The organism is Nocardiopsis sp. NRRL B-16309 (genome assembly GCF_001279585.1).
Lineage (GTDB): Bacteria > Actinomycetota > Actinomycetes > Streptosporangiales > Streptosporangiaceae > Nocardiopsis.
Genome location: NZ_LGEC01000114.1, coordinates 57,267 through 172,609 on the forward strand (window position 1 = coordinate 57,267; position 115,343 = coordinate 172,609).

Below are 115,343 nucleotides of genomic sequence, written 5' to 3' on the forward strand. Positions count from 1 at the left end.
TATCCGATGCCCAGAAGCGTCACTCGACTGCCGATCCGACCGATTCCAGCCCGGATATATCCGGGCAAGGCCGAAATTTCGATCGACCTTCTCTGCGGACTTCTCCGCCTCGGAGCATTCGCGTTTTCCACCACCCGGTAAGGGCACGGACCCCTGTGGAACAGCACCTCCGAATAAAGGAATCACCGTGTCGAAATTGACGCGCGCCGCCGCCCTCGCCCTGGGAAGCGTGGCGCTCGCCACCGTCCTGACGGCTCCGCCGGCACACGCGCAGGAGGCGACCGCGGCCGAGGCCGCCGCGTGCACCTTCTACGCCAACAACCCGTACAAGAGCGGCTCCAAGACCGTGGCCGCCCGCGCGGGCAGTTCCGGGTGCCCCACGAACTGGACCTTCAACGTCTACCTGGAGAGCTCGCGCTGGTGGGGATGGGCTCGTGACTCGCACGTCCGCTGGGTCGGCAGCAGCGCGCGCACCCTCTCGGCCGGGTGCGCCGGAACCCATGAGCACCGGCTGCGCATCGTGGGCGACAACGGCCTGTGGACCTCTAGCAAGTCCAGCAGCGAAGTGACCCTCCACTGCTGACCGCGTAGGGGCGCGCCGCACGGAGGGCGGACCGTCGACGACGGTCGGGGCCGTGCGGCGCGCCCGCGTGCCGGTACGCCCGCCGGTAGGCCCGGTGATCAGGCCGTGCCGGTGCGCGGTTCGGTGTGGTGCTGCCCACGCGTGCACACCGCCGTGCGCACCACCGTGCACACCGCCGTGCCGACCCAGGTCCGGTTCCGCCCGCGGTTCCGTCGCCGGCACCCGCGGCGGTGTACTCCTCCCCCAGGACGCCGAACCGGAGGAACGCCTCCCCCTGCCCCCTCCGTCCAGATCGCTCGGGGCGATCTTCCTCACGTTCTCGGACGCCGCCCGCGCGACCGCGTCGTCGACCGCGGCGGTCGGGATGGCGGGCCCGTCTCCGGGGCATACTCCACTGCGCGGGTGCGGTGGGCGGACCCGGTGCGTACTCGGGCGGGGCCGGATGGTTATGGTGCCCCCTGACCTTGTGCGCGGGGGAATCGGACACCGGCAACGGCGCCGCGGGGTCCTACCCCGGCAGGGGAGCAGACTCAGGAGGCAGCCAGCATGTTCCAGAAGATACTCGTGGCCAACCGCGGAGAGATCGCGATCCGCGCGTTGCGCGCGGGCAACGAGTTGCGGGCCAGGACCGTCGCGGTCTTCCCGCACGAGGACCGCAACTCCCTCCACCGTCTCAAGGCCGACGAGGCCTACCAGATCGGCGAGCAGGGCCACCCGGTGCGCGCCTACCTGTCCGTGGACGAGATCGTGCGCACCGCGCTGGAGGCGGGGGCGGACGCGGTCTACCCCGGTTACGGCTTCCTGTCGGAGAACCCCGAGCTGGCGCGGGCGTGCCGCGAGGCCGGGATCACGTTCGTCGGCCCGCCCGCCGAGGTGCTGGAGCTGACCGGGAACAAGGCCACCGCCGTGGCCGCGGCCCGTGAGGCCGGGGTGCCGGTGCTGGGCTCCTCCGCGCCGACCACCGACGTCGACGCCCTGGTGGCCGCGTCCGAGGAGATCGGCTTCCCCCTGTTCGTCAAGGCCGTCGCGGGCGGTGGCGGCCGGGGCATGCGCCGGGTCGACACCCCCGGGGCGCTGCGCGAGTCCATCGAGGCCGCCATGCGCGAGGCCGGCGCGGCCTTCGACGACCCCACGGTGTTCCTGGAGAAGGCCGTCGTCGAGCCCCGCCACATCGAGGTGCAGATCCTCGCCGACGGCGAGGGCAACGTGATCCACCTCTTCGAGCGGGACTGCTCGGTGCAGCGCCGCCACCAGAAGGTGGTCGAGCTGGCGCCCGCGCCCAACCTGGACCCGGAGCTGCGCGACCGCATGTGCGCCGACGCGGTGCGCTTCGCGCGCCGGATCGGCTACCGCAACGCGGGCACGGTCGAGTTCCTTGTCGACCGGGACGGCAACCACGTCTTCATCGAGATGAACCCGCGCATCCAGGTGGAGCACACGGTGACCGAGGAGGTCACCGATGTCGACCTGGTCCAGTCGCAGCTGCGCATCGCCGCCGGGGAGACCCTGGACGATCTGGGGCTGAGCCAGGACTCCATCACCCTGCGGGGTGCCGCGCTGCAGTGCCGGATCACCACCGAGGACCCGGCCAACGGCTTCCGGCCCGACACCGGCACGATCAGCGCCTACCGCTCCCCCGGCGGTTCGGGCATCCGCCTGGACGGCGGCACGGCCTCGGCCGGAACCGAGGTCAGCGCCTACTTCGACTCGCTGCTGGTCAAGCTCAGCTGCCGGGGGCGGGACTTCGAGACCGCGGTGAGCCGGGCGCGGCGCGCCGTGGCCGAGTTCCGCATCCGCGGTATCGCGACGAACATCCCGTTCCTGCAGGCCGTCCTGGAGGACCCGGACTTCCAGCAGGGGCGGGTGACCACCTCCTTCATCGAGGAGCGCCCGCAGCTGCTGACCGCCCGGCCCTCGGCGGACCGCGGCACGCGCCTGCTGACCTACCTGGCCGACGTGACGGTGAACAAGCCGCACGGGGACCGCCCGCACCTGATCGACCCCGTCGCGAAGCTGCCGGAGACCGGGGACGACGCGCCGCGGGCGGGGTCCAAGCAGAAGCTGGAGGAGCTGGGCCCGGCGGGGTTCGCGCGGTGGCTGCGCTCCTCCGACCGGCTGGGGGTCACCGACACGACCTTCCGTGACGCGCACCAGTCGCTGCTGGCCACGCGGGTGCGGACCAAGGACCTGCTCGCCGTGGCGCCCACGGTGGCGCGCACGCTGCCGGACCTGCTGTCGCTGGAGTGCTGGGGCGGGGCGACCTACGACGTCGCGCTGCGGTTCCTGGCCGAGGACCCCTGGGAGCGGCTGGCCGCGCTGCGCGAGGCGGTGCCCAACATCTGCCTGCAGATGCTGCTGCGCGGGCGCAACACGGTCGGCTACACCCCCTACCCCGAGGAGGTGACCTCGGCGTTCGTGCAGGAGGCGTCCGCCACCGGGGTGGACATCTTCCGGATCTTCGACGCGCTCAACGACGTCGAGCAGATGCGGCCCGCGATCGAGGCCGTCCGGGAGACCGGCACCGGGGTCGCCGAGGTGGCGCTGTGCTACACGTCGGACCTGTCCGACCCGGCCGAGAAGCTCTACACGCTGGACTACTACCTGGGGCTGGCCGAGCGCATCGTGCAGGCGGGCGCCCACGTGCTGGCGGTCAAGGACATGGCCGGTCTGCTGCGCGCTCCGGCGGCCGAGCGGCTGGTCACGGCGCTGCGCCGGGAGTTCGACCTGCCGGTGCACATCCACACCCACGACACCCCGGGCGGGCAGCTGGCCACCTACCTGGCGGCGGTGAACGCGGGCGCCGACGCCGTGGACGGGGCGGTGGCGTCGATGGCGGGCACGACCTCGCAGCCGTCGCTGTCGGCGATCGTGGCGGCCTTCGACCACTCCGAGCGGTCGACCGGGTTGGACCTGGGCGCGGTGAACGCGCTGGAGCCGTACTGGGAGGCGGTGCGCCGGGTGTACGCGCCCTTCGAGGCCGGTCTGGCCTCGCCCACCGGGCGCGTGTACACGCACGAGATCCCGGGCGGACAGCTGTCCAACCTGCGCACCCAGGCGATCGCGCTGGGGCTGGGCGACCGGTTCGAGGACATCGAGGCGATGTACGCGGCGGCCGACCGGATGCTGGGCCGCCTGGTCAAGGTCACGCCCTCGTCCAAGGTGGTGGGCGACCTGGCCCTGCACCTGGTCGGAGCCGGGGTCTCGCCCGAGGACTTCGAGGCGGACCCGGCCCGGTTCGACATCCCCGACTCGGTGATCGGCTTCCTGCGGGGCGAGCTGGGCGTGCCGCCCGGCGCCTGGCCGGAGCCGTTCCGCACCAAGGCCCTGCGCGGTCGCGCGGAGGCCCGTCCGACCGAGGAGCTGACGGAGGAGGACCGGGTCGGTCTGGCCAAGGACCGGCGCGTGACCCTCAACCGGCTGCTCTTCCCCGGTCCGACCAGGGAGTTCGAGTCGCACCGCGCGGCCTACAGCGACACGAGCGTGCTCGCCAGCCCGGACTTCTTCTACGGGCTGCGTGAGGGCGAGGAGCACGTGGTCGACCTGGAGCCGGGGGTGCGGCTGCTGATCGGTCTGGAGGCGGTCAGCGAGGCCGACGACCGGGGCGTGCGCACGGTGATGACCACGCTCAACGACCAGCTGCGCCCGCTGCAGATCCGGGACCGCGCGCTGTCCTCGGCGGTGCGCGAGGCCGAGAAGGCCGACCGGGCCAACCCGGGGCACGTGGCGGTGCCCTTCGCCGGGGTGGTGACGCTGACGGTCGCCGAGGGCGACGAGGTGGCGGCCGGGGACACGGTGGCCACGATCGAGGCGATGAAGATGGAGGCCTCGATCACCGCGCCCAAGGCCGGAACGGTCAAGAGGATCGCGGTCGAGGACGTCCAGCGCGTGGAGGGCGGGGACCTGCTGCTCAGCCTGTCCTGACGGTTCCGGAGGCCTCCTGGTCCCGGTCCGGCCGCGCACCGACCCGCCCGGTCGGTGCGCGGCCGGTTCGTGTCCGCGGCGCCGCGGTCCCGCCCGGCACGTTCCTCACCGCCCTGGACCACCGGGCCCGGGCTCTCCCCTTCGGGGCGCGGCCGGCCCGGGGCCCGGCGTCGCCAGGCCGCTGGACCACCGGCCCCCGGCCGGCGCGTTCCTCACCGCCCCGGGCCGCTCAGCGGCCGGGGCGCCGAGCGGTCCGGACGTGCCGGACGCTCGGCCGGAGCCCGGACCCGGCCGGGGCCGACCCGGCGGAGCACGGTCCCGATCCCGCGCGTGCGGGTCCGTCCGGAGGTACCGGCGTCCATCCAGGACCGCACCTGTTCGGCCGTGTCCGGGGCCACCGCGCCGATCAGCGCGTAGGCGTCGCGGCGCAGGGCCGGGCGCAGCCCGCGCAGGGCCGGGGCCAGGACCTGGTCCAGGAGGGTGCCCCGCTCCGCCTCCCAGGCGGGGCTTCCGCCGCGCGACCACCACAGCCACGCGTGCGCGGCGCACATGCGGTGGTCGCCGCGCAGGACGGGCGGGAGTTCGGCGCGTGCCCGACGGGTGTAGGCCGCCGCCAGTTCCGGGGTGGCCCGCGCCGCGAACTCCGCGAACTCCAGGGCGAAGACGCGGTCGTCGGCCGCGAAACCGTCGGGATCCACGACCCGCTCCACCACCGCGCGGGCGGCGTCCTCGCCCAGCGGGCCGCGCCCGGCCCGGCTCAGGAGCAGCTCCATGTGGCGGCGGACCACCCGGTCCGTGCCCGCTCCCCTGCCCACGTCGCGCAGCCGTCCGGTGAGCGCCACGAGTTCCACGACCGGCCGGTGCCGGGACGGGAAGAGGTCCAGATAGTGGTCCATGAGCAGGTCGGCGAGGGCCGTGACGCGATGATGCGGCCGCCGCGCCGCGACCACGAGGGCCGAGGCGGCCCCGGCCACGTCGGGGTGGGGGCGCGCCAGCAGCATGCGGGCCGCGCGGCCGGTGTCGGGTCCGCTCCCGGCCCACACCATGCGCAGGGCCAGCCGAACGGAGGCACCGTCCGGATCGCCTCCGGAGGCCAGCGTGTCTGTGACCAGGGCGAACTCGGCGAGGTCGGTGTCCGTGGAGCGCGCGTCCCGGCGGGCGGCGACGAGCCGCTGGACGGCCCGCAGGGCGCGCAGCGGCAGTGGTGGCGGATCCAGGAGCCAGGCGGGCGCGTCCCGGGCGACCAGGTCCAGGACGGGCCCGGGTTCGTCGCGCGCGAGGGTGTCCAGCGCACGCAGGACGACGGCGCGCGAACGGGCCTGCCCGGGTTCGCCGAGGAGTGCCCCGACCTCCGCGCGGCCCGGGCCGCCGTCGAGCAGCGGCGGCACCAGGAGCCGGGCCGCGTGCTCCTCCTGGAGGTGGGGCTGGACCAGCGCCTCGCTCAACCGGAACAGGTCGAGCAGGACGTGGACGGGCGTGCCGTCACGGGCGAGCGCCTCCTGGAGCGCGCGCCGGGCGGGCCGGAGCACACGGTCGTCACCCGCCGACCCGAGCCGGGTACGGGCCCAGCGCAGCACCTCACGCAGGTCGGCGTGGTCCGGCTCGTCGACGAGCAGAGCGGGCAGGGCGCCCAGTGCCGCGGTGACCAGCGGGGCGGTGAGGGCGGAGTCGAACCGGCGCTCCAGCGCATCGGCGAGATCGCGGGCCGGCTCCGGGCGCAGCGGGCCCTCGGCGGTCAGCGCGGCGAGCAGTACCGCCCACCACGAACGGGGGCGCGCGTCGACGCGGTCGCGGCACCAGGACACCGCGTCGGGGGCCACCACGGCCGGGAGCGCGATCCCCTCGGCCAGGGCGGCGCAGGCCAGGGCACCGCCCAGCTCCCGTACCCGTCGCGCCAGGGGTGCGCCGGGGTCCCGCGGTTCGGCGGAGGCGGTGGCGCGCACCAGGGCGCCGTGCCCGGCCTCCCACAGCGCCGCGGCCGCGACGGCCCAGGTGAGCGGTGTGGTGACGGAATCCGCGCCCGTGGGCGGATGCACCCGGTACCGGTCGCCGGTCGCGGTGTCGGCGAGTGGAGCGCAGTCCCCGGTGACGCCGATGACGTGGTGCGGGGACAGGTCGGGCCGCCGGGTGTAGGTGGTGAAGGTGAGCCGTTCGGCCAGGTCGGCGGGCAGGCTGTGGCAGGCCAGGGCGATCCAGTGGGCGACCTCGGCACTGGAGCCGACCAGGACGACCTGGTGGTCGGCGTCGCCGTCCTCGTCCAGCGCCTGGAGGACGTCGGTGAGGACAGCCGCGGCCCGGCCCCGGTGGCGGCGGGCGAAGGCCGTGAGGCGGTCCGGCGACAGCGGGTCCGGCCCGTGCGGGAGGTCGCCTGGAGGGGTGGCGCGAGGCCGACCGACCGCCCGCGCGGTGGGTTCGGCGTCGGTCAGCGGTGTCAGGTCGGCGCCGACACCGGTGCCGGGGTCCGTGCCGGTGTCGATGTCGGAATCAGTGCCGGTGTCGGGGCCGGAATCGGTGCCGGTGTCGTCCGGGCCCGTCCGCCAGAGAGGGGAGCCCCAGGTGTCGATGGGCAGGGCCGTGGACGTCGGCGTCCCGTGCAGCACGAGGGCGTGCGCGTAGTAGTTGCCGTACCGGCCGGTGTGGTCGCGGCCGACGTAGACGGTGTGGCTGAGGACCGTGGTGTCGTGGGTGAGCCTGGTGTGGCTGAAGGCGACGGGGAAGTCCGCGAGGTCGGACGGGTCGGGCCGTACGGGCAGGGCGGGCGGGGGTTCGTAGGCCAGGATCCGCTCGATCCGGCGCAGGAGCGCGGGCCGCAGTCCCGGGGACACGTGGACGAACTGGAATCCGGGGTCGCCCGTCGGCCCGGACTCCACCGAGGTGTAGTGCGCTTCCGCTGTGCTCATCGGCCGTCCTTCGGGGGAAACGTGCGGTCGACATCAGGAGTGGGCGGGCGTTTCACGGCACGCGGACGTCGCGGAGGAATCGTTCGCCACCGTTCTTCGTGGGGCGGGAGGTGGAGGAGGGAAACGGGGGAACGCGCGAAAGGCGCGGGCGTGCCGGGGCCGGACCACCGGGAAGGACCTGGTCATGCCCGGGATCGCCCCGTCCGACCAGGGGGACGACATTGTCCGCGAAGGTGCATTCAGCGGAGAATTCTACCAACGGAATCCGAAGTTCTCCAGAGATGTGGATATTCCATGAGGCGATACCCACACGCCACAATTCAGACGAAAAGGAAAGAGCTTCGCCTTGACCACTGAGGCCCCGCCGGTGACCGGCGCGGCGACGAAGCGTGATCCGTCCGCGAGGGTGGACTCGCCCAGGCGGGCGGCACGGGACGGGACGGGACGGGTGGGTCGTTCGGTCCACCTGCCCGCGAGGGTGGAGTCGTCCGGGCGGGCGGCACGGGACGGCTTTCAGGAACCCCTCCCCAGGGGCGGCGGGCGGGCCCCGAGCGGCCCCGCCCTGCTCCGGGCGCTCCCCCGGATTCCCCGGCCGCGGGCACGGGCCCGGCGTTGTCCACAGGGCGGCCACGGCGCCTGGAATTCCTGACATCCTTAGTCCTCAAGGGAACCGAGCGTCTCGATGGGAACCGGATACGCATGGGCGAGGTCAACCGTGAACGGCGGCGCGCCAGGCTGAGGACGACAGGCGACCGGCAGCGCCGCCGGGACGGCCAGCGCGGGCCCGCCGCGCCCACCTCCCAGGGCTCCGTGCCTCCGCCCCTGCCCGAGGAACACGCGCGCCAGCTGGTCGCGCTCGCCGTGGACGCGCTGCGCCGGGGCGGTGAGGCCCAGCTGGACGCCACCCTGGCCGAACTCGCCGAACCGGGGGTACCTGGCTGGGGGCGGGCTGTCGACCGCGCCCTGCTCTCCGGACTGGAACGCCAGGTGACGCGGTGCTGGCAGAACGGGTGGCAGCCCAACGAACTGGTGCGCGTGCTCACCCGCGAACTCGACCGCACCGCCGGAGCCCTGGCCACGGACATGGTCGCCGCCGAGAACCGCCGCTACCCCGCCGCCCGGATCGCGCCCGAGTGGTCACGCCAACTGCGCGACCTGGGAGCACGGCCGTGGTGGGGCGCCGACACCGACCACACGCGACGGTTCGCCGAGCGCCACGGCCTGGACCGGCTCCACACCGTCCGCCTGGCCGTACGGGTGACCGCCGTGCTGCGCTCCCTGCCCGGCCTGCAGGTGCTGTGCCCGCTGCCCGGGCAGGCCAGCTCGACGGCGCCCGAGGACGGGATCGATCCGGCCAAACTCGCCCGCATCCGCCACCTCCTGGCCAAGGCCGAGGCCACCGAGTTCCCCGAGGAGGCCGAAGCGCTCACCAGCCGGGCCCAGGAACTGATGGCCCGGCACAGCATCGACCACGCGGCCGTGGTCGCCGAGTCCGGGGACACCGGCGAGGTCCAGGGGCGCCGGCTGCCCGTGGACGCGCCCTACGAGTCGTACAAGGCCGCCCTGCTCAACGTCATCGCCCAGGCCAACCGCTGCCGGGCGGTGTGGCACCGACAGCTCGCCCTGTGCACGGTTCTGGGCTACCCCGGCGACGTCGACGCCGTGGAACTGCTGTTCACGTCGCTGCTCGTGCAGGCCACCACCGCGATGCGCCTGGCCGGTTCCACCCGCGACCGCCACGGGCGCTCCACCACCAGATCCTTCCGGGCGTCGTTCCTGTCGGCCTTCGCCGACCGGATCGGTGAACGGCTGATGCTGGCCTCGCACACCGGTGAGCGGGAGGCGGTGCGCGAGCACGCCCAGGCCGGAACCGACCTCGTACCGGTCCTGGCGCGCCGCTCCGAGCGCGTGGAGGAGGCCTTCCACGCCACCTTCCCCGAGGTGGAGCAGACCGAGCTGAGCGTTCCCACCAACGCCCAGGGCTGGGAGGCCGGGTGGGCCGCCGCGGACGCGGCGACCCTGCACGCCCGGGAGCGCGTCACCAGCTGACCCCGCGGTGCCGACAGCGCGGGGGCGTACTCCACACCGCGCGACGGGCACCGCCGCGCCCGTCGCGCCGACCACCGCCAGTGGTACGCGCACGCGCACAGCGGGATCGGGAGCGCGCCCTGGCACGCCCGCCTCGCCGGCCGCCCGCGCACCGCAGGGCGCCGGGGACGGCGTCGAGCGCCTCGACGCACGCGGTTCTCGCCCGCAGGCAGCCGGGAGCGGGCGGGGCGTGCGGGTCGTCCGCCACCACGGTGAGGGTGAGTGCGAGAGCCAGCGAGATGGCCAGCGCGTAGTGGACGGCGAGGATCGCGAGTCGGTCCGGCATGCCTCCACCCTGGCAACCGTCACGTTCGGTCGTGAGGTGATCACCCCAGGCGCCATGTCCGGTTCAGGCCACGGCCGGAGCGCATGATCACCACCGAACGGGGGAACCCGGTCGCGCCCCGCGTCCGAGCCGTCCGGTGACCGCACGAGAGCGCCTGCCTGCCAGGGCTTCCGGGTTGCGCACGACGTCCGATCACCGGAACACTACGGTCGACACTCCCTCAGCTCTGGAAGGCGGCTCCGTGACGGACGCTCCGCTCATCGACAGCACCGTTCCCCACTCCGCACGCGTACTCAACTACTGGCTGGGCGGCAAGGACCACTACCCCGTGGACCGCGGCCTGGGCGAGCAGATCAAGGAGAGCTCTCCGGAGATCGTCCGCCTCGCCCGCGCCGACCGCGACTTCCTGGTCCGTACCGTCACCTACCTGGCCAAGGAGGCGGGCATCCGCCAGTTCCTGGACATCGGGACGGGCCTGCCCACGGCCAACAACACCCACGAGGTCGCCCAGCGCATCGCACCCGAGTCCAAGGTCGTCTACGCCGACAACGACCCCCTCGTGCTGACGCACGCCCGCGCGCTGCTGACCAGCTCCCCGGAGGGCAGCACGCACTACCTCGACGCCGACCTGGTCGAGGCCGAGGCGCTCCTGGCCCAGGCGCGCGAGCACCTGGACTTCTCCCAGCCGATCGGGATGACCATCATGGGCACGCTGGGCCACTTCCCCGCCGACGACGCGACCTACGCGATCGCGCGCACGTACGTGGACGCACTGCCCTCCGGCAGCTACCTGGCCCTGTGCGACAGCACCGACACCAGCCCCCAGATCGTCGAGGCGGCCCGGCAGTGGAACGCCGAGGCCTCCGCGCCCATCCACCTGCGCACGGTCGCCGAGCTGGAGCGCTTCTTCGACGGGATGGAACTGCTGGAGCCGGGTGTGGTCTCCGTACCGTTCTGGCGCCCGGAGACCACCGACCTGGGCCGCCCCGTCGAGGTCGCCCAGTACGGCGGCGTGGCGCGCAAGCCCTGAGCACTCACGGGCCCCGCGACGCGGGGCCCGGGTGCACGGCCGCGCGATGGGCGTAGCGCGGGCTCGTGGAGGCGCGGCTCTCGGTGCGGGGGACGCCTCGGGGGTAGGGCCCCTCGCCCTGACGCTCTCGGCCCCCTACGGCCCGGCGGCTCCCGGGGTGCTCTCGGGGCCGGTCAGGGAGGCCAGTTCCAGTGCCAGTTCCTGGGCCTCCACCAGCTCACTCGTGACGTCCGCGGAGGTCCGCGGCCGGTCGGCGGGGCCCGTGGGCGGCTCGGTGGTGACGCCGCGGACGACCAGCACGACGGTGGCCCCGGCGAAGAGCACGATGATCGCGCGCACCGGTCCCGCCCCCATCATGGTGACGTACGCGACCGCCGCGAGGCTGAGATAGGTCAGGCGCACGGGCCTGCCGACGTGCACGCCCGCGTCCTCGGGCGCGGGCCGGTCCCGGGCGTCCGCCACGTCGCCGCGCCGATCTCCCAGGGCCACACGCAGGCGGTCCGCGTCCTCCCGGCCGCCCACGAACCCTGTGACCCCACGGACCCCGATGGCCTCGTCGGCTTCACGGCCTCCTCTGATCCGCTCCCCGAGTCCGGTCCGACTGACACCGCACCCACCGATCGTCTGGCCCGTCGATCCTCGGGCGCCGGGCGCCGGACACGCGACGGCTCGGGTCGCCCGCGTCGGGCGGCCCGAGCCGTCTCTCGTCGGTGTCCGGGTGTCAGGTCCGCACGGGGTCGGACGGATAGGCGACCTCGACCCTGTCCCGGGTCCCCCACCGGGCGATACGGCCACAGGTGCACATGGCGTACAGGTAGAGCGGCCGCAGGAGCAGGAGGCGCCAGATCGTGGCGACCGGCGCGCAGAGGAACAGCAGCAGCCTCTGGACCACCGTCTCGTCCGAGCGGACGACCATGAAGATCCGCAGCGAGATGAGGTAGCTGACGGCCGTGCCGATGACGAGCGCGGCGAGGGCGATGTCCCCCAGGTGGGTCCGCAGGTCCGGATGCAGGACGATCAGCAGCGGAACGGCGTAGCCCAGGAACAGGTGCAGGTACTCGGCCACCGTCCCCCAGAACACCACGCCGCGGACCGGCATGTACCGCAGCCACCACAGGTGGCGCACCGTCGTGCCGCGCATCCAGCGCAGCTGCTGTCCGAAGTAGTGCCGCGCGGTCTCGGGGACGAGGGTGAAGACCAGGGCCGAGGGCTGGTGCACCGTGTCCGCCTCCAGCAGTCCGTAGAACGTCAGCATGGAGTCGTCGTTCATCTGCATCGGACGGCCGAGGAAGGTCTCGTTCTCGTACACACCCGCGCGGTCGCGCACCAGGCGGGCCCGGTAGAAGGCCAGCGTGCCCGAGTTGATCGTCACCCTGCGCAGTACCGACTGGGCACTGCGCAGACCGCGGGTGAACGGCAGGTACAGCAGGCCGGTCATGCGGGTCAGCAGGTTGGCGTTCCGGTTGAGCACCAGCACGTGGCCCGCGACGGAGGCGACCTTGGGGTCGGCGAAGGGCGCGAGCCCCTCCCGGACGGCGTCGCGGTCCATGACCGAGTCGCTGTCCAGGGTGACGAAGACGTCGGCGTCGTCGTCGGCAAGGACGTGCATCTGCGCGTACCGCTTGCCCCGGTTGGGCGTGCGGTCCCAGGTCGCCGCCACACCCGCCTTCGCCGCGTCGGCCAGGAACCGGTCGCGGATGTCGGCGTAGTCCTGCGCGGCGCCCGTGTCCGGGTCGACGGAGCCGTCGTCCACCACCCTGACCCGGTCCACCTTCCGGCTCTGTTCGAGCACGGAGCGCAGGCACATCGCCAGGACCCGCGGATCCTCGTTGTAGACCGGGATCTGCACGGTGACGAACAACCGGTCGAGCGCGTCGCGCTGTGCGGCGGTGGCCCGGAAGGGGCGCTCGAACCAGGCCAGTGGGACCCACCACAGCAGGACGAAACAGGCGAGCCACACCAGCCCCAGGTTCACGTTGGCGCTGACACCGTGGCGGGCCATCACCACCACGTGCAGGACGCCCCACGCGACGAAGCCGACCAGGGACACGGCCGCCAGCGCGGCGACCACCCCGGGGCGTACGCAGCGCGCCCGGGGGAGGGCACCGTCGTCGGAACCGATCACTGGGTCGGGCCCAGGTCGGCACGGAACGTGCACCTGATCAGGACCGCACCGACGACGGTCAGCAGCAGTCCGACGGCGATCAGCCAGAGGTGGCCGGTGGCGATCCCGGTCGCCGCCAGCGTGGTCCCTGAGCCGGTCGCGGATCCGTAAGGCACATGCACTCCCTTGTCCAATGACTACTCGCACATGAACCATGACACCCGGTCATCGCTGGGGTACCGACCGCCACGAGAAAGGTCAGGCCAAAACTCCTCCAGTGAACGGTCAATACCCCCGCGAGCCGCCGGGGCGGTGGCTCCGGGCCGGAACACGGCGGGCCGCGACGCGAAAGGACCGGAGGCGACGCGACGGCCGGGAGCGGCGCATCCGCTCCCGGCCGGGCCCAGCGCGCCGGAGCCCCGGCGCGGCACCGTCAGGGCGTGACGATCGCGAAGTCGGGGCGCGGCTCGTCCAGGACCGACATCAGCCGACCGAGTGCCCCGGTGTCCCCGATGTGCTCGACACCGTCCAGCTCCCCCGTCGTGAGGACCCGGATCAGCTCCTCCTTGGTCACGCTCAACTCCAGGTCCGCCGCCTCGCCCTCGGGGTCGGGGTAGTGGATGAGCACGCCGTTGGAGAGCATGGCCCGGTAGCGTTCGCCGCTGTCGGTCATGCGCAGGTCCAGGGACAGCCGTTCCTTCCAGGCACGGGGCCCGTCGACGCGGATGCCCACCGAGTCCAGGACCTGGGTGACGTCGAGGGCCGAGACCAGGCTGTCGGCCAGCGCGATGGCGGTCGGCGGCACACCGTCGCGCAGCTCCTTGGCCCCCACCAGGAAGAAGTTCCGCCAGATGGCGTTCTCGGCCCCGTACCCGAGCCGGGTGAGGACGTCCGCCAGCAGCTCCTTGGTGTCGTCCCGGTCCGGTGCGGCGAAGACCGCGTGCGAGGCGAGCTCCGCGGCGAAGCGCAGGTCGTCCTCGTCGGCGAAGGCCCGGGCCCGGTCCAGCAGGGCGTCCACGCCGCCCATGGCGCGGGCGTAGCGCTCTCCCTGGGCCCGCGGGGGGTGCTGCCACAGGTGGGCGGGGTTTCCGTCGAACCACCCCATGTACCGCTGGTAGACGGCCTTGATGTTGTGCGAGATCGAGCCGTAGTAGCCGCGGGCGCTCCAGGCCTCCTCCAGCCCCGGCGGAATCGCCAGCTCCTCCGCGATCTCGATGCCCGTCGACCCCTTGTTCATCATCCGCAGGGTCTGGTCGTGCAGGTAGGCGTAGATGTCGCGCTGCTCGGCGAGGAAGCCGCGGATGCCCTCGGTGCCCCAGATCGGCCAGTGGTGCGACGCGAAGACGACGTCGGAGTCGTCCGCGAACAGCTGGAGGGTCTCGTTCAGGTACCGCGACCACATCCGGGCGTCCCGGACCTGGGCGCCGCGCAGGGTGAGCAGGTTGTGCAGGGTGTGGCAGGCGTTCTCCGCGGTGCACAGGGCCCGCTGCTCCGGCAGGTGGAAGTTCATCTCCGCCGGCGCCTCGGTTCCCGGGGTCATCTGGAAGACGAACCGCACGCCGTCGAGCACCTCCTCCTGGCCCGTGCGCGTGATCTCCAGGGTCGGGGGGATCAGGCCGACCTGCCCCTGGGAGGTCCCGACGCCGAGTCCCATCCCGACCCGCCCCTCCGGTCCCGGTTCGAGTCCGAAGGCCGCGAAGTACATGCCGCGCCGGATCATCGCCGTCCCCGCGTACACGTTCTCCGACACCGCGTGTTCCATGAAGTGCTCGGGGGCGACCACCGGTACCCGGCCCGACTCGACGTGGGCCGGGTCGACCACGCCGAGCACACCGCCGAAGTGGTCGAGGTGGGGGTGGGTGTAGACCACGGCGGTGACCGGCCGGTCCGAACGGTGTTCGCGGTACAGGGCCAGGGCCCGCGCCGCGACCTCCTCGGAGACCAGGGGGTCCACGACGACGACGCCCTCGCGGCCCTCGATCATGGTCATGTTGGACAGGTCCATGCCGCGCACCTGGTAGACGCCCTCGGTGACCTCGTACAGGCCGCTCATGGCGGTGAGCCGGCCCTGGCGCCACAGGTGGGGGTGCACGGTGTCGGGGACGCGTTCGCCCTCCTCCTCGAAGAAGGAGAAGGGGCGCAGGTCCCAGACCGACCGGCCGCGTGCGTCGGTGACGTGCAGGGGGGCGGGGGCGATGAGTCCGCGCCGGGAGTCGTCGAAGTCGGCCGTGTCGGCCAGCGACGGGCCCCGCGTCTCCGTGCCGGCGTCCCCCGACGCCGTCGGGCGGGGGACCCCTCCGGTCGCGCGGCCGGTCCCGGTGCCGGTGCCATGTGCCATGAGCGCCTCCTGCGGTGTGTCGTCGTCCAGGGGCGCCTCGCAACGGCCCCGGGCGTCCCGCAGCGGCACCTACCCGGCACGCGCGTGGGCTAGGGCCAAGGGACGGTCAACGTCCTCTTGGTCCGGCACGGCTCAGCGCCTTTCCCGGCTGCCGCCGTCCCCGCTCGGGCCGACACGGCCGCGGGCGGTCACTTCCGCTTCGCGGCCTTGCGCTTCCTGCGTTCCGAGGGGCGCAGGAGGAGTCCGATGAGCAGGCCGACGACCGCGGTGCTGCTCAGCGCGGCCCACTGCGGGGCCTCCAGGGAGAAGAACAGGACCTGGATCTCGGTCACGTCCCTGTTCTGCGCCACGAAGAAGACCGCGATGATCACCAGGATCAGCGCGACCCAGATCCGCGGTGGGACGGACGTCGCGGAAAAGCGCTTCTCGGAGACGGGGGACCCGCTGATCGGGCCCTCCGCGGGTGTCGAAGCCGCCATGGAATCATCCCCTGTTCGACGTGACGTGGGCGTGGAGCACCCGGAACACTCGTTCACGGGCGTGTACGGCATTCCCCACGTCCGATATCGCCGAAGACAAGGGGCGGCCAATTCCTGCCCTGTATCCGACCGGCCTCCGACGGGTCTTGGCACCGCCCGGCGCACTCGGTCCGACCGTCCCCCTGGTCACGGTGGCGGCCGAGGAGTCCTCCAGGATCCACAGGCGCTCGCCGACCCGGGGGCTGTCCGGTCCGCAGGCGTCTGCGGACGGGCGGGCACGCGTCAGGTCGGTCCCCCGCCCCCGGGTCGGGTCGGAGCCGGGGGAGCGAAGAGGGATAGAGGGTGGCCGGTCGCCCGACGTCGGAGCGTGCGACCGGCCGGGGCCGCGCTGTCGCGGAGCGTGCGTGCGGGCTACAGGGCCTCGTCGTCGACCTGGATGTTCCACTGGACGCTGGTCCCGTTGACTGAGGTCGCCGTGATGGTCACGCCGTAGTTCATCCCGCCGCTCACCATGTTGCAGCGGATCTCGGCGCCCACCTCCGCCGGAAGGTCCTGGGTGCAGGTGAACTCGTCCGGTGCCTGGCCTGCCTCCGCCAGCATCTCGCTCGAGCGTTCGGCGACCAGTTCGGCGTCGACGTCGCCGGGGCCGCCGATGCTGAAGGAGCAACCGGTGGACAGGAGCAGGGGCAGCGCGCCCAGAACGGCTCCGGTGACGAGGGTGTGACGTTTGACCTGCTGCCGCATCGCGGCCTCCTCTGTTTCGGGGGACATGCCACATGAACCGACGGCGGGAGCGTTGGGCCGGTTCCCCGTTCACCCGTCCCGATACCGCCCTGTTGCCGGATGTCCGCTCTGTTCACCCGGGAGACGCGCGGGGCCCGCGGTTCACCGCGCGTCGCGGATCCGCTTCTCGGTCTCCCGTACCTGCTCCGCCCGGTGCTGCTCGCGGTAGAGCGCCAGGGCCCGCCGCCAGGCCTCGCGGGCGTGTCCCGTCTCGCCGAGGGCGGCATGGGCCTCGGCGAGGCCGCTGAGCGCGTCGGCCTCCTCGGTGGCGCGCGCCAGGCTCCGGTAGAGGCGGACCGCCCGACGGTAGTGCGCGACGGCTTCGGCGTGGCGGCCGGCTCGGGCGGCGACGTAGCCCAGGCTGTCCAGGGCGTCCGCCTCACCGTGCCGGTTGCCGAGGGCCCGGCACGCGTCCAGCGAGGCCTGGCAGTGGGCGCGGCCGAGTTCGTGCCGACCGAACCGCGCCAGGCACCAGCCCAGGTTGTTGAGCGCGCCCGCCTCCCACCACGCGTCACCGACGCTCCGGTACAGGTCCAGGGACCGCTCCCCGTGCTCCACGGCCGACCGCTCGTCCCCGGAGAGGATCGCGGACAGCAGGAGGGCCTGGTGCGTGTGCGCCTGGTTGAGCAGGTCACCGGTGTCCTCGAACCGCGTGAGGGCCTGGACGAGGTGGTCGGCGGGTTCCTCGCCGCGGCGCCCGGCCAGGAGCAGGGCGGAGGCCAGCCCCCGGTGGGCCAGCGCCCTCAGCGTCGGGGCGTCCGGACCGTCCAGCCTGGTCGCGGCGTCGAGCCCGGCACGGCCGTTGGCGACGAAGTCGTCGACCGGGCCGCAGCGCCGCAGGAACAGGTGGGAGTCCCAGCACAGCCGCCAGGCCTGGCGGTGCAGCCCCAGGTCCGAGGCGAGGCGGACCACGGTGGGCAGCCAGGACCGCTCGGCGGAGAACCACTCCATCGCCTCGGCCTCGTTCGACGGCGGCGGGGCCGCCGGGGGCCCGTCGGCCGGTTCCTCGCCTACGGACGAGGCGGTGTCGTGGGGGCCCAGGTGGCGGTTGCCGGCCGCGGCGGTGCGGACGTAGTGGGCGACCAGCGCGTGCAGGGCCCGGCGCCGGTCCTCCTCCGGCTGGTCCCGCTCGGCCCGTTCCCTGCTGTGCAGGCGGACCAGGTCGTGCAGTTCGTAGCGGCCAGGCGCCGGCTGGTGGACGAGGTGGGCCGACTCCAGTGTGCGCAGGAGCACCCGGGTGCGGGCGGGAGCGAGCCCGGCGAGCGCCGCGGTGGCCGGTAGCCCGATGCACTGTCCCGGGGCGAGGCCGAGCAGGCCCAGCAGCCGGGCCGCGGGCCCGGGCAGCGCCCGGTAGGAGGCGTCGAGGACGCCGCGCAGCGACGTGCCGCCATCGCCGGCGTCCAGGGTGTCGAGCCGTGTGGCGGTCTCCCCCAGTTCGGACGCGAGTTCGGCGAGCGGCAGGTGCGGGGTGGCCATGACGTGGGCGGCGGTGATGGTGAGTGCCAGGGGGAGCCCGCCGCTGCCGGCGGCGATCGCGTCCACCGCGTCCGGCTCCCGCGCCGCGCGGCGCTCACCGACTCTGGCGGTGAACAGTCGGCGCGCTCCGGCGGGGGTGAGCGGGTCGAGTGTTACGCCGCGGGCCCCTTCGGTGGCGATCAGACCGCTGAGCCGGTCGCGGCTGGTGACGATGACAGTGCAGGAGGGGGAACCGGGGATCAGGGGGCGGACCTGCTCCGAGTCGCGCGCGTTGTCCAGCACGACCAGGATCCGCTTGCGGGCGAGCAGGCTGCGGAACAGGCCGAACCGCGCGTCGGTACTGGCGGGGACGGCGTTCTGGTCGACTCCCAGAGCGGTGAGGAGGTCGCGGATCGCGGCCTGGGGCGTGGTGGCGGGTGTGCTCGGGGAGAAACCGTGCAGGTTCACGTAGAGCTGGCCGTCGGGGAACCGGTCGAGGTTGTCGTGCGCCCACCGCAGGGCCAGCGAGGTCTTGCCGACCCCGCCCAGACCGCAGACCACGGTGACCGGTACCGCTCCGGGACGCTGGGCCGAGTCGAGTGCGGCGAGGCCCTCCTCGCGTCCGATCAGCACCGGCGGCGCGGGCGGGAGCTGGCCCGGCGCGGGCATGGCCGCGGGCGCGGCGGCCGGGTCCGACCGCAGGCGGGGGGCCGCCACGGGAGACGGGGCGTCCAGGGCCGGGTCGCTGTTGAGGATCCTCAGGTGCAGGTCCCGGAGCTCGGTTCCGGGGTCGGTGCCCATCTCCTCGCCCAGGGCCTTGCGGGTGTGCTCGAAGCGTTCCAGCGCCTGCGCGGCTCGCCCCTCCCGGTACAGCGTGAGCATGAGCTGGCCGATCAGGCGCTCGTCGAGCGGATGCCGTTCGGCGAGGGAGAGCAGGTCGCCGAGCAGGGCCGCCTGCCTGCCCTGGCGCAGCAGCAGGTCGTTGCGGTCGAGTTCGGCCCGGAAGCGTTCCAGCCGCAGCTGTTCGCGGGCCTCGTTGATCCAGGGGCTGTCCAGGGCGCCGAAGGGGTCGGACCGCCACAGGCCGAACGCGTCCTCGTACAGGGCGAGAGCCGGTCCCCCGCTGGGCGAGGCCCGCGCCCTGGCGACCAGGTCGCGGTAGCGGACCAGGTCGATCGCGGCGCACACGTCGGCGGCGACCGCGAGGACGTAGCCGCCCGGACGCCGTTGCACCCTGGTGTCCGTGCCGGACGCGTCCAGGGCCGACCGCAGCCGGGAGACGTAGCTGTACAGGGACGAACGGGCTCCGCTGGGCGGTCGCCGGCCCCAGACCCGGTCGATCAGCCGGTCCACAGTGACCGGACGGTTGGCGTCGGCCAGCAGCCCGAGGAACACGGCCTGCCGCCGCACGTGTCCCAGGTCGACGGGGCGGCCGTCGATCCGTGCCGCGATGTCACCCAGTACGGAGATCTCTAGTGTCATGACCCCACCGGTTCGGAAGATGTCCCAAGGAATGGCGTGACTCGGAGTGGCATCGCCCTGACCGAGCGGTCGGCGTCCGACCGCGCTTTCCGGGCGCGCACTCCCCTCGTCGGGGAATCAGCAGAACGATAGACCTCGGGAGCGCCGACCGGAAGACCGAGGCACTCCATTCCAGGAAGACGAATCCGAACGGGGGAACGCGTTTCTCATGGTCCCTGACCAAGGCCGCAATGGCACCGTGACTGACCCTCCTACACCCTGGCGGGACCATGAGGACAAAAATGAGGAGTTCACGTTGTCCGTCCGGAATCGGCGGCGCCTCCGCGGCACCGAAACCCCTCTCCCTGCGGCCCCTGCGACTCCCCGACGCACGCGCACCGAGCCCGCACTCCGACCGAATGGACCACGGTCGCCCTTTTCCTCGAAAGGACACCGACACCGACCGGCGGGACGGGTCGAAGCAGCCAGAAAAGGGCGGAGATCCGACCGGATCAGGCTCCGAATGGGGAGGAGTGGCACTCATCACGGGAGAACACAGAAGAGACAAAAAACGTCGCCGCTTCATGGAATGCGCACGTGCGGGAGAGGGCCGGAGGAAAGGCGGGGCACCGCCGCACCCGAGGGGTGTTCCGCCCGGGCGCCTCGCGCACGGCCGGACCGCTCAGGACTCCGCGGCGTGCCGGATCGCGTCGAGGACGATGTGGGCGATGTGGTCGTCGACGAGGGAGTACTCGACCTCCCGGGCCTTGCGGTGGGCCGCGACGATCCGCGACGAGCGCAGAACCCGCAGGTGCTGGGAGACCAGGGGCTGGCTCGCTTCCAGGGCGTCGACGAGTTCGTGGACGCACTTGTCACCCTGGGCCAGTTCCCGGACGATCCCCAACCGCAGTGGTGAGGCGAGCGCCCGCAGCAGCTCGCCCGCCGGGCGCAGTTCCCGCAGGGGATCATGAGAGGAAACCGTTGTCATATGCACATATTAGCAAATGACAACGGTTTCCCTTTCCAGCCGGGGGCGGCGCCCCGGGGAAACGGTCAGTGGTCGTCCCAGTGCCCCTCGTGGGCCGCGTGGCGGTGCCCGTCGTGCAGGTAGTCGACGTGGTCGCCGTGCGGGACGGCGACGTGGCCGCAGCCGTGCCCGTGCTCGTGCGCGTCGTGGCCTTCGTGGACCACGTGCCCGGCCGGGACGCACTCGTCGACGTGGTCCTCGTGCACGCGGTGGACGTGGCCGTCGTGCGCGTAGTCGACGTGGTCGCCGTGCGGGAACGTGACGTGGCCGCACGCCTCTCCGTGGGCGTGCGCGTGGTCGCTGTGCGTGCGGTGCTCGGTGGCGCTGGTCATGACCGGACTCCCTGACTCGACGGGACACTGGTTGCGGGACGACCCGAGGGCCCGCGCACACGCAAGGCGCGCGGAGGCCGCGTCGCCGCCCCTCTGATCAATGTATAGCAATACTTGCATAATAGAAGGTAGGAGCCTCCCCGCGCCGGGATTCCCCGTCAAAGCGCACCGGGCTCCGAAGGCAGGCCCAGGCTGCTCCGAAGGCGCTCCGAAGTCGGCCCGGAGGATTCCCGAAGGGGCGCGGCGCAGAGTCGGTGGTGTCACCGCGGCCGGACCGACGGCCGCCCGTCCATCGGAGCACCGCATGAACTCACGTCCCACCGTCAGCGTCCTCGGCCTGGGCAACCTGGGCCGGGCCGTCGCCGAGCGCTTCCTCGAAGCCGGGTACCCCGTCACCGTCTGGAACCGCTCGCCGGAGCGGGCCGAGCGGCTGCGGGCCGGTGGCGCGGCCGTGGCGGCCGGGCCGGCGGCCGCGGTGGCCGCCTCCGAACTCGTCGTGACCGTCCTGCTCGACCACCCGGCGGTCCGGGAGGTGCTGGGCGGCGCGGCGGCCGAACTGGAGGGCCGCACCGTGCTGAACCTGTCTTCCGGCACCCCCGAGCAGGCGGGGGAACTGGCGTCGTGGGCCGCCGGCCGGGGGGCCGCCTTCCTGGCGGGCGCGGTCCTCGCCGTGCCCCAGACCGTGGGCACCGCGGAGGCGCTCACCCAGGTCAGTGGCGACACGGCCGCCTTCGAGCGGTACCGCGCGGTGCTGGACCGGCTGGGTACCGTCCGGTACGCCGGTGCGGGGCCCGAGCTGGCCTCGGCCTACGACGTGGCCGTGCTCGCCGGGATGTACGGGATGTTCTCGGGCTTCTTCCAGTCGCTGGCCCTGGCCGAGGCCTCAGGGATCACGGCCGCGGAGATCACCGAGCTGCTGGTCCCGTGGCTGGCTGGGGCGGCGGCGGTGCTGCCGCTCTTCGCGGGGGAGGCCGACGCCCGGGAGTACGCGACCGAGACGTCGAACCTGAACATCAACCGGGCCGGGTTGGCCGCGATCCTGGACAGCGGCCGGACGCGCGGAGTCCCCGACGACCTGCTCGCCCCGTTGCTGGCCCGGCTCGACCGGCAGGTGGAGGACGGGTACGGCCGGGAGAGCCTGGCCCGCGTCGCGGAGACCTTCCGCTGAGCCGCCGGCGGGTGCGGTCCTCCGACCGGGCTCCGCAGACCGGTGTTCGGCGCGGGTCGTCGGCCGGGCCGCCCTCCCGGCTCCGCACGGCACCGCGCGGGTGGGACCGTGTCGGCGGGCGCGGTCCCCCAGCGCACGCGGGAGTGTACCGGCAGCGGCCCGGCCGAGGCGGCCCGCCTCGGCCGGGAGGTCACCGAACGGCAGGGCCCCCCGGATGCCCCGGACCAGCGCCGACGCCCGCGCCCCCGTCACGTGCGGCCTCTCCGGGCGGCCCGGGCGCCGCCACCATGCCGTCCGCCATGACGATGCGGTGGTCGGCTCCGGACGCCTCCTCCGGAGCGTGGGTGGCGTGGACGACCGTCACCCCCTGGGCGCGGACCCGGTCCACGGTCGCGCGGACGAACTCCAGCGCGTGCCGGTCCAGCCCGGCGGTGGGTTCGTCGAGCAGGAGCAGGTCCGCCTCCTGCGCCAGCCCCTGCGCGACCAGGACGCGCTGGCGCTGGCCGCCGGAGAGCTCTCCCAGCCGTCGATCGGCCAGGTCGGCGACGCCCATCCTGTCCAGGCACTCCCGGACCACCGCCCTGTCGCGCCGGGTCAGCGGGCGCCAGAGCCCCCGGTGCGCCCAGCGCCCCATCGCGACCGTCGTCCGCACGGTGACGGGCAGGGCGTCCTGGACGGCGCTGCGCTGGACCACGAAGGCGGGCCGGGAGCCGCCGTGCCGCGTCACCGTACCCGCGCGCGGCCTGAGCGTGCCCGCCAGGACGCCCAGCAGCGTGGACTTTCCGGAGCCGTTCGCCCCGACCAGGGCGGTGACCTCGCCCTCGGGGATCCGGGCGTCGACGCCCCTGAGCACGTCGGGGCCTCCGTACCCCGCGTACACGCCCTCCAGTACGACCCGGTCCATGGTCATTCCTCCTACGACACCCCGATGTGAAAACGATAATGATTTTCATTGTAGAGTGTCCCACCATGGAAGCCTTCTTCGCGCCCTTCGGGGTCGTCTTCGTCCAGCGCGCACTGTGGGGCGGGATCCTCGTCTCCGCCGTCTGCGCGCTCGCCGGGACGTGGGTGGTGCTGCGCGGCATGGCCTTCCTCGGGGACGCGATGTCGCACGGCATGCTGCCCGGGGTGGCGCTGGCCTCCCTCTTCGGACAGAACCTCCTCCTGGGCGCCGCCCTGGCGGCCGGGACGATGGCCGCCGGGGTCACCGCGCTCGGCCGCTCACCACGCCTGTCCCAGGACACGAGCATCGGACTGCTCTTCGTCGGGATGCTCTCGGTCGGCGTCATCATCGTCTCCCACTCGGCCTCCTTCGCCGTCGACCTCACCGGGTTCCTCTTCGGCGACGTCCTGGCCGTGCGCGAGCGCGACCTGGCCTACCTGGGGGCCGCTCTGGCCGTGGCGCTCGTGGTCGCGGTCGGCGGACACCGGGCCTTCGTCGCGCTGGCCTTCGACTCGCGCAAGGCGCACACCCTGGGGCTGGCGCCCCGCGCGGCGCACGCCGTACTGCTCGGCCTGGTCACCCTGGCGGTGGTCGCCTCCTTCCACGTGGTCGGCACCCTGCTGGTGTTCGGACTGCTCATCGCGCCCCCGGCGGCCGTCGCGCTCTGGGCGCGGAGCATCCCGGTGATCATGCTCGGCGCGGCCCTGCTGGGCAGCGCCGCCACTTTCCTCGGGCTGCTCGTGTCCTGGCACTGGGAGACGGCGGCCGGGGCGACGATCGCGGCCGTGGCCGTGGCGCTGTTCTTCGCCTCCGCACTCGCCTCCGCCGCCCGGCACGCCGCTCCCCGCGCGGGCCGCTCCGGGCGGCCCACCGCCATAGCCCACACGGAAGGACAGACGACCCCATGAAACGCGAACACCGCCCCGGCGCCGTGCTCGGCGCGACCGGACTGGTCGCCCTGCTGGTGCTCACCGGCTGCGCGGGCACCGGTTCCGGCGACGCCCCCGCCCAGGCGGGGGCGTCGGAAGCGGACGAGGTCCCGCACGGCTACGTCGAGGGGGCCGAGGAGACCGCCGAACCCCAGTCGCGCCTGGTCGTCGCCGACACCCGCACCGGGGACGTCCGCGTCCTGGACCTCATCACGGAGGAGGTGACCGCGCTGGACCCGGTACCGGAGGTCGACGGGATCACGGGCGACGGCCGGTTCGCATACCTCCGGTCATCGGATCACGGGACTACGGAGGTCGTGGACAGCGGGGCGTGGACCGTGGACCACGGTGACCACGACCACTACTACAGAACCGGCATCGGGCACGTGGGCACGCTGGAGGACTTCACGGCCGGCGGAGCGGTCACCGACCCCGCCCTGACCTCCCTCGTCGACGGCCACGGCGCCTCTCTGACCCTGGAACGCGGCGCGCTGGAGGACGGCGCCGTCGAACCCGCCGCCGCGGCTCCGGGCGGCTCCGCGACCGCCCTCCCCTACGCGGGAAGGCTCGTGGTGGCCGAAGGCGGCTCCGACGGGCGGGTGCGCGTGGACGACCGGGAGGGCGCCGAACAGCAGACCCTCGACGCGGCGTGCACCGACCCCGGCGGCGCCGCGGTCACCCGACGGGGCCTGGTCCTCACCTGCCGGGAGGGCGCCCTCCACGTGACCGAGGAGGACGACGCCCTCGTCGCCGAGACACTCCCCTACCCGGACGGCGGCGGCTCCCGGACGGAGTCCTTCCACCACCGGCCCGGCTCCGCCGTCCTGGCCGCCCTGTCCACCGACGGCGACGTGTGGGTCCTCGACCTCTCGGAGCCGGCCTGGACCCGGCTGGACGTGCCCGACGCCGTCGCGGTGAGCGCGATCGGCGAGGACACCTCCGTCCTGGTGCTGACCGCGGACGGGACCCTGCGCTCCCTGGACCCGCGGACGGGCGAGGAGCGGGCCGGGACCGCCCTCCTCGACACGGTGGGCGAGGACCCCGCCCCGACGATCCAGGTCGACACCAGCCGCGCCTACGTCAACGACGCCGGGGCGGGCCTCATCCACGAGATCGACTACAACGACGACCTGCGGGTCGCGCGGACCCTCGACGCCGGGATCGCGCCGCACCTCATGGTCGAGACGGGACGGTGACGGACATGAGGACACCGATCGCGCGGCGCCTGGGCGCCGCCGCACTCGCCCTCGCCGCGACCGCCCTGGCGGTGACCTCCTGCGCGGCGCAGGACGGCCGGGGCCAGGGCATCGTCGTGACGACCAACATCCTGGGCGACATCACCCGCACCATCGTGGGCGAGCAGGCCGAGGTCACCGTCCTGATGAAGCCCAACGCCGACCCCCACTCCTTCGGGATCTCGGCCCAGGAGGCCGCGGCCGTCGAGAACGCGGCGCTCGTGGTCTACAACGGCCTCGGCCTGGAGGAGGGCGTGCTGCGCAACGTCGCGGCGGCGGAGGAGGCCGGGGTGGCCGCCCTGGAGGTCGGCGCGGGCGTGGACCCGCTCCCCTACGCCTCCGACGAGAACGAGGGCGAGCCCGACCCCCACTTCTGGACCGACCCGCGGCGGGTCGTCCAGGCCGTCGACCTGATCACCGAGAGCGTGGTCGAGCGGGTCGACGGGGTGGACGCCGACGCCGTGCGCGCCAACGCCGAGGCCTACACGGCGGAGCTGGACGAGCTCGACACCTGGATGGCCGAGGAGTTCTCCGCCATCCCCGAGCAGGACCGCAGGCTCGTGACCAACCACCACGTCTTCGGCTACCTCGCCGACCGCTACGGCTTCGAGGTCATCGGCACGGTGATCCCCAGCGGAACCACCCTGGCCTCCCCCAGCACCGCCGACCTCAAGGACCTGTCCGACACCGTGCGCGAGGCGGGCGTCGACGCCGTCTTCGCCGACTCCTCCCAGCCCGACCGGCTGGCCAGTGTCATGGCGCAGGAGGCGGGGGTCGACATCGAGGTGATCCCCCTGTTCTCCGAATCGCTGAGCGAGGAGGGCGAGGGCGCGGCCAACTATCTGGAGATGACCCGCTCCAACACCGAATCCATCGTCACCGGACTCGGTGACGACTGACCCGGACCCCGGGTTCCCACACCGCGGCGGGCTCCGCCCCTCGGCACGACCGCGGCCCTTCCATCAGAACATCTGGAGACACCACCCATGAGTATGGCGAAACACCTCAGGAACTGGGCGGCCCCGCCCGTGCTGGTCTCGGCCGGCCTCCTGCTGACCGCCTGCGGCGCGGGACAGGACACGGCCGCCGAGGACGGCGGCGACCCGGTCGCGGCGGAGGCCGCGGCCGTCACCGATCCGGTCGTGACCACCTACGACGGCGGACTGTACGTCCTGGACGGCGACACCCTGGAGGTCGCCGCGGACATCAAGCTGGAGGGCTTCAACCGGATCAACCCGGCCGGCGACGACCGGCACGTGCTCGTCTCCACGTCCGAGGGCTTCCAGGTCCTGGACGCCGCCGGCGGCGAGCTGACCGACACCCTCTTCGCCGCCGAGGCGCCCGGGCACGTCGTCCGGCACGGTGGCCGGACCGTGCTGTTCGCCGACGGCACCGGCGAGGTCACCGCCTTCGACTCCGATGCCCTGGGCGACGGCCTCCCCGAGGACACCGAGGTCTACCTGAGCGAGGAGGCCCACCACGGTGTGGCCATCGAACTGACCAGCGGCGAACTCGTCACCACCCTCGGCGACGAGGAGGAGCGCGTGGGCGCCCTGGCCCTGGACGCCGACGGCGAGGAGATCGCCCGCAACGAGGAGTGCCCCGGCGTCCACGGTGAGGCCACCGCCGAGGACGAGGTGGTCGTCATCGGCTGTGAGGACGGCGTACTGCTCTACCAGGACGGCGAGTTCTCCAAGGTCGACGGCCTCGACGACTACTCGCGGATCGGCAACCAGGCCGGATCGGAGGAGTCCCCGATCGTGCTCGGCGACTACAAGACCGACCCGGACGCCGAGCTGGAGCGCCCCGAGCGGATCGCCCTCATCGACACGGCCGAGGCCGAGCTCACCGTGGTCGACCTGCCCAGCAGCTACACCTTCCGCTCCCTCGGGCGGGGGCCGGACAGCGAGGCCCTGGTGCTGGGCACCGACGGCGCCCTGCACGTGATCGACCCCGAGGCGGGCGAGGTCGTGGACAGCATCGAGATCATGGACTCCTGGGAGGAGCCCCTGGAGTGGCAGGACGCCCGGCCCGCGCTGTTCGTGCGCGGCGGGACCGCCTACGTGAGCGACCCCGCCACCCGACAGGTGCACGCCGTGGACCTGGCCGCGGGCGAGGTCACCGCCTCCACCACCCTGGACGAGGCGCCGAACGAGCTCAGCGGCGTCACGTCCTGACCGTTCCGGCGACCGCCCCGGCGGGTCGGCGCACCGCGCGTCGGCCCGCCGGGGCGGTGGCGACGCCCCCGTGTCCGGGGGCCGTCATCGGCCCGCCGGGGCGGTGGCGACGCCCCCGTGTCCGGGGGCCGTCATCGGCGCGGCTCCCAGCGGAAGACGCGGGCGGCCAGCGCGACGGCCACGACGACCCAGGCCAGCGTCGGCGCCAGCAGAATGAGCGACTCACCGAGGGGACGCCGCCGTTCCAGGCGTTGACCACGAGTTCGGCGGCCGATCCGCCGGGGAGCAGGCGCTTGAGCAGGGTGAGTTCCTCCGTGCCGGTGAACCCCACCCAGCCGGACACGGCGAGGGTCCCGACCAGCAGGGGCAGGGTGGTCACCTGTGCGTGTTCGGGCGAGTTGGTCAGTCCGGCGGTGGCCAGGCCGAACCCGAGCATCATGGCCACCGCCGCCAGGACGGCCGCCGCCAGGAGCAGGACGTCGGCCGGTCCGGCCGCGACCGCGGTCAGCACGGTCAGGACCACGGCGACCTGGAGCAGGGTGATGACGGTCGCCGGGAGCAGGAGTCCGGTGAGGATGGCGGGGTCGGCCGCGGCGGTGGAGCGGAGCCGCTTGAGGAAGAGGTTCTGCCGACGGGAGGCGAGCGTGGTCACCGTGGTGGCGTAGAGCCCCATCACCACCATGATGAACACCAGGACCGCGGCGACGGCACCGAGGTCCAGGTCCGGCAGGAGCCGGTGCAGGTAGATGTAGAAGGCGCTGGAGGCGGCGGGAACCACGAACATGGTGACCAGGACCAACCGGTTGCGGAAGATCTGGATCAGCTCGCCCTGGGCGATCGGGAGCATGGCGGAAGTCCTCGTGCTGGAAGGCGCGCTGGTCGCCCGTCCGGCAGTGGTGCCGCGTCACCACGGCGCCATGACGATCGTCCCGGCGGGGGCATGACGCGATGTCACTGTCGGCGCCGTGTCCGGCGCGCCGCGGGGCGTCGTTCGCCGCCGTCGAGGTGACGGGCGGCGGCGACACGGTGGCCCGCGGCTACGGCCGCCGCGGCCTCACCGTGGAGCCGCGGCGGCGCGCCCGCGGGCCCGCCCCGCTCACCACCCGGTCCGCAACAGGTGGTTGACGAGCAGGGCGGTCGCCGCCTGGAGCGCGAGCCACACCCGGTGGTCGCGGCGGGGCAGCAGCGCCGCGGCCGGGACCAGCCACAGGACGAAGGGGAGCCAGATGCGCTCGGTCTCGGCCTTGCTCATCCCCGACAGGTCGGCGACGGCGATCGCGCAGACCGCGGCCGCGGCGAGCACGGCCACCGCGCCGCCCGGGTCCTCCACCGGGCGCGGCCCCGAGCGCACCGCCCACGGAAGCCGGGCCAGGGACCGCCGCAGGCCCGCGACGGAGGCGGCTCCCGCCGAGAGCACCACCGTGGCGAGGTTCGCCCAGACCCAGTAGCCGTAGGGCCGGATCGCGGCCACGCCCTGGTAGTAGCGCTCCACCACCAGGCGGTACCCCTCCCACCACCAGAAGCCCGCCGCCGTGAACGCCGCGGCGACCGCCAGCGCCCCCGCCAGGGCGTAGGGCAGCGGACGCGCGGTCCGCGCGCACACCAGGACGGCCACCGCGGGGATCGCGATCAGGGCCAGCCCGTAGGACAGGTACACCGTCCAACCGAGCAGCAGCCCGGCGGCGAGCGCCGTCGCCCGGGGCGCGCGGGCGTTCGGGGACGCCGCCACCGCGAGCAGGGCCAGCCCCCACGCCGCCACCCCCGCGAAGTAGCCGTCCGCCGAGGCGCCGACCCAGACCGCGCCGGGGAACAGGGCCAGGAACGGAGCCGCGGTGCGGGCCGCGCCCTCGGCTCCGAGCGCGCGGAGCGCGACCAGGACGGCCGCCGCGGCCGACGCCCCCGCCACCACGCACCAGGCCCCCGCCCACGCGCCGCCGCCCAGGCCCAGCCGGTCCAGGGCGACGAACGTCAGGACCGCGCCGGGAGGGTGCCCGGCCACGTGGGTGGGCCAGTTGTCGGGCTGTCCCACGAGGATGTGGCCGGTGAAGCCGCGCAGCGCGGCGCCCGCGTCCGCGAACCGGTCGACCGACGCCAGGTACTCGTAGGGCGATTCCAGCGGCTCGGCGAACCCCCGCCACCCGTCGACGAGGGCGAGGGCGAACGTCCACACCGTGGACGCGGCCCAGGTGAGCGCCACCAACGGGCGCCAGGCCAGGGTCCGCGCCAGGGCGGGGCCCGCGGCGACCACCGCCGCGGCCAGGACGACGGCGGCGACGGTCCCGGGTCCGGTGTGCGGGGCCCAGGAGGCGTACAGCGGGGGCCAGTCCACGTACAGAGCGCCGTCGGCGCGCTCGATGGCGCGTCCGACCAGCGCGGCGAGCACGACCAGGGCCGCCGCACCGAGCGCCGTGAGCGCGTCGAGCCGGCGTCCGGAGCGCACGTCGCCGACCGCTTCGTGGTCATGGGACCGGAGGTCGCGCGGCGTCACGCCGCCACCCTAGGCCGGGCGGACCGGGACGGCCACGACCGCCCGTCGGAGTGTCGTCACAGCAGCGGAAGGCCAGCTCGGAGCGCGTTTCGCTGCCGCGGCGCACGGGCCGTCCGGCCTAGCATGATCGCGTGTGCGGCCCGGCCCGCCGCGACGAGGACGCTAGGAGGCCGCGCGTGGACGAGGGCAGCGATCACCCGGGCGGTCCCGGTTCGGGAGGCGCACCCGGTCCGGGCGGTCCCGGTTCGGGAGGCGCCGAGGGCCCGCCGCCGAAGCGGTGGCGTGCGCTACTCAGGGACGGTCCCGCCTTCGGGCCGACGCGCCCCGGCTTCTGGCGCAGTCCGGTCCGCGGCCGCTGGACGACGTCGGTCCTGGGCGCGGTCCTGCTGGTCGGGCTGACGGTGGTGACCGTCACCGGTCTGCTCTCCTACGCCGCCTACAACCCCGACCTGACCCCCGTCAACGACAAGACCCCCGACAAGGGGCTGCTCGGTTTCTACCTCTTCCCGTGGCCGACCGATCCGCACTGGCTCTACCGGCTGACGCAGGGGCTGCACGTGACGCTGGGCATCGTGCTGGTCCCGGTCCTGCTGGCAAAGCTCTGGTCGGTCGCGCCCCTGTTCTTCACCTGGCCGCCGGTCCGCTCCGTGGCGCACGCCCTCGAACGGGTGTCCCTGCTCCTCCTCGTGGGCGGAGCACTGTTCGTCTTCGCCACCGGTGTGCTGAACGTCCAGCTCGAGTACGTCTTCCCCGGTTCGTTCTACGTCCTGCACTTCTACGGCTCCTGGGTGTTCCTCGCCGGCCTGGCCGTCCACCTCGGCACCAAGGTGCCGGTCATGGTCCGGACGCTGCGCGCGGGTCCCGCGGATGCTCCGGTCCCCGGACCGGGGCGGCCCGCCGGAGCCGACCTGGGCGAGCCGCCCGGGCTCAGGACCCCGAACCCCGCGCCCGCGACGCTCTCGCGCGGCGGAGTGCTGGGCCTGGTGGGGCTGGGGTCGCTGACGCTGTTCGCGGTGACGGTGGGACAGAGCATCGGGGGCCCGCTGCGGGCGACCGCGCTCTTGGCGCCGCGCGGCCGGGCCTCGGGAGAGGGCCCCAACGACTTCCCGGTCAACACGACCGCGTCCCGTGCCGGGGTCGGCGCGGGCGAGACCGGCGAGGACTGGCGGCTGACCGTGCGCGGCGGCGGCCGGGAGGCGGTCCTCACACGGCAGGAGCTGCTCGCCCTCCCCCAGCACCGGGCGGCCCTGCCGATCGCCTGCGTGGAGGGGTGGTCGACCCGGGACCAGGAGTGGTCCGGTGTGCGCCTGTCCGACCTGGCCGACCTCGTCGGTGCCGCGGCTCCGGTGTGGGTGCTGGTGGAGTCGGTCCAGCGCACGGGAAGCTTCACCAGTGCCGGGTTGCACGCGGGGCAGGTCGCCGACCCCCGTTCCCTGCTGGCCCTGCGCGTCAACGGCGCGGACCTCTCCCTGGACCACGGGTACCCGGCCCGCGTCATCGTCCCGGCCGCCCCGGGCGTGCACAACACGAAGTGGGTCGGGCGGCTCACCTTCGAGGACGCGTGATGGGCGCCCTGCGGCGCTGGTACGGGGCCCCGGTGTCCCACCTGCTCCTCATGGCCGGGTCGTTCGCCCTGGCGGCGTACGCGGGCGTACGGCTCCTGGGCGGCGACCCCGTGGGCGTCGCCGTGTGGTTCGTCGGCGCCGTCGTCCTCCACGACCTGGTGCTCGTGCCCGCCTACACGCTCGCCGACCGCGGCTGGCAGGCCGTGGCCGGGCTCCTGGTCGGTGCCGGACGCGGCGGGCACGGCGGAGCGCGTGCACGCGGCACACGCGGCACACGCGGGGAGCACGGCGACCGGGCGCGGATCCGGCTCGTCAACCACGTGCGCGTCCCCGCCGTGCTCTCCGCGTTGCTGTTCGCGGTCTACTTCCCCCTCATCCTGGGACCGTCGGACGCCTACCTGTCCAAGAGCGGGCTTCCGGGGCACCCGTTCGCCGGGCGCTGGCTGTTGCTCTGCGCGCTGCTCTTCGCCGCCTCGGCGGTGGTCGGAGCCGTCCGGTACGCCCGCGGCGCGGTCGCCGACCGCTCGGGCTGAGCGGTCCGCCCGCCCGGGGGCCGAGCGTCCGCCGCGGCCACCGGCGCGCCCGCGGCGGAGCGCAGCGCCACGAACCGGCGCTCGTCGGCCTCCCACACGTCCGCCCGGGTCCACTCCGCCCGCTCGGCCAGCCGCAACAGCGCGGGGATCCCGAGCCTGGCCCAGGGGAAGGGGTCGCCGAGACGGCCCCGTTCGTCGCAGATCCGCACGGTCATGTGTTCGCACACGTCGCCGGGGGCGGTCTCGACGATCAGCAGTCCACCGGCCCGGACCAGGCTCCGGATCCGGGAGAGCAGTCGCCCGGGCGCCCCGCCGATCCCGATGTTGCCGTCCACCAGCAGGGCGGTGTCCCAGCCGCCCTCCTGCGGCAGCGGATCGAACGCCGACCGGCACAGGGCTCGGCCGCCGGAGGCGGTGGCGCGGGCCACGGCCGTCGGGTTGGGGTCGATCCCCAGGGCCGACCGGCCGCGCCCGGCCAGCGCCGCGACGAGGCGTCCGGGGCCGCAGCCCACGTCCAGGACGCTGCCCTCGCAGCGGTCCAGGAGGGCGGCGTCGACCGTGTCGACCGCGCCGCACCAGCGTTCGACGTCCAGCGGCAGCGCCGACCCGTCGGATCGCCGCAGGTACAGCGGACCGCCGCCCCGGACCAGGGCCTCGGTGTACGGGTCGCAGCGCCACGCCGCGACCTCGGCCGGGACGACTCCCGCCTCGGCCGTGCTCATCGCGCCACCCCGCTCGCCCGGTCGCTGACCGCCCGCGCGAACCGGCTCCCGGGTGCCTGGTGCGCGACCCGGTCGACGTCGGCCGCCGTGTCCACGTCCGCCAGGACCGGCAGGTCGCCGACCCGCAGGCCCGCGTCGGTCAGGCGTCGGCGCTGGATCCGGCCGGTCCGGTCCGTCGACATCGGCACGCCCAGCACCAGCGCGGGATCGGGGTCGGCCAGGCCCAGGGCCCAGAACCCCCCGTCCTCGCTGGGGCCGAACCAGGCGTCGGCGCGGCGCCAGGCGTCGGCGGCCAGCACGGGGGCGAGGATCCGCTGTGTGACCTGCGGTGTGTCCATGCCCAGCAGCAGGGCGGGCCCCGAGCACCCGGCGAACGCGGCGGCCAGGCGCTCGTCCAGCCCACCGCCCGACTGGGGGACGACGTCGAACCCGCCGTCCGGCAGCCACGGCCCCGGCCGTCCCTCCAGCACCAGCACCCTCCTGCGTGCGGGCAGCGACAGCACCGTGGCCAGGGTGTCGGCGAGCGCGGCGGCGGCCAGGCGAGCGGCCTCCTCGGCGGTGTACTCGGGCGTCAGCCGGGTCTTGACCCGCCCGGGCACGGGTTCCTTGGCGATCACCAGGAAGGTCGTCGCCCCCACGGGCCCGGCGCCCCGCCCGGCGGCGGGATCCCGCCCTGGGGCGTTCACCGCTCGCCCCCGTCGGGGTGCGCCGGTGTGCGCGCGGGCTCGCGCAGGACCGCCGACATGTCCCGTACCGCCGTCCACGTCCCACGCCAGGTGCCCGTCACCTTGGAGGCGCCGGTTCGCGGGAGGTAGGGGACGTCCACCTCCTCGATCCGCCAGCCGGCGTCCGCGGCCCGCACGACCGTCTCCAGGGGGTAGCCGGAGCGCCGGTCGGTCAGGCCGAGGCCGAGCAGGTCCGTCCGCCGGGCGGCGCGCATGGGTCCGATGTCGCGGATCCGCACGCCGGTGCGTCGGCGCAGCATGCCCGCGACCGCCGCGTTGCCCAGTCGGGCGTGGACGGGCCAGGCGCCGCCGCGGGCGGGGCGGCGGCGCCCCACGACCAGGTCGGCCCGGTCCTCGCGTACGGCGTCCACCATGCGCGGGAGCAGGCCCGGGTCCAGGGAGGCGTCGCAGTCGCAGAAGCAGACGATCTCGGCGGTCGCGGCGAGGAGTCCCGCGTGGCAGGCCGAGCCGAATCCGCGCCGCAGCTCGGGGACGACCAGGGCGCCCAGTGCCGCGGCGACGCGGGCGGAGTCGTCGGTGGACCCGTTGTCGACCACGATCGGCCGCCACCCGGCGGGCACGCGCTCGATGACCCAGGGCAGGGCCGCCGCCTCGTCCAGGCACGGCAGGACCACGTCCACCGGGGGTGGCCGCTCCCCTCGCGCCGGGGCCTCGGGCTCACCCGAGGGTTGGTCACTCTCCGTATCCGAAACTTCGCGCTGTCGTCGCTCATCGATCACGATGATCACGCTACGAAGCGATGTGCCTTCCGTGCGGGAGGGACACTCCCCGACACGCGGACACCCTGTGTCACGGCGTCGGCGCCTCGGCTCCGGACCGGGCGTGCGGCTCGTCCCGCGCGAACTCCCGCACCCCCTCGGTGAAGCCGACGCGCGGGCGCCAGCCGAACTCCTCGGTCAGCCGCGCGGAGGAGGCGGTGATGTGCCGGACGTCGCCCAGCCGGTACTCGCCGGTGACCACCGGATCTGGTCCCCCGTGCGCCTCGGCCAGGGCCCACGCCATGTCACCGACCGTGTGCGGGGTCCCGCTGCCCACGTTGAACGCGGTGAGGGCGCCCTCCGGCCGTCCGGGGAGGGCGTCGACCACCGCGGCGTTGGCGTCGGCCACGTCGCGTACGTGCACGAAGTCCCGCCGCTGCCGACCGTCCTCGAACACGCGCGGGGCCCGGCCGCGTGCCAGCGCCGAGCGGAAGAACGACGCCACGCCCGCGTAGGGGGTGTCGCGCGGCATGCCGGGGCCGTACACGTTGTGGTAGCGCAGCGACACCGCGCGGCCGCCCGTGGCGCGCGCCCAGGCCGCGCAGAGGTGTTCCTGCGCCAGCTTGGTGGCGGCGTAGACGTTGCGCGGGTCGGCCGGGGCGTCCTCGCCGACCAGTCCGGGGTCCAGCCGGGCCCCGCAGCGGGGGCACGGCGGATCGAACCGGCCGGCGTCCAGGTCGGCCTCCCCGCGCGGCCCGGGCCGGACGGGGCCGTGCTCGGCACAGGTGTAGGCGCCCTCGCCGTAGACCACCATGGATCCGGCCAGGACGACGTCGCGCACGCCCCGGCGGGCCATCGCGGCCAGCAGCACCGCGGTGCCCAGGTCGTTGCAGCCGACGTAGTCCGGTGCGTCGGTGAAATCCGATCCCAGCCCCACCATCGCCGCCTGGTGGCACACGGCGTCCACGCCCCGCAGGGCCCGTTCCACCGCGTCGCCGTCGCGGACGTCGCACACCAGGTCGACGCCCGCCTCCCCTGGCGGCCGGCCCGCGTGCGCCTGTGGCAGGAGGGCGTCGAGCGTCACCACCGTGTGCCCGGCCCCGCGGAGGGCCTCCGCCACGTGCGAACCGATGAACCCCGCCCCACCTGTGACCAGTACGCGCATGCGGCCCACGTTAGGCCGCCGGAGCCCGCTGCGCCCCGGGCCACACCGGCGGCCCCCGCTTCGGAGCCGAGTCCTACCGACCCGGAGAGTCCCCTTGGGCGATGAGCGTGTGGAAGTGGGCGAGCATGCGGTCCGGGTCGGGTTGCAGGCCCGTGAACAGGGCGAACGCCTGGGCGGCCTGGAACACCGCCATCTCCCCGCCCCGCAGGGTCGGGCAGCCGCGTTCCTCGGCCAGGGCCAGCAGCTCCGTACGCAGCGGGCGGTAGACGATGTCGGCCACCCACATCGACGGGCGCAGCAGCTCCGCGGGCACGGGGGTGCCCGGGTGGTGCGCCATGCCCGTCGGCGTCGCGTTGACCAGGCCGTCCGCCTCCGACAGCAGCGCGTCGAGCGCGTCGGTCCCCTCCGCGCGGCAGTCCGTTCCCGGCACGAGTCCGCCCAGGCGCCCGGCCAGGCCCTTGGCCCTGGCCGCGTCGGTGTCGACCACGGTCACCTCCCGCGCGCCCGACCCGAGCAGGGCGTAGGCCACCGCCGCACCGGCCCCGCCGGCGCCCAGGACCACGACCCGCTCGCGCGGCGCGTCGGGCAGGCCGCGCTCCAGGCACTGGGCGAACGCCGACCAGTCGGTGTTGTGCCCGACGGCCCGCCCGGACTCGAAGACCACGGTGTTCACCGCCCCCAGCGCCGCCGCGTCCGGGGTGAGTCCGTCCAGCACGGGCAGGACGAGCTGCTTGCAGGGATGGGTGATGTTGAGGCCGTTGAAGCCCAGGTGCCGGGCGGATCCCACCAGGTCGCCCACCGCGTCCGGGGCCAGGCCCGCCTCGGCGAGGTCGATGGTCCGGTAGATCAGGCGGCGCCCGAGCTCGGCCGCCTCCCGCTCGTGCATCGGCGGGGTCAGGGAGGGCCCGATCCCCGTGCCGATGAGGCCCACCAGGTAGGAGCCGGTGGCGGCGTCCACCGCCCCGGCACGCGTCGTCCCCGTCAACGGCTCGCCTCCGCTCGCTGCGCGGCCATGCGGAAGGGGCTGTTGGCGGAACCGTAGCCCGCGTAGCCGCCCGTGCGCTGGACGACCTCCAGGAAGAGCCGACCGTCGAGCATCGGCGTGTAGAAGTGCCGGAACTCGCCCTCCCCGACCCGGTCGTAGAGGATGCCGTACTCGCGCATGCGCTCCACGGCCAGCGGTTCCAGGTCCGTGCGGCAGGCGAGGTCGGCGTAGTAGTTGTCCGGGATGCGCAGGGGCTCGAAGCCGTGCGTCCGCATGGCGCGGGCGACCGCGAACACGTCGTCGCAGGCGAAGGCGACGTGCTGTGGCCCGCCGCGGACGTCCTCGTAGGGCCCCCGGCCCAACAGGGAGGCGTTGAGGGCGATGCGCGGCGCCGCGCCGTCCCGGCTCATCGCCCGGCTGCGCACCATGCCGTCGGGCGCGGCCAGTTCGATCCCGTCGTCGGGTTCCAGGCCCAGGACGGAGCGGTAGAACAGCGAGGCCTCGTCGAAGTGGTCGAAGGGCTGGAACAGCCCCACGTGGTCGATGCCGCCGAGGGCGACCCGCGCCGCGTCGTCGCCTCCCGCCACCGGAACGGTGAAGTCGGACAGCCAGTCCTGCCGCTCGTCCGGGTCCTGCGCGCAGAAGAAGATCGAGGTGCCGTCGGGCGCCGCGACGGCGCGCAGGTCGGCCTCGGCCGGGTCGCGCCGCCGGGGCAGCGGCGGCGCCAGCAGCCGCTCCGCCCGCCGCATCGCCGCGTCGGCGTCCGCCACGTCCACCCCCAGGGCGGTGACCGCCGCGTCGCCGCTCCAGGTGTGGCCGAGCTGGGGATCGGTGGCGTTGAGCAGCACCCGGGCCCCGCCGCCGCACCACAGCTGGACCGGTTTGGAGCGGTGGTCGCGGGTGTGCCGGAACCCCAGGGACGCCAGGGCCGCGCGGACGCCCGGGACCGCGTGCTCGGGCGCGGCGATCTCCACGAACGCGTAGCCCTGGGCCCGGGTGGGCGCGGGCAGCCGGGTCAGCGCCGCCGGGGCCGGACCGGACGCGGGCGCCTCACCGCGGCCCGGCCCCGCACGCCCCGGCTCCCCCCGGTCGTCGCCGGGCTCCGCGACCCGCGTCTCTCCGGCCCCGACCTGGACCTCGCGGTCCCGGGCCCGGGCCGTCTCGTCCTCCAGCACGGCCAGCGACCGCAGGGCGTCGGCGGCCGTGCGCTCGGGGTCGGCGGCACGGAACACATCGTTGAAGACCTCCAGGGACAGCGGCCCCTCGTACCCGGCGGCCAGCACGTGACCCGTGAACCCGGTGAGGTCGAACGCGCCCTGTCCGGGGAAGCAGCGGTGGTGGCGGCTCCAGTGCAGGACGTCCATGGGCATCAGCGGCGCGTCGGCGAGCTGGAGGAAGAAGATCCTCTCGCCGGGGATGTCCCTGATCGCGGACGGGTCGTGGCCCCGGGACAGGATGTGGAAGCTGTCCAGGCACACGCCGAGGCCGGGGTGGTCGGCCTCCCTGACCAGGCGCCAGGCGTGCCGGTAGTCGTCGACCCAACGCCCCCACGCCAGCGCCTCGTAGGCGATGCGCACGCCGTAGGGGGCCGCGGTCTCGGCCAGCCGCCGCAGCTGCGCGGCGGCCAGGGCGTCGTCGCCGGCCGAGTCCGCCGCGACGCTGGAGCACACCAGCATCACGTCCACGCCCAGCTCCACCATGAGGGCGAACTTGGCCTCGGCCCGCCGGAGGTTGTGCTCCAGCCGGGCCTCGTCCACCCCCTCGAAGTCACGGAAGGGCTGGTAGAGGTCGATGGTCAGGCCCAGCGACTCCGCCAGGTCCCGCACGTCGCGGGGCGCGAGGGCCGACCCGATGAGGTCGTTCTCGAAGATCTCCACACCGTCGAAGCCCGCCCGGGCCGCGGCCCTGAGCTTCTCCTCCAGTGTCCCGCTGAGGGAGACGGTGGCGATGGAACGCCGCATGCGTCACGCCTTCCTGTTCGTTCGCCGTGCCTACTCGGTCTCCTGGAAGGACTCGTACAGCTCGCGCTGCTCGCCCTCCAGGTTCTGCGCGAAGTAGTCCTGGACCCGGCTCCGGAACGCCTCGACGTCCACGTCGTCGACGATCTCCATGGAGCCGTCGGCGCGCCACTGCGCCATGATCTCCTCCTCGGCCTCCTCGATGCAGGCGCGGTTGTCCTCGCGCACCGAGCTGACGGCGCTCTGCAGGACCTCCTGCTGTTCGGCCGACAGCGCGTCCCAGGTCTGGCCGGAGACCACGATCATCTGCGAACCGATCTGGTGGCCGGTGAGGCTGATGTGCGACTGGACCTCGTCGAAGTTGTCTCCGGCGATGGTCGGGACGGGGTTCTCCTGGCCGTCCACGGTCCCCTGCTGCAGGGCGAGGTAGACCTCCTCGAAGGCGACCGTGGTCGGTTCGGCGCCCATGGCCTCGGCGTTGGCGAGGTAGATGGGCGAGTCCGGGAAGCGCATCCGCAGCCCGGCCAGGTCGTCGGGGGTGCGGATGGGCGTGTTGGCGGTGAAGTGGCGGTCGCCGAAGTACCAGGCGCCGAGGATCCTGGCGCCGGTGGCCTCCTCGAACCCGTCGCGCAGGGGCTGCGACGCCTCGGAGTCGAAGTAGCCGAACAGGTGGTCGGCGTCGCGGAAGGCGTAGGCGGCGTCCATGACGCCGATCGGCTCGTAGGAGGACCCGAGCGCCGCCGAGCCCTGCACGTCCATGTCGATGTCGCCCGACATCACCGAGGCGAAGGTCTCGGTGTTGGAGCCGAGCGTGCTGTTGGGGAAGGTGTCGACGGAGAACCCGGCGTCGGCCTCGGCCACCCGTTCGGCGACCAGGTCGATGCCGCACCGGGTGTGCGGGTGGTCCTCGGTGTAGCTGTTGGCGAAGGTGAGGACGAGTTCCTCGTCGCCGGTTCCGCCGCCGCTGCCGCAGGCGGTGGCGGCGAGCACCACGGCGGGGACCAGGGCCATCAGGCGAGTCGTCGTGCGCATGGGGGATTCCTCCTTGGGGAGTGGTGGTCAAGGGCTTGGGGCGTGGTGGTCAGGCTCGGAACGCGGTGGTCACAGGTCCAGGAGTCCGGGCAGGAACAGGACCAGGTCGGGGAAGAGGATGAGGAGCAGCAGCACCGCCACCAGCGGCACCAGGAACGGAGCCGTGCCGCGGAACACCTCGTGCATCGGTGTGCGGGTCGCCGAGCCCAGGACGAAGAGCACGCCGCCGATCGGGGGTGTGAGCAGGCCGATCATCAGGCAGAGGATCGTGATCACCCCGAAGTGCACCGGGTCCGCGCCCAGGCGGACGGCGACGGGCAGTAGGACCGGGACGGTGATGACCAGCGCGGCGATGGGCTCCAGGACGGTGCCGATGATGATCAGCACCGCGCTGACCAGGAGCAGCAGCAGCGTGGGGTCGTCGGTCAGGCCCAGCAGGAAGGTGGCGACCTGCTGGGGCACCTGCTCGCGTGCCAGCACCCAGCCCAGGAGGCCGGAGGCGGCGAGGATGATCGCGATGGAGGCGGCCGTGGTGACGGTCTCCACGGCGATGTCCCACAGCGCGCGCGGGCTCAGCCTGCGGTAGACCAGGCCCAGGAACAGGACGTAGGCGACACCGACCGACGCCGCCTCGGTCGGTGTGAAGAAGCCGCTGAGGATGCCGCCGAGCAGCAGGACCGGGGCCAGCAGCGGACCCGCCGCCCGCCGTGCGGCGGTGCCCAGCTCGCCCGGCTCGGCCCGCTTCCCGGCGAGTTCGGGCCTGCGCCGGGCCCACAGGAACACCGCCAGGGCCAGGCCGCCGGCCATCAGCGCGGCCGGAACGACCGCCGCGGCGAACAGCGCGGCCGTGGAGACCGCCGCGACCGACGCGTACACGATCGCCGGGATGCTGGGCGGCATGATCGGGCTGATGAGGCTGGTGGAGGCGGTCAGGCCCAGGGTGAAGCGCAGCGGGTACCCGGCCCTGGTCATCGCCGGGACCATCATCTTGCCCATCCCGGCCACGTCGGCCAGGGCAGTGCCGCTGATCCAGGAGAAGCCGACGCTCACACCGACGTTGACGTAGCCCAGGCCGCCGCGCGCCCGCCCCAGGAGGACCTGGGCGAACGCGAAGAGCCGGTCGGCGATCCCGGTGTGGTTGGCGACCACACCGAGCAGGATGAACAGCGGCACCGCCAGCAGCGGGAAGCTGTTGACCTCCTGGGCGGCCGTGCGCAGGCTCAGACCCGTGGACTGGCCGCCGACGGCCATGTAGGCCAGGCACGGGCCCAGGATCGCGAACGCGATGGGCACCCGCAGGAGCAGCAGGACGAGGATGCCGAGGATGACCATGAGCGCGCTCATCGGGCCTCCTCCCCCGCCTGGGCCGTGCGGTGCTCGCGTTGGGGCGGTCCGGGCACCAGGGCCGCGTTGGCCAGGGCGCGCAGCGACATCAGCACCACTCCGAGGAGCGGGATCACGTAGGTGGCGGAGACCGGGAGGCGCAGGGCCGCGGTCAGCTGCGGCGACCCGCCGAAGACGAGTTCGACGGCCTCCAGGGTGAGCAGTACGCCCACCGCGGCGACCACGAGGTTGGCCAGGATCCACACCGCCCGCAGCGCGCGGTCGCCGAGGAGCAGGTCGACCACCTTGAGGGTGATGTGCTCGTCGCGGCCGACCAGGTAGCCGGCCAGGGAGAATGTGAGCCAGACCAGCCCGAGGCGGGCGAGCTCACCGGTCCAGACCCAGCCCTGGACCGGCAGGTGGCGCTGGGTGGCCTGCAGGAGGATGAGGACGAGGATCAGCGCGAGCAGCGCGACCCCGACGGCCAGTTCGGCGGTCTCCAGCCACCGCACCGCCGCGGGGCGCGGCGCGGGCGGCTTGTTGCCGGGGGGCGGGGGTCTGTCAGGCATCCGAACGGGCTCCACTCAGCGAACGGGGGCGGCATCGGCGCAGGTCATAGGTGCGTGACCTGCGCCACCGGGACGTGGTGTGAACCCTAGGTTTCCGCTTCGTGTCACGACAAGCGATTGCCAAAAGTTGTCACAGCGCATAGACAGGGACGTCATGGACTCCCCGAAGCGCACGACGATCTACGACGTGGCCCGGGAGGCGGGCGTCGCCGCCTCCACGGTCTCGCGTGCCCTGCGCAACCCCCGCCGCGTCAACGCCGCCACCCGCGAGCACGTCCTGCAGGTCGCCGAGCGCATGGGCTACCGCCCCAGCCCCCTGGCGACGGCGCTGCAGTCCGGGCGGACCGCGACCGTGGCGATGCTGGTACCGGACATCACCAACCCGCACTTCTTCGGGACGATCAAGGGCGCCGAGCGGCGCGCCTCCGCCGCCCGCATCACCTTCATCCTCAGCCACACAGAGGAGTCGGCCGACAGCGAGCGGACCCAGATCGAGCACCTGGCCCGCTCGGTGGACGGGTTCGTCCTGGCGTCGAGCCGGTTGCCGGACGAGAGCCTGTGGGAGCTGGCGGAGGAGCACAACCTGGCCCTGGTCAACCGGGAGGTCAAGGGACTGCCCAGCGCCGTGGTCGACAGCCGGGTGGGCAGCCGGCAGATCGTGGAGCACCTGGCCTCGCTGGGGCACCGCTCACTCGTCTACCTGTCCGGTCCGCACCGGTCCTGGCCGGCCGGAGAGCGCTGGCGGGGGCTGGTCGACGGCGCGCGCGGCCTCGACATGAAGGTCACCCGGCTGGGGCCCTTCCCGCCCCGCGTGGTCGGCGGCGGCGCGGCGGCGGACGCGGCCCTGGTGACGGGGGCCACGGCCGTGGTCGCGCACAACGACCTGCTGGCGATCGGGGTGCTCCGCCGTCTGTCCGAGCGGGGCGTGGCGGTTCCCGACCAGGTCAGCGTCGTCGGCTACGACGACATCTTCGGCGCCGACTTCTGTGTTCCGGCGCTGACCACCCTGGCCGGACCCCAGGACGAGGCGGGCCGCTCGGCCGTGGAGCTGCTGTTGGAGAACCGGTCCCGCTCCACGGCCCGCACGCCCGACCGCCGGGTCATGCTGCCCTCGCACCTGGTGATCCGCGATTCCACGGGCCCGGCCGCCCGCTGACCGCGCCTCAGGCCCGGGTGCCGTCCGTCTGGTGGTCGTCCACCTCGTGGGCGTCCGCCCGGTGGTCGTCCGTGCGCAGCGCCTGGAGGACCGCGGTGATGGTACCGCCCATGTCCACCTCGGGATCGATCAGCCACAGCGTCTGGAGCCCGTCGCCGAGCGCGATCAGCGCGGTCGCCAGGACCCCGGCGTCGATGCTGGTCGTGAGCGTCCCGGCCTCCTGCATCCGCCGGACGGCCCTCGTCAGGAGCGCCTGGCCCTCGACACGGCGCTCGGCGAAGAAGTCGTGCGCCTCGTGCGCGGGGTCGGCGGCTTCGACCACCAGCGCGGAGTACAGCTCGACCAGCCCGGGCACGCCGGAGTTGGAGTCCAGCAGGGCGGCGTAGCGGTCGAGCGGATGCAGAGGCGACGTCCGGCCCGCGGCGGCCACGTCCGCCCGTGAACGGGCCGCGTCGAGCTGGTCGCGTTTGCGCAGCACCTCCACGAAGAGCCGTTCCTTGGTGCCGAAGTGGTGCAGCACCCCGGCGGGGCTCAGCCCGGCCGACTCGGCGATCGCCTTGACGGAGGTGCCGCGGTACCCGTGGCGTGCGATGAGGTCCAGCGCGGCGGACAGGATCTCTTCACGTTTCGCCGCCGTCTTGCCGTACGGGCCTCGCCGATTCATGAGCACATCCTACGACTGAACGACGTTTGGTTTTAAAAACCGAACGACGTATAGTTTTCGTGCCCTCCCCCAGGCAGGGCCTCGGCCGCCACGACGGCGGCCCGACGCTCCCGCTGCCCTCGGCGGCCTCAGGCAAGGACGATCCACATGGACCACCGCGAGTACCGGCGACGGGTGAAGCAGTACCGCGCCGAGGCGAGGCAGCGCTTCGCCGACCTCAAGGCGCGGCGCCGGCGGCGCCGCGGCGCGACCCTCACCGAGCGCCTGGACGCGCGCCGCGCCGAGCGGGCCGAGATCTCGGCCTGGCGCGCCGAGGTGAGGGCCGCCGAGCCCCGCCGCGAGCGCAGGGCCCGCCGGAAGGGCTTGAGGACGTTCCGCAGGCGCCGGAACCGCTGGATCAAGCTCACCGCCCTGGGTGTGGTGGCGGCCCTGGTCGCGGGCCTGTTCGGCTCCTGGTACCACGCCGCGACGCGCCCGGCCACGGACGGCCAGGCCGCCGCGCGGGAGCACTCGCTGGAGATCGCCGACCAGGTCATGGCGGAGGGCCTGGTCCTGTTGGAGAACGACGAGGACGTGCTTCCGCTCGCGGACCGCAAGGTCAGCGTCTTCGGCGCGAGCGCCGCCGCCCCCGTCTACGGCGGCGGCGGAGCGGGCGGCATCTCCTCCGTCGGCGCGCGCTCGCTCTTCTCGGCCCTCGACGACGCGGGGGTCGACTACGACCGGGCGGTGCGCGACGTCTACGGCAACTACACGGACGGCGGCGAGGCCTCGACCAAGTCCTACGAGGAGCCGGAGGCCGGCGTCGTCGACGAACTCCTGCCGGCGCTCCAGGGCTTCTTCGTCACCTCGCCGACGGAGATGCCGGTCGAGCACCTCCCCGAACCGGTTCTGTCCGGCGCCCGCGACCACTCCGACACCGCCGTCTACACGGTCGGCCGGGCCGGGATGGAGGGCCGGGACTTCACTCCCGAGGACCTGGCCCTGACCGAGGACGAACGCGCCACCCTGGAACTGCTGGACTCGACCTTCGAACACGTGGTGGTCCTGGTCAACAGCGCCAACGCGATGGAACTCGGCTTCCTGGAGGAGTACGAGAGCGTCGACGCCGCCCTGTGGATCGGCGGCCCCGGCGAGACCGGCATGAACGCCGTGGCCCGGGCCCTCACCGGTGAGGTGAACCCGTCGGGGCGCCTCACCGACACCTACGCGTACGACATCGACACCCATCCCGCCGTCCTCAACACCGGCGACTTCGAGTACGTCGACGACGCCGGCGAGCCCTCCGGCCGCTACTTCACGCACCACAGCGAGGGCATCTACGCCGGCTACCGCTACTTCGAGACCTTCGTGCCCGAGGAGGAGTACGACGACGTCGTGCAGTACCCGTTCGGGCACGGCCTGTCCTACACCGAGTTCGCGTGGTCCGGCGCCGAGTTCGAGACCGGCGCGGACACCGTGTCCGCGTCGGTCGAGGTCACCAACACCGGTGACTCCCCCGGCCGGGAGGTCGTGCAGGTCTACTACGACGCCCCCTACGTCCCGGGCGGGATCGAGAAGCCCGCGACCGTGCTCGGCGGGTACGCCAAGACCGGCCCGCTCGATCCGGGGGAGTCGCAGACCGTCACCGTCTCCTTCGACACCGCGTCGATGGCCTCCTACGACGACCGCGACGCCCGGGCCTGGGTCCTGGACGAGGGCGAGTACGGGATCCGCCTGGCCCGCGACGTGCACGACACCGTGGACAGTGCGACCCACGACCAGCCCGAGCGGGTCGTCATCGACACCGACTCCGCCACCGGAGGCGAGATCACCAACCGGTTCGACGACGCCCGCGGCGACCTGACCTACCTGTCGCGGGGCGACGCCGAGGGCACCTTCCCCTCCGCACCCGACGACGAGGACCTGCGCCTGCCCGACGGCCTGCTCGAGGCCGACTACGAACTCGACGCCGACCCGGACGCCGCCGCGCCCGTCACCGGTGCCGACAACGGCCTGGAACTCGCCGATCTGAAGGGGGCGCCGATGGACGACCCCCGCTGGCAGGACTTCCTCGACCAGCTCACCGAGGACGAACTCGTCGCCCTGTCCGGCAACGGCGGCTACTGGTCCGTGGGCATCGAGCGCCTGGGCGTTCCGGCGACGACGATGTACGACGGACCCGCCAGCGTCCGCAACTTCATCGGGCACTGGGCCACGGTCGCCTTCCCGACCCCCGTCGTACTGGCCTCGACCTGGAACGACGAACTCGCGGGCGAGGTCGGCCGGGCGATGGGCGCCGAGGCGCGGTCGTACGGCGTCGACGCGGTCTACGGCCCCTCGCTCGACCTGCACCGCTCACCGCTGGGCGGCCGCAACTTCGAGTACTACTCCGAGGACCCGCTGCTCACCGCGCGGATCGGCGCCCAGTACGTGTCCGGACTCCAGTCACAGGGCACGGTGGCCGTGATCAAGCACTTCGCGGGCAACGTCCAGGAGACCAACCGGGCCTCCATGGGCCTGTACGTGTGGACGACCGAGCAGGCGTGGCGGGAACTGCACCTGCGCCCCTTCGAGGCCGCGGTCAAGGACGGCGGCGCGCACGGGGCGATGACCGCGTTCAACCGCGTCGGCACCACCTGGGCCGGCGGCAGCGAAGCGCTGCTCACCGGCGTGCTCCGCGGCGAGTGGGGCTTCGAGGGGTTCGTCATCACCGACGCCGGGATCGTGGGACAGGGCCGCCACTTCGACACCCGGCAGGCGGTCGACGCGGGCAACGACATGATCCTCGGACTCCTGGTCGACCTGCCCGGCGACGGCTCCTACGAAAAGGAGCTCAGGTCCTACCTGGAACAGGACCGGGCCGGGACGCTCACCGCGCTGCGGGAGTCGGCGCACCACATCCTGTACTACGTGCTCCAGACGAACAGGATCTGACATGGCGAAGACACCTGCCCTCCGGCACGCCGAGACCGTGGCACGCCTCTCCCTGGAGGAGAAGGCCGCGCTCACCTCGGGTGCCAACTTCTGGAACACCGAGTCGGTCGACCACGCGGGCGTGCCGTCGATCATGCTGACCGACGGGCCGCACGGCGTGCGCAAGCAGGGCGGCAAGTCCGACCACCTCGGGCTCAACGCCTCGCTGCCGGCCACGTGCTTCCCCACGGCCGCCGCCCTGGCCCAGAGCTGGGACGTCGACCTGATGGAGCGGGTGGGGCGACTGCTCGGGGCCGAGGCCCGCGGTGCGGGTGTCGCGGTCCTGCTCGGGCCGGGCCTCAACATCGTGCGCAACCCGCTCGGGGGACGGTCCTTCGAGTACTTCTCCGAGGACCCGCGCCTGTCGGGCGACCTCGCCGCCGGGATGGTGCGCGGCATCCAGTCCACGGGCGTCGCGGCCTGCCCCAAGCACTTCGCGGTCAACGGCCAGGAGCACCTGCGCATGTCGATCGACGAGGTGGTCGACGAGCGCTCGCTGCGCGAGATCTACCTCGAAGGGTTCCGCCGCGTCGTGCGGCAGGCCCGGCCGCGTACGCTCATGACCTCGTACAACAAGGTCAACGGCACCTACGCGAACGAGAACACCCACCTGCTGGTCGACATCCTGCGCGGCGAGTGGGGCTTCGACGGCGTGGTCGTCACCGACTGGGGCGGCAACCACGACCGGATCGCCGGCCTCCTGGCCGGCAACCAGCTGGAGATGCCGTCCTCGGGCGGGGTCACCGACCGGCTGATCGTCGACGCGGTGCGCTCGGGGCGCCTGGACGAGGCCGTACTCGACCGCGCGGTCGACGACCTCGTCGCACTCGCCCTGGAGACCTCGTCCGCGCTGGAGGGGGCCGAACCGGTCGACCCGGACGCCCAGCACCGCGCCGCCGTCGACACCGCGCGGCGGTGCCTCGTGCTCCTGCGCAACGCCCCCGGCCCCGACGGCGCACCGGTCCTGCCGCTGCCCGCCTCCGCCCGGGTGGCGGTGATCGGGGACTTCGCCGAGACGCCGCGCTACCAGGGGGCGGGATCGTCGCTGGTCAACCCCACGCGGTTGGACGGCGCCCTCGGCGCCCTGCGGTCCGGTCCGCTGGAGGTCGTCGGATTCGCCCGCGGGTTCCACCGGTTCGGCAGACCGAGCCGCCGGCTCGCCGACCAGGCGCTCGCCCTCGCGGGCCGCGCCGACACCGTGCTCCTCTTCCTCGGGTTGGACGAGTCGAGCGAAGCCGAGGGCGTGGACCGCGAGCACCTGCGGCTGCCCGACAACCAGCTCGCACTCGTCGAGCGGCTGACACGGGCGCACGACCGCGTGGTGGTCGTGCTGGCCGGGGGCGCTCCGGTCGAGCTCCCCTTCGCGGAGGACGTCGCGGCCGTCCTGTACACCTCGCTGGCCGGGCAGGGCGGGGGGACGGCCGTCGCCGACGCCCTCACCGGCCGCCACAACCCGGGCGGCAAGCTCGCCGTGACGTTCCCCGTGCGCTACGCGGACGTCCCGTCCGCGCGATCGGTCGCCCCGGCGGGCACGTTCCCCGGCCGCGAGCGCACCGCCGAGCACCGCGACGGCGTCTTCGTCGGCTACCGGTACTACACGACGCGGGACGTGCCGGTGCGCTACTGCTTCGGGCACGGACTGAGCTACACCGAGTTCGAGTACGCCGACCTCGCCGTCGACCTGCGGGCCGACGGCGGGACGGTCGCGTTCACCGTCCGCAACACCGGGTCCCGGGCCGGCCGGGAGGTCGCCCAGCTCTACGTGGCTCCGGAGGCGTCCCCGGTCCCGCACGCGGCGACCGCACTGGCGGGCTTCGCCGCCGTGGAGATCGAGCCGGGGCACGAGCGGCGGGTCGAGATCGATCTCGACGGCCGGGCTCTGGAGTACTTCGACGCCGACGCGGACGCGTGGCGCCGCCACGGCGGCGCGTACTGGATCAGGGTCGGCGCGTCGGTGGCGGACGTCCGTCTGGAGACGACGGCGACCGTCGACGGAGACGGAGACGCAGACGCAAGCGGGGAGGAGTCGGACGACGGCCGTGGCCGCGGTGCGCGGACCGGCTCCGAGGCGGTCGAGGCCGTCGAGGCGGTCCAGGGGAAGCGGACGGAGGGCGCCTACGCGGTCGGGGACGTGCACCGGGTCGGCGACGCCGAGTTCGCCGCGCTCCTGGGCCGGCCGATCCCGGTCGCCTCGTGGGACCCGCGGGCACCGCTCGGGCTCGACGACACCGTCGCCCAGCTGCGCCACGCCAACCTGCTCGGGCGCGGTGTCCTGGCGCTGCTCCACACGGCGCGCCGCGTCCTGCGGGCAGCGGGGCGCCCGCACGCCGCGAACAACGTCATGTTCCTCGTCAACATGCCGTTCGCCAAGATCGAGGGGTACTCGGGAGGGAAGGTGTCGCGGCGGGCCCTCCAGCGCTTCCTGCGCCTGGTCCGCCGACGCTGAGACCGAACCGCCAGACGTGTCGCACACCCCGCGTGCGCGGCACGGCGGCGCCTCGGTGGCGGCTTCGGTACCGCCCCGGCTATCCGGCCGGGGCGGCCGTGACCGGCTGCCTGAGGATGGTCCGCAGCTTCTCCGGGGCGGCCCGCCGGAAGTCGCTGAAGTAGATCTCGTGGTGCCTTCCGGCCAGGCGCAACCCCTGCTCGGGGAGGTACTCATGGTGCATCCGGTCGAGCACGTCCGCCTCCTCGTCGAACGGGCCCACGTGCAGCGTCTGCACGCAACGGCCCTCGGACAGCGTCTCCAGGCGGACGTCGTCCAGCCGGGCGGGCCTGTTCCCCGCCGCGGCCTGTCCGACGGCGGCGGCGAACATGTCCTGGTCGGTCCAGTCCGGGACCATGATCATCAGCGTCCAGTCCCACCGCGACTTGTCGCGCGCCGCGGTGAAGGCCGCCATGTCCTCGGCCCACCACAGGCCCTCCAGGGGCATGACGACGTAGTCACGCCCGAGGTCGCGCTTGCTGGCGAACTTGAGCTTGTAGGCCACCGGGTAGAGCGCCTCGACCGCCTCGGTGAAGGCCGGCGAGGTGTTCGGGTCCCCGTGGCCGTCGACCATGAGGTACCGCAGGTCGGGCACGTCCACGGTCCGGAAGCGGCCCGCGGCGGCCCGGTAGCAGTCCAGGGTCTTCTTGAAGTCGGTCTTGTCCGTCATGCCGGCACCTGGACTCGGACTGCGAGCCACGACCTCTCCGCCTCCAGGAGGCTCGGTGAGTAAGAGAACATCTCACGCGCCGCACACGCGGAGGGCGCCTGCGCCCGCTCGGCCGCGCGCACGGCGCGGCTCCGGGTCAGGAGTCGCCCTCCTCCCTGCCCGCCCATATCCCGCGGCTGTGGCTGAGGTGCTTGCGCATCAGTTCGCCGGCCAGCTCGCCGTCTCCCGCCTCGACGGCGTCGACGAGGGCGATGTGCTCCTCGCCGGACTGGGTCAGCTCGCCCTGGTCGGCCAGTTTCTGCAGGCCGCGCATCCGGGCCTGGTCGCGCAGCTGACCGACCGTCGTCACGAGGCGGCGGTTGCCCAGGAGTTCGAGCAGGCCGAGGTGGAACTGCCGGTCCAGCTCCAGGAAGGCGGCGAGGTCACCCTCGCGGGCGGCGGCGGTGATCTGTTCGGCCAGCCGCCGGAAGCGCGGGATCGGCGCGCCGTCCAGGACGCGGACCACCTCGGCCATCGCCGGAACCTCGAGCATGGTGCGAAGCTGGAAGATCTCGTCGAGGTCGTGGTCGGTGAGCACCGGGACACGGAAGCCGCGGTTGCGGATGACCTCGACCATGCCGAGGTTGGCCAGGTCCATGACCGCTTCCCGGACCGGAGTGACCGAGACGCCGAGCTCGGAGGCCATGTTGATGACGCTCTCCACCCGCCCCGGTTCGATCCGTCCCAGCACGATCTGGGTCCGCAGCGCCTCCCGGGCCTGTTCACGCAGGCTGACCGCCTGGAGACGGGCACTGGGCGCGGATTCCACCGTCGGACGAGTCGTAGTCACACCTGATGCATAACACGGAACACAGGACCCGTCAAAAGCTCTTTCCAGAAGAGGATGTAAGGTGTAATACCTTACTAACGGCACCTCGTTTCCACGCGGAGGCCGAGGAACTCGCCGGGAGACCGGCGAAGGAGACCGCGAGGGCGACCGGCCGCTGGGCCGTGGCCGTCCCCGCTCCAGGAGGAGAACCATGACGGACCACGCAGTGATCGTCGGCGCGGGCGTGATCGGGCTCGCCACCGCCTACCGCCTCGCGCGGGACGGACGGGCGGTCACCGTCGTGGACGCGGCCCGCGGCGGGAGCGGAGCCTCCGTCCACAACGCCGGGTGGGTCGTGCCGATCCTCTCCGCTCCCGTGCCCGCCCCGGGGATGCTCGGAACGGCGCTGCGCTGGATGCTGCGGAAGGACAGCCCGCTGTACGTCCACCCTTCCCCGCGCCCGGAGCACGTGCGCTTCATGGTCGGCATGCTGCGCCACTGCAACCCCCGGGACTTCCGGCAGGGCCTGGAGGCGCTCACCTCCCTCAACGAGCGGACCGTCGACCTGTTCGACGAGTACGAGAAGGAGGGCCTGCGGTTCGAGCACCACCGCGACGGCGCGCTCATGGTGTTCCACACCCGCGAGGCCATGCGGACCTACGAGGCGGCCACGGCGCCGCTGGAGCGCGTCGGCCACACCGCCGCTCCCCTGTCGGGCGACGAGGCCAGGGACCTCGAACCCGCACTCGGCGCGCACGTGCACGGCGGCCTGCTCTGCCCGCGCGAGCGCCACGTGGACCCGGCGAGCCTGGTCCGCGGCCTGACGGAACGCTGCCGCGAACTCGGAGTCCGCTTCCTGTGGGACAGCCCCGTCACCGGCATCCGGTTCCGCGGCACGGTGGCCACCTCGGTCATCGCCGGGGGCGAGGAGTTCCCCGCCGACCACTTCGTCCTCGCGGCGGGCGCGCGGACGTCCCGGCTCTCCCGGCTGGCCGGGGTCCCCCTGCCGGTGCGGCCCGGCAAGGGTTACGGGTTCGACGACACCAGCGGGGCGGTGGCCCTGCGGCGCCCGGTCTACCTCGGCGAGGCCAAGGTGACCGTCACACCGATGTCGGACCGGGTGCGGTTCGCCGGGACGATGGAGTTCGGCGGCTTCGACGAGGGCGTCGATCCGCGCCGGCTGGGGGGTATCGTCCGCTCCGCCCGCGACTTCCTGCCGGGCGTGCCGACGACCGCGCGCCCGGACGGCTGGGCGGGCCTGCGCCCGATGACCCCGGACGGCCTGCCGATCGTCGGGCCGCTGCCCGGCAGGGACAACGTGCTGGTCGCGAGTGGGCACTGCATGCTCGGGGTGACGCTGGCTCCGGTGACGGCCGAGATCATCGCGGCGCAGGTCGAGGGCGGTCGACGGGCCGCCGACGTCGCCGAGACGGCCCGTCCCTTCGCCCCGCGGCGCTTCGCCCGACGGCGTGGGCGGACCGCCCCGGACGCCTGAACCCGGCCTGTGGACGCACATGCGTAGGGCCCCCGTTCCACCACCTGGAACGGGGGCCCTACGCGTCGAAGGGGTCGGGGCGCCTCCCCTACGAGGGCCCGGCTTCCGTGAGTTCGGGGCTGCCGTCCACCGCGACCGGCACCCGCTTGCCGCGCGTGGCCGTGTAGGCGGTGGCGGCCAGTGCCGTGACGGCCACGGCGACCAGCAGCGGGTGCTCGACCAACCAGGTCTGGGCACCTTCGAACGGGTCGACGGGGGTGAGCGTGGAGCGCTCCAGCATCCACGACACCGAGAACACCAGGGCCACCGCCGCCACGCCGACCCGGAAGGCCGGGTAGATCGGGGTACGGGCCATGAGCACCAGGGCCGGCATCACGAGCGCGACCAGGAGCAGCTGTGTCACCTCGATGCCGAGGTTGAAGCCCAGCAGCGTGGTGACCAGCGATCCGCGGTTCAGGCCCAGGTCCGCGATGAGGGAGGCGAAGGCCAGCCCGTGGACGAGCCCGAACCCGCCCGCGATCAGGACCTCCCCGCGTGCGACCAGCGGCCGGATGGCGTGGACGGCCGAGACCGCGATGGACAGGGCGATCAGCGTCTCGACCGGCCGCGACGGCAGGTCGACCACCCCCGTGGCCGCCAGGGCGAGGGTCAGGGAGTGCCCGATGGCGAACGCGGTGACCACGTGCACCACGCGTACCAGGGCGCGCCGGGGCGAGGAACCGGAGCGCCACCGGCCGCCCACGGCCACCAGCGGAGCGGGCAGGAGCAGCACGATCAGGAAGAGCAGGTGGTCGGCGCCCTCGGCGACGTGTTCCATGCCCAGCCCTGCCGTCGCGGTGAACCCGCGCAGCCACGACCCGTCACCCGCCGGGACGTCCAGGCCCGGGGTGGCGAAGTCGATGACCCCGAGGGTTTCGGCGTCGTCCGTCTTGAGGATGCCGCTGTCGAAGTCGTAGCGGACGGTGACGATGATCTTGTGGGTGAGCAGGCTCTCGACGATGACGTCGTAGTGCAGGTCGAAGTCGGTGACGTGTCGGTCGGGCGGAGTGAGGGTGAGGGGGTGGACGAGGTGGTCGACGCCGTCGATCACCCGGACCGCGCCCTCACCGAGGTCGGCGGTCCAGTCCTGCCCGTCCTCGCCGGTTGCGCCGATGTGCTCTGCGGTGTAGTCGGCCAGGAAGTCCCGATCCTCGGCCAGAACGCTCTGGGCGGTCAGGTCGCGGTCCACGCCGACGGCCAGGCGGTCGATCGGCAGCTGGACCTCGCCCTCGACGCGGTCGTCGTGGATGTCCAGCAGGACGGCGGAGGTGCTCTGGGGGTGGGCGCTGACCGCCGGCACGGGGCCGGCGGTCAGTGCGATCACCACGACCAGGAGCACGGGGACGAGTCTGCGCGCCATGATGTGTCGGTCTCTCCGGTCAGTTCCAGCCGTAGTCGGCGGTCTCGTCACGGAAGATCGTGTGCTGGTGGATGTTCTCCTCGTCCTCCCTGTCGGGCTGGTTGGAGAACTCCACCCACGCCGAGGGCCCGTCCAGGCGCACGTAGGTCTCGGGGTCGTCGAGCGCCGTGGCGTCGCTCCACCCCACGTAGGTCTCGTCGTACTCGGCGACGTACTTGTCCATGAGCGCCTCGGCGGCCTCCTCGTCCAGGTCCGTCACCCACGTGCGCAGCATCTCGGTGACCAGGTCCTGCTGTTCCTGGGTCAGGTCGGAGACGAGCACACCCTCGGGGTCGGGGAAGGGTCCGTCGTTCTCCGGACCCAGCAGCAGGTCGTCGTAGCTCTCGCCGATCTCGGCCGCGGCCAGTTCCTCCTCGCTGAGGGAGTCGATGACCGCCATGGTGGTGCTCCGCGAGTCCTCCAGGGGTGCGTAGGAGGTGCCCTCGTACTCGAACTCCATCGGTTCGATCGCGGTCAGGGTGGGCGACAGGCTCACGTCGTCCCCGGCGTAGGTGATGTTGTAGGCCGCGTGGTGCCCGCCGAACTGGACCATGAACTGCGCGGACTCGCTCGGCTCACCGTAGAACGCGATGTAGTACGCGTCCGGGTCGAAGGTCGCCGGGCCGCCGGGTCCGTCCGTGTCCCCGCTCTCCTCCTGTTCCGCCCCGAGGACGGCGTCGGCCACGCGGATCTCTTCGAGTTCCTGATAGCCGTGCTCGCTGAGCGCCGCCTCCATGACGGCCAGCACCGCGGCCTTCTGCTCGTCGTCGAAGTCGGCGAGTGCGACGCCGCTGCGCTCCACGAACGAGGTCGGGAAGTTCGACCAGCCGGTCGTCTTGGCCTCGTCGTCGTAGTCGTAGACGACCGACGCGCGCTGGTCGTCGGAGAGCAGGTCCAGGAACGCGTTCGCGGCCTCGACCACCTCGGCGGTGTTCGCGCTCCCGGCGCCCGTGGTGCTCTCCGGAATCCCACCGGATGACGCTGCCGAGTCGGAGTCGCCGGACGTGGCGCAGCCGGTCGCGACCAGGCCGACGCTCAGTGCGAGCGCCGCCATCGTGCGGTGGACTGGTGTCGAGAGTGGGGACATGGGGGTCATACCTTCTGTCATCATTTGTCGATATCTGTTGTTGGTTGTCCGTGGCCGCGGAACGGGGGCGCGGCCACGGACACGCCGTCATCGTGTCGGCCGGTCCCGTGGCGCCCACGGGACCGGCCGACACGTTCGGCGCTGGGGGTCACACCCGCGCTGTCAGCGCCTTCGCGGCCAACAGGCGGGCGATCGCGTAGTCCTGGACGGCGACGCCGACCGTCTTGAAGACCGTCCGTTCGGTGGGCCGGGGCGGGTCCGTGAGCGCCCGGCCCAGTTCGATGAGGTCCTCCTTGGCGATCGTCCCGGCGTCCAGGGCGTGCACGACCTCGCCGGACTCCTCCAGCACGGCGTCGAGTTCGTCGACGACGACGGTGGCCTCGCCCATGAGTGCGTCGGGCAGCTCGCGCATGGTCGGGCGGAAGGCGCCGATCGCGTTGACGTGCACCCGCTGGGGCAACGCCGCCAGCGGGAACAGCGGCGTCTTCGAGGAGGTCGCGCAGGACACGATGTCGGCACCGCCCACCGCTTGGGCCGCGTCGGAGCTCACCGACACCCGCACGCCGACGAGTTCGGCTCGCAGGACCTCCGCCAACTCCTCGGCACGGTTGCCATCCCTGTCCACGATGACCAGGTGGGTCAGCGGGCGCACCGCGTGCACCGCGCGGGCCTGGTCGGCGGCTTGGGCTCCCGCGCCGATCAGGGCGAGCCGACTCGCTCCGGCCGGAGCGAGCAGGTCCGTGGCCACGCCGCTGATCGCCCCGGTGCGCAGCGCGGTCACGCTGACCGCGTCGGCGATCACGTGGTCCGCGCGCGCGGCGTCGGACCACATGACCGTGCCGGTGATCGCCGGGCTGCGGTCGAAGTTGACGCTCAGCGTCTTGACCATCGCGGTGGCGGTCGGCCGGTGGTGCACGGGCATGACCAGGAAGCCGCCGTCCCGCAACGCGGTGCGGGTGGGCTGTTCGAACTCGCCCTCGACCAGCGACACGAAGGCGTCCCTGACGGCGTCGATGGCCTCGCCCATCGGTACCAGGGCACGGACCTCGTCCGCGGTCAGAACCTGTGTGGTCATGTCTTCCTCTCTCGGTACGCACCGGAGCGGTGCGTTCGGTTGCGCGGGGTCGGCTACTTCTCGGTCCCGGGCGGCGGCTCGCCGTCATCGGCGCGGCCGCTCTCCCTGCGCCACGCGACGTAGCTGAGAACGACCACCGCCAGCACGGTTCCGCCGAAGAGGACCAGCGTCCAGATCAGGGTCTCGGCGTCCATGGGTCAGCCCTTCCTCTCCTGGTCGACCGGCGACGCGGCGTCGCCGTCCAGGGACATCGGCCCGCGCTTGACCGTGCGGGCGAGAAACTTGTTGAGCAGCAGCATCGCGATGAACAGGAGCCCCCACTGGAGCACCATCGTGCCGATGCTGAAGGTCTGGAACGGGTCGTACCAGGTCTGTGACGGGTCGGTGACGGACAGGAACATGAACCAGCCGAACACCACGGCGAACATCAGCGGGAACAGTCCGATGAGGACCTTCCACCACGCGCCGACCCTGAGGTCGCTGGTCTCGTCGAGTTGGCGGCGCGCACGCTCCAGCCCGTAGCGCATCATGGCGATGGCCGCGAAGAGCCCGCTGATCAGCAGGCCGACGCCCCAGACGTTGTCCTGGTTGCTCAGCACGTCGAGGTTGAGCGCGGAGGGCACACCCCCGACGAGCGTGACGAGGACGATCGCGACCACGGCCTTGCGGCGCCCGACCCCCAGGTCGATCACGTTGCGCACGGCCAGTTCCATCATCGAGATCAGGCTGGACAGTCCGGCGAGCACGAGCGCGAGGAAGAACAGCGGCGCGAAGAACCAGGTGCCGCCCGGCATCTGGCCGAACAGCGCGGCGAGGTAGACGAACATCAGCCCCTGGTCACCGGCGGAGACCGCCTGCTCCGCGTACTGCGGCGTCTGCACCGCGAACACCGTGCAGATGACCGCGATCCCGGCGAGCAGTGAGGCCAGGTGGTTGCCGGTGACGACGATCGCCGAGTTGAGCGCGAAGTCCTCCTTCTTGCGCATGTACACCGAGTAGGTCAGGTAGAGGCCCCAGCCGGCACCGGTGGAGAACGCCATCTGCACGAACGCGCCGAGCCACATCTGTCCGTCGAGGAATCCGCTCCACTCGGGCACGAAGAGGTAGCGCAGCCCCTCCCCCGCGCCGGGCAGGGTCATGGCCCTGATCGCGAGCATCACCAGGATGACGAACAGCGCGGGCACGGTGACCTTGAGAACCGCTTCCAGGCCGCCCTTCAGGCCGCGCAGGACCACGAAACCGATGAGGAGGGCGGCGATCACGTGGAACGAGATGGTCTGCGCGGGACTCGAGACGAAGCCGTCCCACAGCGCCTGTGTCTCCTGGTTGTCGATGCCCGAGGAGAATCTGCCGCTCACCGCGTAGACGAAGTACCGGATCGCCCAGCCGCACACCACCGTGTAGTAGAAGAGGATGCCGACGGTGACGACGCCCATGAAGCCGCCCATCCAGGCGAACCTGCGGCCCATGAAGTCGCGGAACGCGCCGATCGTTCCCAGTCGGCTGCGGGAGCCGAGTAGCGATTCCGACATCAGTAGCGGAATCGCCCAGACGAGGTTGGCGAGCACGAGGGCGATGATGAACGTGCCGCCGCCTCCTGCTCCGACATCGCGTGGGAACCGCCAGATGTTGCCGGTGCCCACCGCCATCCCGATTGCGGCGGCGATGAACGCGAAGCGACTGGAGAACACCTCTCGCTTCACGCTGGTCTTGTCGAACGCCATGTGAGACTCACTCCAATGGGCGGATCGGGGGACTGTCACACCCCCACGGGCCGGCATCCGGCTTCGCCGTCACCTTCTATGTGACACCCGCTGCGCAAGACCCGTGATGTGTAATGGGTGATATATTACACCTAACATGACGTTTGGCTAGGGGTCCGGCCAAGAAATCGTGAACGAGGGCTGGACGAGCCCTCCGCCGATGAGCCCGTCTGTCCCCGTCGGTCGCTACGGTCGGAGCCGCCGCCCCGGTGCGACGCTGGGAGACCCCCGAGCAGCGGGCCGAGTGGGAGGCGGAGGTGCGCTCGCTCCACGACGAGATGGCCCGGATCGCGGTGACCCCGACCCGGGCGAAGCTGATCGGCTTCGAGACCACCCTGGCGAGCGCGGTCGAGGAGCTGGTCCGTCGGCGCGACGAGCGCCGGCGCGCCTGAGCACCGGCCACGCCTCCCCCGACGCCCGGCGCTGACGGATCCGCGGAGGAATGCGCGCGGGAGATGTCGAGAACGCGCGGGCGGCTCCGTCCCCGCGGTGGACACGGCCACGGGGGCCGTACCGCACCAAGGAGAACACGATGGCCAAGTACCTGCTGCTCAAGCACTACCGCGGCGCGCCGGAGGCGGTCAACGACGTGCCGATGGACCAGTGGACGCCGGAGGAGGTCACCGTCCACGTCCAGTACATGCGGGACTTCGCCGACCGGCTGGAGGGCACCGGCGAGTTCGTCGACGGCCAGGCGCTCGCCCCGGAGGGCACGTTCGTCCGCTACGACGGCGAGGGGCGCCCGCCGATGACCGACGGCCCGTTCGCGGAGACCAAGGACCTCATCGCCGGCTGGATGGTGATCGACGTCGAGACCCACGAGCGGGCCCTGGAGCTGGCCGGCGAGCTGTCCGCGGCACCGGGCGCGGGCGGAAAGCCCATCCACGAGTGGCTGGAGGTGCGCCCGTTCCTGGCCGCTCCCCCGACCATCACGGAGTGACACACCATGGACGAGGCCCTTCTCAGGACCCTCACCCCCACGGTGATCAGCGTCCTCGTCCGCCGCGGAGCCGACTTCGCGGCGGCCGAGGACGCCGTCCAGGACGCCCTCGTGGAGGCGGTGCGCGGTTGGTCGGACGACCCGCCGCGCGACGCCAAGGGGTGGCTGGTCACCGTGGCCTGGCGCAAGTTCCTCGACTCCGTCCGGGCCGACACCTCCCGGCGCCACCGTGAGGAACGCGTCGAGGGCGAGCCGCCGCCCGGCCCGGGCGAGGCGGTGGACGACACGCTGCGGCTGTACTTCCTGTGCGCGCACCCGTCCCTGACACCGGCCTCGGCCGTCGCCCTCACCCTGCGCGCGGTCGGCGGGCTGACCACCCGCCAGATCGCACGGGCCTACCTGGTGCCGGAGGCGACCATGGCCCAGCGGATCAGCCGGGCCAAGAGGACCGTCTCGGGCGTCCGGTTCCACGAGCCCGGTGACGTGGCCATGGTGCTGCGCGTGCTCTACCTGGTCTTCAACGAGGGGTACTCCGGCGACGTCGACCTCGCCGCCGAGGCGATCCGGCTCACGCGGCAGCTGGCGGCCAGGACGAGCCACGAGGAGGTGGCGGGCCTGCTCGCGCTCATGCTGCTGCACCACGCACGGCGTCCGGCGCGGACGGGCCCCAACGGCGGGCTCGTGCCCCTCGCCGAGCAGGACCGCGGCCTGTGGGACACCCGGCTGATCGCCGAGGGCGTGGACGTGCTCCAGGCGGCCCTGGCCCGCGACCGTCTGGGCGAGTTCCAGGCCCAGGCCGCCGTCGCCGCGCTGCACGCCGACGCGCAGGCCGCAGAGGAGACCGACTGGGTGCAGATCGTCGAGTGGTACGACGAACTCGTGCGCCTCACCGGCAGCCCGGTGGCCGGGCTCAACAGGGCCGTCGCGGTCGGGGAGGCCGACGGCGCGCGGGCCGGGCTGGCCGCGCTCGCCGGGATCGACCCGGACCTGCCCCGGTACACCGCCGTCGCGGCCTACCTGCACGAGCGGGACGGCGACCCGGTGACCGCGGCCCGGCTCTACGCCGACGCCGCCCGGTCGGCGGCCAGCCTTCCCGAACGCGACCACCTCACCCGCCAGGCCGCACGCCTCAACGCGCGACCGCGCGGCTGAACCGGGTCAGCCGGGTCAGGCGGGCGGCGGGTAGCCGTCGTAGTCGTTCCATCCGGGCGCCGCGTCCATCAGCTGCCGCCAGGTGGGCCACTCCTGCCCCGTCCTCTGGCGGACGAACTCGCCGGGCAGGCTGAACGGCGGTGCCTTGTGGGGTTTGGTGAGCGCCTGGTCGACGATCCCGTCGTAGAGCACGGCCCCGGCGTGCAGGCGGGGCAGGACGGCGTGGACGCGGTCGGCGTAGCCGTCGGGGAGGTCCGGTCCGCTCAGGCCGAGGTCGTATCCGGCGCCGGCGGTCACCAGCGCGATCTCGGGGCGCTTGCGGGCGGCGACGTCGAAGCACAGGTGCAGGGCGATGGCGTCCCAGACGACCTCCACCCGGTCGGCCGCGACGCCCCGCTCGGTGAGGAACCGGGCGGCCAGGTCGGCGCCGTCGATGTCGAAGCGCTGGTCCCCGTCGCCCTCGGGGCTGAGCCCGACGTCGTGGAGGACGCAGCCGAGGAAGAGCAGTTCGTCGTCGTAGTCGAGGTCGGGGCGCAGTCCCTTCCGCTCCCCGAGGAAGCGCCCGTAGAGGTAGGTGCGCATGCTGTGGTTGTAGACCGCCGGGTGCACGGCCTCACGAACGAAGCGGATGGCGTTCGATGCCACCTCGGTGCTGGGAAAAGGCAGGTCGTCGTACGTTTCCACGGGGGTCGTCCCTCCTGGCGGACTATCCTTCAGGTTGCCTGAAGCCTAGCCGAAGTTTCAGGCGGGTTGAAGGTGGGGGTGTGCACAGGGACGGCGCCCGGCCGATCCCGTGCCCTTCCCGCGCTCCGTGGTCGGCGCGTTGCTCCTGGTTTCGGGCGGCCTCCTCCCCTAGCGTGAGCGTCGGCATCACTAGGGGGACGATGGAGGGATTCGGAGCGGCGCTCGCCCTCGCCCTGGCCATGGGCGCCCTCCTCCTGTGTGTCCACGGCCTGGCCGCGGTGGTCGGACTCGGACGCGCCCCCGTGTCCGGCGGTCCCTTCCTGTCGGGCGGGGCGGTGTCCGAGCACGCGGTGTCGCGCTACCACGTGCGCTGGTACGCGGTGGCGATGCTCTTCCTGGCCTTCGACATGGAGATGGTCTTCATGTACCCGTGGGTGCTCGTCGTGGTCAGCACGGGCGCGACGGCCGTCGTGGAGATGTTCGCCTTCCTGGCCGTCCTGATGGCCGCCGTCGTCTACGCCTGGCGGGAGGGGGCGTTCCGGTGGACGTGACCGGATGGCTGCTGGCCCGGGCCCGGCCGTGCGCGTTCGTCGTCACCGCGGTCGGCGGCACGGGCGCGCGCGTGGCCGTCGAACGGGAGCTGCGCGAACGCGGCTGGCGGCAGGCCGCGGCTCCGGGCGAGGCCGACCTCCTGGTGGTCTGCGGCCCCGAGGACGCCGAACTCGCGGACGCGGTCGAGCGCGTGTGGGAGCAGATGCCGGGTCCCCGTGCCCGCGTGCGCGTGGCCGGTGGCGACGGCGCCGCCCCGCTGCTGGACTCGGCGCGGGGTCACCTGTTGGACGTCGACCGGCAGCGCCGCCAGGCCGCCGAACGCGACGCCCGAGCGCGCGAGCGCGCACAGCGGAGCGACGGCGACGGACACGGCAACGCTGGGCACGGCCGCGATGAGAGTCCTGGGGACGGAGGCGCCCAGGGGGGCGGGGACGGCAAGAGTGAAGGGGGCGGTGACGACCACGGCGACGCGGACGGCGGGCACGGCCAGGGTGACGGACACGGGAACGGCGGCGGCGATGGCGCGGGCCAGGACGACGGTCACGGCCATGGGAGCGGGGACGGCGACAGCGACGACGGCCACGGGCACGGGCACGACCATGGAGGGATGTCCATGCCCGGCGGGATCCCCATGGCCGACCGGGGTCCGGACCGCGACGGACTCAGGCTCGACCGGCTCCACGTCCACCTCGGGCCCGCGCTCGCCGACTGGCCCGCGGGGCTGCGCCTGCGGCTGACCCTCCAGGGGGACGTCGTGCAGGAGGCGGAGGCGGAGATCGTCGGCGGGACCGCCGTGGCCTCGGCCTTCTGGGACGTCCCCGGCCCGGCCGCCGACCTGGACTCGGCGCAGCGCTTCCTGGCCGTCGCGGGATGGTCGGCCGCCGCCGAGGCCGGGCGGCGGTGGCGCGACGCACTGCTCGCGGAGCCCGGCCCCGGCGAGCCGACACGGCGCGGAGTGCTCCGCTGGCTGCGCCGGGTGCGCCGATCCCGGGTGCTGCGCTGGTCCACGGACGGGCTCGGCCGGATCGGCGGGAGCGCGCCGGATCCGCTGCGCGGAGACGTCACCGACCGGTGGGCGCGCCTGCTGGACGGTGTCGAGGCGGCCGTCGGTGCGCCCGGTGTGTCGGACGCGGCCGGTCGGGACCGGCCCGCGAGCGATTCACGGGCGCAGGCCGCGGAGGCGGCGCTGGACCTGCTGCCCTCGCTCGTGACGGGGCGGGAACTGGCGGCGGTGCGGCTCACCGTCGCCTCGCTGGACCCCGACGCCGAGGCGCTGCGCGCGCACGTTCCCGGACGGTCCCATGGTTGAGGGCGACGCGTCACCGCTGAGCCTGCTCACCCTCCTCGTGCTGGTGGGCGTGCTGGCCTACGCCGCGGCGGCCGGGTCCGCCCTGCTCCACGCGCGCGCCGCCGGGACCGCGCCCGTGGCCGCGCTCGCCGTCCCGGCCCGGGAGTCGGCGCGGCTGCTCGTGCAGCGGCGGCGGACCGTGCCGGGAGCCGACGCACTGCTGTGGCGCCTGGGCGGGGCGCTCCTGCCCGTGGCCGCGGCACTGGCCGCGCTGGTGGTCCCGCTGGGGTCGACGGCCGTGAGCGACCTGTCCGTGGGCGTCGTGTGGTTCAACGCCATGGAGGTGCTGGCCTGGTGTGCCGTGTGGCTGCTCGGCTGGGGCGCCAACTCCGTCTGGGGGCTGGTCGGGGGCTACCGCTTCCTGATCCAGGGGCTGTCGTACGAACTTCCGCACATGTTCGCCCTCATCACGGCCGCCCTGGGCGCCGGATCACTGCGGGTGGGCGACATCGTCGCGGCGCAGGAGGGCGTGTGGTTCGCCGTGCTGATGCCGGCGGCCTTCGCCGTCTACCTGGTCTCGGCGCTGGCCATGGCGTTCTGGGGCCCCTTCGACGCGCCCGTGGGGCGGGACCTGGCCGGTGGGGCGAGCGCGGAGCCGACCGGTGTCGACCGCCTGGTGCTGCTCGCCGGCCGGTACATGCTCCTGGCCGTGGTGGCGGCGATGGCGGTGCCGCTGTTCCTGGGCGGCGGCGCCGGGCCGATCCTGCCCGCCTGGGCGTGGTCGCTGTTCAAGACGGCGCTGGTGCTGGGCCTGCTGGTCTGGATCGGTCACCGCGTGCCCACGGTGCGGATGGACCGGTTCACCGAGGTGGGCTGGATGGTGCTGCTCCCGCTGAGCCTGCTCCAGGCCCTGGTCGTCTCCGTACTCGTACTGGCCCGATAGGAGGAGCGATGGCCGAGACGGTCGTGTTCGTGGTCTGCGCTCTGGGCGCGGTGGCGTCGGGGGTCGCGGTGTTCGTGGTCGACTCCATGGCCCGGGCGACCTTCGCGCTGCTGGCGTCGTTCCTGTTCGCCGCGGTGCCGCTCCTGCTGCTGGGGCTGTCCTACCTCGGCGTGCTGGTGGTCCTCATGATGGTGATGGAGATGATGGTGATGGTCGTCTTCATGATCATGTACATGATGAACCCGGCCGGGCTCATGCCGATGAGCATGGTGCACAACAAGGCCGGTGCGCTCACGGTGGCGGCCGTGACGTTCGCCGTCCTCGCCGCGGGGGTGCTCCTGGTCCCCTGGCCCGCCCGCGAGGGCTCTCCTCCGGGCGATCCCACCCTGCAGCTGGCCGAGGCGATCATGGGCCCGCACATGCTGGTCATGATGCTCGTGGGCATGGTGCTCTTCGCGACGATGGTCGCTTCGGTGGTGCTGTCCACCCCGCGCGGACGCTACGACCGCTACGGCGACGACCTGCGCCGCCCCCGCCCCGACGACCCGATCCGCGGAGGGGTCGGCCGATGACCCTGGAGGCGTTCCTGCTCCTGGCCGCCGCGCTGTTCTCGGTGGGGCTGTTCGGCGCGCTGAGCCAGCAGTCCGTCGTCATGGTCATGATGGGGCTGGAGCTGATGATCAACGGGGTCATCGTCGCCGCGGGCGCCCTGTGGTTCTTCGTCTCCCCCGAACGGCCGGACGGCCAGGTGCTCGTTCTGGTCGCCATCACGGCGATGGCCGTGGAGATGGCGGTCGGGTTCGCCGTCACCACGGCGATCTTCCGCGCCCGGGACATCGACATGGTCGACGCGGCCGACGACCTCGGGGACCGCGGACGGGCCCAGGAGGAGGGCCGGGAGAGGGACCGCGAACAGGACCGGGAGCGTGACCGGTGACCGCGGCGCTGTGGACGCTCGTGGCCCTGCCCGCCCTGACCGGCGCGGCGCTGCTGGTGGGCGGTCGGCGCGCCGACGCGGTCGCCGCGCCGTGTGCCGTCGCCTCGGCGGTCGTCGGGCTCGCGCTGGGCGTAGTCGTGGCCGCGACGCGTCCGGCCGCCGCCGTTCCGGCGCTGGCCGGGATCCCGGCCGGGCTGGCCGTGGACGGGCTCTCGGCCGTCATGGTCGTCTCGGTCACCGCGGTCGTCCTGGCCGTGGTGCTGTTCGCGGCCGGGGAACTCGGCCCGGACGAGGCGCGGGCGCGCTTCTTCGGGTTCATGTCGCTCTTCGCCGCCGCGATGCTCGTCACGGTGACGGCGACCGGCCTGCTGGTGCTGCTCGCGGCGTGGGAGGTCATGGGCGCCGTCTCCTACGCCCTCATCGGGTACTGGTGGCGCGAGTCCGGGCGCGTCGGTTCGGCCGGGACGGCCTTCCTCACCACGCGCGCGGGCGACCTGGGCCTGTACCTGGCGGCCGGGGCCGCGCTCGCCGGCGGGGCCGGAGCGCTCCAGCTCTCCGGGCTCGCGGGGATGGAGGGGCCCTGGCGGGACGCGGCGGTGGCCGGGGTGGTCCTGGCCGCGCTCGGCAAGTCGGCCCAGCTGCCGTTCAGTTTCTGGCTCTCGCACGCGATGGCCGGCCCCAGCCCGGTCTCGGCGCTGCTGCACTCGGCGACGATGGTCGCGGCGGGCGGCTACCTGCTGGTGCGGGTGGAGCCCGCGCTCGCGGCCACGGGGTGGGCGGGGCCGCTCGTGGCGTGGGCCGGGGTGGCCACGGCGGTCCTGCTCGGGGTCGTGGCGTTGGCGCAGTCGGACCTGAAACAGCTGCTCGCCGCCTCGACCTGCGCGCAGATCGGCTTCGTCGTGCTGGGAGCGGGCGCGGGCGGGGTGGCGGGCGCGAGCCTGCAGTTCACGGCGCACGCGGCGGCCAAGAGCCTGCTGTTCCTGTGCGCCGGGGCGTGGCTGGTGACGCTGGGGGCGCGGGACCTGGAGGGGCTGCGGGGAGCGGCGCGGCGGCACCCCGTGGTGGGGATCGCCTTCACGGCGGGGGCGCTGGCCGTCGCGGGAGTGCCGCCGACCGGGATCTGGGCGGCCAAGGACGTGGTGCTGGCGTCAGCGCTGCGGAGCTCGCCCGCCCTGTACGTCCTGGGGCTGGTGGCCGCCGCGCTCGCCGCGGGCTACGCGGCCAAGGCCCTGGTGGCGGTGTGGGCACCGCCCCTCCCCCGCTCCCGGCGGCGCAGCGAGGGACACGAGGAACATGAGGGGCACGACGGTGACGTGCACCGTGGCGCACCCATGGCCGGGCGTGCTACGGAAGAGCCGTCCCCCGGACAGGTGCCGTCCTCCGGCCGGGTCTCGTCCTCCCCCCAGGAACCGTCCTCCGCACAGGTCTCGTTCCCGGCGGAGGAGCAGTCCTCCGCGCGCGCGTCGCGCTGGGGACGGCCGCCGCTCTCGGGGCCGCTGCTCGCCCTGGCCGTCGGTGCCGTGGGACTGGGCGTGCTCGCTCTCCCCGGGGCGGCGCAGTGGTGGCGCACGCTCCTGGACGTGCCGGGCGAGCACGGTCCCGCCGGTTGGGAGATGGCGGTGTCGGCACTGGTGAGTGTCACGGTGCTGCTCGGTGCCGGTCTGGTCTTCGCCCGGAGCTCCGCGCGCGCCGGAGCCCCAGCGCGTGGCGAGGCCGAGCGGAGTGCCGAACCGGTGGGCGGGGAGGGCGCACGAACCCGAGGGGAGGACGGGAACGGGCGGGACGCCTCGTCCGGGGCGGGCCTCCGGCAGGGCGCCCATGCCGTATCCGCGCTCCGGGCCCACCCGGTCGGCCGGTGGGCGGGTGACTGGCTGGGCCTGGAGCGCCTGGTCCGCGGCGTCGTCGTCCGGCCCGCCATGGCGCTCGCGCGTGCCCTGGCCGCCGTCGACGACCGCGTGATCGCCGTCGGGGCGCGGACCGGGGCGGAGTCGGTCCTGACGACCGCGCGGGGCCTGTCCTCCTTCGACGACCGGGTGGTCGCGGGGGCCGTGCGCGCCGGTGCCCGTCTGGGCCTGGCCGCCGCCGACACCATCCGCGACCGCGTCGAGGCCGCCGCCGACCGGTCGGTGGGCGCCGTCGCCTCGGCGGCGCGGACCGCCGCCGCCTGGGCCCTGCGCCCGCAGACCGGCCTCCTCCACCAGTACTACGCCCAGGCCGTCGTCGCGATCCTCGTGCTGGCCACCGTCTTCGTCCTGATGAGGTGAGGCGTGCTCTCCGTCGCCGTGTTCCTGCCCCTGCTCGCGGGCCTGGTGCTGCTCGCGCTTCCCCGCCCGCGGGAGAGCCTCGTGGCCTGGACCTGGGTCACCGTGGCGGCACTGGACCTGGCCCTGGTCATCGCACTGTGGGCGCGCTATCCGGCCGCCGCGGGCCGGGAGTCCGGCGCGGTCGGCGCCTTCGCCTACGAGACGCACCTGCGCTGGATCCCCAGTGTCGGGGCGGGCTACCACATCGGGGTGGACGGGCTGTCGCTGCCGCTGCTGGCGATGACGGCGGTCCTCTTCCTGGCCTGCGCCGTGTACTCGCTGCGGCAGCGGCGGCGGACCCGCGCCCACGCCGTCCTCTTCCTGTTCCTGCAGACCGTTTCGCTGGGCCTGTTCAGCGCCCTGGACCTGCTGCTGTTCTTCGTCTTCTTCGACCTGTCCATCGTCGGGATGTACTTCGTCATCGCCGGGTGGGGGCACGGCCGGGCCGCCCGCTCGGCACTGCAGTTCTTCCTGTACACCTTCCTCGGCTCGCTGGCGCTGCTCCTGGGCTTCCTCGGCCTCTACCTCGCCGCGGACCCGCACACGTTCGACATCGTGGAACTGACGCGCCGGCCCCCGCTGGAGGACGGCGGACCCGCAGCCGGGCTGGTCCTGCTGGCCATCGGCCTGGGCCTGGCGATCAAGACGCCGACCGTGCCCTTCCACACGTGGCTGCCCCCGGCGCACACCGACGCGCCCGCGGTCGGATCGGCGATCCTCGCGGGAGTGCTGCTGAAGATGGGCACCTACGGGTTCGTGCGCGTGGCGATGCCGATCCTGCCCGGAGCCTGGCGCGAGTACGCCATGGTCCTCGTGGTCGTCGGCGTGGTCTCGGTCCTGTACGGCGCGCTGGTGGCGCTCGCCCAGACCGATTTCAAGCGCATGGTCGCCTACACCTCGGTCAACCACATGGGCTACATCGTGCTCGGGCTCGGCGCGGCCGGACTCGCCACGGCGGACGGGGCGCGCGCCGCCGCCCTGGCCGTCACCGGCAGCGTCACGCAGATGGTCAGCCACGGTCTGCTCACGGGCGCGCTGTTCCTGCTGGCGGGCACGCTCCACGACCGGGGCGGCACCTACCGGATGGCGTCCTACGGCGGCCTGGCGGGGACCATGCCGCTCCTGGCGGCGCTGACCTCGGTCGCGGCGTTCGGCTCGCTGGGCCTGCCCGGCCTGTCCGGCTTCATCGCCGAGTTCCAGATCTTCACGGGGAGCCTGTCCTTCGTCCCCGTGCCGGCCGCGATCGCCTTCCTCGGCATCCTCATCACCGCCGCCCTCTACCTGCGCGCGCTGCAGCAGCTGTTCACCGGTGACCGCCGGATCCCCGAGCACGCGCGGACCGACGACCTCTCCGCGCGGGAGCTGGTGTCGATCACGCCACTGGTGGTGCTGTCCGTGGTCATCGGCGTCTTCCCGCGGTTCCTGCTCGACCTGGTCGAACCCGCGTCCCGGGCGCTCGTGGCCCTGGTGATCCGATGAGCGGAGCGGGACACGTCGACCCGGTGATGCTGGTGCCCGAGACCGTGCTGGCGCTCGCGGCGGTGGGAGCCCTGCTCCTGGGCAGTTGGACGCCCCGCCGGCGTCAGTGGACCGTACGGCTGTGCGTGGTGGCCGCGCTGTCGGGAGCGCTGGCCGCCGCGCTCACCGCCTGGGTGCGTACCGGGGACACGGTCACCGGCGGCTTCGCGGTGGACGTGAGCACACACGCCGTGCGCGTGGCCGTGCTCGTCGGCGTCCTGGTCGCGGTGCTGCTGGCCGGCGACTCCTTCTCCGGACACCCCCGGGAGTCGGAGTCCTACGTCCTGCTGCTGCTCGGCGCCCTGGGCACGATCGCGCTGGCCGGGGCGAGCGATCTGCTGGTGCTCGCGGCGGCCTACCTGCTGGCGAGCATCCCGCTGTACGCGCTGACCGGGTTCGCCAGGGACGCCGGCGGCACCGAGGGCGCCCTGAAGTTCTACCTGATGGGCGCACTGCTGGGCATCGTGCTGCTCACCGGGACCGCGCTGCTGCTCGGCGCCGGAGGGACGACCGGCTACGCGGCGCTCGCCGGCGCCCTGCCGGACGCCCCGCGTGCCCTGGTGGCGGCGGGCACCGTCGCGGTCACGGCCGGGCTGCTGTTCAAGGCCGGCGGCGTGCCCGGCCACTTCTGGGTCCCCGACGTCACCGAGGGCGCGCCCGCCCCCGTCGCCGCCTTCGTCACCACGGTCCCCAAGATCGGGGCGCTGGCGGCGCTGTACCGGCTGGGCGACGAGGTGATCGCTCCGGGCCCGCTGGACTGGGCGCTGCTGTGCGCCGTCCTCGCCGCCGCGTCGATGACCCTGGGCAACCTGGGGGCCTTCTTCCAGACCGACGCGCGGCGCCTGCTCGCCTACTCCGCCATCAGCCAGGTCGGCTACCTGCTGATGGCGGTGGCGGCGGCCGGGGGCACGGCCGCACTGGCACGGCCGGGGCTGCTCTTCTACCTGGCCGCCTACCTCGTGACCAACCTCGGGGCCTTCGCCGTCGTGTGCGCCCTCCCGGCGGCCAGGACCCTGGAGCAGTACACGGGGCTCTTCCACCGCCGCCCGTGGCTGGCGCTCAGCCTGGTGGTGTGCCTGTTCGGCCTGGTGGGGACGCCGCCGACGGCGGTGTTCGTCGGCAAGCTCACCGTCTTCGCCGCGGCGCTGGACGCGGGTCTCGTGTGGCTGGTGGTACTGGCCGCGGTCAACACCGTCGCGAGCCTGTTCTACTACCTGCGCTGGGTGCTCCCGCTCTTCCGCGCCGCACCGAACACCGACGGGGAGAGCGCGGGCGCCGCGCCCGTGGCCGCGCCCGCCCGGCGGACGAGCACCGGCGCCGCCCTCACCCTGGCCGCCCTGTCCCTGGCCATGGGCGTCCTGGCGGGACCGCTGCTCGACCTCCTCTGAGCACGGAGCGAAGCTCCGGCCCCGGGAGCCCTGCCCCAGACCCTCGGGTCCCCGGCACAGGGCAGCGAGCGGGGCAGCGGAGCAGCGGGCCTGGGAGCCGACCGGCAGCGACGGTTCGTGCCCCCTTCGGCGGGAAGGGTGAGGACCATGGAGAGCCCCGGACGTCCGTGCGGCCATGGTGGTGCCATCGACGGCCTCACGGACGAGGAACTGTACGACGAACTCGTCGCGGCGCTCGCCGACGAGGGCGTGCGCGCGACCGCGGGGCCGGGCCGGTCCTCCGTCCGGATCCACCGCGGGTGGAGCCTCGGCGACGACGCCCCGGAGCGTTTCGACCCGCCGCTCGAACTGCACGTGGACCCGCACGCGCTCGGCCGCCACCTGCGCGGCATCGCCGCCGACGCCCAGGAGGCCATGGGCGGCTCCTCCCCGATGCGCGCCGCGATGTCGCTCCTTCTCGTCCACCTCGAGGAAACCGTCGAGACCCGGCCCGGCCGTCGCCGCCTCCGCCTCGGGCCCGGCGGTGTCGACGCCCTCTGACCAGGCGTCGAAGCCGCCGACCGGGATGTGTCGCCCGCGGTCGTGCCGGGTAGGGGGCGGTCTCCGACGTTCGTATCCGAGGGGGTGTGTCCCATGAGCTTCCCGGAGGAGTCCAAGCCCAAGACCACGGACACCGACCAGGTCGTGCGCGAGGACCACAGTGACGACCCGGCCCGGCCGGACACGCGGCGGGAGATGGAAGCCGAACTCCAGGACAGGATGGCGGAGGAGGCCGTCCGCCGCGAGGACTTCGAGGAGGAGTGAGCGGCGCGCCGTCGGGCCGCCGGGAGCCGTGAGGGCCTTCCGGCGGCCCGTGTCCGACGACCGTTCCGGCGCCCTCCCGCCCGGCGGCTGTGAGAAGTCTCGCCCCGGGGCTCACGACGCGGTGGTCGTTTGTGGGGTTCCCACAACACAGCCGAGGCGGGATGGGCGAAGCGCCCCATTGTTGAAACAGGCGGGCACCGAGGAAGGTGTAAGAAGGTGCAGGCGGCGTCCAGGGCCCGGGCGTCGCCTTCCGTGTGTTGGGACTTGGGGGACAGAGTCGATGTTCAGTCGTGTTGCGATCGTCAACCGTGGAGAGGCCGCCATGCGGCTCATCCACGCCGTCCGGGACCTCTCGGCGGAAACAGGGGCACGGATCGAGACCGTCGCCCTCTACACCGACGCCGACCGCACCGCGACGTTCGTGCGCGAAGCGGACCACGCCTACGCGCTGGGCCCGGCCTCGGCGCGCCCCTACCTCGACCTCGCCGTCCTGGAACGGGCCCTGGTCGAGACCGGCGCCGACGCCGCGTGGGTCGGCTGGGGATTCGTCGCCGAGGACCCGGCCTTCGCCGAACTCTGCGAGAAGGTCGGCGTCACCTTCGTCGGACCGAGCGCGGAGGCCATGCGCAAGCTCGGCGACAAGATCGGCGCGAAGCTGATCGCCGAGGAGGTCGGGGTCCCGGTCGCGCCGTGGAGCCGCGGCGAGGTCGCCACCCTCGACGACGCCCTGCGCGCCGGTGAGCGGATCGGCTACCCGCTGATGCTCAAGGCGACCGCGGGCGGCGGCGGGCGCGGTATCCGCAAGGTCACCTCGCACGAGGACCTGGCCGACGCCTACGAGCGCACCAGCCAGGAGGCCCTGCGCGCCTTCGGCTCCGGGGTGGTCTTCCTGGAGCGCCTGGTCACCGGCGCCCGGCACGTCGAGGTGCAGGTCATCGCGGACGGGCAGGGCACGGCGTGGGCGCTGGGCGTGCGCGACTGCTCGGTGCAGCGGCGCAACCAGAAGATCATCGAGGAGTCCGCCTCCCCCGTCCTGGACGAGGAGCAGGTGGCCGAGCTCAAGACCTCCGCCGAGCGCCTGGCCGTGGCCGTCGGCTACCGCGGCGCCTGCACCGTCGAGTTCCTCTACCACCCCGGCGAGCGGCTGTTCGCCTTCCTGGAGGTCAACACCCGCCTCCAGGTCGAGCACCCGATCACCGAGCTCACCACCGGCACCGACCTGGTCCGCCTGCAGCTGCACGTGGCGGACGGCGGACGGCTGGAGGGACCGCTTCCGGGCGAGAGCGGCCACGCCGTCGAGGCCCGGCTCAACGCCGAGGACCCCGACCGCGACTTCGCCCCCTCCCCCGGACGGATCTCCCGGCTGGTGCTGCCGACCGGCCCCGGCATCCGCGTGGACACCGGTGTGCGCGAGGGTGACGAGATCCCCGCCGACTTCGACTCGATGATCGCCAAGGTCATCGCCTACGGCCGCGACCGCGAGCAGGCCCTGGGCCGGCTGCGCCGCGCGATGGCCGAGACCACGGTGATCATCGAGGGCGGCGCGACCAACAAGAGCTTCGTGCTGGACCTGCTCGACCAGCCCGAGGTCATCGACGGCAGCGCCGACACCGGCTGGATCGACCGGGTGCGCTCCGAGGGGCGCCTGGTCGACCACCGCCACTCCGCGATCGCCCTGGCCGCGGCCGCCATCGAGGCCTACCAGGACGAGGAGGAGATCAGCCGCACGCAGCTGCTGTCCACCGCGCACGGCGGCCGCCCGCAGGTCCAGCACGACCCGGGCCGCCCGCTGGACCTCAAGCTGCGCGGCGTCGGCTACCGGGTGAGCGTGGCCCGCCTCGGCGACCAGCGCTTCCGGGTGGGCGTCTCCGGCGGCGGCGACACGCACCCCGCCGACGTCGAGGTCGAGCGCTTCGACGCGCACAGCGGCCAGATCGTGGTCAACGGCCACCGGTTCCGGGTGGTCTCGGCCACCCACGGCCCGATCCACCTGGTCGAGGTGGACGGCGTCACCCACCGCATCAGCCGCGACGAGGGCGGCGTGGTCCGCTCGCCCGCGCCCGCGCTGGTCGTGGCCACACCGCTGGCGGTCGGCGACGCCGTGGAGTCCGGCGCGCCGATCCTGGTGCTGGAGAGCATGAAGATGGAGACGGTGCTGCGCGCGCCGTTCCGCGCCCGCGTGCGCGAGTGCCCGGTGTCGGTCGGCAGCCAGATCGAGACGGGCGCGCCGCTGATGCGCCTCGAACCACTGCCCGAGGAGGGCGACGAGACCGCGGAGGCGGCCGTCGAGACGGTCGAGATCGAGCTGCCCGCGATGCCCGTGCCGTCCGCGGCCGAGCGGGTCGAACGCGGCCTGCAGGACCTGCGGAGCCTGTTCCTGGGCTTCGACGCCACCCCCGAGGTGCGCCAGGACGTGCTCTCGGACTACCTGGCCGCGCGCGCCGAGCTGGGCGCGTCGCCGCTGGCGGGCGAGCTGGACGTGCTCACCGTGTTCGCCGACCTGTCCGAGCTGAGCCGCAACAGGCCCGGCGGTGAGCCCGACGTCACCCCGGACTCCCAGGTGCACAGCCCGCGTGAGTACTTCCACAGCTACCTGCAGAGCCTGGACGCCGAGCGCGCCGGGCTCAGCGAGAGCTTCCAGGCCAAGCTCACCAAGGTCCTGGCCCACTACGGCGTGACCGGCCTGGACCGCACGCCGGAGCTGGAGGCCGCGGTCTTCCGGATCTTCCTGGCCCAGCAGCAGATGAGCTCCCACGTCGCCGTGGTCTCGGAGCTGCTCCTGCGGTGGCTGGACGACGCACCGCCCGTCGACTCGCTCAGCGAGCCCGTCGGCCTCACCCTGGAGCACCTGGTCGAGGCCACGCAGGTGCGCTTCCCCTCGGTGTCGGACCTGGCCCGCGGCGTGGTGTTCCGCTGGTTCACCCAGCCGCTGCTGCGCCGCAACCGCGCCAAGGTCTACGCCGCCGTACGCGACGACCTGCGCCGGCTGGACCGCGACCCGCGGGCGGCCGACCGCGCCGAGCGGATCCAGTCCATGGTGGCCAGCTCCGAGCCGCTCGTCCGGCTGATCGGCCAGCGCATCGGCCGGCCCGGACGCGACCACGCGGCGCTGCTGGAGGTGCTGACCCGCCGCTACTACGGCAACCGGGGGCTGTCCGAGGTCGCGTCGAGCGAGGCCACCGGCTGCCCGCTGGTCACCGCGCGCCACACCCGTTCCGACGGTGTGACCGGTGTGGCGGCCACCGCCGTCGACTTCGCCGCGCTGCCCGACGCCATCGCCGCGATCGGCGCGGTCGCCGCGCGGGACCCCGAGCACGCCCTGGTCGCCGACGTGTACCTGCGGTGGGAGGGGCAGCCCGACGCCGACGCCATGGCGCTGCGGCTCGGCCAGATCCTCGCCGACCACCCGCTGCCCGCGAACGTAAATCGGGTCACCACCACCGTGGCCGGTACCAACGGCGCGGTCATGCACCACCACTTCACCTTCCGCTCCGAGGACGGGGGCCTGGCGGAGGACCGGCTCATCCGCGGCCTGCACCCGCAGATCGCACGCAAGCTCCAGCTGGAGCGGCTCCGGGAGTTCGACCTCACGCGTCTGCCCTCGGCGGACGAGGAGATCTACCTGTTCAAGGCCGTGGCGCACAGCAACCCCGCCGACGAGCGGCTGTTCGCGCTGGGCCAGGTCCGCGACCTGACGCCGCTGCGCGACGCCGAGGGGCGCCTCATCGCCCTGCCCGCGGTGGAGGACACCATCACCGCGTGCCTGGACTCGATCCGCAACATCCAGGCGCGGCGCCCGCGCAACAAGCGGTTCGACACCAACCGGATCATGATGTACGTCTGGCCGCCGACCGAGCTGAGCCTGGACGAGCTCGACGCGCTGGTCCAGCGCATCCTGCCGACCACGGCCGGGGCCGGGCTGGAGGAGGTCCAGTTCGTGGCCCGCCAGCGCAACGCGGCCGGTGAGCTGACCGAGGTCGCCGTGCGGATCACGTTCGACCCGGGCCACGGCGCGCGCCTGCACGTCGACAAGCCGTCGACCGAACCGGTGCGCCCGCTGGACGACTACCGCCTGAAGGTGCTGCGCGCCGCCCGGCGCGGGACCGCCTACCCCTACGAGCTGACCGGCATGCTGGCCGGCCCGCGGGGCGGCTTCGTCGAGCACGACCTGGACGAGCACGGCCGTCTGGTGCCGGTGGACCGGCCCAAGGGGCAGAACTCGGCGGCGATCGTGGCGGGCGTCGTCACGACCCCGACCGAGCGCCACCCCGAGGGCGTCACCCGCGTGGTGCTGCTGGGCGACCCGACCAAGGCGCTGGGCGCGCTCTCGGAACCGGAGTGCTCACGGGTGATCGCCGCGATCGACCTCGCCGAGCGGATGCGGGTCCCCCTGGAGTGGTTCGCGCTCTCCGCGGGCGCGCGGATCTCGATGTCCTCGGGCACGGAGAACATGGACTGGGTCGCGGCCGCGCTCAAGCGGATCGTGGAGTTCACCCAGGACGGCGGCGAGATCAACATCGTGGTCGCCGGGATCACCGTGGGCGCGCAGCCGTACTGGAACGCCGAGGCGACGATGCTCATGCACACCAAGGGCATCCTGGTGATGACACCGGACTCGGCGATGGTGCTCACCGGCAAGCAGTCGCTGGACTTCTCCGGCGGCGTCTCGGCCGAGGACAACTTCGGCATCGGCGGCTACGACCGCGTCATGGGCCCCAACGGCCAGGCGCAGTACTGGGCGCCCAACCTGCCCGCCGCCCGCGACGTGCTGATGTCGCACTACGACCACACCTACGTCGTCCCCGGTGAGGACGACCCGCGCAAGGCGGGGACGAACGACCCGGTCGACCGCGACGTCTCGACGTTCCCGCACAAGATCGCCGACAGCGACTTCAGCACCGTCGGCGAGATCTTCTCCGCGGAGCACAACCCGGACCGCAAGAAGCCGTTCGACATCCGCACGGTGATGCGCGCGCTGTCCGACCAGGACCACCCGGTGCTGGAGCGCTGGGCGGGCATGGCCGACGCCGAGACCTCGGCGGTGCAGGACGTGCACATCGGCGGGCGCCCGGTGTGCCTGGTGGGCATCGAGTCGCGGTCGGTGGCCCGGCGCGGCTTCCCGCCCACCGACGGCCCGGACTCCTACACCGCGGGCACGCTGTTCCCGCGGTCGTCGAAGAAGACCGCGCGGGCGATCAACGCGGCCTCGGGCAACCGGCCGCTGGTCGTGCTGGCGAACCTGTCCGGGTTCGACGGCTCGCCGGAGTCCATGCGCAACCTGCAGCTGGAGTACGGCGCGGAGATCGGCCGGGCGATCGTCAACTTCCGGGGCCCGATCGTCTTCTGCGTGATCTCCCGCTACCACGGCGGCGCCTTCGTCGTCTTCTCCAAGGCGCTCAACCCGAACATGACCGTGCTGGCGCTGGAGGGGTCGTTCGCCTCGGTGCTCGGCGGTGCACCGGCCGCGGCCGTGGTGTTCGCCGGTGAGGTGAACAACCGCACCGCGACCGACGAGCGGGTGACCGGGCTGCAGGCGCGGGTCTCCGAGACCAGCGGCGCCGAGCGGGCCGCGCTCAACGCGGAGCTGGCCGAGGTCCAGTCCTCGGTCCGGGCGGAGAAGCTCGGCGAGGTGGCCGCGGAGTTCGACGCGGTGCACAGCATCCAGCGGGCGGTCGAGGTCGGCTCGGTGGACGCGATCATCAGCGCCGCCGAGATGCGGCCGCGGATCATCGAGGCCATCGAGAAGGGCCTGAAGCGGTAACGCGGTGAGTGGGGGCCGGTCGCGGTACGTCCGCGGCCGGCCCCTCGTGTGTCGGCGACCCGGACGCTCCCGGCACGACGAGAGCCGGCCCGACCGTGGTGGTCGGGCCGGCTCCGGATCCGGGACTTCTACGGTCCCGTCAGATCAGCGCGGTGGATCAGACGAGGTCGAACCGGTCCGCGTTCATGATCTTGTTCCACGCGGCGACGAAGTCCTGGACGAACTTCTCCTTCGCGTCGTCGGAGGCGTACACCTCGGCCAGCGCGCGCAGCTCGGAGTTCGAGCCGAACAGCAGGTCGACACGGCTGCCGGTCCACTTGACCGCACCGGAGTCGTCCTTGGCCACGAACGTCTCCGACGTCTCGGAGGTCTCGCCGGTCGGGGCCCAGTTCGTCCCCAGGTCCAGCAGGTTGACGAAGAAGTCGTTCGTCAGCGCGCCCGGGTGCTCGGTGAACACGCCCACGTCCGAACCGTCGTGGTTGGTGCCCAGCACACGCAGGCCACCCACCAGAACGGTCATCTCCGGCGCGCTCACGCCGAGCAGGTTCGCCTTGTCGAGCAGCAGGTACTCGGCGGGGAGGCGGTTGCCCTTGCCGTAGTAGTTGCGGAAGCCGTCGGCCACCGGCTCCAGGAAGGCGAACTGACCGGGGTCGGTCTGCTCCTGGGTGGCGTCGACGCGGCCCGGGGTGAAGGGCACCTCGACCTCGTGGCCGGCCGCCTTGGCGGCCTGCTCGATGCCGACGCCGCCGGCCAGGACGATCAGGTCCGCGAGCGAGACCTTCTTGTCCGAGGAGGCGTTGAACTCGACCGCGATGCTCTCCAGCGTGTTGAGCACGCCGCGCAGCTCGGCCGGGTTGTTGACCTCCCAGTCGATCTGCGGCTCAAGGCGGATCCGGGCGCCGTTGGCGCCGCCGCGCTTGTCGCTGTCACGGTAGGTGGACGCCGAGGCCCACGCCGTGGACACCAGCTGGGAGACGGTCAGGCCGGACTCGGCGACCTTGGCCTTGAGCGCGGCGATCTCCGCGGCGCCGATGACCTCGCCCTCCCGCGCGGGCAGCGGGTCCTGCCAGATCAGCGTCTCCTCCGGGACCTCCGGGCCGAGGTAGCGCACCTTCGGGCCCATGTCACGGTGGGTCAGCTTGTACCAGGCGCGGGCGAACGCGTCCGCGAACGCCTCGTGGTCCTCGTAGAAGCGGCGCGAGATCTGCTCGTAGACCGGGTCGACGCGCAGCGACAGGTCGGTGGTGAGCATGGTCGGCTTGTGCTTCTTGCCGGGGATGTGGGCGTCGGGGATGACCTCCTCGGCGTCCTTGGCGACCCACTGGTTGGCGCCGCCCGGGCTCTGGGTGAGCTCGTACTCGAACTCGAACAGGTTCCGGAAGAAGCCCTGGCTCCACTGGGCGGGCGTGGTGGTCCAGGTGACCTCCAGGCCCGAGCCGATGGTGTCGGCGCCCTTGCCGGTGCCGTGGTTGTTCTTCCAGCCCAGGCCCTGCATCTCCAGGCCCGCGGACTCCGGCTCGGCCTCCAGGTTGGAGTCCGGCGCCGCGCCGTGGGTCTTGCCGAAGGTGTGGCCGCCCGCGATGAGGGCGACGGTCTCCTCGTCGTTCATGCCCATGCGGGCGAAGGTCTCGCGGATGTCGCGGGCCGCGGCCAGCGGGTCCGGGTTGCCGTTGGGGCCCTCGGGGTTGACGTAGATGAGGCCCATCTGGACCGCGGCCAGCGGCTTCTCCAGGTCACGGTCGCCCGTGTAGCGCTGGTCGTCGAGCCACGTGGTCTCGGGGCCCCAGTAGACGTCCTCGTCCGGCTCCCACACGTCCTCGCGACCGCCGCCGAAGCCGAAGGTCTTGAAGCCCATGGACTCCAGCGCGACGTTGCCGGTGAGGATCATGAGGTCGGCCCAGGAGATGTTCTGGCCGTACTTCTTCTTGACCGGCCACAGCAGGCGGCGGGCCTTGTCCAGGTTGACGTTGTCGGGCCAGCTGTTCAGCGGCGCGAAGCGCTGCTGGCCGGCGCTGCCGCCGCCGCGGCCGTCGTGCGACCGGTAGGTGCCGGCGCTGTGCCAGGCCATGCGGATCATGAGCGGGCCGTAGTGCCCGAAGTCGGCCGGCCACCAGTCCTGGGAGTCCGAGAGGACCTCGGCGATGTCCGCCTTCACGGCGTCCAGGTCGAGGGCCTTGAACGCCTCGGCGTAGTCGAAGTCCTCACCGAGCGGGTTCGACACGGCCGGGTTCTTGGCCAGGATCTTCAGGTTGAGCTGGTTGGGCCACCAGCCGCGGTTGCCCCCGCCCTGCGTGGGGTGCGGGGCACGGCCGTGCGCGACCGGGCAACCGCCCGAGCCCTCCGTCTTGAGGGGCGCGTCGACAGCTTCGTTGCTTTCAGACATGGTGTCCTTCCGGAGCAGGGAGGAGTGAACTGGCTGTTTCAGGAACTCGGTGTGTTGGAGCAGTCCGCGCAGACGCCCCAGTAGACGACCTCGGCCTCGTCGATGACGAAACCGTGGTTGTGTGAGGCGTTCAGGCACGGTGCGTGTCCGACGGCGCAGTCGACGTCGGCGATGGCACCGCACGACCGGCACACGACGTGGTGGTGGTTGTCCCCGACCCGAGTCTCGTAGCGGGCCACGGAGTTCTGCGGCTGTATGCGTCGCACCAGGCCCGCGCCGGTCAGTGCCTTGAGGACGTCGTAGACGGCCTGGTCGGACACGGTACCGAGGCGCGAGCGCACCACACCGATGATCGACTCCGTGTCCGCGTGCGGATTCTCGTGCACGGCGGAGAGCACGGCCAGTCGAGGGCTGGTCACCCGCAGAGCGGACTCGCGCAACATTCGCTCGAAATCCGAAGGGGTTGTCATGCCTCGAAGTCTGCCGCCTTTTCTGGAGCAAGTCAAATATTGGGGCGAGTCCGACAAGACTGGCCGAGTGCGCGGCCCTCGGGCGCGACCGGCCTGGTCAGAGCCGGTCCGGTGAGCGTCCGGCCGCGTCGGGCGGGAGCGCGGGCCCGTGGGAACGAGAGCGGGCCGGGCCCGAAGACGGACCCGGCCCGTGTCAGGGGATCAGCCCGGCAGGTGCGCCTTGATCGCGGAGACGATCTCCTCCGCCTCGGGCTCGGTGGCCGGACGGAACCGGCCGACGACCCGGCCCCCGGTGTCGACGAGGAACTTCTCGAAGTTCCACTGCACGTCACCGGCCTCGCCCCCGGCGTCGGGGGTCCGCACGAGCTCCGCGTACAACGGGTGGCGCTCCTCACCGTTGACGTCGGTCTTCTCCAGCAGCGGGAAGGTGACGCCGTAGGTGGTCGAGCAGAAGGTGGCGATCTCCTCGGACGTGCCGGGCTCCTGCCCCATGAACTGGTTGCAGGGCACGCCCAGCACGGTGAGGCCCTGGTCCTGGTAGCGCTCGTGCAGACGCTCCAGGCCTTCGTACTGCGGCGTGAGGCCGCACTTGGAGGCGACGTTCACGATCAGCAGGACGCGCCCGCGGTGGTCGGACAGCGACGCGGGCTCGCCGGACAGCGTGCGCAGCGGGATGTCGTACAGGTCCATACGTGGCTCCTCGGTGGTAGCGGTGACCGGCCATACTGTCTCAGGCGCGGGCGACGAAGCCGAACACGGCCCGCGCCGGTCCGCACCGGACGGGTTCCGCCGCGGTGCAGCCGGTCCGTCGCGACCGGTCCCCGCTCCTTCGCCGACACGGCCGACTCCCCGCCACCGATCCCCCGGCGTCGGCGGTGGCCGGCGGGGTCGGCTAGCCTCCCCACACACCGTCGTAGGAGGAGCTGGAATGGACCTGTTCGATCTGACCGGGAAGAACGCCGTCGTCACCGGGGGCACCCGCGGGATCGGGATGATGATGGCCCGCGGACTGCTCCAGGCCGGGGCCCGCGTGTGGATCAGCTCCCGCAAGGCCGACGCCTGCGAGCGGGCCCGCGAGGAACTGTCGGCGTTCGGGGAGGTGCACGCCGTACCCGCCGACCTCTCGGCCGAGGACGAGTGCCGGCGGCTCGCGGACGAGGTCACCGCGCAGGCGCCCGAGGTGCACATTCTGGTGAACAACGCGGGCGCCACCTGGGGCGAGCCGCTGGAGACCTTCCCCGAGTCGGCCTGGGACAAGGTCCTGGACCTCAACCTGAAGTCACCCTTCTTCCTCGTGCGCGCCTTCCTGCCGGCGCTGGAGGCCGCGGCCACGCCCGAGGACCCGGCGCGCGTCATCAACGTCGGCAGTATCGACGGCATCCACGTCCCGGACCTGCCCACCTACGCCTACTCCTCCAGCAAGGCGGCCGTCCACCAGCTGACCCGGCACCTGGCGCGGGAGCTGGGTCCCAAGGCGATCACCGTCAACGCGGTCGCGCCCGGGCCCTTCCCCTCGAAGATGATGGCGAGCACGCTGGACGCCTTCGGCGACCACATCGCGCAGGCGGCGCCGCTGCGCCGCATCGGCCGGGACGACGACATGGCGGGCACCGCGGTCTACCTGGCCAGCCGTGCGGGCTCCTACGTCACCGGCGCCGTCATCCCCGTGGACGGGGGGATCGCCACCACGGCCAACGGGCTGTGACCCGACCGGGCCGTCCCCTCAGCCCTGGGCGGCGGACTCGGTGTCGCGGTCCGGGGGCGCGTCCTCGGGCTCGCGGCGCGCCCAGACGGTGGCCATCGTCGCTCCGGACACGTTGTGCCAGACGGAGAACAGGGCGCCCGGCAGAGCGGCCAGCGGGGCGAAGTGGGCGGTGGCCAGCGCCGCCGCCAGGCCCGAGTTCTGCATGCCGACCTCGATGCTGATCGCCCGCCGGGCGGACTCGGGCACCCTGCTGGCGGCGCCCGCCGCGTAGCCGATCGCCAGGCCCAGGAGGTTGTGCAGGACCACGGCCAGGCCCAGCAGCAGTCCGGTGCTCAGGACCGCGTCGGCGTTGGCGCCCACGACCGCCGCGACCACCACGACGATGCCGGTGACCGACACCAGCGGCAGCGCGGGCAGGACGGCCTCCACGGCGCGGGTGGCGAACCGGCGCAGGAGCAGTCCCGCCACGACCGGGACGAGCACCATCTGCACGATCGACAGGAACAGGTCGCCGGCGGAGACCGGCAGCGTGGACCCGGCCAGGCCCAGGACGATCAGCGGGGTCAGGACCGGCGCCAGGAGGGTGGAGATCGACGTCATGGCCACCGACAGCGCCACGTCGCCCCGGGCGAGGTAGACGATCACGTTGGACGCCGTGCCGCCGGGCGCGGCGCCCACCAGCACCATGCCGACGACGAGCATCGGCGGCAGCTGGAACAGGTGGGCGATCCCGAAGCCCAGCAGGGGCATCACCGTGTACTGGGCGGCCACGCCCAGGATCACGGCCCGGGGGTGTCTGGCGACGACGGCGAAGTCCACGGGGCGCATCGTCAGCCCCATGCCGAACATGATGACGCCGAGCAGGAGGGGGATGTGGGGGGCGAGGGCCGCGCTCTGCGCGGGCGCCAGGAGGCCGACCACGCCTCCGGCCAGGACCAGCAGGGCGAACCACCGGCCGACGGCGTCGGCGATCTTCGTGATGACCGTCATGGTGCTACTCCCGAGAGGTGCTCCGGGGACGCCGGGAGGCGCGCCCCGAGCGGTTGCCGCCCACAGGGGTCGGCACCGCGCGCACCAGCGTAACTTCCGTGCCCGCGGGGGTTCTCGGCCGGGACCGGCTTCCGTGTCCGCCCGCTCCGCGTGGCGACGGCCTCAGGTGTGGCGGGCGCGGGCCCGGATGCGGGCGGCCGAGATGGGGCGGTACATCGACAGCGCGTCGTTGAGGAGCTTGGGCATGCGCTCGCGTCCGCCGTCCTCGGCGAACAGCAGTAGCGGCAGTTCGCCGGCGTCCTCCGGCGCGGGCGTCGTGTCGATCCCCGCCGCGACGAGCGCGTCCCGCCCCGCGGGCGTGCGCGGCCAGGTCAGCACGCACTCGCCCGCCACGAGGGGGCGCGGCAGTGAGTCGATGACGGCCCACATCGCGTCGGTGTCCGTGTCCTCCACGAAGACCAGGCCGAGCGGTGTGGGCAGGAAGAACGTACCGCCGTCGACTCCGGTGAGGACCGAGGCCCAGAAGCGGTTGGGACACAGCACGTAGACGCGTTCGTGCTTCATGTCGTCGGCGAGGCGGTCGATCGCGACGCTCTCGCGGAGCGGGACGGGGTCTGCCATGGGGCCGATCCTCGCACGCCGGGCACGGCCGTGGAGGCGGTTCGGCGACATCCGCGGAGCCGCCGGGCGCCGGGGCGCCACCCGGATCCGGGGGAGCGCCCCGGTGACACTCCCCCGGGGCCCTCAGTGCGCTTCGTACGGCTGGGCGTCCACCGCCGGGCGCCGGTGCGCCACCGGGCCCGCGGAGGGCTCGTCGCGCGGCCGGAACACCAGCTGCACGTGGTCCCCGTCCTCCAGGACGCGCACCGAGATCTGGTAGACGGGTTCGAGCACCTCGGGGGTCAGCACCTCGGGGGTGGGCCCGGCCTTGGCCACGCGGCCCTGGTCGAGCAGCACCAGGTGGTCGCAGTAGCGCGCGGCCAGGTTGAGGTCGTGCAGCACGACGACCGTGGTGATGTCGAGAGCGCTCACCAGCTGGAGGACCTCGTGCTGGTAGCGGATGTCCAGGTGGTTGGTCGGTTCGTCCAGGAGCAGGTGGCCGGTCTGCTGGGTGAGCGCGCGGGCGATGAGGGTGCGCTGCTTCTCGCCCCCGGACAGGGCGGCGAAGTTGCGGTCGGCGAGGTGGCGGATCCCGACCCGCCGCAGCGCGGCGGCGGCCGTGCGGTGGTCGTGCGCGGTGTAGGCCTGCAGCGACGAGCGGTGGGGGGACCGTCCGAGCAGGACCATCTCGGCGACGGTGACCGGCAGTTCCGGTGGCGCTTCCTGGGCCACCACCGCGACGCGCCGGGGCAGTTCGCGCCCCTTCAGCGCGCCCACCGGATCGTCGTCGATGAGCACCGCTCCGTGCCTCGGTGTCAGGGCGGCGTACAGGATGCGCAGCAGGGTCGTCTTCCCGCTGCCGTTCGGGCCGATGAGCCCGAGGACACGGCCGGAGTCGGCGTGGAGTCCGACCCCGGCGAGCACGGGGGTTCCGTCGTAGGCGAACGTCACGTCGGATGCGCTGATCACGGTGGGCGACTCTCATGGGACGTGGTCGGTCAGGGGCGTGTGGTCGTCACGGGGCGGTCCCGGACCGTGCGAGGGGCCGGGGGTCGGCGAGGCTCCGGGCCCCGGGAACCGCCAGCGCGCCCAGCGCCGCGGCCACGGTCAGGAGCCCGCACACCAGCAGCACGGGGGTCTGGCCGACCGAGGTCAGGGCGAGGGGCAGCAGGACCAGGCCCAGTGGCGCGACGCCGTGGGAGACCATGAAGTCGAAGGAGAAGAGCCGGCCCAGCCGCTCCGGCGGTACCTCCCGCTGGATGGCGCTGAACCAGGGGATGTTGAACGCCTCGATCCCGATCCCGCCGAGGAAGTAGGCCAGCAGTACCAGGGCGGCGCCCCACTGCGGCGCCACCCCCGGCACGGTGAGGGCCAGCGGGACCAGGCCGTAGAGGCTGAGCCCGGCGAAGGCGACGGTCCCAGGGCGGCGCGGCGTCCAACGCGACAGCAGCAGCGCCCCGGCCACGGCCCCGGCGGAGTAGCAGCCGAGCGCGATGCCGAGGAAGGCCTCGCCGCCCAGGTCGCTCCGGCTGACCACCGGCAGGGTCAGCTGCTGCACGGCGAACCCGAGCGCCAGCCAGACCACCAGCGCGCCGAGTCCGGCGACGAACCAGCGGTGCCGCCCCGCCTCGCGCAGCACCTCGGCGTAGTCGGCGAACGGGCGCCGCCGCGCGTCGTTGGACGGCGGCCGCCCACCGCGCGGCAGGAGCAGTGCCAGTCCGGCCGAGCCCAGCCAGAGCAGGCCCGTGGCCACCAGTGTCACCGAGCCGCCGACCGCCACGTAGAGCAGGGCCGCCAGGGTCGGCCCGCCGACCAGCATCAGCCGGTTGCTCAGCGTGGAGAGGGCGTTGGCCCGCTGCCGGTCCGGTTCGGCCACCACCTCGCCGATCAGGGCCTGGTAGGCGCCGCGGAAGACGCCCTCGCCGATCCCGGCCACCAGGATCGCGGCGCAGATCGCGGGCACGGAGACGGTGAAGGCGGCGACCGAGGCCAGGATCGCCGTGCCGCGCACGGCGCTCGCCACGGTGAGCACGGTCCGGCGCGGGTAGCCGTCGGTGACCATGCCGCCGACGACCGCGCCGACCACGAAACCCGCGGTGCGGGAGCCGAGCACGAGCCCGAGGACGGCGACCCCGCCCTGGGTGTCGAGCACGAACAGGGTGAGCGCCACCGGGGTGAGCGAGGTGGCCGTGCTGGACGCCGTGTAGCTCAGCCAGGCGAGCCGGAACCGTCGGTTGCGCAGGGTCGAGAGCATCACGGCACCTCAGACCGTGGCCGAGGGGCGCCAGCCGGTCCGCGCCCCCTGGAAGTCGCGGGCGGCGGCCACCAGGAAGGAGGCCAGCTCCAGCAGCGGTACCGGTTCCATGTCCAGTTCCTGGAACGTGGCGGTACAGGTGGGGCAGGTGTTGACCTCGTAGACCCGTAGTTCGCCGGTCTCCTCGTCGTGGGCGACGTCCACTCCGGCGAACAGCGCGTCCATCGCCTCGGCCGCCTGTTCGGCGATCGCGCGCAGGTCGGCGGTGAGTTCGGCGCGGTGACGGGTGTTGCCGGGCGCGTTGGAGATCCAGGTGCCCTCGGGCGCGATCCGCGTCACGGCGGCCACCGCCTGGTAGTTGACGCACAGGACGCGGGTGTCGCGGTGCCCGGCTGAGACGAAGGGCTGGACGTAGTACTGCTCGGGCGCGGGGTCGAGCGCGCGGGTGTAGTCGCGGACCGACGCCTCGTCGGTGAGCCGGTGCATTCCGCGCCCGCGGGAGCTCATCAGGGGTTTGGTCACCATCGGGTACCCGCGCTCGGCGGTCCAGGACACGAGTGTCTCCTCGTCCCGGCCCCACAGCACCGGCAGGTGCCGCACGCCGGCCCGGTGCAGCAGCGCGGAGTTCAGGTACTTCGACTGCCCGCGCAGCAGCGTCATCGCCGAGTTGACCACGGGGATCCCGGCGAGCCGGGCGGTCTCCAGCTGGTTCATGCCCAGGATCAGGTAGTCCTCGTAGACCCAGCCGAACACCAGGTCGGGCGCCAGTTCGGCGCCCTCGGCCAGGAAGCGGGTGCCGTCCGCGGTCACCTCGGTGACCAGGTCGTCGGGGTGCACCCGCCGGGCCTGGCCGCCGAGGCGGTGGATCTCGGCGAACAGGGCGCGGTGGTCGTCGTCGTCATCGTCGTTGCCGAGCAGGAGGATCAGCGGCGCTTCAGCCATCGTGGACGGAGCCTTCCTCGTGTGGGTGCGGGGGTACGGGGTGCGACACGGGGGTCAGGCCGCCGACTTCATCCGGCGTACCAGGAAGAACAGGAACGGCGCGCCCGCCACGGCGGTGACGATGCCGATCGGCAGCTCACGGGGGACGAACGCCATCCTGGCCACCACGTCGGCCCAGATCAGGAAGGACGCCCCGAGCAGCGCGGCGACCGGGAGCAGGCGCCGGTGCACGCCGCCGACGCAGAGCCGGGCCACGTGCGGGACGACCAGGCCGACGAATCCGATCCCGCCGGACACGGCGACCGCGGCGCCCACGCACAGGGCGACCACCAGCAGCACCTGCACACGGAGCCGCGCCGGCGGGCTGCCCAGCGCGTGGGCGGTGTCGTCCCCGAGCGTGAGCGCGTCCAGCTTGCGCGACCACAGCACCAGGATCACCAGGGCGAGCAGCATCGGCGCCCCGGCGGTCGCCACCCCGGACCACTCGGCCCTGGCCAGCGAGCCGAGCAGCCAGAACAGCACCGCCCGGGCGCCTTCCGGCGTGTCCGAGGCGAAGATCAGGAAGCTGGTGGCCGCGTGCAGGACGTAGCCGACCGAGACGCCGGCGAGCAGCAGGCGCACGGAGGTGATCCTGCCTCCGGTGGTCGCCAGCGCGAACACCGCCCCGGTCGCCACCAGCGCGCCGACGAACGCGCTGCCGGTGAGCGAGCTCGCCCCGATCGAGGCGCCGACGCCGAACAGGATGGTGAGCGCGGCGCCGGTGGAGGCGCCGTAGGTGATGCCCAGCAGGTACGGCTCGGCCAGCACGTTGCGTACCAGGGCCTGGAGCGCCGCCCCGGCGATCGCCAGTGCCGCCCCGACCGCGGCCGCCAGCAGGACGCGGGGGGTGCGCACCAGCCAGACGATGCTGTCCTCGGAGGCGGTCCATGTCGCCTCCGGTGTGCCGAGGACGTGGCTGCCGATGATGCGCGCGACGGTGTCGGGCGGGATCGAGACCGGGCCGAGCCCGATCGCGACCGGAACGCTGACCAGCAGCAGCACGGTGAGGCCGCCGACCCACAGCAGTGTCCGCCGGGTGCGCCGGCCGTGGTCGAGATCGTCGGACGGCACGCCGCCCGCGCCGAGCGTGTCGTCCTGGTCTGCGGTCAACGCCATCGCGGCCCTTTCTGCACAGCCGCCGGGCGGGTGGCCGGAACACTCATCCGCTACCGTCCACGCGTCCGGCGCCGGTCATGGTCGTCTCACTCATCGATGAGCGCGGCCAACTGCTCCAGGCCGTCGATCGCGAGCGTGCCGTGCCCGGAGTAGAAGAAGTCGAGCACCATGATCCGGTCGGCCTCGACCGCCGGGACCGAGCTGAGCTCCGACCGGCCGGTGAGCGCCTCGCGCACCTCCTCCTCGGAGGTGTCGCCCGGCTCGTAGAGCGCGATGATCCGCTGCGGGGCGGCTTCGATCAGGGCTTCGGTGTTGGGCTCGAAGTACCGCTCGTCGGTGTCCTCGAAGACGTTCGACAGGCCCGCGTACTCCATCTGCTGGTGGACCATGCCGCGTCGGCCGTACGCGCCGATCGCGGCGTCCGGACCGGCGACGAAGAGGGCGGCGGCCGCGTCCTCGTCCGGCGGGGACTGCTCGGCCCGCTCGGTCACCGCGTCGAGCCGGCCGCGCAGGTCGGTGACCGCCTGCTCGGCGGCGTCCTCGGTGCCCAGGACCTGACCCAGTGTGGTGATGTCGTCGAAGACGCCCTCCAGCGGGTCCTCGACCTCGGACTGCCCGGCACCGAAGCCCCCGCAGTAGCCGCTGATGATCAGTGTCGGGATGCCGGCGGCCTCCAGGTCCTCCGGGCCGAACTCGTTGAGCCCGTAGGTGACCACCAGGTCGGGTTCGGCGCCGATGATCACCTCGCGGGAGATGTCGTCCGAGCTCTGGATGGGGGCCTGCTCGGCCTCGCCGAGCGGACCCTCCGCATCGCCGAGCGGCTCCCCGATCAGGGGGGCGAACGTGCCGATCCGATCGGTGCCGCCGGCGGCGTGCACCAGGGTCCCGGCCTCGCCACCGATCACGTACATGTTCTCGGGCGGCGCCTCGATGGTCACCTCCCGGCCACAGTTCTGCACCGTCAGCGGGTAGTCCCCCGCGCCGGCCTGCGTGGTCGCCTCATCGGTGCCACCACCGCCGCCGCACGCCGTCGCGGCCAGAACTCCGGCGACCGCCGCCAGGGCGAGACCCGGACGCCGTAGGGGTCGCCGCATGAACTGTCGCTTGTGCTGCATGGAAGGGGGATCCTTTCGGTCGTTCGAGAGTGGCGACGCACACGCGGTGTCGTCGCACCGGCGCCGCTCCGGGAGAGCGGCCCGGTTCCGCCGGCGGGTCCGGTTCCGCCAACGGGTCCGGTCCCGCCGACGGGTCCGGCGGTCAGGTCGATCCGCTCGGGGCTCGGGCGGGCACGGGCAGGGCGTCGTCGGGGGAGGGTGCGGAGGCCGCCCAGTCGGCGACGGACCAGGGCAGCGCGATCCCGTCGCTGTCGGCCACCTCGTGCGGTGCCAGACCGGCGATGCCCGGCACCTGCGCGTGCGCCGCGAACGCCGCGCGGACGTAGCGGTGACCGGTGTCGGGAGCCAGGAACACGACGGTGCGGCCCTCCGAGCGCCCGCGCTCCCACTCCGCGGCCAGGTAGGCCGCCCCGGCGGAGAGCCCGGCGAACACGCCGCTGTCCCTCAGCAAGGCCACCGCGCCGGCCCGCGCGTACTCGAACGACACCCAGTGGATGCGGTCGTAGAGTTCGTGGCGCACGTTGCGGAACTCGATCGAGCTGCCGATGCCCGCGATGATCATGTCCGGGTCGGCGGTGTGCCCGGCGTCGAAGGTGACGCTGCCGAACGGCTGGATGCCGATCAACCGCACGTCCCGGCCGGCCGCCCGCAGGTAGCACGCCAGGGCCCCGGTCGAGGAGCCGGTGCCCACGCCGCTGACGATGGTCAGCGGCCCGCCCGGCACCTCCCGGTCGAGCTGTTCGGCCACCTCGCGGTAGCCGACGTAGTGGATGGCGTCGTGGTACTGGCGCATCCAGTGGAAGCCGGGGTTCTCCAGCAGCAGCCTCCCGACCCGCTCGACACGGCGGTTCTGGTCGAGCATCAGGTCGTCCGAGGGCGGCATCCGCTCCAGGGTCGCGCCCAGGATCTCCAGCTGGACCCGCAACGTCTCGTCCACCGTGGTGGAGCCCACGATGTGGCAGCGCATCCCGTACCGGTGACAGGCGAGCGCGAGGGCCAGCGCGTAGATGCCGCTGGAGCTGTCCACGAGGGTGTCGCCGGGGCGTACCGCCTCCGTGGCCAGCAGATGGCGCACGGCCCCCAGGGCCGAACGCACCTTCATCACCTCGAACCGCAGGCACACCAGGTCGGGGCCGAGCCGGATGCAGTCGGGGTCGGCGATGGCGTCCGCGTAGTGCTCGTGCACCGCGCTCAGTCCTTCCCGCCGGAACGGCCGCCCGCGCGGCGCAGGGCGAACAGGTAGGTCTGCACGTCGTCTCCGGGCCAGTCCTGCACGTGGACGACCTCGGCGCCGAATCCGGCCTCCAGGGCCAGCGCCACGATGTCGCGCAGCGGAGCGGTGTTGGACACGATCAGGTAGACCACTCCGTCCGGGGCGAGCAGGTCCCTGGACACCAGCTGGTCAAAGAACCGGGTCGCGATGTCGCGGCCCAGGCACAGGTTGCGCACGATCTCCGGGTCGTCCGACAGCGGCAGTTCGATGGCCGGCGGGTTGAACGTCACCACGTCCACCTGCTCGCCGTCGGGGAACCCCTCCCAGACGTCGGCCACGAGCGCGACCAGCGGCGGGCCGTCCGTGCCGATGATGCGCTCGTAGTGGCGGACGGTGGTGCGCACGCTCTCCGGGTGCACGTCCAGCGCGTAGACGACACCGGCGCCGCGCACGCCGGCCACCACGGCCTCCACCCCCAGCCCGGCGCCCATCGCGGCGTAGCGCAGCCCGGCGACCGGGAGCCTCCCGTCGAGCAGACGGGTGTGGACCAGGCGGCTGGTCTCGCCCGGGTGGAACACACCCGGAGGCAGGTCGAAGTCCCAGCCGTTCCAGGTGTAGGTGCGGTGCTCGTGGATCGCGCGGCTGGGGTTGTTGATCGCCCGGATCTCGTCGGCGGACAGCGTGTGCGGCAGCAGCGCGTGGAGATCCCAGTCGGTGGCGGTACCTGGCTGAACCGGCGGGCCGGGCTTGTGGCCCGCGTGGGACGGTCGACGCACGTTCAAGTTCCCTTCGGTCGGTCACCGGAGTCGCGTTCGACCCGGTGATCCCCCTGTTTCGGGCTTCCGCTCAGCCCTTCGGCACCCTTGTCGAGGGGCGGCGGGCGACCACGCTTTGAAAACGATTATCAGTACTAGCACACGCAGCGGAGAGCGTGAATGCACCTTCTGTCACCACGCGAACGCGGTGTGCACCTGCATGCCCGCTGACCAGCACGGACGCCGATTCTTCGTCGCCCCACAAACCTCGTTCCGGCACGAGGCGACGACCCTCGGTGAGCCGCACGGAAGGTGGACGCGCCCGACTCAGGCGAGACGGATGTCACGCCGCCCCCATTTCAGGCCGTCCCGAACCTCCGGCCAGATCAGCCGGAACACCGCCGCCATGGCGACGCGCACCCGAACCGGACTGGGCGGCACAGGCGTGCGCGACGCGCACAGCCGCGAGCGCCCCACCGCCCTCCCGGGGGCGGATCAGCGTGCTCAGGATCAACTCCGGCTGAGAACGACGTCCAGGCCCGTGTCGGGATGGTAGGCCCACGACGCGTGGATACCGTCCCAGTCCGCGGACTGCCTACCGTCGAGTGCCCTGGTCTGGCTCATCTCCTCGATGACGCTGTCCGGCGCCTCCAGTTCGGCGAGAATGCAGACGAGGAATTCGACCGAAATGCCGCTGGATTCGTCATCACCCCGGTGGTCCAGGCTCAGTGATTCCCCGTCGTCACCGATCCGAGCCCAGGCCCCCGCCGTGATTCCGCATTCGTCCACCGCCGCTTCGAAGTGGTGACCGGAGAAATCGAGAGTGGTCACGAGCAGGGTCGAACCGATACCGACGAGCGTTCCGACAGCCGCGCCGATGGAGAACGGCAACCACGGAAGCCGGAAGCGGCCCGGCGAAGCCGTCGGCTCCGGTTCCCCCTGGGCGGGGGCGGTCCGATCACCAGAGGCCGGAATCCCGTAGGAGTCGTGCGGCTCGTTCAATTCGGTCGACACGACACACTCCAGAAGGGATGATCCGCACGAAGAACACGAATCATTCCCTTCTACCACGGCCGCGGCCCCTGGGTCCGACCATTACGAGAAACCCCTCCGCGAAGACGCCGAGTCGAATACGAGCCTCGCCCGGCCGGAGAAGGCGTCAGGACATCGGGCGGGGCGCGTCCTCGGTCATTGCTCGGCGAGGAGGGTACCGGCGGTGGACTGGGGGACGAAGCGGCTGGGGGTGATGCCCAGCAGTTCGGCGGCCAGTTCCTCGTTGCCCGAGAAGCCCGCGTCGGCGTCGATGGTCTGCGAGCCGTCCCAGAGCATGAGCATGGCGGAGACCGTGTGCGACCCCTTGTCGTGGTGCATGTCGTAGTGGGCGGCCATCGGCACGCTGTCGTAGTGCACCCACAGGTCGTGCCCGGTCATGAACATGTCCAGGTCGAAGGTGACGGTCAGCCCCATCAGCTCCGGCTTGTAGCGGTCGTCGATGCCCGCGAAGGCCTCGTCGAGCGCGACCACGCGCGGGCACGTGGGTGCGGCCGAGGAGTACAGGGCGTTGGCCGCGGCGAACAGCGGCAGGTGGATCGCGGCGGACTTCTCCCCGCCCGACATCTGCTCGTGCTTGTTCTTGGTGAGCCGGACCTCCTCCTGGCCGGGGACCGCCAAGCGCAGCTCGAACCGGTACCAGGTGCGGTAGTCCAGGACCGCGGAGAGCACCTGCTTGTAGCTCGCGCGGGGGTGGGCGGCGTGGTACTCCCGGATCATCTCGCGCAGGACGGCGCGCAGCTCGGCCAGGCCGGAGGGCCCCAGTCCGGTCCCGTCGCGCTTGACCAGCTGGGCGGCGGTCCGCTCGCGGTCGTTGAGCGCCTCTGAACGGGCCCAGCGGATACCGATCTGCGTGCCCGAGGACATCGGGCGGGCCCGGGTGTCGCGGTCCATACGGCGCACGAGGTCGCGGGCGGCGGCGACGCGTTCGTGGATCTGCTGGGCGATGCCGCCGAGCAGCTCGTCCTCCAGGACCCGGTGCTCCTCGTCGCGCATCAGCGCGCCCTGCTCCTCGACCCGGTCCGCGATCGTGCGCGCGAACGCCGAGACCGGGCTGCGTCCGCCCTCGTCGTTGACGAAGACGGTGATCACACCGGTGGGTCCGACCTCGTGGTCGACCCGGTAGCCCTCGGAGTCCCCGCCCAGCGTCTCCTGGAAGGTGCGCAGCGCGTTGGACATCCGGGTGGCGGAGCGCTTGATGTCGCCCTCCCCCACCCTGGGAGCGGCGCCCACGGCCTCGGTCAGGGCCGCCAGGAGCGCGCCGACCCCCTCGGGCAGCGTGTCGTGCACGGTGGCGGCCGTCCCCGAGAGCAGCGCGTCGGCGGCCTCCTCGGGCCCGGGCCAGCTGCGCCGGTCGGGCCAGGCGGCGGCGAGGTCGATGCCCAGCACGGCGCGCACCGCGGGCTGGGTGAACTCGCCCAGCGACTCCACCCGCTCATGCAGCGCCCCCAGTGCGGTCACGAGCGCCTCCCTGCCCTGTTCGCGCTGGGTGTCGGAGCGGATCACCGCCTCGTGTTCGGAGGCCGCTTCCCCGCGGGCGCCGTCACGCTCGGCGGTGGTCCGGTGCAGGTCCCCGCGCAGCCCGTCGAGCCGGATGAGGATCTCCTTGACGGGAGCGTCGATGGCCGCTTCCAGGGCGGCCAGTTCGGCTGCCTCCTCCTCGTGGGCGGCGCGCTGCTCGGCGAGGTCCTCCTGGTCCGACTCCAGTGCCCCGGTGAGCCGGTCGATGGTCTCCCGGCGCCCGGCCAGGTCGCGCTCGAACTCGGCGGCGCCGGTACGCGCGGCGTGCAGGGCCCCGGCCGTCTCCAGGAACCCGGCGAGGGCCGACGCCACCGCCTCGGTCCCCGCGCGGTCGGCTGGCATGGCGCGCTCGGCGGCCACGGCCCTCACCTGGCGGCGGTGTGCGTCGACCTCGGCCACCGCGGTGTCCAGGGCGCGGCGGAGCCGGTCGGCCGTGGTACGGGCGGAGGCCAGCAGTGTGGAGCGGCGTTCGACCGTGCGCACGGCCTGGGCGACGGGGGTGGGGTCTGGCAGGTCGGCGCGGGCGCGCGCGAAGTCCTTGAGGAGTTCCCTGGCCTGTCCGAGCCGGTCGCCGACGGCGGTGCGGCGCTCGGTGAGTTCGTCGACGCGCCGGTCGCAGGCGGCCAGGCGGTCACGGCGGCGGTGGGCGCGGTTGGTGGCGCCGATGAACTCGGCGGCGGGCTTGGGATGGGCGCCGACGAGCACGCCGAGCCCGAACCGGGCGCGGGCGTCCACGCCGCCGCGCACGGCGCCCCCGTCCTCGCCGTGGTAGGGCAGTGAGCGCAGGACCCGGGAGACGGTCTCGGCGGGAACGTGGTCCTGGCGTTCGGGGACCAGGACGTCGGCCAGGGTGCGCCCGGCCACCGGCTCGTCCGCGGGGAGCAGGTAGGCGTCGGCGTCGCCGTCGTCGAGCGCGGTGCGGGTCAGCTCGGAGTCGGGGTGGATCCACGCGGTGAGCAGGCCGGCGGCCTGGAGCGCGCCCTCGACGGCGGCGGCCTCGCCCTCGGGCAGGTCGTCGGCGAAGCGCACCAGCCGCCACAGCGGCGCGCCGAGCCGGCCGCCGCGCGGGGCGGTGCGGTGGTGGTCGGCGGGCGGGGCGTCGTCGCGCTCGGCGGCGATGTCGTCGCGCTCGCGCCGCAGCGCGGTGAGTTCCCCGTCGATCGCCGAGGCCTCCGTCTCCAGTCCCTGCACGCGGGCGGCGACCTCCAGCTGCGCGTCGTGGACGTGCTCGTTGAAGACCTCGGTGAGGGTGGCCGTGCCGGGTTCGCCGAACCGGGCGACCGCCTCGGCGAGGGCGTCGCGGCCCTGCGCGTCCAGGACGCTCCAGCGGTCGGCCCACGCGCCGACCGCCTGGGCGGTGGCCGCGCGCAGTTCGGTGAGTTCCTCGTCGGCGCGGGCGCAGCCGTCCTGGGCCTCGTCGAGGTCGGCGACGGAGCGGGCGCTGTCGGCGTCGGCGCGCTGTCGGGCCGCCTGGGCCGTGTCGAGGGCGTCCAGGTGCTCGCGGACCGCGCGGACGTCGTCCTCGCGGGCCGCGGCACGGGCCCGCGCGGTGGTCGGCAGGTCCTCGCCGGTGTCGACGGGGCCCTCGGCGTCGTGTCCGATCCCGGCCGCGTCGGCGGCCTCGGCGAGCTCGCCGGACAGGCGCCGGGCGGTGGCGCGGTCGCGGTCGATCCGGTCGGCGACCCGGGCGGCCTCGGTGCGCAGGTGGGTGATCTCCCGGACCTGGTGGTCCACCCGGGCGGCCTGGGTGGCCAGGTGGCGGGAGCGCTCCTCGTGGTGCTCGCGCCGGGTGCGCAGGCTCTCGTGGCTGCGCAGCGCCTCGTCGGCCTCCAGGGCCTTGACCTCGGCCGCGAGCGTGCCGATCCGGGTGTCCAGGTCCTGTTCGCGGGTGCGGGCCGCGTCCCGGGCCAGGGTGGCGCGGCGGTGCTCGGCGGCGGCCCCCTGGACGGTGTCGGCGTGCGCGGCGGCCTGCTCTACGGCCGCGGTGACGGTGGCGAGCCGGTGGCGGGCGTTGGTGGTGAGGTAGTCGGCGTACTCGCCGGTGAAGGCCCGTACGGCCTCGTCGGCGGCGGTGGCGTTGTCGAAGCGGACCTGCACGGCGGCGAGGTTGGCGAAGTCGCGGGCCGCCTGGTCCACGAGTGCCTCGTCGACGGGGCTGAGTCCGCTGGTGAGGGTGTCGGAGACCTTCTCCGGGTCCAGGTCCTTGGCGAGCAGCGGTCGGCGCAGGGCCAGCAGCAGGTCCAGGAGCTGGATGTAGCGGTCCCTGAGGCCGAAGAGGCGGGCGTCGACGGCCCGCCGGTACTCGGCGGCGGTGCCGTGGTGGGCGCCCTCCCCCAGGACGGCCTTGAGCTGGCGTTCGGTCAGCGGGCGGTTGTCGGCGGCGAGCAGTCCGAAGTCCACCCCCAGGCGCTGGTCGGTGACGAAGAACGACGGCGCGACGCCGTCGCGGTGCTTGTGCGCGCGCAGCCCGATGACCAGGGTGACCGTCTCGGCGGCGCTCCCGGTGCCGACGCCGGGACCGCTGGGCACGCTCCCGGTGCCCCCGGCCGCGCCGCCGGTCTCGGTCTCCCCGGCCGCGCCCGCGGCGGATGCGCCCTCTGTGAAAGCCCCGGCACCGCCTTCCGCCGGAGACCGTCCGTCGGCGGTGACCGCGGACGACGAGAGGGCGTCCGCGGCCGGAGACCGTCCGTCGGCGGTGGACGCTGGGCGGGCGAACTCCATCCACACGTAGCCGTACGCCGACTCGTCCCCGCGGTAGAGCAGGTTGGACTTCATCGTGCGGTTCTGGCCGCTGAAGGGATCGAGCCTGCGGGCGTCGGTGTAGCCGTCCAGGATGAAGGGGAACAGCACCTCCAGCGCCTTGGTCTTGCCCGAGCCGTTGTGCCCGCGCAGGATCAGGCGCCCGTCGGCGAAGGCGAACTCCTCGTCGACGTAGTCCCAGACGTTGATCACTCCGGCGCGGCTGGGCCGGAAGCGGTCGCTCCTGCGGGTCATGCGGGCGTTCCTTCGGTGTCGGGGGCGGTGGCGGCGGCGGGAGCGTGCTCGTCCAGGGACCCGAACGGCAGGTGGCCGGTGTCCTCGCGTTCGGGGAGGGCGCCCTGGATGTTGCGGTAGCGCAGCGCGGCGGGCATGACGAGCACGCCCCCGGGCACCGGGCGGACCAGGCGCAGGTCGGCGAGCAGGGCCAGGGCGGCGTCCAGGAGGCCGTGCGGGTCCTGCTGCCAGGCGTTGGTGAACGAGGCGGCGCCGAACTCGGCGAACAGGTCGGCCACCATGTCCTCCAGGCGCCCGCGCTCGACCAGCGGCACCCGCTGCGAGTCGGCGGCCGGCGCCGGGGCCCGGTCCCCGGTGTCGGTCCAGGCGAGTTCGCCCACCACGCCGTGCCGGGGCAGTCCGGCGTCGACGAGGCGGACGAGGTCGGCGTGCTCGTCGGCGCGCGAGGGCGCCTCCATGTGCACCAGGGCCGCCCAGGAGGTCTCGAACAGGTCGGCCAGCTGGGCCAGCAGGAGTCCGGCCGTGCGGGTGACCGCGCCGCCGCGGCCCGGGAAGGGCCGGTCGGTGAAGAGCCCGCCGGGGTCGGCCAGCAGCACGCCCTCCGCCCGGCGCTCCACCGTCAGACCCGTGATCCGGGCGACCTCCTCGGCCAGGCCCCTGGCCCGCAGGGCCGCGGCCGTGTCGGCGTCGAGGTCGGCGTAGTAGACGGCGGGGTGCTCCAGCAGCAGGCGGCGCGCCCGCTGGGCGGTCCGCTCCCGCCGCGCTCCCCCCGCCTCGGTGTCGCTGAGCAGACCGGTGACGCTGCCCAGGTGCTGGACCGGGCGGGCCGGGCGGAAGAGGATCTCGCAGACGTCGTGGTCGACGTCGAAGAGCGCGTCCGCCTGCTCGCCGCCGCGTGCCCAGGCCTCCAGGGAACCGTCGGACAGGTGCAGGGCCCCGCGGTCCAGCAGCCAGTGGGCGACGTCGACCAGCGCGGCCTTGTGCGTGGAGTCGGTGGGGTCGTAGCCCAGCCCCTCGACGGCGTTGGCGGCCGGCGTGAACTGGCGTACCAGGTCACCGAGGCTGATCTCGATCTGCGAGCGCTGGAAGCAGGCCAGCAGCAGGCACAGGTAGGCCAGGCGGCGGCGGTCGAAGGGCCGCCCGCGACGGGCGAAGACCTGGCGCTGGGTGGGGTCGAGTTCGTCGAGTTCACGCACCAGGCGGACGTGGTCGGTGGTGGCGATGAGCGTGTAGCCGAACAGGCCGCGCAGGTCCTCGGCCATCTGGTCGGCCCAGCGCAGGACCTGGTCGAGCGCGCCGGGGCGGGGCCGCGTCGCGGTGATGAGGTCGCAGGTCAGCACCCGTCGCACGGCCTGCTGGTAGGAACCGAGGTCGGCGGGGTCGACGGTGCGGGCGGGGCCGCGGCGGCCGGCCATCACTTCCCCTTCCCGGTGGTGAGTTCGAGGCGGAAGCCCGGCAGGTGGAGCGTGCCCCGGCTGGTGCGGACGGTGCTGCCCCGGTCGCTGGGCACCAGGCGCACGGCGGTGCCGCCGTCGGCGCCGGTGGCCGGCCCCAGGCGCCCAGCGACCACCGAGCGCGACTCCAGGGCCTTGGTGACCAGGCGGAGCAGGACACGCGTGTCGGCCTCGTCCAGGACGCGGTCGTGCGCGCCCTCGTCGGCGAGCCGCGCGGCGGCCACGCGTTCGGCGGCGCGCTGCTGGGCCTGCTGCCGGCGCAGCGCGGACCGGGCCCCCGCGTTGCGCTTGACGGGCTTGGGCACACCGGTGGTGGGCGCGCGGTCGCTGCGGAAGAGCGTGACGGACAGCTCCACGCCGGGCGCGTCCCACCAGGTGGTGGTCGGCGGGATCTGTTCGTCGTCCTCGTGGGCGGTGCCGAGGTGGCGGGCCGAGCGCACGTTGAACGCGGCGCCCATGAGGGCGTGGGCGGCGCCGTCGTCGGGGGTGTTGAACACCCACTCGGCGAGGTGGCGCAGCTGCGTGGAGCGGTTGACACCGCCGCGCTGGGCCTCGGTGAGCTGGCGCAGCAACGCGATGACCCCGGAGACCGCGGAGCGCGTGGCGGCGCCCAGTTCGGCGGCGCGGGTGGGGGCGCCGCCCTCGGAGGCGAACCAGCCGCGGACCGCTCGCCAGCGGCGGCGCCAGTCCTCCACGCGTTCGCCGCGGGCCATGAACAGGCGTTCGTCGGCCTCGGCCGCGCGGGAGAGGAGAGTGGCCAGACCGGTGCCCTCCACGTCGTGGACGGCCTGGTCCAGGCGCGGGAGGTAGCGGTCCAGTTCGGCCATGAAGTCGGACATGTGCACCAGCAGCGCGTTCTTGTGCCGCAGGAAGACCTCCGGGGAGGCCTCGGTGGAGCGCAGGATCTCGCCGAGGGTCACGTGGAACTGCGCGGAGCGGCGCCCCATGTCCTCCATGACCGCGTCCAGGCGGGAGAGCCGCCGGTAGACGCTCTCCGCCTGGCCGGTGCGGTTGGCCTCCGCCAGCGCGGTGAGGTCCTCCAGCACGTCGGAGAAGACCAGCCGGGAGAGGTTGACATCCTCCACCCGGGCGCCCAGGACGTTCTCCACCGCCTGGTAGGCCCAGTAGCCGAGCTCGCTGAACTGGTAGACCGACTGCCGGTTGCGGTAGCTGGCCAGGTCGCCCGCCCGCGAGGCGTCGTCGAAGCGGTGCACGACCCCGTCGGCGCTGAGCTCGTCCAGCCGGTGGCGCAGGCCGTGTCCGGGCACCGGCGCCCCGGGGTGGGCGGCGGCGAGTTCGCGCAGCGCGGTGGCGACGTCCTCGGCCCCGGCCTGGACCTGGTGGACCTCGCGCAGGCGGTCGAGCGCGCGCAGGATCCACAGGTAGGTGATGTGGTCGTCGCGCCGGGTGAAGTTGAACAGTTGGAAGCGGTCACTGACCGCGAGCGCGTCCAGATCCAGCGCCCTGCGCTCGGCCAACGTCATCCCCTTCCCCCGTGCACACCACCACGCGCCGACGCCGTTCGGCGACGCAACGACAGTATGCCAGCGTGACGACGTGCCGGTTCACGCGTCGGCGAGGGCTGTGGACAACCGGTGCTCGGGGCCGGTCAGAAGGTGCCGGCGGGCCATTCCGAGAGCACGGACCCGGGGTCGGGCACGGCGACGTCGACCTCGCCGTCGAGGCTGCGGAAGGTGTAGTCGAGGTTCCAGTACGCGATGTCGACGGGCTCCCCGGTGTTCGGGGTCTCCACCAGGAGGTTGAGCGGCGCGTGGTCCTCGCCGACGATGAGGACGAACGCGGTCGCGGCGCCGTCGTCGCCGGTGTAGGTGCCCTCCAGGCGGGTGCCGGGCACGGTCGGGCCGGTCTCGGGCTCGGCGTAGGCGGGGTCGTAGATCTGCCGGTGCTCCAGGACCGGCGCGAACTCGGTCGGCCGCTCGTCGGTGACCTCGCCCGTCTCCGCGATCGCCGTCAGGGGTCCCGCCACGGCCTCGGGGGTGTAGTCGGCCGGGTCGTAGCCGGTGCTGTCGGAGACGTCGACCCACTCCCCGGCCGGGCCCGCCGCGACGATCACCCGGTCGTCGACGAACATGCTCTCGGAGTACTCCGAGGCGTAGGTCCCCACCCGGCGCTGCATGACGTCGTCGCCGTAGGTGAAGTGGTCGAACCAGACCCGGTTGCCCGTCGCCCCGATCGGGTCGAGCGGCGGCTCCTGCGGTGGCCCGGAGCCGTCCCCGGGGTACTGGTGGATCGACACCTCGAAGCTGTCGGCGTCCAGGAAGACCTCCGCCGACGCGGCGGCCAGGCCGATGCCGGCGGGGTCCGGCTCGGGCTCCTCCGGAGCCGAGGACTCCTCGGCGGCCGGGGGGACGACGGCGTTCGGCTCCTCCTGCTCCAGGCTCCTGAACAGCAGGTATCCGCCTCCGGCGACCACGCCGGCGGCGATGACCCCGATGGTCGCCAGGACCGCGATCCTGGTGCCGGACAGACCGGTGCCACCGCCCTCGGCGGCGTCCGTTTCCGGGGGGACGTCCGCCGCGCCCGGTCCCGGGCCGGATCCGAACACCCCGGAGGCCGCGTGGCCGGAGAACCCGCCGTCCGAGGGCAGCCCTGCGGGGGCGCCCGGACGTGCCGCGCGGGCCCCGAGGGGAGGCGGTTCGGGCTCGACGGACGGGCCCGGGGCGAAGGCCCCTCCCGGGGAACCGCCGGGGGACCCGCCCGATGCGCCGGGCCCGCCGGACATGGCGGGGGACCCGCCGGGTGCGGCGGGAGTGCCGGGGGCATCAGAGGTGTCGGTGCCCGCCGCGAGAGAAGCGCCCGTCCCCGCCGGGGCCGCGCCACCGGCGGGTGCGCCCGCCCGCGCGGCACCGGGCGCGGGCGGCGCGAGCGCAGCGGACGAGCCGCCCCGGGCGGTCGGTCCGGCGTGCGCCCGCTGGGGATCCGCGTCGCGCGCCCCCGGCTCCGACGCGGCGCGCGCCGCCGCGCTCCACAGCCCCGGGTCGTGCCAGGAGGTGTCCACGCTCGGCCAGTGCTCGCCGATCAGCGCCCACAGGCGGTCGGACCACTCCCGGGCGGGGACGTCCTCGCCGATGCCCAGGAGAAGCAGGAGTTCGAGGTAGACCTCCTCCGTCTCGGGACGCGCGGCCGGGTCGGGCGACAGGGCCCGCAGGACGAGGGGTTCGAGCCCGTCGGGCAGCTGCCCGGGACGGGCGGGAGTGCGTCCGGCGCTGAACAGCACGAGCCGTCCCCACGCGGCCGTGTCGCCGAGGGTGCCCGCCCGCGCCCGCTGGGTCCACCGGCCGAGCCCGTGGTCGACCAGGTGCGGGCCGTCCGGCGAGACGACCACGCTCTCCGGGCGGATGTCGCCGTGGACGAGGCCGGCCGCGTGCAGGGAGCTGAGGGCCTCGGCGTAGCCCGCGGCCGCCACGGTCAGCGCGTGGCCGGTCAGCGGCCCCTGGTGCTGGAGGTGGTCGCGCAGGGAGTGCCCGGGGATGTAGTCGGTCGCGGTCCACGGCGAGCCCTCGTGCAGCCCGCCGTCGTGCGCCACGGCCGCGCACAGGCTGGACACCCGCTGTCCCGCGGCGACCCTGTCGGCGAGCTCGTCCGCCGTCCCGGCCGCGGCGGGGGCGCCGGCGTGCATGACGGCGCTCGGCGCGCCGTCCGGGGAGACGGCGGCGTAGACCACGGCCGCGGGACCGGAGAAGAGCCGACCGATGATCCTGTACGGCCCGATGAGGCTGGGGTCGCTCTGAGTGAGCGGGCTGACGCCGGAGGGCAGGCGACGTGCTGGGGGCATAGCCATATCGGAGGGGAATCTTCCCAGAATCACGGGTGAGGTGACTCAGACGTCTGGCATATCGGAGAGGGCTCGATTGTAGACCGGAACAAATCTCGCCAACAAGACGAACAGGTCACCGAACGGCGCCGAGACCACACGGGTCGGCCGCCCCGGGCGCGGCGCGCGAGGCGCCGGATCCGCCGCGCCACCGCCGGTAAAACCCGTTGCCGAGCGTGAGCGCGGCGTGGAAGCCTGCGGCCGTGGGATACGTGGAGGTCAATCAGGTCGGGCACACCCTGCCCGACGGACGCGTGCTGTTGAGCGCGGTGTCGTTCCGGGTGGGCGAGGGCTCCAACACCGCGCTCGTGGGAGCCAACGGCGCTGGCAAGAGCACACTGCTGCGCCTGGTCCGGGGTGAGGCCGCCCCGCAGGAGGGCGCCGTCACCCTGGACGGCGAACTGGGCGTCATGCCGCAGTTCGTCGGGCACGTCCGGGACGAGACCACCGTGCACGAGCTGCTGGTGTCGGTCTCCCCCGCCGCGGTCAGGACCGCGCACGCCGACCTGGAGGCGGCCGAGACCGCCATGATGGTCGACGACGGCGAGAAGACCCAGATGCGCTACGCCGAGGCGATGGCCCGCTACGGGGACGCGGGCGGCTACGAGGCCGAGGTCGTGTGGGACCAGTGCTGCGTCGCGGCCCTGGGCGCCCCCTACGAGCGCTGCCGGTGGCGCGAGGTGCGCACCCTGTCCGGGGGCGAGCAGAAGCGCCTGGTCATCGAGGCGCTGCTGCGCGGGCCGGCCCCGGTCCTGCTCCTGGACGAGCCCGACAACTACCTGGACGTTCCGGGCAAGCGCTGGCTGGAGGAGGCGCTCCTGGCCTCGCCCAAGACGGTCCTGTTCGTCTCGCACGACCGCGAACTGCTCAGCCGCGTCCCCGACCGCATCGTCACGCTGGAACTGGGCGCCGCGGGCAACACGGCGTGGGTGCACGGCGGCGCGTTCGACACCTACCACGCGGCCCGCCGCGAGCGCTTCGCCCGGCTGGACGAGCTGCGGCGGCGCTGGGACGAGGAGCACCGCAAGCTGCGCTCCCTGGTGTCGATGTACAAGCAGAAGGCCGCCTACAACTCGGACATGGCCTCGCGCTACCAGTCCGCGCGCACCCGGCTGCGCCGCTTCGAGGACGCCGGACCGCCGGAGGGGCAGCCCCGCGAGCAGCACCTGCGGATGCGGTTGCGCGGCGGCCGGACCGGACGGCGGGCGCTGGTGTGCGAGGACCTGGAGCTGACCGGGCTGATGCGGCCCTTCGGACTGGAGGTCTGGTACGGCGAGCGGGTCGCGGTCCTGGGGTCCAACGGATCGGGGAAGTCGCACTTCCTGCGGCTGCTCGCCGGAGGCGGCGACGACCCGGAGTCGTCGCTGGTACCCGAGGAGCAGCGGCGCCGCGTCCCGACGGTCCGCAGCACGGGCCGTGCGGTGCTCGGGGCGCGCGTGCTGCCGGGCTGGTTCGCCCAGACGCACGAGCACCCGGAGTTCGCCGGCCGCACGCTCCTGGACATCCTGCACAACGGGGAGGGGACCCGCAGCGGCGTGCCGCGCGAGGAGGCCGCGCGGGCGCTGGACCGCTACGAGCTGGCCCCGGCCGCGGAGCAGGCCTTCGACTCGCTCTCCGGCGGACAGCAGGCGCGGTTCCAGATCCTGCTGCTGGAGCTGACCGGCTCGACGATGCTGCTGCTGGACGAGCCCACCGACAACCTGGACGTCGTGTCAGCGGAGGCGCTGGAGACCGCGCTGGAGGCTTTCGAGGGAACCGTGCTGGCGGTCACCCACGACCGCTGGTTCGCGCGCGGATTCGACCGGTTCGTGGTGTTCGGCGCGGACGGACGCGTGCGGGAGGTGCCGGAGCCGGTGTGGGACGAGGAGCGCGTCCGCCGGGACCGCTGAGGGGTGTGTACAGAAGCGTATACATCCGGTCACTTGACCGCGGCGCAACAGGGACGGTCATCCCGCGAAACACGCGGGTAGTTGCCTTCGCTCCGGCGACCACGGAGCACGTCGGGACCTGCCCGACTCTTCCCCCTGAGAGCGGAGGCCGCGTATGTCGATCCCCCAGAACGCCACCGGACCGGAGAGCGGACCGGAGGACGAGAGGCCCGGGGCCGGCCTGATGGTCGTCTACGGGTTCCAGCACATCCTGGCCATGTACGCCGGGGTCGTGACCCCGCCCATCATCGTCGGATCGGTCGTGGGCCTGTCCACCGCGGAGATGGGTCTGCTCATCAGCGCGGCGCTCCTGGTCAGCGGCCTGGCGACGCTCCTGCAGACGATGGGCGTGTGGCGCTTCGGCGCCCGGCTGCCCTCGGTCATCGGCATCTCGTTCGTGCCGGTCAGCGCGATGGTCGGCATCGCGGGCGAGAGCGGGCTGCCCACGGTGTTCGGCGCCGCGCTCGTGGCGGGCGTGTTCGGCCTGTGCGTCGTCCCGGTCATGGCGAGCCTGATCCGGTTCTTCCCGCCGGTGGTGACCGGCAGCGTCATCACGATCATCGGGGTGTCGCTGTTCCCCGTCGCGGTCGGCTGGATCACGGAGAACGACGAGTCCGGCGTGCCGACGACCTCCGGGCTGGCGCTGGCCGGGACCACCCTGCTGCTCGTGCTGCTCCTGGCGTGGATCCTTCCCGGTGTGTGGAGCCGGATGGCGGTCCTGGGCGGACTCGTCCTGGGCACGGCGGTCGCCGCGGCCTTCGGACGGGTCGACTTCTCCGCGGTCGGCGAGGGCGCGGTCTTCTCGTTCGGCCAGCCGTTCTACTTCGGCCCGCCGGAGTTCCAGACGGCCGCGATCATCACCATGTGCGTGGTCATGCTCGTCATCCTGACCGAGGGTGTCGCCGACATCCTCGCGGTCGGGGAGATCGTGGGCGCCAGGATGGACGGGCGCCGCCTGGCCGACGGCCTGCGCGTGGACGCGCTGGCCTCCGTCGTCGGTCCGCTGCTCAACACCTTCCCCGGGAGCACGTTCAGCCAGAACGTCGGACTGGTGGCGCTGACCCGGGTCAGGAGCCGGTACGTGGTGGCCGTCGGCGGGCTGATCCTCATCACGCTCGGCCTGTTCCCGGTCCTGGGGCGGATCGTGGCGATGGTCCCCTCCCCGGTACTGGGCGGGGCCGGACTGGTGCTGTTCGGCTCGGTGGCCGCGGCGGGGATCCGGACGCTGGCCGCGGTGCGCTACGACGGGAACATGAACCTGATCGTCGTGGCGGTGGCGCTGGCCTTCGGCACGATCCCCCTGGCCGCGCCGGCGTTCTACGACGGCTTCCCGAGCTGGGCCGCGATGATCCTGAGCTCGGGGATCGTGGCGGGGGCGATCGCGGCACTGCTGCTCAACGCCTGCTTCAACATCCTGGGCCGCGGGGACCGCGGAACCGAGACGGACGGAGCCCCCGGGGAAGAGGGGGCGCCCGAGGTGGACAGGACGCCCGAGACGGGTGGGGCACCCGGGGCGGAGACGGCATCGGAGCAGACCGAGGCGGCCGGACCTCCGGCCGCCGGGTCCGCCGGGAAGCCCTCCGGAAGCACGCCGAAGACGTGACGGACGGTACCGGTCGGCCCCCTCACCCGACCGGTACCTCCAGCTCGACCGTGGCGGAGCACTCCTCGCGGCAGCCCTCGATCCGCAGCACCCCGCCCGGCTCGGCGTCCACCACGCGGAACGCCGCCCGGGTGGTGGATCCCGCCCCCAGCTCGTACCGCCCGGCCGCCGAGGCGACGTCGTGCTCCTCGCCGTCGGGGTCGACGTACACGGCGCCGAGGAGGTCGATGTCCACCGGGTGGACGGTACTGACGTCGACGGTCATCTCCAGGTCCTGTGCGTGGTAGGCGCTCACCAGCGAAGCGTGCACGCCCTCGGAGGACGCGCTCCGCTCTCCGGCCCCGAACAGTCCGGGCCCCGGGTCGGCGCCGTCGACCAGGAAGTCCTCGATCCGGTCGCCCTCGGACTCGAAACCGGTGAAGTGCGCGCACTGGCGCTCCTGCGGCGGGTCCGCGTCCTTGTCCCCGGGGTCGCACAGCTCGAAGCCCTGGGCGGTCGGCCGCACCTCGGCCGCGGTGAGCGGGCGGCCCTCGTCGGCCCGCGCCTGGGCGACCGAGATCCGGTGGGTGAGGAACGCGTCGGCGGTGGAGCCCTCGGGGGTGAGCAGCCAGCCCTCGCGCATGCGGTCGGGTTCGTCGGTCGCCGCGAGGGCGTCCATGTACTCGGCCGCGGCCTCGGGCGCGGCCTCGTACTCCGGAGTGGGAGTGGCGGTGGTCGGGGACCGGGAGGGCGACGGCTCCCCTTCGGACGCGGTCGGCGCCTCCTCGTCCGGCGTCCCGGTGCCCGGCGCGGTCCCGTCCGGCGACTCACCGTCAGGTGCTTCCCCGCCCGGTGCCTCGGTGTCCGACGTGGTCGCGCCCGGTGGCTCCTGCTCCGGTGACCCCTCGTCCGGCGGCGCCGGGGTTCCGGTGTCCTCCGCGGGACCGACGGCCGCGGGCGGCTCCTGCTCCTGCGCCCACCCGCAGGCCGCGGTGGCCAGGAGGAGTGCGGCCGCCACCGCCGCCGAGGCACGCAGACGCGTCGAGGCCATAGGGCTCCTCCCCCGAGATCACCACGATGCCGTGCGGGCCGAGCCTAGTTTGGATTGTCCAAATTGAGGTTGTTCTGCCCACTATGTCCGTCTATGCGAAGGGGAAAGAGGCGGCCAAGTCTCCGTCCCCAGACACCGGGCGGGCGGAGGTACGGCGCTCAGCACGGGCACGTCCTTGCACCCGCGCGGCCGTGGCGCGCATGCTGGCGGCGACGAACGGCGGTGGTGGACCGATGAGCGCGACGGCGGCGGACGTGATCGCGAGCCTGGCGGACGGGGGCTCCTTCGACCCGTGGGACGACCACGCGTACCCGCTCGCCCCGGAACCGGCCTACGCGGCCGCGCTGGAGCGCGCGCGGGCGGCGACCGGGCTGGCCGAGTCCGTGGTCACGGGGCGGGCCCGGATCGGCGGGCGGCCGGTGGCCCTGGTCGTGTCCGAGTTCGCCTTCCTGGCCGGATCGATCGGGACGGCCACCGCCGAACGCATCATCCGGGCGGTCGAACGCGCCACGGACGAGGGCCTGCCCGTGGTGGCCGCGCCGTGTTCCGGTGGAACCCGCATGCAGGAGGGCACGGTCGCCTTCGTCCGCATGGTCGAGGTGACGGCCGCGCTCGCCGCGCACCGGGCGGCCGGGCTCCCCTACCTCGTCTACCTGCGCCATCCCACGACCGGCGGCGTGTTCGCGTCCTGGGGGTCGCTGGGCCACGCGACCTTCGCCGAGCCCGGCGCGCTGCTGGGCTTCCTGGGACCGCGGGTGTACCGGGCCCTGGAGGGCAGGCCGTTCCCGGCCGGAGTACAGACCGCCGAGAACCTGGCCCGGCACGGGCTGGTCGACGGGGTCGTGCCGCTCGACGCGATCGGCGGGGTGCTCGCCCGGACCCTGGCCGTCCTGGCGACCGGCACGCGGGACACGACCGGAGCGACACGTACCGCCCACACGAGGGGGCAGGAGCCGGCCGGCACGGCCGGCCCACAGGATGCGGCCCACACGGACGACCGGACCCCTACGTCCGCTGCGACCGGCGCCGCGAGGGCCGACACCGCGGCGCCCCCGGCGTGGGAGGCGGTCCTGCGCTCGCGGGACCCGGAACGCCCCGGGGCCCTCGACCTCCTGGCGACCGCCGCCGACGTGGTCCGCCTGTCCCGCGGCGCGATCGTCCTCGCCACCGCCCGCTTCGGCTCCGTGCCCTGCGTGGTCCTCGCCCAGGACCGCCGGGCGCAGCGCGCGGGCCACCCGCTGGGCCCGGCGGCCCTGCGCACCGCGCGGCGCGGCGTCGCGCTCGCGACCGGTCTCGGCCTCCCGCTCGTCACGGTCGTCGACACCCCCGGCGCCGACCTGTCGCGCGAGGCCGAGGAGGGCGGACTGGCCGCGGAGATCGCCGCCTGCATCGCTGACCTGGCCGGCGCCCCCTTCCCCGTCCTGTGCGTGGTCCTCGGTGAGGGCTGCGGCGGCGGAGCGCTCGCCCTGCTGCCCGCCGACCGCGTCCTGGCGGCGCGGCACGCCTGGATCGCGCCGCTGCCGCCCGAGGGCGCGAGCGCGATCGTGCACCGCACCGTCGACCGGGCCGCGGAACTCGCCGCGGCCCTCGGCCTCACCGCGTCCGACCTGGCCCGCGCGGGGATCGTGGACCGGATCGTCGCCGAACGGCCGGACGCCGCCGCCGAACCCGGGGCCTTCGTCCGGCGGATGGGCCGGGCGGTCACCGAGGAGCTGGCGGCGCTCGCCCGCGGCCCGGTCCCCGACCGGGCCGCACGCCTGCGGCCGACCGCCCCGGTCAGGGGCGCAGGACGACCGGGAACTCCGCCAGGCTGTTGACCGACAGCGCGGACTCCACCCGCAGCTCCTCGTCCGGGACGGCCAGCCGCAGGTCGGGGAAGCGCTCGAAGAGCATCGGCAGGATGATCCGGGCCTCCAGCCGCGACAGCGGGGCGCCCGGGCAGATGTGCGGCCCGTACCCGAAGCTGATGTGGCGGCCCCGGGTGCGCGTGACGTCGAAGACCTCCGGGTGCGGGTCCTCGCCGAACTCGGCACGGTCCCGGCTGGTCGCCCCGTAGTGCGTCAGCAGCGCGTCACCCTCGCGGATGGTCCGGCCGCCGATCTCGACGTCCTCGGTGGCGAACCGGAACATCATGAGGTTGTTGGGCGGGTCGTAGCGCAGGACCTCCTCGATGACCGCCTCCCAGGTGACCTTGCCCTGGTCGAGCAGCGCGAACTGGTCGGGGTGGGCCAGCAGCGCCCGCACCGCGTTGGTCAGCAGGTTCACCGTGGTCTCGTGCCCGGCCGCCACCACCGACAGCAGCGTGATGGTGATCTCCGTGTCGCTGAGGGCGTCCCCGTCCTCCCCCGCGTTCAGCAGGTCGGTGGTGAAGTCGTCGCCCGGCTCGGCGCGCTTGCGGGCGACCATCTCGCCGAAGAACTGGAAGAGCGCCCCGTAGATCCGCAGGTGCTCGCCGTCGGCCATGTCGCCGGAGAAGAGCTTGGCGTACATCTCGCCCAGCTGCGAGTACTCGGACTCGGCCACCCCGTACAGCTCACCGATCACGCTCATGGGCACCTTGAAGGTGAACTCGGACTTCAGGTCCAGCCGCTCCCCCGCCCGGGGCTCCAGGGCGTCGAGCGCCGCGGCCGTGATCCGCTCGATGTCCGGCCGCAGCCGCTCGACCCGGCGCGCGGAGAACGGACTGGCGGTGAGCTGGCGCAGCCGCCGGTGCGGGGCGCCGTCCAGGGCCAGCATGTTCGAGTTGTCCAGGGGGATCGTGCCCAGCAGCGGCCATCCCTCGGGCACCCGGCCGTTCTGGTAGTCGGCCCAGTGGTCCACGCTCTTGACGAACCGGGGGTCGGTGAGGGTGGCGCGGCTGACCTCGTGGTGGGTCGTGGCCCAGGCCCGGACCCCGCCGGGCAGCTCCACCCGCGTGACCGGTCCCGCCTGGTAGAGGCGCTCGCGGTCGGCCTGGACGTCGTCGGGCACGGCGTGGATGAGGGGGACGCCGTCGGGACTGTGCTGAACGGGGCAGGACATCAGTTCACTCCTTGTGGGGTGGAGGGCGTGAAGGTGACGGGGAGGGCGGTCACGCCCCGGATCCACGGAGAGGGCCGCCACCGCACGTCCTGGGCCGCGATCGCCAGTTCCAGGTCGGGCAGGCGGTCGAGGAGCACCTCCACGGCCGTGACCGCCATCGTCTCGGCCAGTCCGCGGGCGGCGTAGGGGCAGCCGTGCTCACCGTGGGAGAAGGAGAGGTGGGCGTGGTTGGCGCCGTGCCCGGACGCCGTCCGCCCCGCCGCCGTCCCGCCGGCCCGCAGCCACGGGTCCCGGTTGGCCGCGGCGAAGCCGAGCACCAGCAGGTCCCCCGTCCGGATGATCCGCCCGCCCAGCTCGACGTCGTGGGCGGCGAAGCGGCCGGCGTTCATCTGCGAGGGCGAGTCCTCCCACAGGACCTCCACCAGGGCCTCGCGGACGCTGCTGCGCGCCCCGGACAGCGACGCGGCGAAGCGGTCGTCGGTGAGCATCAGGCGCAGGGCGTTGCCGATCCACTCGGCCGTGGTCTGGTGGGCGCCGCCCAGGATGGCGACGAGTTCGGCGACCAGGTCCCCGTCGGTGTAGCCGGCGGGGTGGGCGATCATCCGCGACACCACGTCCGGGCCGGGAGCGGCCCGGCGGTCGGCGACCAGCCGGGTGAACTCCGCGGCGATGCGGCCGTGCGCCGCCACGGACTCGGGACCGGCGTCGAACACCGTGCTCATGTCCGAGGTGATCGCCTCGCCCTTCTCGTCGTCCAGGCCGTACATCCAGCACAGCAGGAGCGAGGGCAGGCGCTGGGCGTACTGGGTGCGCAGGTCGGCGGCGCTGTCGGTGCAGAACCCGTCGATGAGGCGGTCGGCCAGCCGGGTGGTGACCGTCCGCAGCTCGTAGGGGTCGGCGCCGTGCAGCGCGTCGTTGACGGCCGCGGCGCGGCGCCGGTGCTCGGCGCCCTCGGCCGAGAGGAGGTTGGGCAGCGGGGCCAGGACCGGCAGCAGCGGCCAGTCCTCGGGCACCCGGTCCCAGGCGTTCCAGCGGCGCGGGCTGCGCGCGAACACGTCCGGGGTGCTCAGGACGTGGTGCAGCTCGCGGTAGCCGATGACCAGCCAGGCCGGGACGTCGGCCTCCAGCAGCACCGGCACGACCGGCCCGTGCTCGTCGCGCATGGTCCGGTAGAGGGCGGCCGGGTCGTCGTGGAAGCCGGGGCCGTACAGGCGGACGGGATCGCTCACCGGGGAGCCTCCGTGGGGGGAAGGGGGGCGAGGGGGGTGGGTGCGGCCGGGCCGCGCCCGGTCGTGCGGCGCGCGGCCCGGCCGGTGTTCAGGGACGCAGGAGGACCGGGAGCTCCTTGAGGCTGTTGACGATGATGGACGGGTGGTTGGCGAGCTCCTCGTCGGGCACGGCCAACCGCAGGTCCGGGTAGCGCTCGAAGAGCATGGGCAGGGCGATCCGCCCCTCCATCCGGGCCAGCGCGGCGCCCGGGCACACGTGCGGGCCGTAGCCGAAGGACATGTGCCGGCCCTGGGACCGGGTGAGGTCGAACACGGCCGGGTCGGGGTCCTCGCCGTGCTCGGCGCGGTCCCGGCTGATCGCTCCGTAGGAGACCATGAGCGCCTCGCCCTTGGCGATGACGGTGTCCCCGACCCCGATGTCCTCGGTGGCGAAGCGGAAGATCATGTTGGAGGTGGGCGGGTCGTACCGCAGCGCCTCCTCGACCACCGCGTCCCATCCGACCTTGCCCTCCTTGACCAGGGCGAACTGGTCGGGGTGGGCGAGCAGGGCGCGGACCGCGTTGCACAGCAGGTTGACCGTGGTCTCGTGGCCCGCGGCCACCGTCACCTGGAGGGTGCCGCGCACCTCCAGGTCGGTGAGGGCGTCGCCGTCCTCGCCCGCCTGGAGCAGCTCGGTGGTGAGGTCGTCGCCGGGCTCGGCGCGCTTGGCGGCGATCATGTCGTCGTAGTAGCGCTCCAGCTCGGCGTAGACGCGCATGAACTCCTCCGGGCCGGTGACCGAGGAGAAGAACTTCACGTACATGTCGCGCAGGTAGGGGAACTCCGAGCGGTCCACGCCGTACAGCTCGCCGATGACGCTCATCGGCAGCCGGAACGCGAACTCCGACTTCAGGTCCAGGGGCCGGTCGGCGGCCGGCTCCATCGCGTCGAGCAGCTCGGTGGTGAGCTCGTGGATGCGGGGCCGCAGCCGTTCCACCGTGCGCGCGGAGAAGGCCTTGGCGGTGAGCAGGCGCAGCCGCCGGTGCTCGGCGCCGTCGGTGCCCAGCAGGTTGGTGGGGGTGGGCGGGATGGTGCTCAGCAGCGGCCAGGTCTGCGGGATCCGGCCGTTCTGGTAGTCGTCCCAGTGCGCGACGTCCTTGACCAGGCGGCTGTCGGTGAGCAGCGCGCGGGCGGTCTCGTGGTGGGTGACGCCCCAGGCGGTCACGCCCTCGGGGAACTCCACGCGGGTCAGCGGACCCGCCGCGTGCAGGGCCTCGCGTTCGGCGGGCAGGTCGGTGACGTAGGGGTCCAGGACGAAGGTGCCGCCGGAGCCGTGCTGGACGGGACAGGGCATCAGGAGTCTCCTCGGGGTGGGGCGGGGGTGAAGGTGACGGGAAGCGAGGCGACGCCGCGGACCCAGGGTGAGGGGCGCCAGCGCAGTTCCGCGGCGGGGACCGCCAGTTCGAGGTCGGGCAGCCGGTCCATGAGCACCTCGATCCCGGTCACGGCGACGGTCTCCGCGATCTCGCGTGCGGGGAAGGGGCAGCCGTGCTCGCCGTGGGAGAAGGACAGGTGGGCGTGGTTGCCCTGGCGGCCGGGCCCGTGCACCCCCTGGTGGACGCGCTGGTCGTGGTTGGCCCCGGCCAGCCCCAGGAGCAGCAGGTCGCCCTCGCGTATGAGCCGTCCGCCCAGCTCCACGTCGTGTGCGGCGAAGCGGCCCGCCTGGATCTGGGTGGGGGTGTCCTCCCACAGGACCTCGTTGAGGGCCTCGCGGGCGCTGCGGCGGGCACCCGCGATGGAGTCGGCGAAGCCGTCGTCGGTGAGCATCAGGCGCAGGGCGTTGCCGAGCCACTCGCCGGTGGGCTGGTGGCCGCCGCCGAGCACCACGATCAGCTCCGGGACCAGTTCCTCGTCGGTGAACCCGGCGGGGTGCGCGATCATCCGGGAGACGACGTCGTTGCCGGGGGACGCCCGGCGTTCGGCGACCAGTTCGGCCATGGCCGCCATCAGGGCGCGCTGGGCGTCCATCGCCGCGGGTCCGCCGTCGATCATGGTGGTCATGTCGTTGGTGAGCCGGTCCCCGCGCTGGTCGTCGAGCCCGTACATCCAGCTCAGGACGAGGGCGGGCAGGCGCGCGGTGTAGGCGGCCCGCAGGTCGGTACCCGTGGATCCGCAGAAACCGTCGACGAGCCGGTCGGCCAGCCGCGTGGCGACCGTGCGCAGCTCGTGGGCGTCCACCCCGGCCAGGGCGTCGCCGATCGCCCCCGCCCGGCGCCGGTGCTCGTCGCCCTCGGAGTAGAGCACGGTGGGCAGCTGCATCACCAGCGGCAGCAGGGGCCAGTCCTCGGGGACCTTCGGCCAGGCGTTCCAGCGGCGCGAGCTGCGGGCGAACACCGCGGGATCGCTCACCACGTGGTGGAGCTCGCGGTAGCCGATGACCAGCCAGGCGGGGATCCCGCCCTCCATCTCCACCGGGACGACCGGCCCGTGCTCGGCGCGCATCTCCTGGTAGAGGCCCGTGGGGTCGGTCTGGAAACGCGGTCCGTAGAGGGAGACCGGGCAGTCGTTCACCGGGAGCCTTCCGTGACGAGGGAGCGGACGTGGCGGACCAGCGCGATGAGGACCTGTTTGGCCGAGTCGCGCTCGCGCGCGTCGCAGCGGACCAGGGGCACGCCGGGGTCCAGGTCCAGGGCGGAGCGCACCTCGTCGAGGCCGTGGGAGCTCTCGCCGAAGTCGTTGTGCGCGACGACGAAGGGGGTGCCCTGGGCCTCCAGCCGGTCGATGGCGTAGAAGGAGTCCGCCAGGCGCCGGGTGTCGACGAGCACCACGGCGCCCAGGGCGCCGGAGAACAGGCGGTCCCACAGGAACCAGAACCGCTCCTGCCCGGGTGCGCCGAAGACGTAGAGGACCGAGGTGGCGTCCAGGGTGATGCGGCCGAAGTCGAAGGCCACGGTGGTGGAGCGCTTGGCCTCCACCCCGTCCAGGTCGTCGACGCCGTCGCCGGCCCGCGTCATCGTCTCCTCGGTGTTGAGGGGGCGGATCTCGCTGACCGAGCGCACGAGGGTGGTCTTGCCGACCCCGAAGCCGCCGACGACGGCGATCTTGAGCGCCTGCTCCGCGGTCGCCAGGAGGGGGACCGGCGCGGCGTCGGGCGCGGGGGGTTCAGAGGTTGTGGAGTGCAACGAGCACCTTCTCCAACACGTCCGGGGAGGCCAGGGGCGTGGCCGGGGAGGGCGCCGGCCGGGGGTGGCGGGCGGTGACCCGGCCCGAGTCCAGGAGGTCGGTGAGCAGGATGCGCACGACCGCCACGGGCAGGCGCAGGTGCGCGGAGATCTCCACGACCGCCATCGGGCCGGACCCGCACATCCGCAGGATCTCGGCGTGTTCGGACTGCATTCCGGGCGCGGGCTCGCTCTCGGCCACGATCAGGGTGACGGCGTCCAGGGACTCGTCGGCTCCCGTGCTGCGCCCCGAGGTGATGACGTAGAGGCGGTCCGGCCCCTCCTGCCGGTGGGAGCGGCTCATACCGACCCGGTGGCGGCGCGGGGCGGGGTGGACAGGTGCTCGCCCATCTGCTCGACGAGCTCGTTCATGTTGTGCCCGACCAGGCCCGGCTCGGCCTCCTCGGAGGTGATGACGGCCAGGTGCGCCCCGTGCCCGGCCTCGACGATGAACAGCAGCCCGCCGTAGAACTCGGCCATGGCCTGGCGGACACCGCCCGCGCCGGGGCCGGCGCCGAACTCCACCGACGCGCTGTGCGCCAGGCTCTGCACACCGGCGGCGATGGCCGCGAGGTGGTCGGCGCTGTCCTTGTTCAGACTGGCGCTGTGGCACAGCTTGAGGCCGTCGCGGGAGAGCACCAGGGCGTGGCGGGCCCCGGGTGTGCGCTCCAGCAGCCCTTCGAGCAGCCAGGTCAACGTGTCAAGGTTCATCAGGCGTCCTTCGATGATCCGTTCGGGTCCTGGCCGCGTACCGCGGAGCGGAACGCACCGAAGCCCTTCGTCGGGGTGGCGGGGCCGGAGTCGGCGGGAGCGGGCCGGTCCTTCTCCGCGGCGGCGAGGGTCATACCGCGGCGTCGCTGCGGCAGACCGGTCTCCGCCCTCTCCCCACCGTCCGCGGTGGGGGGCGCGGACGGTGTGGTCTCGGTATCGGCGTCGGCCGCCGCCGCGGTCCCGGGGGACGCGGACGCCGCGGTCGGCGCGAGGCCGGACGTGGCGGCCGGGCCCTGGCCGACGGGCGGCCGGGGCAGGGGCTTGATGAGCTTCTGCGGCAGGAGCAGGACCACGGCGGTGCCGCCGCGGGAGGAGGAGCGGAAGGACACCGAGAGCCCGTAGCGCTGCGCGAGCTGCCCCACGACCGCCAGTCCGAGCCGTGTTCCGGAGATGGCGGCCAGGTCCAGACCGGACTCCACGGTGCGGCGGGCCCGTTCCAGGGCCTCCTCGCCCATGACCAGGCCGCCGTCCTCGACCATCACCGCGATCCCGGCCTGGACCTCCTCGACGTGGACGTGCACCTCCGAGGTGGGCGGCGAGAACCGGGCGGCGTTGTCCAGGATCTCCGCCAGGCAGTGCACCACGCCCTCCGCGGCGAAGCCCGCGACCGCCTGGGTGCACACGTTGTGCACCCGCACGCGCCGGTAGTCGCCGATGCGCCCCATGGCGCCGCGCACGATGCTCTCCATGCCGATGGCGCGTCCCCAGCGGCGGCCCGACCGGGCCCCGGTGAGCACGGCGATGCTGTCCGCGATCCGGCCGACCTGTGCCGTGCTGTGGTCCAGGTGCATGAGGTCGCCCAGGACGTCGTCGCCGGACCCGCCGCCGTCGCCGTGGCGCTCCTGCATCCGCCGCAGGTCGGCGAGCATCGTGGTGGCCAGGGCCTGGACCCGCCCGGCGGCGGTGGCGCAGGCGACCATGGCCGAGGCGCGGCGGCGCTCGGCCGCGGCGATCTGCGCGGCCACCGCGCCCAGGACGGCACGGCCCCCGGGGTCGGCCGGGGCGGGGACGCGGTGCAGAGCGGTCTCGGCCGAGTCCCCCTGGCGCAGCCGTTCGGCGAGCCTCGGCAGGTGGTCCTCGGCCAGTGCGGCGGTCTCGGCGCGCAACCGGGCGATCTCGCCGGTCAGCTCGCGGACGCGGCGGTCGCGGCGGGTGAGGAGCAGTGCGAGCACGACCAGCGACGCCAGGGCGGCCGCGGAGGCGACCAGGGCGGGCACGGTCCCCGCGGGGGGCACCGCCCACAGGGTCCAGGCCCACAGGGGCACGCTCAGGAGGGGGAGGTACAGCCAACCCGGTGCGGCGAGCCGTGAGGGGGCGGCGCCGGGAGGTGGGGGGATGTCAGTCATCGGGTTCCATGTCCTGCCGTTACCGTACGGTCACGCGCGGGGCACGCCGAAGGTCACAGCCCGCGTGCCGGAGTGCGCCGAGAGAAAAGACAGAATGGCCTTAACCTGCGCTTTTCAGCACACGGAGATTTAACCTACCACCAGTCGCGACAAGCGTCACGTCCGTACAATCACCGAACAATTCACCAGGCGCGGCATCCGGCGGCAGGCCCGTGGCGTCGGCGGATGCCGGAGAGCGGCCGACCGATCCGTCCCTCTCCGACAATCGCCGGAAAAACGCCCGTCGAGCCGCCAAAGAACACAAGGTGAACTGCGACGACGCCATAAAGTGCCGTCCGCGACCGGGACCGCGGAGCGCCCCCGCGGCGTTGCCGCCACCGGGACCCGGCCGCGGTCGCGGCGCCCGGTGCGGGGCTCCGGCGGGGCGGTCGGCCCGCCCACCGGAGCGGATTCGGCGGGGACGCGGCGACCCCGAGGCGTCCGGACGAGGTTCGACCTCAGGTCAGTGGGGAATCTTGACGTGGAACGACGCGTTACACCCCGCGAGACCGCACCAGCGCCTGGAGGCACCCACACGATGGCCGAGCGAGCACTTCGCGGCACACGGCTCGGGGCGACGAGCTACGAGAACGACCGCAACACCGACCTGGCCCCGCGCCAGGAAGTCACCTACGACTGCACCCGTGGCCACCGCTTCGCGGTCACCTTCGCGACCGAGGCGGAGATCCCCGCCGAGTGGGAGTGCCGCTTCTGCGGCGACCGCGCCCTGCGTCGGGACGGCTCCGGTGAGGAGCCCAAGAACGCCAAGCCGGTACGCACCCACTGGGACATGCTGCTGGAGCGCCGGAGCATGGAGGACCTGGAGGAGGTCCTGGCCGAGCGCCTGGCCCTGCTGCGCGCGCGCCGCCGCGAGGAGGCGGCCAAGGTGGAGGAGCTCGCCAAGCAGCGGCAGAGCGCCTGACACACCTCGACATTCGGGGGCGGTGGACATCGTGTCCACCGCCCCCGTCGTGTGTGCCGGCCCGACCGGTCCCGCTCCGCACGGCCCGCGCCGATCGGGCTCACCCCGGCCCGCGCCGCACGGCCGCTCGGGTCCGGTTACGCGTCGCCGAAGGGGTCGCGCGTGGCGCCGACCAGGTCCTTGACGGAGTCGATCACCCGCGTGGGCCGGTAGGGGAACATGTCGGCCGTCTCCCGGCCGGAGATCCCCGAGAGCACCAGGACGGTCTGCAGGCCCGCCTCCAGCCCGCTGAGCACGTCGGTGTCCATGCGGTCACCGACCATCAGCGTGTTCTCCGAGTGCGCCCCGATCCGCCGCAGCGCCGAGCGCATCATGAGCGGGTTGGGCTTGCCCACGAAGTAGGGCCGCCGACCGGTGGCCTTCTCGATCAGCGCGGCTACCGCGCCGGTGGCCGGCAGCGGGCCCTCCGCGCTGGGGCCGGTCTCGTCGGGGTTGGTGGCGATGAACCGGGCGCCGTCGCGGACCAGGCGGATCGCCCGGGTGATGGCCTCGAAGCTGTAGGTGCGGGTCTCCCCCAGCACCACGTAGTCGGGGTTGCTCTCGGTCATGACGTAGCCGACGTTGTGCAGGGCCGTGGTCAGGCCGGACTCGCCCACCACGTAGGCCGTGCCGTTGGGGCGCTGGGTCTGGAGGAACTGGGCGGTGGCCAGCGCCGAGGTCCAGATGGACTCCTCCGGGATGTCCAGCCCCGTGTTGAGCAAACGTGCGCGCAGGTCGCGCGGGGTGTAGATGGAGTTGTTGGTCAACACCATGAACGGGATCCCGTTCTCGCGCAGCTCCGCGATCAACGCGTCCGCGCCGGGGATCAGGTGCTGCTCGCGAACGAGCACGCCGTCCATGTCGAATAGGTAGTTCCACTGGTTCTCGTTGCT

Annotated in this window: 92 protein-coding genes and 1 pseudogene (1 of these 93 only partly in view); 34 read left to right on the top strand and 59 right to left on the bottom strand. The window is 73.4% G+C overall.

Going from position 1 to position 115,343, the window contains the following annotated elements:
- Positions 1 to 187 precede the first annotated feature (187 nt).
- Positions 188 to 583: a hypothetical protein gene (locus tag ADL05_RS24800; RefSeq protein ID WP_156366022.1), complete on the top strand. Its 396-nt coding sequence runs from the start codon at positions 188 to 190 to the stop codon at positions 581 to 583.
- A 546-nt stretch (positions 584 to 1,129) separates the two neighbouring features.
- A complete protein-coding gene (locus tag ADL05_RS24805) occupies positions 1,130 to 4,504 on the top strand; it encodes a pyruvate carboxylase (protein WP_053619424.1) in 3,375 nt (1,124 codons plus the stop codon).
- 212 nt (positions 4,505 to 4,716) lie between these two features.
- Here the strand turns inward: ADL05_RS24805 and ADL05_RS24810 are convergent, their stop codons facing one another.
- Positions 4,717 to 7,404: a GTPase-associated protein 1-related protein gene (locus tag ADL05_RS24810; RefSeq protein WP_053619425.1), complete on the bottom strand. Its 2,688-nt coding sequence runs from the start codon at positions 7,402 to 7,404 to the stop codon at positions 4,717 to 4,719.
- 699 nt (positions 7,405 to 8,103) lie between these two features.
- Here ADL05_RS24810 and ADL05_RS24815 point away from each other — a divergent pair.
- Positions 8,104 to 9,453: a DUF2786 domain-containing protein gene (locus tag ADL05_RS24815; RefSeq protein ID WP_053619426.1), complete on the top strand. Its 1,350-nt coding sequence runs from the start codon at positions 8,104 to 8,106 to the stop codon at positions 9,451 to 9,453.
- Here the strand turns inward: ADL05_RS24815 and ADL05_RS30795 are convergent.
- A complete protein-coding gene (locus tag ADL05_RS30795; protein WP_156366023.1) occupies positions 9,443 to 9,778 on the bottom strand; it encodes a hypothetical protein in 336 nt (111 codons plus the stop codon). The genes ADL05_RS24815 and ADL05_RS30795 overlap by 11 nt on opposite strands.
- Before the next feature lie 241 nt (positions 9,779 to 10,019).
- Here ADL05_RS30795 and ADL05_RS24820 point away from each other — a divergent pair, with 241 nt between their 5' ends.
- Positions 10,020 to 10,808, top strand: a complete 789-nt coding sequence (locus tag ADL05_RS24820; protein ID WP_053619427.1) for an SAM-dependent methyltransferase — start codon at positions 10,020 to 10,022, stop codon at positions 10,806 to 10,808.
- A 135-nt stretch (positions 10,809 to 10,943) separates the two neighbouring features.
- Here the strand turns inward: ADL05_RS24820 and ADL05_RS24825 are convergent, their stop codons facing one another.
- The 9 genes from ADL05_RS24825 to ADL05_RS24860 form a co-directional block, all read right to left on the bottom strand.
- Positions 10,944 to 11,297 carry a hypothetical protein gene (locus ADL05_RS24825; RefSeq protein WP_197285923.1) on the bottom strand — a complete coding sequence of 118 codons (354 nt, stop codon included), beginning with the start codon at positions 11,295 to 11,297 and terminating at the stop codon, positions 10,944 to 10,946.
- A 232-nt stretch (positions 11,298 to 11,529) separates the two neighbouring features.
- Positions 11,530 to 12,933 (bottom strand): glycosyltransferase, encoded by a 1,404-nt coding sequence (locus tag ADL05_RS24830; protein ID WP_231640899.1) that lies wholly within the window; start codon positions 12,931 to 12,933, stop codon positions 11,530 to 11,532.
- Positions 12,930 to 13,088: an LPXTG cell wall anchor domain-containing protein gene (locus ADL05_RS30800; protein WP_156366024.1), complete on the bottom strand. Its 159-nt coding sequence runs from the start codon at positions 13,086 to 13,088 to the stop codon at positions 12,930 to 12,932. Before ADL05_RS30800 ends, ADL05_RS24830 begins: the two co-directional genes overlap by 4 nt.
- Before the next feature lie 257 nt (positions 13,089 to 13,345).
- Entirely contained in the window at positions 13,346 to 15,250 is a 1,905-nt protein-coding gene (locus ADL05_RS24835) for an alkyl/aryl-sulfatase (protein ID WP_053619429.1), read from the bottom strand.
- A 188-nt stretch (positions 15,251 to 15,438) separates the two neighbouring features.
- Entirely contained in the window at positions 15,439 to 15,729 is a 291-nt protein-coding gene (locus tag ADL05_RS24840) for a hypothetical protein (RefSeq protein ID WP_082376883.1), read from the bottom strand.
- 411 nt (positions 15,730 to 16,140) lie between these two features.
- On the bottom strand, positions 16,141 to 16,500 hold the full coding sequence (locus ADL05_RS24845; protein WP_231640900.1) for a DUF4333 domain-containing protein: 360 nt from the start codon (positions 16,498 to 16,500) through the stop codon (positions 16,141 to 16,143).
- 114 nt (positions 16,501 to 16,614) lie between these two features.
- Positions 16,615 to 19,449 carry a BTAD domain-containing putative transcriptional regulator gene (locus ADL05_RS24850; RefSeq protein ID WP_053619431.1) on the bottom strand — a complete coding sequence of 945 codons (2,835 nt, stop codon included), beginning with the start codon at positions 19,447 to 19,449 and terminating at the stop codon, positions 16,615 to 16,617.
- Positions 19,450 to 20,110: 661 nt separating this feature from the next.
- Complete coding sequence (locus ADL05_RS24855; RefSeq protein ID WP_053619432.1) at positions 20,111 to 20,416, bottom strand: metalloregulator ArsR/SmtB family transcription factor; 306 nt, start codon at positions 20,414 to 20,416, stop codon at positions 20,111 to 20,113.
- Between the two features lie 65 nt (positions 20,417 to 20,481).
- Positions 20,482 to 20,787 (bottom strand): hypothetical protein, encoded by a 306-nt coding sequence (locus ADL05_RS24860; RefSeq protein ID WP_053619433.1) that lies wholly within the window; start codon positions 20,785 to 20,787, stop codon positions 20,482 to 20,484.
- Positions 20,788 to 20,887: 100 nt separating this feature from the next.
- On the opposite strand from ADL05_RS24860, the gene ADL05_RS24865 reads away from it, so the two are divergent.
- Positions 20,888 to 21,955 (top strand): NAD(P)-dependent oxidoreductase, encoded by a 1,068-nt coding sequence (locus tag ADL05_RS24865; RefSeq protein ID WP_369800992.1) that lies wholly within the window; start codon positions 20,888 to 20,890, stop codon positions 21,953 to 21,955.
- 190 nt (positions 21,956 to 22,145) lie between these two features.
- On the opposite strand, the gene aztA is transcribed toward ADL05_RS24865, so the two are convergent.
- The gene (gene aztA / locus ADL05_RS24870) at positions 22,146 to 22,859 is read right to left on the bottom strand and encodes a zinc ABC transporter ATP-binding protein AztA (RefSeq protein ID WP_053619435.1); all 714 of its coding nucleotides are present in this window, start codon (positions 22,857 to 22,859) and stop codon (positions 22,146 to 22,148) included.
- A gap of 65 nt (positions 22,860 to 22,924) precedes the next feature.
- Between aztA and aztB the strand changes: the two genes are divergently transcribed.
- The 4 genes from aztB to aztD all read left to right on the top strand — a co-directional run bounded on the left by aztB (position 22,925) and on the right by aztD (position 27,239).
- The gene (gene aztB / locus ADL05_RS24875; RefSeq protein WP_053619436.1) at positions 22,925 to 23,806 is read left to right on the top strand and encodes a zinc ABC transporter permease AztB; all 882 of its coding nucleotides are present in this window, start codon (positions 22,925 to 22,927) and stop codon (positions 23,804 to 23,806) included.
- Entirely contained in the window at positions 23,803 to 25,023 is a 1,221-nt protein-coding gene (locus ADL05_RS24880) for a hypothetical protein (RefSeq protein ID WP_053619437.1), read from the top strand. The genes aztB and ADL05_RS24880 overlap by 4 nt, the downstream gene beginning before the upstream one ends.
- Positions 25,024 to 25,028: 5 nt before the next feature.
- Positions 25,029 to 25,961 carry a zinc ABC transporter substrate-binding protein AztC gene (gene aztC / locus ADL05_RS24885; RefSeq protein WP_053619782.1) on the top strand — a complete coding sequence of 311 codons (933 nt, stop codon included), beginning with the start codon at positions 25,029 to 25,031 and terminating at the stop codon, positions 25,959 to 25,961.
- Positions 25,962 to 26,048: 87 nt separating this feature from the next.
- Complete coding sequence (gene aztD / locus ADL05_RS24890; RefSeq protein WP_255351865.1) at positions 26,049 to 27,239, top strand: zinc metallochaperone AztD; 1,191 nt, start codon at positions 26,049 to 26,051, stop codon at positions 27,237 to 27,239.
- Here the strand turns inward: aztD and ADL05_RS24895 are convergent.
- Positions 27,229 to 28,086 carry an ABC transporter permease gene (locus ADL05_RS24895; RefSeq protein ID WP_231640901.1) on the bottom strand — a complete coding sequence of 286 codons (858 nt, stop codon included), beginning with the start codon at positions 28,084 to 28,086 and terminating at the stop codon, positions 27,229 to 27,231. The genes aztD and ADL05_RS24895 overlap by 11 nt on opposite strands.
- A gap of 249 nt (positions 28,087 to 28,335) precedes the next feature.
- The gene (locus ADL05_RS24900) at positions 28,336 to 29,727 is read right to left on the bottom strand and encodes a hypothetical protein (protein ID WP_053619438.1); all 1,392 of its coding nucleotides are present in this window, start codon (positions 29,725 to 29,727) and stop codon (positions 28,336 to 28,338) included.
- A gap of 176 nt (positions 29,728 to 29,903) precedes the next feature.
- Between ADL05_RS24900 and ADL05_RS24905 the strand changes: the two genes are divergently transcribed.
- Entirely contained in the window at positions 29,904 to 31,292 is a 1,389-nt protein-coding gene (locus ADL05_RS24905; protein ID WP_053619439.1) for a molybdopterin-dependent oxidoreductase, read from the top strand.
- A complete protein-coding gene (locus tag ADL05_RS30075) occupies positions 31,292 to 31,825 on the top strand; it encodes a hypothetical protein (protein ID WP_197285925.1) in 534 nt (177 codons plus the stop codon). The genes ADL05_RS24905 and ADL05_RS30075 overlap by 1 nt, the downstream gene beginning before the upstream one ends.
- Positions 31,826 to 32,067: 242 nt before the next feature.
- On the opposite strand, the pseudogene ADL05_RS31990 reads toward ADL05_RS30075, so the two are convergent.
- From ADL05_RS31990 to ADL05_RS24950, 9 genes and pseudogenes are all read right to left on the bottom strand, one after another.
- A pseudogene (locus ADL05_RS31990) lies at positions 32,068 to 32,547 on the bottom strand (class I SAM-dependent methyltransferase); the annotation flags it as partial.
- On the bottom strand, positions 32,544 to 33,185 hold the full coding sequence (locus ADL05_RS24915; protein WP_231640902.1) for a DUF2064 domain-containing protein: 642 nt from the start codon (positions 33,183 to 33,185) through the stop codon (positions 32,544 to 32,546). The gene ADL05_RS24915 and the pseudogene ADL05_RS31990, both read right to left, overlap by 4 nt.
- 44 nt (positions 33,186 to 33,229) lie before the next feature.
- Positions 33,230 to 33,913: a glycosyltransferase family 2 protein gene (locus ADL05_RS24920; protein ID WP_231640903.1), complete on the bottom strand. Its 684-nt coding sequence runs from the start codon at positions 33,911 to 33,913 to the stop codon at positions 33,230 to 33,232.
- 169 nt (positions 33,914 to 34,082) lie between these two features.
- Positions 34,083 to 35,156, bottom strand: coding sequence for an NAD(P)-dependent oxidoreductase (locus ADL05_RS24925; RefSeq protein WP_053619442.1), 1,074 nt, complete (start codon positions 35,154 to 35,156; stop codon positions 34,083 to 34,085).
- Between the two features lie 73 nt (positions 35,157 to 35,229).
- Positions 35,230 to 36,141: a shikimate dehydrogenase gene (locus ADL05_RS24930; RefSeq protein WP_053619443.1), complete on the bottom strand. Its 912-nt coding sequence runs from the start codon at positions 36,139 to 36,141 to the stop codon at positions 35,230 to 35,232.
- A complete protein-coding gene (locus ADL05_RS24935; protein ID WP_053619444.1) occupies positions 36,138 to 38,102 on the bottom strand; it encodes a bifunctional sugar phosphate isomerase/epimerase/4-hydroxyphenylpyruvate dioxygenase family protein in 1,965 nt (654 codons plus the stop codon). The genes ADL05_RS24930 and ADL05_RS24935 overlap by 4 nt, the downstream gene beginning before the upstream one ends.
- A 30-nt stretch (positions 38,103 to 38,132) precedes the next feature.
- On the bottom strand, positions 38,133 to 39,131 hold the full coding sequence (locus ADL05_RS24940) for a sialic acid TRAP transporter substrate-binding protein SiaP (protein ID WP_053619445.1): 999 nt from the start codon (positions 39,129 to 39,131) through the stop codon (positions 38,133 to 38,135).
- Positions 39,132 to 39,200: 69 nt separating this feature from the next.
- Positions 39,201 to 40,475: a TRAP transporter large permease gene (locus tag ADL05_RS24945; RefSeq protein ID WP_053619446.1), complete on the bottom strand. Its 1,275-nt coding sequence runs from the start codon at positions 40,473 to 40,475 to the stop codon at positions 39,201 to 39,203.
- Positions 40,472 to 41,023, bottom strand: coding sequence for a TRAP transporter small permease (locus tag ADL05_RS24950; RefSeq protein ID WP_053619447.1), 552 nt, complete (start codon positions 41,021 to 41,023; stop codon positions 40,472 to 40,474). The genes ADL05_RS24945 and ADL05_RS24950 overlap by 4 nt, the downstream gene beginning before the upstream one ends.
- A gap of 154 nt (positions 41,024 to 41,177) precedes the next feature.
- Here ADL05_RS24950 and ADL05_RS24955 point away from each other — a divergent pair, with 154 nt between their 5' ends.
- Positions 41,178 to 42,179: a LacI family DNA-binding transcriptional regulator gene (locus tag ADL05_RS24955; protein ID WP_053619448.1), complete on the top strand. Its 1,002-nt coding sequence runs from the start codon at positions 41,178 to 41,180 to the stop codon at positions 42,177 to 42,179.
- 7 nt (positions 42,180 to 42,186) lie between these two features.
- Here the strand turns inward: ADL05_RS24955 and ADL05_RS24960 are convergent, their stop codons facing one another.
- Positions 42,187 to 42,843 (bottom strand): TetR/AcrR family transcriptional regulator, encoded by a 657-nt coding sequence (locus tag ADL05_RS24960; RefSeq protein WP_053619449.1) that lies wholly within the window; start codon positions 42,841 to 42,843, stop codon positions 42,187 to 42,189.
- A gap of 147 nt (positions 42,844 to 42,990) precedes the next feature.
- Here ADL05_RS24960 and ADL05_RS24965 point away from each other — a divergent pair, with 147 nt between their 5' ends.
- Positions 42,991 to 45,756 (top strand): glycoside hydrolase family 3 protein, encoded by a 2,766-nt coding sequence (locus ADL05_RS24965; protein WP_053619450.1) that lies wholly within the window; start codon positions 42,991 to 42,993, stop codon positions 45,754 to 45,756.
- Position 45,757: 1 nt separating this feature from the next.
- Positions 45,758 to 48,241, top strand: coding sequence for a glycoside hydrolase family 3 C-terminal domain-containing protein (locus tag ADL05_RS24970; protein ID WP_053619451.1), 2,484 nt, complete (start codon positions 45,758 to 45,760; stop codon positions 48,239 to 48,241).
- 79 nt (positions 48,242 to 48,320) lie between these two features.
- On the opposite strand, the gene ADL05_RS24975 is transcribed toward ADL05_RS24970, so the two are convergent.
- Both ADL05_RS24975 and ADL05_RS24980 read right to left on the bottom strand, forming a co-directional pair.
- Positions 48,321 to 48,950 carry a GyrI-like domain-containing protein gene (locus tag ADL05_RS24975; protein ID WP_053619452.1) on the bottom strand — a complete coding sequence of 210 codons (630 nt, stop codon included), beginning with the start codon at positions 48,948 to 48,950 and terminating at the stop codon, positions 48,321 to 48,323.
- A gap of 136 nt (positions 48,951 to 49,086) precedes the next feature.
- Positions 49,087 to 49,779, bottom strand: coding sequence for a GntR family transcriptional regulator (locus ADL05_RS24980; RefSeq protein ID WP_053619453.1), 693 nt, complete (start codon positions 49,777 to 49,779; stop codon positions 49,087 to 49,089).
- Between the two features lie 190 nt (positions 49,780 to 49,969).
- Here ADL05_RS24980 and ADL05_RS24985 point away from each other — a divergent pair, with 190 nt between their 5' ends.
- Positions 49,970 to 51,253 (top strand): FAD-binding oxidoreductase, encoded by a 1,284-nt coding sequence (locus tag ADL05_RS24985; RefSeq protein WP_053619454.1) that lies wholly within the window; start codon positions 49,970 to 49,972, stop codon positions 51,251 to 51,253.
- A gap of 88 nt (positions 51,254 to 51,341) precedes the next feature.
- Here the strand turns inward: ADL05_RS24985 and ADL05_RS24990 are convergent, their stop codons facing one another.
- The 5 genes from ADL05_RS24990 to ADL05_RS25005 all read right to left on the bottom strand — a co-directional run bounded on the left by ADL05_RS24990 (position 51,342) and on the right by ADL05_RS25005 (position 56,577).
- Positions 51,342 to 52,652, bottom strand: coding sequence for a HupE/UreJ family protein (locus tag ADL05_RS24990; protein ID WP_082376885.1), 1,311 nt, complete (start codon positions 52,650 to 52,652; stop codon positions 51,342 to 51,344).
- A 19-nt stretch (positions 52,653 to 52,671) separates the two neighbouring features.
- Positions 52,672 to 53,778 (bottom strand): DUF3500 domain-containing protein, encoded by a 1,107-nt coding sequence (locus ADL05_RS24995; RefSeq protein WP_053619785.1) that lies wholly within the window; start codon positions 53,776 to 53,778, stop codon positions 52,672 to 52,674.
- A 148-nt stretch (positions 53,779 to 53,926) separates the two neighbouring features.
- The gene (locus ADL05_RS25000; RefSeq protein WP_053619455.1) at positions 53,927 to 54,853 is read right to left on the bottom strand and encodes an ornithine cyclodeaminase family protein; all 927 of its coding nucleotides are present in this window, start codon (positions 54,851 to 54,853) and stop codon (positions 53,927 to 53,929) included.
- Positions 54,854 to 54,906: 53 nt separating this feature from the next.
- Positions 54,907 to 55,047 carry a hypothetical protein gene (locus ADL05_RS30805; RefSeq protein ID WP_156366026.1) on the bottom strand — a complete coding sequence of 47 codons (141 nt, stop codon included), beginning with the start codon at positions 55,045 to 55,047 and terminating at the stop codon, positions 54,907 to 54,909.
- A gap of 3 nt (positions 55,048 to 55,050) precedes the next feature.
- Positions 55,051 to 56,577: a sodium-dependent transporter gene (locus tag ADL05_RS25005; protein WP_053619456.1), complete on the bottom strand. Its 1,527-nt coding sequence runs from the start codon at positions 56,575 to 56,577 to the stop codon at positions 55,051 to 55,053.
- Between the two features lie 248 nt (positions 56,578 to 56,825).
- On the opposite strand from ADL05_RS25005, the gene ADL05_RS25010 reads away from it, so the two are divergent.
- The 3 genes from ADL05_RS25010 (at position 56,826) to ADL05_RS25020 (ending at position 58,708) form a co-directional block, all read left to right on the top strand.
- Positions 56,826 to 57,008 carry a hypothetical protein gene (locus ADL05_RS25010; RefSeq protein WP_053619457.1) on the top strand — a complete coding sequence of 61 codons (183 nt, stop codon included), beginning with the start codon at positions 56,826 to 56,828 and terminating at the stop codon, positions 57,006 to 57,008.
- 140 nt (positions 57,009 to 57,148) lie between these two features.
- Complete coding sequence (locus tag ADL05_RS25015) at positions 57,149 to 57,556, top strand: YciI family protein (protein WP_053619458.1); 408 nt, start codon at positions 57,149 to 57,151, stop codon at positions 57,554 to 57,556.
- A gap of 6 nt (positions 57,557 to 57,562) precedes the next feature.
- On the top strand, positions 57,563 to 58,708 hold the full coding sequence (locus ADL05_RS25020; RefSeq protein WP_053619459.1) for an RNA polymerase sigma factor: 1,146 nt from the start codon (positions 57,563 to 57,565) through the stop codon (positions 58,706 to 58,708).
- A gap of 15 nt (positions 58,709 to 58,723) precedes the next feature.
- Here the strand turns inward: ADL05_RS25020 and ADL05_RS25025 are convergent, their stop codons facing one another.
- Positions 58,724 to 59,392 (bottom strand): HD domain-containing protein, encoded by a 669-nt coding sequence (locus ADL05_RS25025; protein WP_053619460.1) that lies wholly within the window; start codon positions 59,390 to 59,392, stop codon positions 58,724 to 58,726.
- Positions 59,393 to 59,592: 200 nt separating this feature from the next.
- Here ADL05_RS25025 and ADL05_RS25030 point away from each other — a divergent pair, with 200 nt between their 5' ends.
- The 11 genes from ADL05_RS25030 to ADL05_RS25080 all read left to right on the top strand — a co-directional run bounded on the left by ADL05_RS25030 (position 59,593) and on the right by ADL05_RS25080 (position 74,886).
- Positions 59,593 to 59,943, top strand: a complete 351-nt coding sequence (locus tag ADL05_RS25030; protein WP_053619461.1) for an NADH-quinone oxidoreductase subunit A — start codon at positions 59,593 to 59,595, stop codon at positions 59,941 to 59,943.
- Positions 59,934 to 61,253 carry a hypothetical protein gene (locus tag ADL05_RS30810; RefSeq protein ID WP_156366027.1) on the top strand — a complete coding sequence of 440 codons (1,320 nt, stop codon included), beginning with the start codon at positions 59,934 to 59,936 and terminating at the stop codon, positions 61,251 to 61,253. Before ADL05_RS25030 ends, ADL05_RS30810 begins: the two co-directional genes overlap by 10 nt.
- Complete coding sequence (locus ADL05_RS25045; RefSeq protein ID WP_053619464.1) at positions 61,246 to 62,175, top strand: complex I subunit 1 family protein; 930 nt, start codon at positions 61,246 to 61,248, stop codon at positions 62,173 to 62,175. Before ADL05_RS30810 ends, ADL05_RS25045 begins: the two co-directional genes overlap by 8 nt.
- An 8-nt stretch (positions 62,176 to 62,183) precedes the next feature.
- Positions 62,184 to 62,747, top strand: a complete 564-nt coding sequence (locus ADL05_RS25050) for an NADH-quinone oxidoreductase subunit J (protein WP_053619465.1) — start codon at positions 62,184 to 62,186, stop codon at positions 62,745 to 62,747.
- Entirely contained in the window at positions 62,744 to 63,112 is a 369-nt protein-coding gene (nuoK, locus tag ADL05_RS25055; protein WP_053619466.1) for an NADH-quinone oxidoreductase subunit NuoK, read from the top strand. Before ADL05_RS25050 ends, nuoK begins: the two co-directional genes overlap by 4 nt.
- On the top strand, positions 63,109 to 65,376 hold the full coding sequence (locus ADL05_RS31995) for a proton-conducting transporter membrane subunit (protein ID WP_053619467.1): 2,268 nt from the start codon (positions 63,109 to 63,111) through the stop codon (positions 65,374 to 65,376). Before nuoK ends, ADL05_RS31995 begins: the two co-directional genes overlap by 4 nt.
- 3 nt (positions 65,377 to 65,379) lie before the next feature.
- Complete coding sequence (locus ADL05_RS25065; protein ID WP_053619468.1) at positions 65,380 to 66,894, top strand: NuoM family protein; 1,515 nt, start codon at positions 65,380 to 65,382, stop codon at positions 66,892 to 66,894.
- Positions 66,891 to 68,321, top strand: a complete 1,431-nt coding sequence (locus ADL05_RS25070; protein WP_053619469.1) for an NADH-quinone oxidoreductase subunit N — start codon at positions 66,891 to 66,893, stop codon at positions 68,319 to 68,321. The genes ADL05_RS25065 and ADL05_RS25070 overlap by 4 nt, the downstream gene beginning before the upstream one ends.
- Before the next feature lie 147 nt (positions 68,322 to 68,468).
- Positions 68,469 to 68,861 carry a hypothetical protein gene (locus ADL05_RS25075; RefSeq protein WP_053619470.1) on the top strand — a complete coding sequence of 131 codons (393 nt, stop codon included), beginning with the start codon at positions 68,469 to 68,471 and terminating at the stop codon, positions 68,859 to 68,861.
- 93 nt (positions 68,862 to 68,954) lie between these two features.
- Positions 68,955 to 69,125 (top strand): hypothetical protein, encoded by a 171-nt coding sequence (locus tag ADL05_RS31320; RefSeq protein WP_197285927.1) that lies wholly within the window; start codon positions 68,955 to 68,957, stop codon positions 69,123 to 69,125.
- Between the two features lie 280 nt (positions 69,126 to 69,405).
- The gene (locus tag ADL05_RS25080) at positions 69,406 to 74,886 is read left to right on the top strand and encodes a biotin carboxylase N-terminal domain-containing protein (RefSeq protein ID WP_053619471.1); all 5,481 of its coding nucleotides are present in this window, start codon (positions 69,406 to 69,408) and stop codon (positions 74,884 to 74,886) included.
- 157 nt (positions 74,887 to 75,043) lie between these two features.
- On the opposite strand, the gene katG is transcribed toward ADL05_RS25080, so the two are convergent.
- The 3 genes from katG to ADL05_RS25095 form a co-directional block, all read right to left on the bottom strand.
- Complete coding sequence (gene katG / locus ADL05_RS25085; protein WP_053619472.1) at positions 75,044 to 77,269, bottom strand: catalase/peroxidase HPI; 2,226 nt, start codon at positions 77,267 to 77,269, stop codon at positions 75,044 to 75,046.
- Positions 77,270 to 77,307: 38 nt separating this feature from the next.
- Complete coding sequence (locus ADL05_RS25090; protein ID WP_053619473.1) at positions 77,308 to 77,739, bottom strand: Fur family transcriptional regulator; 432 nt, start codon at positions 77,737 to 77,739, stop codon at positions 77,308 to 77,310.
- 201 nt (positions 77,740 to 77,940) lie between these two features.
- The gene (locus tag ADL05_RS25095) at positions 77,941 to 78,429 is read right to left on the bottom strand and encodes a glutathione peroxidase (RefSeq protein ID WP_053619474.1); all 489 of its coding nucleotides are present in this window, start codon (positions 78,427 to 78,429) and stop codon (positions 77,941 to 77,943) included.
- A 238-nt stretch (positions 78,430 to 78,667) separates the two neighbouring features.
- Between ADL05_RS25095 and ADL05_RS25100 the strand changes: the two genes are divergently transcribed.
- Complete coding sequence (locus ADL05_RS25100) at positions 78,668 to 79,444, top strand: SDR family oxidoreductase (RefSeq protein WP_053619475.1); 777 nt, start codon at positions 78,668 to 78,670, stop codon at positions 79,442 to 79,444.
- An 18-nt stretch (positions 79,445 to 79,462) separates the two neighbouring features.
- Here ADL05_RS25100 and ADL05_RS25105 read toward each other — a convergent pair whose 3' ends face one another.
- From ADL05_RS25105 to ADL05_RS25170, 14 genes are all read right to left on the bottom strand, one after another.
- Entirely contained in the window at positions 79,463 to 80,434 is a 972-nt protein-coding gene (locus tag ADL05_RS25105; protein WP_053619476.1) for a bile acid:sodium symporter family protein, read from the bottom strand.
- Between the two features lie 162 nt (positions 80,435 to 80,596).
- The gene (locus tag ADL05_RS25110; protein ID WP_053619477.1) at positions 80,597 to 81,055 is read right to left on the bottom strand and encodes a hypothetical protein; all 459 of its coding nucleotides are present in this window, start codon (positions 81,053 to 81,055) and stop codon (positions 80,597 to 80,599) included.
- A gap of 123 nt (positions 81,056 to 81,178) precedes the next feature.
- Positions 81,179 to 82,003, bottom strand: coding sequence for an ABC transporter ATP-binding protein (locus tag ADL05_RS25115; protein ID WP_053619478.1), 825 nt, complete (start codon positions 82,001 to 82,003; stop codon positions 81,179 to 81,181).
- A 46-nt stretch (positions 82,004 to 82,049) separates the two neighbouring features.
- Entirely contained in the window at positions 82,050 to 83,288 is a 1,239-nt protein-coding gene (locus tag ADL05_RS25120) for an MFS transporter (RefSeq protein WP_053619479.1), read from the bottom strand.
- A 9-nt stretch (positions 83,289 to 83,297) separates the two neighbouring features.
- Positions 83,298 to 84,230, bottom strand: a complete 933-nt coding sequence (locus ADL05_RS25125; protein ID WP_053619480.1) for a RimK family alpha-L-glutamate ligase — start codon at positions 84,228 to 84,230, stop codon at positions 83,298 to 83,300.
- A 54-nt stretch (positions 84,231 to 84,284) separates the two neighbouring features.
- Positions 84,285 to 85,385 carry an iron ABC transporter permease gene (locus ADL05_RS25130; RefSeq protein WP_053619481.1) on the bottom strand — a complete coding sequence of 367 codons (1,101 nt, stop codon included), beginning with the start codon at positions 85,383 to 85,385 and terminating at the stop codon, positions 84,285 to 84,287.
- 86 nt (positions 85,386 to 85,471) lie between these two features.
- On the bottom strand, positions 85,472 to 86,500 hold the full coding sequence (locus ADL05_RS25135; RefSeq protein ID WP_053619482.1) for an ABC transporter substrate-binding protein: 1,029 nt from the start codon (positions 86,498 to 86,500) through the stop codon (positions 85,472 to 85,474).
- 142 nt (positions 86,501 to 86,642) lie between these two features.
- Positions 86,643 to 87,686 carry a pyridoxal-phosphate dependent enzyme gene (locus ADL05_RS25140; RefSeq protein ID WP_053619483.1) on the bottom strand — a complete coding sequence of 348 codons (1,044 nt, stop codon included), beginning with the start codon at positions 87,684 to 87,686 and terminating at the stop codon, positions 86,643 to 86,645.
- A gap of 5 nt (positions 87,687 to 87,691) precedes the next feature.
- Complete coding sequence (locus tag ADL05_RS25145) at positions 87,692 to 88,489, bottom strand: methyltransferase (RefSeq protein ID WP_369800994.1); 798 nt, start codon at positions 88,487 to 88,489, stop codon at positions 87,692 to 87,694.
- A gap of 489 nt (positions 88,490 to 88,978) precedes the next feature.
- Entirely contained in the window at positions 88,979 to 89,482 is a 504-nt protein-coding gene (locus ADL05_RS25150) for a hypothetical protein (protein WP_053619484.1), read from the bottom strand.
- Between the two features lie 174 nt (positions 89,483 to 89,656).
- Positions 89,657 to 94,033: a TIGR02680 family protein gene (locus ADL05_RS25155; protein WP_053619485.1), complete on the bottom strand. Its 4,377-nt coding sequence runs from the start codon at positions 94,031 to 94,033 to the stop codon at positions 89,657 to 89,659.
- Positions 94,030 to 95,448, bottom strand: coding sequence for a DUF2398 family protein (locus ADL05_RS25160; protein WP_053619486.1), 1,419 nt, complete (start codon positions 95,446 to 95,448; stop codon positions 94,030 to 94,032). Before ADL05_RS25160 ends, ADL05_RS25155 begins: the two co-directional genes overlap by 4 nt.
- The gene (locus ADL05_RS25165) at positions 95,448 to 96,965 is read right to left on the bottom strand and encodes a TIGR02677 family protein (protein ID WP_053619787.1); all 1,518 of its coding nucleotides are present in this window, start codon (positions 96,963 to 96,965) and stop codon (positions 95,448 to 95,450) included. Before ADL05_RS25165 ends, ADL05_RS25160 begins: the two co-directional genes overlap by 1 nt.
- 131 nt (positions 96,966 to 97,096) lie before the next feature.
- On the bottom strand, positions 97,097 to 99,283 hold the full coding sequence (locus ADL05_RS25170; RefSeq protein WP_156366028.1) for a hypothetical protein: 2,187 nt from the start codon (positions 99,281 to 99,283) through the stop codon (positions 97,097 to 97,099).
- A gap of 242 nt (positions 99,284 to 99,525) precedes the next feature.
- Here ADL05_RS25170 and ADL05_RS25175 point away from each other — a divergent pair, with 242 nt between their 5' ends.
- Positions 99,526 to 101,211, top strand: a complete 1,686-nt coding sequence (locus ADL05_RS25175; protein ID WP_053619488.1) for an ATP-binding cassette domain-containing protein — start codon at positions 99,526 to 99,528, stop codon at positions 101,209 to 101,211.
- A gap of 154 nt (positions 101,212 to 101,365) precedes the next feature.
- Positions 101,366 to 102,853: a nucleobase:cation symporter-2 family protein gene (locus ADL05_RS25180; protein ID WP_082376886.1), complete on the top strand. Its 1,488-nt coding sequence runs from the start codon at positions 101,366 to 101,368 to the stop codon at positions 102,851 to 102,853.
- A 22-nt stretch (positions 102,854 to 102,875) separates the two neighbouring features.
- Here ADL05_RS25180 and ADL05_RS25185 read toward each other — a convergent pair whose 3' ends face one another.
- Positions 102,876 to 103,883, bottom strand: a complete 1,008-nt coding sequence (locus ADL05_RS25185; protein WP_053619489.1) for a hypothetical protein — start codon at positions 103,881 to 103,883, stop codon at positions 102,876 to 102,878.
- A 233-nt stretch (positions 103,884 to 104,116) separates the two neighbouring features.
- On the opposite strand from ADL05_RS25185, the gene ADL05_RS25190 reads away from it, so the two are divergent.
- Positions 104,117 to 105,700 carry a carboxyl transferase domain-containing protein gene (locus ADL05_RS25190; protein WP_053619490.1) on the top strand — a complete coding sequence of 528 codons (1,584 nt, stop codon included), beginning with the start codon at positions 104,117 to 104,119 and terminating at the stop codon, positions 105,698 to 105,700.
- Here the strand turns inward: ADL05_RS25190 and ADL05_RS25195 are convergent.
- The 8 genes from ADL05_RS25195 to ADL05_RS25230 all read right to left on the bottom strand — a co-directional run bounded on the left by ADL05_RS25195 (position 105,660) and on the right by ADL05_RS25230 (position 113,450).
- Complete coding sequence (locus tag ADL05_RS25195; RefSeq protein ID WP_053619491.1) at positions 105,660 to 106,904, bottom strand: cytochrome P450; 1,245 nt, start codon at positions 106,902 to 106,904, stop codon at positions 105,660 to 105,662. The genes ADL05_RS25190 and ADL05_RS25195 overlap by 41 nt on opposite strands.
- Positions 106,904 to 108,133 (bottom strand): cytochrome P450, encoded by a 1,230-nt coding sequence (locus ADL05_RS25200; RefSeq protein ID WP_053619492.1) that lies wholly within the window; start codon positions 108,131 to 108,133, stop codon positions 106,904 to 106,906. Before ADL05_RS25200 ends, ADL05_RS25195 begins: the two co-directional genes overlap by 1 nt.
- Positions 108,134 to 108,221: 88 nt before the next feature.
- Entirely contained in the window at positions 108,222 to 109,466 is a 1,245-nt protein-coding gene (locus ADL05_RS25205; protein WP_053619493.1) for a cytochrome P450, read from the bottom strand.
- Complete coding sequence (locus ADL05_RS25210; protein WP_053619494.1) at positions 109,466 to 110,683, bottom strand: cytochrome P450; 1,218 nt, start codon at positions 110,681 to 110,683, stop codon at positions 109,466 to 109,468. The genes ADL05_RS25205 and ADL05_RS25210 overlap by 1 nt, the downstream gene beginning before the upstream one ends.
- Complete coding sequence (locus tag ADL05_RS25215) at positions 110,680 to 111,294, bottom strand: ATP/GTP-binding protein (RefSeq protein WP_053619495.1); 615 nt, start codon at positions 111,292 to 111,294, stop codon at positions 110,680 to 110,682. The genes ADL05_RS25210 and ADL05_RS25215 overlap by 4 nt, the downstream gene beginning before the upstream one ends.
- Complete coding sequence (locus tag ADL05_RS25220) at positions 111,275 to 111,637, bottom strand: DUF742 domain-containing protein (protein ID WP_053619496.1); 363 nt, start codon at positions 111,635 to 111,637, stop codon at positions 111,275 to 111,277. The genes ADL05_RS25215 and ADL05_RS25220 overlap by 20 nt, the downstream gene beginning before the upstream one ends.
- Positions 111,634 to 112,044 (bottom strand): roadblock/LC7 domain-containing protein, encoded by a 411-nt coding sequence (locus ADL05_RS25225; RefSeq protein ID WP_053619497.1) that lies wholly within the window; start codon positions 112,042 to 112,044, stop codon positions 111,634 to 111,636. The genes ADL05_RS25220 and ADL05_RS25225 overlap by 4 nt, the downstream gene beginning before the upstream one ends.
- Entirely contained in the window at positions 112,044 to 113,450 is a 1,407-nt protein-coding gene (locus tag ADL05_RS25230) for an ATP-binding protein (protein WP_082376887.1), read from the bottom strand. Before ADL05_RS25230 ends, ADL05_RS25225 begins: the two co-directional genes overlap by 1 nt.
- Before the next feature lie 577 nt (positions 113,451 to 114,027).
- Between ADL05_RS25230 and ADL05_RS25235 the strand changes: the two genes are divergently transcribed.
- Positions 114,028 to 114,411: an RNA polymerase-binding protein RbpA gene (locus ADL05_RS25235; RefSeq protein WP_053619498.1), complete on the top strand. Its 384-nt coding sequence runs from the start codon at positions 114,028 to 114,030 to the stop codon at positions 114,409 to 114,411.
- Between the two features lie 137 nt (positions 114,412 to 114,548).
- On the opposite strand, the gene ADL05_RS25240 is transcribed toward ADL05_RS25235, so the two are convergent.
- Positions 114,549 to 115,343, bottom strand: the 3' portion of a protein-coding gene (locus ADL05_RS25240; protein ID WP_053619499.1) for an HAD-IIA family hydrolase. It continues 12 nt past the right edge of the window; only the last 795 of its 807 coding nucleotides appear in the window; its start codon lies beyond the right edge, outside the window; the stop codon is at positions 114,549 to 114,551.

Coding starts and splice junctions, on each gene's coding strand:
- ADL05_RS24970 (WP_053619451.1), top strand. CDS start 45,758: ATGGCGAAGACACCTGCCCTCCGGCACGCCGAGACCGTGGCACGCCTC.
- ADL05_RS25230 (WP_082376887.1), bottom strand. CDS start 113,450: ATGACTGACATCCCCCCACCTCCCGGCGCCGCCCCCTCACGGCTCGCC.
- aztD (WP_255351865.1), top strand. CDS start 26,049: ATGAGTATGGCGAAACACCTCAGGAACTGGGCGGCCCCGCCCGTGCTG.
- ADL05_RS24955 (WP_053619448.1), top strand. CDS start 41,178: ATGGACTCCCCGAAGCGCACGACGATCTACGACGTGGCCCGGGAGGCG.
- ADL05_RS25155 (WP_053619485.1), bottom strand. CDS start 94,033: ATGACCCGCAGGAGCGACCGCTTCCGGCCCAGCCGCGCCGGAGTGATC.
- ADL05_RS25120 (WP_053619479.1), bottom strand. CDS start 83,288: ATGCTCTCGACCCTGCGCAACCGACGGTTCCGGCTCGCCTGGCTGAGC.
- ADL05_RS25100 (WP_053619475.1), top strand. CDS start 78,668: ATGGACCTGTTCGATCTGACCGGGAAGAACGCCGTCGTCACCGGGGGC.
- ADL05_RS25125 (WP_053619480.1), bottom strand. CDS start 84,230: ATGGCTGAAGCGCCGCTGATCCTCCTGCTCGGCAACGACGATGACGAC.
- ADL05_RS24895 (WP_231640901.1), bottom strand. CDS start 28,086: ATGCTCCCGATCGCCCAGGGCGAGCTGATCCAGATCTTCCGCAACCGG.
- ADL05_RS25220 (WP_053619496.1), bottom strand. CDS start 111,637: ATGAGCCGCTCCCACCGGCAGGAGGGGCCGGACCGCCTCTACGTCATC.
- ADL05_RS25005 (WP_053619456.1), bottom strand. CDS start 56,577: ATGGCGTTCGACAAGACCAGCGTGAAGCGAGAGGTGTTCTCCAGTCGC.
- ADL05_RS25180 (WP_082376886.1), top strand. CDS start 101,366: ATGTCGATCCCCCAGAACGCCACCGGACCGGAGAGCGGACCGGAGGAC.
- ADL05_RS24815 (WP_053619426.1), top strand. CDS start 8,104: ATGGGCGAGGTCAACCGTGAACGGCGGCGCGCCAGGCTGAGGACGACA.
- ADL05_RS25225 (WP_053619497.1), bottom strand. CDS start 112,044: ATGAACCTTGACACGTTGACCTGGCTGCTCGAAGGGCTGCTGGAGCGC.
- ADL05_RS25030 (WP_053619461.1), top strand. CDS start 59,593: ATGGAGGGATTCGGAGCGGCGCTCGCCCTCGCCCTGGCCATGGGCGCC.
- ADL05_RS24995 (WP_053619785.1), bottom strand. CDS start 53,778: ATGTCCCCACTCTCGACACCAGTCCACCGCACGATGGCGGCGCTCGCA.
- ADL05_RS25000 (WP_053619455.1), bottom strand. CDS start 54,853: ATGACCACACAGGTTCTGACCGCGGACGAGGTCCGTGCCCTGGTACCG.
- ADL05_RS24805 (WP_053619424.1), top strand. CDS start 1,130: ATGTTCCAGAAGATACTCGTGGCCAACCGCGGAGAGATCGCGATCCGC.
- ADL05_RS25190 (WP_053619490.1), top strand. CDS start 104,117: ATGAGCGCGACGGCGGCGGACGTGATCGCGAGCCTGGCGGACGGGGGC.
- ADL05_RS25015 (WP_053619458.1), top strand. CDS start 57,149: ATGGCCAAGTACCTGCTGCTCAAGCACTACCGCGGCGCGCCGGAGGCG.
- ADL05_RS25095 (WP_053619474.1), bottom strand. CDS start 78,429: ATGGACCTGTACGACATCCCGCTGCGCACGCTGTCCGGCGAGCCCGCG.
- ADL05_RS24835 (WP_053619429.1), bottom strand. CDS start 15,250: ATGGCACATGGCACCGGCACCGGGACCGGCCGCGCGACCGGAGGGGTC.
- ADL05_RS25070 (WP_053619469.1), top strand. CDS start 66,891: ATGAGCGGAGCGGGACACGTCGACCCGGTGATGCTGGTGCCCGAGACC.
- ADL05_RS24925 (WP_053619442.1), bottom strand. CDS start 35,156: ATGCGCGTACTGGTCACAGGTGGGGCGGGGTTCATCGGTTCGCACGTG.
- ADL05_RS25185 (WP_053619489.1), bottom strand. CDS start 103,883: ATGGCCTCGACGCGTCTGCGTGCCTCGGCGGCGGTGGCGGCCGCACTC.
- ADL05_RS30795 (WP_156366023.1), bottom strand. CDS start 9,778: ATGCCGGACCGACTCGCGATCCTCGCCGTCCACTACGCGCTGGCCATC.
- ADL05_RS25235 (WP_053619498.1), top strand. CDS start 114,028: ATGGCCGAGCGAGCACTTCGCGGCACACGGCTCGGGGCGACGAGCTAC.
- ADL05_RS25130 (WP_053619481.1), bottom strand. CDS start 85,385: ATGGCGTTGACCGCAGACCAGGACGACACGCTCGGCGCGGGCGGCGTG.
- ADL05_RS24860 (WP_053619433.1), bottom strand. CDS start 20,787: ATGACCAGCGCCACCGAGCACCGCACGCACAGCGACCACGCGCACGCC.
- ADL05_RS24880 (WP_053619437.1), top strand. CDS start 23,803: ATGAAACGCGAACACCGCCCCGGCGCCGTGCTCGGCGCGACCGGACTG.
- ADL05_RS24975 (WP_053619452.1), bottom strand. CDS start 48,950: ATGACGGACAAGACCGACTTCAAGAAGACCCTGGACTGCTACCGGGCC.
- ADL05_RS24935 (WP_053619444.1), bottom strand. CDS start 38,102: ATGCGGCGTTCCATCGCCACCGTCTCCCTCAGCGGGACACTGGAGGAG.
- ADL05_RS25045 (WP_053619464.1), top strand. CDS start 61,246: ATGGTTGAGGGCGACGCGTCACCGCTGAGCCTGCTCACCCTCCTCGTG.
- ADL05_RS25020 (WP_053619459.1), top strand. CDS start 57,563: ATGGACGAGGCCCTTCTCAGGACCCTCACCCCCACGGTGATCAGCGTC.
- ADL05_RS24945 (WP_053619446.1), bottom strand. CDS start 40,475: ATGAGCGCGCTCATGGTCATCCTCGGCATCCTCGTCCTGCTGCTCCTG.
- ADL05_RS31320 (WP_197285927.1), top strand. CDS start 68,955: ATGAGCTTCCCGGAGGAGTCCAAGCCCAAGACCACGGACACCGACCAG.
- ADL05_RS25135 (WP_053619482.1), bottom strand. CDS start 86,500: ATGCAGCACAAGCGACAGTTCATGCGGCGACCCCTACGGCGTCCGGGT.
- ADL05_RS24940 (WP_053619445.1), bottom strand. CDS start 39,131: ATGCGCACGACGACTCGCCTGATGGCCCTGGTCCCCGCCGTGGTGCTC.
- ADL05_RS24950 (WP_053619447.1), bottom strand. CDS start 41,023: ATGCCTGACAGACCCCCGCCCCCCGGCAACAAGCCGCCCGCGCCGCGC.
- ADL05_RS25075 (WP_053619470.1), top strand. CDS start 68,469: ATGGAGAGCCCCGGACGTCCGTGCGGCCATGGTGGTGCCATCGACGGC.
- ADL05_RS25160 (WP_053619486.1), bottom strand. CDS start 95,448: ATGGCCGGCCGCCGCGGCCCCGCCCGCACCGTCGACCCCGCCGACCTC.
- ADL05_RS24990 (WP_082376885.1), bottom strand. CDS start 52,652: ATGGCGCGCAGACTCGTCCCCGTGCTCCTGGTCGTGGTGATCGCACTG.
- ADL05_RS25080 (WP_053619471.1), top strand. CDS start 69,406: ATGTTCAGTCGTGTTGCGATCGTCAACCGTGGAGAGGCCGCCATGCGG.
- ADL05_RS25090 (WP_053619473.1), bottom strand. CDS start 77,739: ATGACAACCCCTTCGGATTTCGAGCGAATGTTGCGCGAGTCCGCTCTG.
- ADL05_RS24840 (WP_082376883.1), bottom strand. CDS start 15,729: ATGGCGGCTTCGACACCCGCGGAGGGCCCGATCAGCGGGTCCCCCGTC.
- ADL05_RS24850 (WP_053619431.1), bottom strand. CDS start 19,449: ATGACACTAGAGATCTCCGTACTGGGTGACATCGCGGCACGGATCGAC.
- ADL05_RS30805 (WP_156366026.1), bottom strand. CDS start 55,047: ATGGACGCCGAGACCCTGATCTGGACGCTGGTCCTCTTCGGCGGAACC.
- ADL05_RS25205 (WP_053619493.1), bottom strand. CDS start 109,466: ATGCCCTGTCCCGTCCAGCACGGCTCCGGCGGCACCTTCGTCCTGGAC.
- ADL05_RS24810 (WP_053619425.1), bottom strand. CDS start 7,404: ATGAGCACAGCGGAAGCGCACTACACCTCGGTGGAGTCCGGGCCGACG.
- nuoK (WP_053619466.1), top strand. CDS start 62,744: ATGACCCTGGAGGCGTTCCTGCTCCTGGCCGCCGCGCTGTTCTCGGTG.
- ADL05_RS24965 (WP_053619450.1), top strand. CDS start 42,991: ATGGACCACCGCGAGTACCGGCGACGGGTGAAGCAGTACCGCGCCGAG.
- ADL05_RS25110 (WP_053619477.1), bottom strand. CDS start 81,055: ATGGCAGACCCCGTCCCGCTCCGCGAGAGCGTCGCGATCGACCGCCTC.
- ADL05_RS25195 (WP_053619491.1), bottom strand. CDS start 106,904: ATGTCCTGCCCCGTTCAGCACAGTCCCGACGGCGTCCCCCTCATCCAC.
- aztA (WP_053619435.1), bottom strand. CDS start 22,859: ATGGACCGGGTCGTACTGGAGGGCGTGTACGCGGGGTACGGAGGCCCC.
- ADL05_RS24845 (WP_231640900.1), bottom strand. CDS start 16,500: ATGTCCCCCGAAACAGAGGAGGCCGCGATGCGGCAGCAGGTCAAACGT.
- ADL05_RS25170 (WP_156366028.1), bottom strand. CDS start 99,283: ATGCCCCCAGCACGTCGCCTGCCCTCCGGCGTCAGCCCGCTCACTCAG.
- aztC (WP_053619782.1), top strand. CDS start 25,029: ATGAGGACACCGATCGCGCGGCGCCTGGGCGCCGCCGCACTCGCCCTC.
- ADL05_RS24865 (WP_369800992.1), top strand. CDS start 20,888: ATGTATAGCAATACTTGCATAATAGAAGGTAGGAGCCTCCCCGCGCCG.
- ADL05_RS24960 (WP_053619449.1), bottom strand. CDS start 42,843: ATGAATCGGCGAGGCCCGTACGGCAAGACGGCGGCGAAACGTGAAGAG.
- ADL05_RS25050 (WP_053619465.1), top strand. CDS start 62,184: ATGGCCGAGACGGTCGTGTTCGTGGTCTGCGCTCTGGGCGCGGTGGCG.
- ADL05_RS24855 (WP_053619432.1), bottom strand. CDS start 20,416: ATGACAACGGTTTCCTCTCATGATCCCCTGCGGGAACTGCGCCCGGCG.
- ADL05_RS30075 (WP_197285925.1), top strand. CDS start 31,292: ATGGGCGCCCTGCGGCGCTGGTACGGGGCCCCGGTGTCCCACCTGCTC.
- ADL05_RS24985 (WP_053619454.1), top strand. CDS start 49,970: ATGACGGACCACGCAGTGATCGTCGGCGCGGGCGTGATCGGGCTCGCC.
- aztB (WP_053619436.1), top strand. CDS start 22,925: ATGGAAGCCTTCTTCGCGCCCTTCGGGGTCGTCTTCGTCCAGCGCGCA.
- katG (WP_053619472.1), bottom strand. CDS start 77,269: ATGTCTGAAAGCAACGAAGCTGTCGACGCGCCCCTCAAGACGGAGGGC.
- ADL05_RS25105 (WP_053619476.1), bottom strand. CDS start 80,434: ATGACGGTCATCACGAAGATCGCCGACGCCGTCGGCCGGTGGTTCGCC.